The 115011-nt window shown below is 68.1% G+C and carries 105 protein-coding genes, 1 tRNA gene, 1 other RNA gene and 1 pseudogene (1 of these 108 only partly in view); 45 read left to right on the plus strand and 63 right to left on the minus strand.

What is annotated here, in order from left to right; translation table 11 throughout:
• Positions 1-1037: 1037 nt before the first annotated feature.
• From AC3EO7_RS29075 to AC3EO7_RS29140, 14 genes are all read right to left on the minus strand, one after another.
• Entirely contained in the window at positions 1038-2498 is a 1461-nt protein-coding gene (locus AC3EO7_RS29075; protein ID WP_435592973.1) for an NAD-dependent succinate-semialdehyde dehydrogenase, read from the minus strand.
• Positions 2495-3838 carry a 4-aminobutyrate--2-oxoglutarate transaminase gene (gabT, locus tag AC3EO7_RS29080; RefSeq protein ID WP_435592974.1) on the minus strand — a complete coding sequence of 448 codons (1344 nt, stop codon included), beginning with the start codon at positions 3836-3838 and terminating at the stop codon, positions 2495-2497. The genes AC3EO7_RS29075 and gabT overlap by 4 nt, the downstream gene beginning before the upstream one ends.
• A gap of 223 nt (positions 3839-4061) precedes the next feature.
• Complete coding sequence (locus AC3EO7_RS29085; protein ID WP_435592975.1) at positions 4062-5492, minus strand: aminobutyraldehyde dehydrogenase; 1431 nt, start codon at positions 5490-5492, stop codon at positions 4062-4064.
• Between the two features lie 9 nt (positions 5493-5501).
• On the minus strand, positions 5502-6923 hold the full coding sequence (locus tag AC3EO7_RS29090; protein WP_435592976.1) for a flavin monoamine oxidase family protein: 1422 nt from the start codon (positions 6921-6923) through the stop codon (positions 5502-5504).
• 112 nt (positions 6924-7035) lie between these two features.
• Entirely contained in the window at positions 7036-7476 is a 441-nt protein-coding gene (locus AC3EO7_RS29095) for a hypothetical protein (protein WP_435592977.1), read from the minus strand.
• Positions 7442-7711: an FAD-dependent oxidoreductase gene (locus AC3EO7_RS29100; protein WP_435592978.1), complete on the minus strand. Its 270-nt coding sequence runs from the start codon at positions 7709-7711 to the stop codon at positions 7442-7444. The genes AC3EO7_RS29095 and AC3EO7_RS29100 overlap by 35 nt, the downstream gene beginning before the upstream one ends.
• Positions 7708-8679, minus strand: coding sequence for an alpha/beta fold hydrolase (locus tag AC3EO7_RS29105; protein WP_435592979.1), 972 nt, complete (start codon positions 8677-8679; stop codon positions 7708-7710). The genes AC3EO7_RS29100 and AC3EO7_RS29105 overlap by 4 nt, the downstream gene beginning before the upstream one ends.
• A complete protein-coding gene (locus tag AC3EO7_RS29110) occupies positions 8672-10231 on the minus strand; it encodes a flavin-containing monooxygenase (RefSeq protein WP_435592980.1) in 1560 nt (519 codons plus the stop codon). The genes AC3EO7_RS29105 and AC3EO7_RS29110 overlap by 8 nt, the downstream gene beginning before the upstream one ends.
• Before the next feature lie 273 nt (positions 10232-10504).
• On the minus strand, positions 10505-11731 hold the full coding sequence (locus AC3EO7_RS29115; RefSeq protein WP_435592981.1) for a PucR family transcriptional regulator: 1227 nt from the start codon (positions 11729-11731) through the stop codon (positions 10505-10507).
• Between the two features lie 734 nt (positions 11732-12465).
• Positions 12466-13623 carry a zinc-binding dehydrogenase gene (locus tag AC3EO7_RS29120; protein ID WP_435592982.1) on the minus strand — a complete coding sequence of 386 codons (1158 nt, stop codon included), beginning with the start codon at positions 13621-13623 and terminating at the stop codon, positions 12466-12468.
• 83 nt (positions 13624-13706) lie between these two features.
• Positions 13707-14579, minus strand: a complete 873-nt coding sequence (locus tag AC3EO7_RS29125; protein ID WP_435592983.1) for a phytanoyl-CoA dioxygenase family protein — start codon at positions 14577-14579, stop codon at positions 13707-13709.
• A 39-nt stretch (positions 14580-14618) separates the two neighbouring features.
• Positions 14619-15092 carry an MMPL family transporter gene (locus AC3EO7_RS29130; protein ID WP_435592984.1) on the minus strand — a complete coding sequence of 158 codons (474 nt, stop codon included), beginning with the start codon at positions 15090-15092 and terminating at the stop codon, positions 14619-14621.
• Positions 15093-15094: 2 nt separating this feature from the next.
• Positions 15095-16135 carry an MMPL family transporter gene (locus AC3EO7_RS29135; protein WP_435592985.1) on the minus strand — a complete coding sequence of 347 codons (1041 nt, stop codon included), beginning with the start codon at positions 16133-16135 and terminating at the stop codon, positions 15095-15097.
• On the minus strand, positions 16017-16292 hold the full coding sequence (locus tag AC3EO7_RS29140) for an MMPL family transporter (RefSeq protein ID WP_435592986.1): 276 nt from the start codon (positions 16290-16292) through the stop codon (positions 16017-16019). The genes AC3EO7_RS29135 and AC3EO7_RS29140 overlap by 119 nt, the downstream gene beginning before the upstream one ends.
• A gap of 323 nt (positions 16293-16615) precedes the next feature.
• Here AC3EO7_RS29140 and AC3EO7_RS29145 point away from each other — a divergent pair, with 323 nt between their 5' ends.
• Positions 16616-17320, plus strand: a complete 705-nt coding sequence (locus tag AC3EO7_RS29145) for a transporter (protein ID WP_435592987.1) — start codon at positions 16616-16618, stop codon at positions 17318-17320.
• Positions 17321-17595: 275 nt separating this feature from the next.
• Here the strand turns inward: AC3EO7_RS29145 and AC3EO7_RS29150 are convergent, their stop codons facing one another.
• Both AC3EO7_RS29150 and AC3EO7_RS29155 read right to left on the minus strand, forming a co-directional pair.
• Entirely contained in the window at positions 17596-17931 is a 336-nt protein-coding gene (locus AC3EO7_RS29150; RefSeq protein ID WP_435592988.1) for a hypothetical protein, read from the minus strand.
• 11 nt (positions 17932-17942) lie between these two features.
• A complete protein-coding gene (locus tag AC3EO7_RS29155) occupies positions 17943-18650 on the minus strand; it encodes a hypothetical protein (RefSeq protein WP_435592989.1) in 708 nt (235 codons plus the stop codon).
• Between the two features lie 292 nt (positions 18651-18942).
• Here AC3EO7_RS29155 and AC3EO7_RS29160 point away from each other — a divergent pair, with 292 nt between their 5' ends.
• The 3 genes from AC3EO7_RS29160 to AC3EO7_RS29170 all read left to right on the plus strand — a co-directional run bounded on the left by AC3EO7_RS29160 (position 18943) and on the right by AC3EO7_RS29170 (position 21911).
• Positions 18943-19116 carry a hypothetical protein gene (locus AC3EO7_RS29160; protein WP_435592990.1) on the plus strand — a complete coding sequence of 58 codons (174 nt, stop codon included), beginning with the start codon at positions 18943-18945 and terminating at the stop codon, positions 19114-19116.
• A gap of 609 nt (positions 19117-19725) precedes the next feature.
• Complete coding sequence (locus AC3EO7_RS29165) at positions 19726-20652, plus strand: hypothetical protein (RefSeq protein WP_435592991.1); 927 nt, start codon at positions 19726-19728, stop codon at positions 20650-20652.
• Between the two features lie 473 nt (positions 20653-21125).
• Positions 21126-21911 carry a hypothetical protein gene (locus tag AC3EO7_RS29170; protein ID WP_435592992.1) on the plus strand — a complete coding sequence of 262 codons (786 nt, stop codon included), beginning with the start codon at positions 21126-21128 and terminating at the stop codon, positions 21909-21911.
• 322 nt (positions 21912-22233) lie between these two features.
• Here the strand turns inward: AC3EO7_RS29170 and AC3EO7_RS29175 are convergent.
• Positions 22234-22306 (minus strand) — tRNA-Ala (locus AC3EO7_RS29175).
• Positions 22307-22428: 122 nt separating this feature from the next.
• On the opposite strand from AC3EO7_RS29175, the gene AC3EO7_RS29180 reads away from it, so the two are divergent.
• The gene (locus tag AC3EO7_RS29180) at positions 22429-23901 is read left to right on the plus strand and encodes a DUF222 domain-containing protein (RefSeq protein WP_435592993.1); all 1473 of its coding nucleotides are present in this window, start codon (positions 22429-22431) and stop codon (positions 23899-23901) included.
• A 36-nt stretch (positions 23902-23937) separates the two neighbouring features.
• Here AC3EO7_RS29180 and AC3EO7_RS29185 read toward each other — a convergent pair whose 3' ends face one another.
• The 6 genes and pseudogenes from AC3EO7_RS29185 to crcB (AC3EO7_RS29210) form a co-directional block, all read right to left on the minus strand.
• On the minus strand, positions 23938-24675 hold the full coding sequence (locus AC3EO7_RS29185; RefSeq protein ID WP_435592994.1) for a DsbA family protein: 738 nt from the start codon (positions 24673-24675) through the stop codon (positions 23938-23940).
• A 107-nt stretch (positions 24676-24782) separates the two neighbouring features.
• A pseudogene (locus tag AC3EO7_RS29190) lies at positions 24783-26106 on the minus strand (MFS transporter).
• Positions 26107-26116: 10 nt separating this feature from the next.
• Positions 26117-27760 carry a phosphoglucomutase (alpha-D-glucose-1,6-bisphosphate-dependent) gene (pgm, locus tag AC3EO7_RS29195; protein ID WP_431971137.1) on the minus strand — a complete coding sequence of 548 codons (1644 nt, stop codon included), beginning with the start codon at positions 27758-27760 and terminating at the stop codon, positions 26117-26119.
• A 47-nt stretch (positions 27761-27807) separates the two neighbouring features.
• On the minus strand, positions 27808-28170 hold the full coding sequence (gene crcB, locus AC3EO7_RS29200) for a fluoride efflux transporter CrcB (protein WP_431971048.1): 363 nt from the start codon (positions 28168-28170) through the stop codon (positions 27808-27810).
• Entirely contained in the window at positions 28167-28529 is a 363-nt protein-coding gene (locus AC3EO7_RS29205) for a DUF190 domain-containing protein (RefSeq protein ID WP_431971049.1), read from the minus strand. The genes crcB (AC3EO7_RS29200) and AC3EO7_RS29205 overlap by 4 nt, the downstream gene beginning before the upstream one ends.
• A gap of 64 nt (positions 28530-28593) precedes the next feature.
• A complete protein-coding gene (crcB, locus tag AC3EO7_RS29210; protein ID WP_431971050.1) occupies positions 28594-29067 on the minus strand; it encodes a fluoride efflux transporter CrcB in 474 nt (157 codons plus the stop codon).
• 258 nt (positions 29068-29325) lie between these two features.
• Here crcB (AC3EO7_RS29210) and AC3EO7_RS29215 point away from each other — a divergent pair, with 258 nt between their 5' ends.
• Entirely contained in the window at positions 29326-30501 is a 1176-nt protein-coding gene (locus AC3EO7_RS29215; protein ID WP_435592995.1) for a lipase family protein, read from the plus strand.
• Between the two features lie 96 nt (positions 30502-30597).
• On the opposite strand, the gene AC3EO7_RS29220 is transcribed toward AC3EO7_RS29215, so the two are convergent.
• On the minus strand, positions 30598-32091 hold the full coding sequence (locus AC3EO7_RS29220) for an MFS transporter (protein WP_435592996.1): 1494 nt from the start codon (positions 32089-32091) through the stop codon (positions 30598-30600).
• A 118-nt stretch (positions 32092-32209) separates the two neighbouring features.
• Here AC3EO7_RS29220 and AC3EO7_RS29225 point away from each other — a divergent pair, with 118 nt between their 5' ends.
• Both AC3EO7_RS29225 and AC3EO7_RS29230 read left to right on the plus strand, forming a co-directional pair.
• Positions 32210-32884, plus strand: a complete 675-nt coding sequence (locus AC3EO7_RS29225; RefSeq protein WP_431971053.1) for a TetR/AcrR family transcriptional regulator — start codon at positions 32210-32212, stop codon at positions 32882-32884.
• A 53-nt stretch (positions 32885-32937) separates the two neighbouring features.
• A complete protein-coding gene (locus AC3EO7_RS29230) occupies positions 32938-34236 on the plus strand; it encodes a D-arabinono-1,4-lactone oxidase (protein WP_435592997.1) in 1299 nt (432 codons plus the stop codon).
• A 71-nt stretch (positions 34237-34307) separates the two neighbouring features.
• Here the strand turns inward: AC3EO7_RS29230 and AC3EO7_RS29235 are convergent, their stop codons facing one another.
• Complete coding sequence (locus AC3EO7_RS29235) at positions 34308-35054, minus strand: SIR2 family NAD-dependent protein deacylase (RefSeq protein ID WP_431971055.1); 747 nt, start codon at positions 35052-35054, stop codon at positions 34308-34310.
• 154 nt (positions 35055-35208) lie between these two features.
• Here AC3EO7_RS29235 and AC3EO7_RS29240 point away from each other — a divergent pair, with 154 nt between their 5' ends.
• From AC3EO7_RS29240 to AC3EO7_RS29250, 3 genes are all read left to right on the plus strand, one after another.
• A complete protein-coding gene (locus AC3EO7_RS29240) occupies positions 35209-36117 on the plus strand; it encodes an oxygenase MpaB family protein (protein WP_431971056.1) in 909 nt (302 codons plus the stop codon).
• A 410-nt stretch (positions 36118-36527) separates the two neighbouring features.
• Positions 36528-36941 (plus strand): arsenate reductase ArsC, encoded by a 414-nt coding sequence (locus AC3EO7_RS29245; protein ID WP_431971057.1) that lies wholly within the window; start codon positions 36528-36530, stop codon positions 36939-36941.
• 53 nt (positions 36942-36994) lie between these two features.
• Positions 36995-37387 (plus strand): VOC family protein, encoded by a 393-nt coding sequence (locus tag AC3EO7_RS29250; RefSeq protein ID WP_435592998.1) that lies wholly within the window; start codon positions 36995-36997, stop codon positions 37385-37387.
• Between the two features lie 22 nt (positions 37388-37409).
• Here the strand turns inward: AC3EO7_RS29250 and AC3EO7_RS29255 are convergent, their stop codons facing one another.
• On the minus strand, positions 37410-38144 hold the full coding sequence (locus AC3EO7_RS29255) for a DUF6597 domain-containing transcriptional factor (RefSeq protein ID WP_435592999.1): 735 nt from the start codon (positions 38142-38144) through the stop codon (positions 37410-37412).
• 225 nt (positions 38145-38369) lie between these two features.
• Between AC3EO7_RS29255 and AC3EO7_RS29260 the strand changes: the two genes are divergently transcribed.
• Positions 38370-38843, plus strand: coding sequence for a YiiD C-terminal domain-containing protein (locus tag AC3EO7_RS29260; protein WP_435593000.1), 474 nt, complete (start codon positions 38370-38372; stop codon positions 38841-38843).
• A 39-nt stretch (positions 38844-38882) separates the two neighbouring features.
• Here AC3EO7_RS29260 and AC3EO7_RS29265 read toward each other — a convergent pair whose 3' ends face one another.
• Positions 38883-39371 carry a hypothetical protein gene (locus AC3EO7_RS29265; RefSeq protein WP_431971061.1) on the minus strand — a complete coding sequence of 163 codons (489 nt, stop codon included), beginning with the start codon at positions 39369-39371 and terminating at the stop codon, positions 38883-38885.
• A gap of 249 nt (positions 39372-39620) precedes the next feature.
• Between AC3EO7_RS29265 and AC3EO7_RS29270 the strand changes: the two genes are divergently transcribed.
• Together AC3EO7_RS29270 and AC3EO7_RS29275 are read left to right on the plus strand one after the other, a co-directional pair.
• Positions 39621-40565, plus strand: coding sequence for a threonine/serine dehydratase (locus AC3EO7_RS29270; RefSeq protein ID WP_435593001.1), 945 nt, complete (start codon positions 39621-39623; stop codon positions 40563-40565).
• 114 nt (positions 40566-40679) lie between these two features.
• Positions 40680-41225: a thioredoxin family protein gene (locus tag AC3EO7_RS29275; protein WP_431971063.1), complete on the plus strand. Its 546-nt coding sequence runs from the start codon at positions 40680-40682 to the stop codon at positions 41223-41225.
• An 18-nt stretch (positions 41226-41243) separates the two neighbouring features.
• Here the strand turns inward: AC3EO7_RS29275 and AC3EO7_RS29280 are convergent, their stop codons facing one another.
• Entirely contained in the window at positions 41244-41531 is a 288-nt protein-coding gene (locus tag AC3EO7_RS29280; RefSeq protein WP_157108003.1) for a hypothetical protein, read from the minus strand.
• A gap of 181 nt (positions 41532-41712) precedes the next feature.
• Here AC3EO7_RS29280 and AC3EO7_RS29285 point away from each other — a divergent pair, with 181 nt between their 5' ends.
• On the plus strand, positions 41713-42396 hold the full coding sequence (locus tag AC3EO7_RS29285; protein WP_431971064.1) for an SGNH/GDSL hydrolase family protein: 684 nt from the start codon (positions 41713-41715) through the stop codon (positions 42394-42396).
• Positions 42397-42606: 210 nt separating this feature from the next.
• On the opposite strand, the gene AC3EO7_RS29290 is transcribed toward AC3EO7_RS29285, so the two are convergent.
• Positions 42607-43773, minus strand: a complete 1167-nt coding sequence (locus AC3EO7_RS29290; RefSeq protein ID WP_435593002.1) for a hypothetical protein — start codon at positions 43771-43773, stop codon at positions 42607-42609.
• A 121-nt stretch (positions 43774-43894) separates the two neighbouring features.
• Between AC3EO7_RS29290 and AC3EO7_RS29295 the strand changes: the two genes are divergently transcribed.
• Entirely contained in the window at positions 43895-45331 is a 1437-nt protein-coding gene (locus AC3EO7_RS29295) for an amidase (RefSeq protein WP_431971066.1), read from the plus strand.
• Between the two features lie 273 nt (positions 45332-45604).
• Here the strand turns inward: AC3EO7_RS29295 and AC3EO7_RS29300 are convergent, their stop codons facing one another.
• Positions 45605-46885, minus strand: a complete 1281-nt coding sequence (locus AC3EO7_RS29300) for a glycosyltransferase 87 family protein (protein WP_431971067.1) — start codon at positions 46883-46885, stop codon at positions 45605-45607.
• A 76-nt stretch (positions 46886-46961) separates the two neighbouring features.
• On the minus strand, positions 46962-47864 hold the full coding sequence (locus AC3EO7_RS29305) for an ADP-ribosylglycohydrolase family protein (protein ID WP_435593003.1): 903 nt from the start codon (positions 47862-47864) through the stop codon (positions 46962-46964).
• 178 nt (positions 47865-48042) lie between these two features.
• Between AC3EO7_RS29305 and AC3EO7_RS29310 the strand changes: the two genes are divergently transcribed.
• The gene (locus tag AC3EO7_RS29310) at positions 48043-48858 is read left to right on the plus strand and encodes a cyclase family protein (RefSeq protein WP_431971069.1); all 816 of its coding nucleotides are present in this window, start codon (positions 48043-48045) and stop codon (positions 48856-48858) included.
• Between the two features lie 196 nt (positions 48859-49054).
• Here AC3EO7_RS29310 and AC3EO7_RS29315 read toward each other — a convergent pair whose 3' ends face one another.
• Both AC3EO7_RS29315 and AC3EO7_RS29320 read right to left on the minus strand, forming a co-directional pair.
• Positions 49055-50623: an FAD-binding oxidoreductase gene (locus tag AC3EO7_RS29315; RefSeq protein ID WP_431971070.1), complete on the minus strand. Its 1569-nt coding sequence runs from the start codon at positions 50621-50623 to the stop codon at positions 49055-49057.
• A 154-nt stretch (positions 50624-50777) separates the two neighbouring features.
• Complete coding sequence (locus AC3EO7_RS29320; protein ID WP_435593004.1) at positions 50778-50948, minus strand: SDR family oxidoreductase; 171 nt, start codon at positions 50946-50948, stop codon at positions 50778-50780.
• Positions 50949-51106: 158 nt separating this feature from the next.
• Between AC3EO7_RS29320 and AC3EO7_RS29325 the strand changes: the two genes are divergently transcribed.
• Genes AC3EO7_RS29325 through AC3EO7_RS29335 form a run of 3 tightly spaced genes read left to right on the plus strand, consistent with a single transcriptional unit; the run spans position 51107 to position 53619 of the window.
• Positions 51107-51724 carry a malonic semialdehyde reductase gene (locus AC3EO7_RS29325; RefSeq protein WP_431971072.1) on the plus strand — a complete coding sequence of 206 codons (618 nt, stop codon included), beginning with the start codon at positions 51107-51109 and terminating at the stop codon, positions 51722-51724.
• A 43-nt stretch (positions 51725-51767) separates the two neighbouring features.
• Complete coding sequence (locus AC3EO7_RS29330; RefSeq protein ID WP_435593005.1) at positions 51768-52712, plus strand: alpha/beta fold hydrolase; 945 nt, start codon at positions 51768-51770, stop codon at positions 52710-52712.
• A 40-nt stretch (positions 52713-52752) separates the two neighbouring features.
• Entirely contained in the window at positions 52753-53619 is an 867-nt protein-coding gene (locus AC3EO7_RS29335; RefSeq protein WP_435593006.1) for a fumarylacetoacetate hydrolase family protein, read from the plus strand.
• Between the two features lie 53 nt (positions 53620-53672).
• On the opposite strand, the gene AC3EO7_RS29340 is transcribed toward AC3EO7_RS29335, so the two are convergent.
• The 5 genes from AC3EO7_RS29340 to AC3EO7_RS29360 all read right to left on the minus strand — a co-directional run bounded on the left by AC3EO7_RS29340 (position 53673) and on the right by AC3EO7_RS29360 (position 60460).
• Positions 53673-53894 carry a hypothetical protein gene (locus AC3EO7_RS29340; protein WP_431971075.1) on the minus strand — a complete coding sequence of 74 codons (222 nt, stop codon included), beginning with the start codon at positions 53892-53894 and terminating at the stop codon, positions 53673-53675.
• Between the two features lie 82 nt (positions 53895-53976).
• Positions 53977-57492 (minus strand): indolepyruvate ferredoxin oxidoreductase family protein, encoded by a 3516-nt coding sequence (locus AC3EO7_RS29345; RefSeq protein WP_435593030.1) that lies wholly within the window; start codon positions 57490-57492, stop codon positions 53977-53979.
• A gap of 28 nt (positions 57493-57520) precedes the next feature.
• Positions 57521-59179 carry an FAD-dependent monooxygenase gene (locus tag AC3EO7_RS29350; RefSeq protein ID WP_435593007.1) on the minus strand — a complete coding sequence of 553 codons (1659 nt, stop codon included), beginning with the start codon at positions 59177-59179 and terminating at the stop codon, positions 57521-57523.
• Positions 59176-59691, minus strand: a complete 516-nt coding sequence (locus AC3EO7_RS29355; protein WP_431971077.1) for a VOC family protein — start codon at positions 59689-59691, stop codon at positions 59176-59178. The genes AC3EO7_RS29350 and AC3EO7_RS29355 overlap by 4 nt, the downstream gene beginning before the upstream one ends.
• Positions 59692-59947: 256 nt before the next feature.
• On the minus strand, positions 59948-60460 hold the full coding sequence (locus AC3EO7_RS29360; protein ID WP_431971139.1) for a TetR/AcrR family transcriptional regulator: 513 nt from the start codon (positions 60458-60460) through the stop codon (positions 59948-59950).
• 171 nt (positions 60461-60631) lie between these two features.
• Here AC3EO7_RS29360 and AC3EO7_RS29365 point away from each other — a divergent pair, with 171 nt between their 5' ends.
• Genes AC3EO7_RS29365 through AC3EO7_RS29375 form a run of 3 tightly spaced genes read left to right on the plus strand, consistent with a single transcriptional unit; the run spans position 60632 to position 64139 of the window.
• Positions 60632-61498 carry a fumarylacetoacetate hydrolase family protein gene (locus AC3EO7_RS29365; RefSeq protein WP_431971078.1) on the plus strand — a complete coding sequence of 289 codons (867 nt, stop codon included), beginning with the start codon at positions 60632-60634 and terminating at the stop codon, positions 61496-61498.
• On the plus strand, positions 61495-63360 hold the full coding sequence (locus AC3EO7_RS29370) for an acyl-CoA synthetase (RefSeq protein ID WP_435593008.1): 1866 nt from the start codon (positions 61495-61497) through the stop codon (positions 63358-63360). Before AC3EO7_RS29365 ends, AC3EO7_RS29370 begins: the two co-directional genes overlap by 4 nt.
• Positions 63357-64139, plus strand: coding sequence for an IclR family transcriptional regulator (locus tag AC3EO7_RS29375; protein WP_435593009.1), 783 nt, complete (start codon positions 63357-63359; stop codon positions 64137-64139). Before AC3EO7_RS29370 ends, AC3EO7_RS29375 begins: the two co-directional genes overlap by 4 nt.
• A gap of 176 nt (positions 64140-64315) precedes the next feature.
• Here the strand turns inward: AC3EO7_RS29375 and AC3EO7_RS29380 are convergent, their stop codons facing one another.
• Positions 64316-64717, minus strand: a complete 402-nt coding sequence (locus AC3EO7_RS29380) for a hypothetical protein (RefSeq protein ID WP_431971081.1) — start codon at positions 64715-64717, stop codon at positions 64316-64318.
• A gap of 417 nt (positions 64718-65134) precedes the next feature.
• Here AC3EO7_RS29380 and AC3EO7_RS29385 point away from each other — a divergent pair, with 417 nt between their 5' ends.
• A complete protein-coding gene (locus AC3EO7_RS29385) occupies positions 65135-66082 on the plus strand; it encodes a 3-carboxyethylcatechol 2,3-dioxygenase (RefSeq protein ID WP_431971082.1) in 948 nt (315 codons plus the stop codon).
• 308 nt (positions 66083-66390) lie between these two features.
• On the opposite strand, the gene AC3EO7_RS29390 is transcribed toward AC3EO7_RS29385, so the two are convergent.
• From AC3EO7_RS29390 to ssrA, 3 genes are all read right to left on the minus strand, one after another.
• Entirely contained in the window at positions 66391-66975 is a 585-nt protein-coding gene (locus AC3EO7_RS29390) for an RloB family protein (RefSeq protein ID WP_431971083.1), read from the minus strand.
• Positions 66959-68311, minus strand: coding sequence for an AAA family ATPase (locus tag AC3EO7_RS29395; protein ID WP_431971084.1), 1353 nt, complete (start codon positions 68309-68311; stop codon positions 66959-66961). Before AC3EO7_RS29395 ends, AC3EO7_RS29390 begins: the two co-directional genes overlap by 17 nt.
• Positions 68312-68725: 414 nt before the next feature.
• Positions 68726-69094, minus strand: a transfer-messenger RNA (tmRNA) gene (gene ssrA / locus AC3EO7_RS29400).
• 461 nt (positions 69095-69555) lie between these two features.
• On the opposite strand from ssrA, the gene AC3EO7_RS29405 reads away from it, so the two are divergent.
• Positions 69556-70860: an ABC transporter substrate-binding protein gene (locus AC3EO7_RS29405; RefSeq protein WP_431971085.1), complete on the plus strand. Its 1305-nt coding sequence runs from the start codon at positions 69556-69558 to the stop codon at positions 70858-70860.
• Between the two features lie 52 nt (positions 70861-70912).
• On the plus strand, positions 70913-72211 hold the full coding sequence (locus AC3EO7_RS29410) for an ABC transporter substrate-binding protein (protein WP_431971086.1): 1299 nt from the start codon (positions 70913-70915) through the stop codon (positions 72209-72211).
• 74 nt (positions 72212-72285) lie between these two features.
• On the opposite strand, the gene smpB is transcribed toward AC3EO7_RS29410, so the two are convergent.
• From smpB to AC3EO7_RS29460, 10 genes are all read right to left on the minus strand, one after another.
• The gene (smpB, locus tag AC3EO7_RS29415) at positions 72286-72759 is read right to left on the minus strand and encodes an SsrA-binding protein SmpB (RefSeq protein WP_379051876.1); all 474 of its coding nucleotides are present in this window, start codon (positions 72757-72759) and stop codon (positions 72286-72288) included.
• Positions 72760-72827: 68 nt separating this feature from the next.
• Positions 72828-73064 carry a WLR motif membrane protein gene (locus AC3EO7_RS29420; protein WP_431971087.1) on the minus strand — a complete coding sequence of 79 codons (237 nt, stop codon included), beginning with the start codon at positions 73062-73064 and terminating at the stop codon, positions 72828-72830.
• Positions 73065-73156: 92 nt separating this feature from the next.
• Entirely contained in the window at positions 73157-74239 is a 1083-nt protein-coding gene (locus AC3EO7_RS29425; protein WP_431971088.1) for a metallophosphoesterase, read from the minus strand.
• A gap of 110 nt (positions 74240-74349) precedes the next feature.
• Entirely contained in the window at positions 74350-76227 is a 1878-nt protein-coding gene (gene recQ, locus AC3EO7_RS29430) for a DNA helicase RecQ (protein WP_431971089.1), read from the minus strand.
• A 118-nt stretch (positions 76228-76345) separates the two neighbouring features.
• The gene (gene ftsX / locus AC3EO7_RS29435; RefSeq protein WP_431971090.1) at positions 76346-77248 is read right to left on the minus strand and encodes a permease-like cell division protein FtsX; all 903 of its coding nucleotides are present in this window, start codon (positions 77246-77248) and stop codon (positions 76346-76348) included.
• Positions 77248-77937 carry a cell division ATP-binding protein FtsE gene (gene ftsE / locus AC3EO7_RS29440; protein WP_431971091.1) on the minus strand — a complete coding sequence of 230 codons (690 nt, stop codon included), beginning with the start codon at positions 77935-77937 and terminating at the stop codon, positions 77248-77250. The genes ftsX and ftsE overlap by 1 nt, the downstream gene beginning before the upstream one ends.
• Before the next feature lie 50 nt (positions 77938-77987).
• A complete protein-coding gene (locus AC3EO7_RS29445; protein ID WP_488186296.1) occupies positions 77988-78194 on the minus strand; it encodes an Rv3103c transmembrane domain-containing protein in 207 nt (68 codons plus the stop codon).
• A complete protein-coding gene (locus AC3EO7_RS29450) occupies positions 78133-78990 on the minus strand; it encodes a mechanosensitive ion channel family protein (RefSeq protein WP_431971092.1) in 858 nt (285 codons plus the stop codon). The genes AC3EO7_RS29445 and AC3EO7_RS29450 overlap by 62 nt, the downstream gene beginning before the upstream one ends.
• A gap of 220 nt (positions 78991-79210) precedes the next feature.
• Entirely contained in the window at positions 79211-80329 is a 1119-nt protein-coding gene (prfB, locus tag AC3EO7_RS29455) for a peptide chain release factor 2 (protein ID WP_431971093.1), read from the minus strand.
• 65 nt (positions 80330-80394) lie between these two features.
• Positions 80395-81252: a helix-turn-helix transcriptional regulator gene (locus AC3EO7_RS29460; protein ID WP_435593010.1), complete on the minus strand. Its 858-nt coding sequence runs from the start codon at positions 81250-81252 to the stop codon at positions 80395-80397.
• A gap of 143 nt (positions 81253-81395) precedes the next feature.
• Between AC3EO7_RS29460 and AC3EO7_RS29465 the strand changes: the two genes are divergently transcribed.
• Positions 81396-81986, plus strand: coding sequence for an NADPH-dependent FMN reductase (locus AC3EO7_RS29465; RefSeq protein ID WP_431971095.1), 591 nt, complete (start codon positions 81396-81398; stop codon positions 81984-81986).
• 298 nt (positions 81987-82284) lie between these two features.
• Complete coding sequence (hisN, locus tag AC3EO7_RS29470; RefSeq protein ID WP_431971096.1) at positions 82285-83070, plus strand: histidinol-phosphatase; 786 nt, start codon at positions 82285-82287, stop codon at positions 83068-83070.
• Between the two features lie 7 nt (positions 83071-83077).
• On the opposite strand, the gene AC3EO7_RS29475 is transcribed toward hisN, so the two are convergent.
• Genes AC3EO7_RS29475 through AC3EO7_RS29485 form a run of 3 tightly spaced genes read right to left on the minus strand, consistent with a single transcriptional unit; the run spans position 83078 to position 85035 of the window.
• Positions 83078-83605, minus strand: a complete 528-nt coding sequence (locus AC3EO7_RS29475) for a GNAT family N-acetyltransferase (protein ID WP_431971097.1) — start codon at positions 83603-83605, stop codon at positions 83078-83080.
• Positions 83606-83643: 38 nt separating this feature from the next.
• Positions 83644-84609 (minus strand): Vgb family protein, encoded by a 966-nt coding sequence (locus tag AC3EO7_RS29480; protein ID WP_435593011.1) that lies wholly within the window; start codon positions 84607-84609, stop codon positions 83644-83646.
• 60 nt (positions 84610-84669) lie between these two features.
• Complete coding sequence (locus AC3EO7_RS29485) at positions 84670-85035, minus strand: MerR family transcriptional regulator (RefSeq protein ID WP_435593012.1); 366 nt, start codon at positions 85033-85035, stop codon at positions 84670-84672.
• Between the two features lie 59 nt (positions 85036-85094).
• Between AC3EO7_RS29485 and AC3EO7_RS29490 the strand changes: the two genes are divergently transcribed.
• Entirely contained in the window at positions 85095-85856 is a 762-nt protein-coding gene (locus tag AC3EO7_RS29490; RefSeq protein WP_435593013.1) for an alpha/beta fold hydrolase, read from the plus strand.
• Positions 85857-85858: 2 nt separating this feature from the next.
• On the opposite strand, the gene AC3EO7_RS29495 is transcribed toward AC3EO7_RS29490, so the two are convergent.
• A complete protein-coding gene (locus AC3EO7_RS29495) occupies positions 85859-87433 on the minus strand; it encodes a glycosyltransferase family protein (RefSeq protein WP_435593014.1) in 1575 nt (524 codons plus the stop codon).
• Between the two features lie 256 nt (positions 87434-87689).
• Positions 87690-87980: a hypothetical protein gene (locus tag AC3EO7_RS29500; RefSeq protein WP_435593015.1), complete on the minus strand. Its 291-nt coding sequence runs from the start codon at positions 87978-87980 to the stop codon at positions 87690-87692.
• A 289-nt stretch (positions 87981-88269) separates the two neighbouring features.
• Between AC3EO7_RS29500 and AC3EO7_RS29505 the strand changes: the two genes are divergently transcribed.
• The 3 genes from AC3EO7_RS29505 (at position 88270) to AC3EO7_RS29515 (ending at position 91744) form a co-directional block, all read left to right on the plus strand.
• On the plus strand, positions 88270-89664 hold the full coding sequence (locus AC3EO7_RS29505; protein WP_431971103.1) for an acyl-CoA dehydrogenase family protein: 1395 nt from the start codon (positions 88270-88272) through the stop codon (positions 89662-89664).
• A gap of 34 nt (positions 89665-89698) precedes the next feature.
• Positions 89699-90922: an acyl-CoA dehydrogenase family protein gene (locus AC3EO7_RS29510; protein ID WP_431971104.1), complete on the plus strand. Its 1224-nt coding sequence runs from the start codon at positions 89699-89701 to the stop codon at positions 90920-90922.
• Between the two features lie 180 nt (positions 90923-91102).
• On the plus strand, positions 91103-91744 hold the full coding sequence (locus tag AC3EO7_RS29515) for a hypothetical protein (RefSeq protein ID WP_435593016.1): 642 nt from the start codon (positions 91103-91105) through the stop codon (positions 91742-91744).
• A gap of 93 nt (positions 91745-91837) precedes the next feature.
• Here AC3EO7_RS29515 and AC3EO7_RS29520 read toward each other — a convergent pair whose 3' ends face one another.
• Entirely contained in the window at positions 91838-92815 is a 978-nt protein-coding gene (locus AC3EO7_RS29520; RefSeq protein WP_435593017.1) for an acyl-ACP desaturase, read from the minus strand.
• 239 nt (positions 92816-93054) lie between these two features.
• Between AC3EO7_RS29520 and AC3EO7_RS29525 the strand changes: the two genes are divergently transcribed.
• The 6 genes from AC3EO7_RS29525 (at position 93055) to AC3EO7_RS29550 (ending at position 101478) form a co-directional block, all read left to right on the plus strand.
• Positions 93055-94680 carry an acyl-CoA synthetase gene (locus tag AC3EO7_RS29525; protein WP_435593018.1) on the plus strand — a complete coding sequence of 542 codons (1626 nt, stop codon included), beginning with the start codon at positions 93055-93057 and terminating at the stop codon, positions 94678-94680.
• A gap of 206 nt (positions 94681-94886) precedes the next feature.
• Complete coding sequence (locus AC3EO7_RS29530) at positions 94887-96542, plus strand: acyl-CoA synthetase (protein WP_431971108.1); 1656 nt, start codon at positions 94887-94889, stop codon at positions 96540-96542.
• Positions 96543-96676: 134 nt separating this feature from the next.
• Complete coding sequence (locus tag AC3EO7_RS29535) at positions 96677-98281, plus strand: TerD family protein (protein ID WP_435593019.1); 1605 nt, start codon at positions 96677-96679, stop codon at positions 98279-98281.
• A gap of 101 nt (positions 98282-98382) precedes the next feature.
• Positions 98383-98946 carry a hypothetical protein gene (locus AC3EO7_RS29540; RefSeq protein WP_431971110.1) on the plus strand — a complete coding sequence of 188 codons (564 nt, stop codon included), beginning with the start codon at positions 98383-98385 and terminating at the stop codon, positions 98944-98946.
• A gap of 219 nt (positions 98947-99165) precedes the next feature.
• The gene (locus AC3EO7_RS29545; RefSeq protein ID WP_435593020.1) at positions 99166-100635 is read left to right on the plus strand and encodes a PepSY-associated TM helix domain-containing protein; all 1470 of its coding nucleotides are present in this window, start codon (positions 99166-99168) and stop codon (positions 100633-100635) included.
• Positions 100636-100767: 132 nt separating this feature from the next.
• Positions 100768-101478, plus strand: coding sequence for a DUF8020 domain-containing protein (locus AC3EO7_RS29550; protein WP_431971112.1), 711 nt, complete (start codon positions 100768-100770; stop codon positions 101476-101478).
• 116 nt (positions 101479-101594) lie between these two features.
• Here the strand turns inward: AC3EO7_RS29550 and AC3EO7_RS29555 are convergent, their stop codons facing one another.
• The 3 genes from AC3EO7_RS29555 to galK all read right to left on the minus strand — a co-directional run bounded on the left by AC3EO7_RS29555 (position 101595) and on the right by galK (position 104922).
• A complete protein-coding gene (locus tag AC3EO7_RS29555; protein WP_431971113.1) occupies positions 101595-101840 on the minus strand; it encodes a hypothetical protein in 246 nt (81 codons plus the stop codon).
• 12 nt (positions 101841-101852) lie between these two features.
• Entirely contained in the window at positions 101853-103550 is a 1698-nt protein-coding gene (locus AC3EO7_RS29560; protein ID WP_431971140.1) for a sodium:solute symporter family protein, read from the minus strand.
• Between the two features lie 259 nt (positions 103551-103809).
• Positions 103810-104922 (minus strand): galactokinase, encoded by a 1113-nt coding sequence (galK, locus tag AC3EO7_RS29565; RefSeq protein ID WP_431971114.1) that lies wholly within the window; start codon positions 104920-104922, stop codon positions 103810-103812.
• Between the two features lie 313 nt (positions 104923-105235).
• On the opposite strand from galK, the gene AC3EO7_RS29570 reads away from it, so the two are divergent.
• Positions 105236-105685: a pyruvoyl-dependent arginine decarboxylase gene (locus AC3EO7_RS29570; protein ID WP_488186297.1), complete on the plus strand. Its 450-nt coding sequence runs from the start codon at positions 105236-105238 to the stop codon at positions 105683-105685.
• Positions 105685-107232, plus strand: a complete 1548-nt coding sequence (locus tag AC3EO7_RS29575) for a diguanylate cyclase domain-containing protein (protein ID WP_435593021.1) — start codon at positions 105685-105687, stop codon at positions 107230-107232. Before AC3EO7_RS29570 ends, AC3EO7_RS29575 begins: the two co-directional genes overlap by 1 nt.
• Positions 107233-107363: 131 nt before the next feature.
• Here AC3EO7_RS29575 and AC3EO7_RS29580 read toward each other — a convergent pair whose 3' ends face one another.
• Positions 107364-108113, minus strand: a complete 750-nt coding sequence (locus tag AC3EO7_RS29580) for a DUF6319 family protein (RefSeq protein WP_435593022.1) — start codon at positions 108111-108113, stop codon at positions 107364-107366.
• Between the two features lie 141 nt (positions 108114-108254).
• Entirely contained in the window at positions 108255-108893 is a 639-nt protein-coding gene (locus AC3EO7_RS29585) for a TetR/AcrR family transcriptional regulator (RefSeq protein ID WP_431971142.1), read from the minus strand.
• 181 nt (positions 108894-109074) lie between these two features.
• Here AC3EO7_RS29585 and AC3EO7_RS29590 point away from each other — a divergent pair, with 181 nt between their 5' ends.
• The 5 genes from AC3EO7_RS29590 to AC3EO7_RS29610 form a co-directional block, all read left to right on the plus strand.
• On the plus strand, positions 109075-110442 hold the full coding sequence (locus AC3EO7_RS29590; protein ID WP_435593023.1) for a flavin-containing monooxygenase: 1368 nt from the start codon (positions 109075-109077) through the stop codon (positions 110440-110442).
• A 4-nt stretch (positions 110443-110446) separates the two neighbouring features.
• Positions 110447-111598, plus strand: a complete 1152-nt coding sequence (locus AC3EO7_RS29595; protein ID WP_431971118.1) for a serine hydrolase domain-containing protein — start codon at positions 110447-110449, stop codon at positions 111596-111598.
• Positions 111599-111612: 14 nt separating this feature from the next.
• On the plus strand, positions 111613-112653 hold the full coding sequence (locus tag AC3EO7_RS29600) for an NAD(P)-dependent alcohol dehydrogenase (protein ID WP_431971143.1): 1041 nt from the start codon (positions 111613-111615) through the stop codon (positions 112651-112653).
• Positions 112654-112687: 34 nt separating this feature from the next.
• Positions 112688-114364 (plus strand): steroid-24-oyl-CoA synthetase, encoded by a 1677-nt coding sequence (casG, locus tag AC3EO7_RS29605; RefSeq protein ID WP_435593024.1) that lies wholly within the window; start codon positions 112688-112690, stop codon positions 114362-114364.
• Positions 114365-114476: 112 nt separating this feature from the next.
• On the plus strand, positions 114477-115011 hold the 5' portion of the coding sequence (locus AC3EO7_RS29610) for an alpha/beta fold hydrolase (RefSeq protein ID WP_435593025.1). 347 nt of this gene lie beyond the right edge of the window; the window shows 535 of its 882 coding nt (coding positions 1-535); it begins with the start codon at positions 114477-114479; its stop codon lies off the right edge, out of view.

Below are 115011 nucleotides of genomic sequence, written 5' to 3' on the forward strand. Positions count from 1 at the left end.
TCGGGTGCACCGAAACTGGGCTCTGCGCTTTCGGATGCCCTGGATCACGACACCCACCGGCCCATCCGAAGAATCCGATACAAACCAGAATGCAAACCGTGGGGTTTCCGTGGGGTTGGCCAAATAGAACAGGTCAGGCCCGGTTAGAAACCGGACCTGACCTGTTGCTTTTGTGGAGCTAAGGGGACTCGAACCCCTGACCCCCACATAGAGCGTGATGAGCTCATCGGGCTGGCGAGGATCGAAGTTCGGCGTCCACACCAACGATCTCCTCCGATACGCGACAGATGTACCGAGATCGACCCGGCGGCAGTTGCATCGAATCAGGTTCAGCGACAAGGGATTACACTCCGCGATGCAGACACTTCAGCCAGGACCGGGCAGTACGACTTCCACTCGGGGCCGTGCCGAGGAACACCGCGCTGGGCATCGAACCCCAATGACCAGTAGTCAGAACGTCAAATTCCATTGACGGCGCCGCAGCCGTCCCTATCCACTACGACTGAGATGGGCGGCGACGCCAAAAAGGGTCCTGATCAGGGAAAAGCGACGCCGTCGCCAATGTCGCTCAGATCCGCAGGCAATCAGCCATCGGTAGCACCAGACACCGTCTCGGCGACGAAAGTGCGGGGTAACCGGGGGGCCAGCCCAAGTCTCCACCAGGACGGTCGAGATTGTTCCTCAAGATTGTCAGACATTGTGCGGCCTGATGTGAGCGCCCGCATCGCCGCCCGGCGGCCGAGTCCGCCGATCGATGCGGTCTGCGAGGTCCGAATTGCCGAGGACCGAGACAGCGAACATCTGGCACAGCCAGAGGCCAAGGGTCTCTCGCCAACACACTGCGACGGTATGTCGCACAACACCCACCACGCCCGGAATCCGCTGACCGACTTCCTACATCGCCTTAGGGCGACGATGACCAGGCGGTCTGGTCTCTCAACCTCAGAGCCGCGGGGAGGTCCGTGCTCCTGCGTCAGGCCGAGAGTATCGGGAAACATCGCCCTGCGGGCCTCGGATCGTGACCGGAGCCGGTATGCCTATTGCAGCGCAACGTATTTGGTCTCGAGGTATTCGTCGATGCCTTCGCTGCCGGCTTCCCGGCCGAGGCCGGATTGTTTGATTCCGCCGAACGGGGCAGCGACGTCGGAGATGATCCCGCGGTTCACTCCGACCATCCCGGCTTCGATTGCATCCGACACTCGCAGCGCCCGGTGCAGGTCACAGGTGTAAATGTAGGCGGCCAATTCGTATTCGGTGTTGTTGGCGGCGGCGATGCCCTGGTCCTCGCCGTCGAAGCCGGTGATCGCGGCGACCGGCCCGAATACCTCTTCACGCAGAATGCGCGCATCGGCGCTGACGTCGGTCAGCACGGTCGGGGCGTAGAAGTAGCCGTCGCCGTCGCCGTCGGCGCAGGCGCCGCCGGTGGTGACCACCGCACCCTTGGTGACGGCATCGGTCACCAGTTCGTCGACCGCATGTCGCTGCTTGTCGGTGATCAACGGGCCGACCTGCACGCCGTCGAGGTGGCCCGGGCCGATGGTAAGCCCACGCATGCGTTCGGTGAGGCGGGCAGTGAATTCGTCGCGGACCGCGTTGTCGACATGGAAGCGGTTCGCGGCGGTACACGCCTGGCCGGTGTTGCGCATCTTGGCGGCCATCGCCCCCTCGACTGCGGCGTCGAGATCAGCCTCGGCGAACACAACGAACGGCGCATTGCCGCCGAGTTCCATCGAGGTGCGCAGCACCGAGGTGGCCGCGCGGGCGAGCAGGTGTTTGCCCACCGCGGTGGATCCGGTGAAGGTGAGCTTGCGCAGCCGCGAGTCGGCCAGCATCGTGTCGGTCAGTTGTGCTGATCGCGAGGTCGGCAGGATCGACAGGACACCGGGCGGCAGACCGGCCTCGGCGAGAATCTGGCCGAGCAGCAGCATGGTCAACGGCGTTTCGGAGGCGGGTTTGACCACCATCGTGCAGCCGGCGGCGAGCGCGGGGCCGATCTTGCGGGTGCCCATGGCCAGGGGGAAGTTCCACGGCGTGATCGCCAAGGTCGGGCCGACGGGCTGTTTGGTCACCAGGATTCGCCCGTTCCCCGATGGGGAGGGTGTGTAGCGGCCGTTGATCCGAACGGCTTCCTCTGCGAACCAGCGCAGGAATTCACCGCCGTAGCCGACCTCGGCGTAGCTGTCGGGTAGGGGCTTGCCCATTTCCAGGGTCATCAGCAGTGCAAAGTCGTGTCGGCGTGCTGTCACCAGTTCCCATGCTCGGTACAGGATTTCCGCGCGGCGGCGTGGCGGGGTCGCGGCCCACGCCGGTTGGGTGGTGGCCGCGATGGTCAGGGCCTGCGCGCCGTCGGCTGGGTCGGCGTCAGCTACCTCGACGAGAACCTTTCCGGTGGCCGGGTTGTGGACCGGGAACCTCGACCCGCTGGAGGCCGGAACTTGGTGGCCGCCGATCCACAGGTCGGTCGGCAGCGCGGCCAGGAGGGCGTCGATGTCGGTCATCGGCGGCCTGCCGCTGCGTGCAGGACATCGTCGAGCACGGTGATGGCCTCGTCGAGCAGGTCGTCGCTGATCACCAGGGGTGGCAGCAACCGGATCACGTTGGAGTGGGTGCCGCAGGTCAGCAGAACCACGCCTTGGGCGAGGGCTTCGGCGGCGATCCATTTGGTGAGGTCGGGGTCTGGATCGGTGGTGCCTGGGTGGACGATCTCGATGGCCAGCATCGCGCCGCGGCCGCGGACGTCGCCGATCATGCCGGTCCGATCGGCCGATTCCTTCAGCCGTGGCTTGATCGCGTGCTCGATGGCCCGGGCCCGGGCCGGCAGGTCGAGATCGTGCATCGTGTGCAAGGTGGCCAGCGCGGCCGCGCAGGACACTGGGTTGCCGCCGTAGGTGCCGCCGAGACCGCCTGGGTATACCGCGTCCAGGAGTTCGGCGCGGCCGGTGATCGCGGCCAGGGGCATACCGCCTGCGATGCCCTTGGCCATGGTGATGATGTCGGGCTCGATCTGCTCGTGCTCGCTGGCGAACCAGGCGCCGGTGCGTGCGAATCCGGTCTGCACCTCATCCGCGATGAACACGACACCGTGCTGTTTGGCCCAGTCCGCCAGCGCGGGAAGAAAACCCGGGGCCGGTGTGATGAAGCCGCCTTCGCCTTGGATCGGTTCGATGATGATCGCGGCCAGCGATTCGGCGCCGATCTGCTTGTCGATCTGGTCGATGGCACGGCGTGCGGCGAGGTCGCCGGTCAGCCGATCGCGGTAGGGATAGGAGGTCGGCATCCGGTAGACCTCGGGCGCGAACGGCCCGAACTGGGCCTTGTAGGGCATCGACTTCGCGGTCAGTGCCATGGTCAGGTTGGTGCGGCCGTGGTAGGCGTGGTCGAATGCGACGACCGCGGTCTTGCCGGTGGCCAGCCGCGCCACCTTGACGGCATTTTCCACGGCTTCGGCGCCGGAGTTGAACAGGACCGTGCGCTTGTCGTGTGCGCCCGGGGTCAAGGCCGCGAGTTGTTCGGCGACCTCGATGTATCCCTCGTACGGGGTGACCATGAAGCAGGTGTGGGTGAAGCGACGGGCCTGCTCGGCCACCGCGGCGGCTACCTCCGGGTTGGCAGCGCCGACGGTTGTCACCGCAATCCCTGAGCCGAGATCGATGAGGGAGTTGCCGTCGACGTCGACGATCACCCCGCCATCGGCGTCGGCGGCATACACCGGCGCTGCGGACCCGACCCCGGCCGCGACGGCCTGGCTGCGCCGCTGTGCCAGTGCGGCCGAACGCGGCCCAGGCAACGCAGTGACAATAGAGCGCTGTTGCGCGAGACGATAGGCGATATCGGTCATCAGAGAACTCCAGGTGAATGGATCGGAGGGCGCCGCGGCGCTGCGCGGCGTCGGAACCGGCAGATGGCTCGCGCGGGACGATCCGGCGGCGAGCGGGCAGGTCGTTCAGGTGCCGAGGTTCGAAATTTGCTCCACACCAATGTGATTCGAGTGGCTCATGGCGAGAACCCTGTGCGGGCGGCGCCTACGCAGCACACGCCACCGGGGCAGGGCTGTCCAGGCGTCAGTGGAGGGTGCTCATCACATGCTTGATCCGGGTGTATTCCTCGACGCTGTAGGTGGAAAGGTCTTTGCCGTATCCGGAGTATTTGAATCCCCCGTGTGGCATTTCGGCGACCAGCGGGATGTGGCAGTTCACCCATACCGCGCCGAAGTCCAGTGCTCGGGTGAGGCGTTCGACGGTGCCGTGGTCGCGGGTCCACACGCTCGAGGCCAAGCCGTAGTGCACGTCGTTGGCGTAGTCGATGGCCTGGGACTCGTTGGTGAAGGACTGCACGGTCAGCACCGGCCCGAAGGTCTCCTGCTGCACGATCTCGTCGTGCTGACGGACGCCGGTGATGATGGTGGGTTCGAGGAAGTAGCCCAGGTCTCCTACGCGTTTGCCACCGGTAACGATCCGGGCGTGCGACGGCAGCGCATCGAGTTTGTCGGTGACCGTGGTGAAGTGGTCGATGTTGTTCAACGGGCCGTAGTAGGCGTTCGGGTTCTTGGGCAGTCCGGGCCGCAGGGTCTCCGCCTTTTTCACCAGCGTCTCGACGAGCTGATCGTGGACGGAGTGGTGGACCAGGACCCTGGCTGCAGCGGTGCAGTCCTGTCCGGCGTTGAAGAAGGCCGCCTCGGCGATGCCGGCGGCCGCCTTGTCGATGTCGGCGTCGGCGAACACGACTGCTGGTGCGTTGCCGCCGAGTTCGAGGTGTACGCGTTTGACCTGCTCTGCTGCCGCGGCCGCGACGGCGATCCCGGCCTTCACCGACCCGGTGATCGAGACCAGGCCGAGCGCGGGGTGCGACACCAGTGCCGCGCCGGTGCTGCTGTCACCGAGTACTACGTTGAGGACCCCGTCGGGCAGGATGTTTTTGCTCAGCCGGGCGAGGACCAGGGTGCTTTCGGGTGTGGTGTCGCTGGGTTTGAGGACGACGGTGTTGCCGGCGGCCAGGGCAGGTCCGATCTTCCAGATGGCCATCATGAACGGGTAGTTCCACGGCGACACCTGACCGACGATTCCGATCGGTTCCCGCCGCACGTAGGAGGTGAATCCTTCCATGTACTCCCCGGCGGCTTTTCCCTCGAGCAGTCTGGCGGCTCCGGCGAAGAAGCGCAGCTGGTCGGCGGCCACTGCCACCTCCTCGGTCGCGATGACCGCCCGCGGCTGGCCGGTGTTGCGGCACTGCGCTTCGACGATGTCGTCGGTGTGCGCCTCGATCGCGTCGGCCAGTTTCAACAGCACCGTCTGCCGGAAGGCCGGGGTGGTCTTACCCCAGGTGACAAACGCTCGTGACGCGGCGGCGACCGCCGCCTCGACATCCTCGCGAGTCGAGATCGGTGCTCGGCCCACCACCCGCTCGTCGACCGGATTGACAAGGTCCAGGGCCTCGGTGGACAGCGAGGCCACGAACGAGCCATCGATGTAGTTGCGCAACAGCGCGATCGACATGATTCCCTCTCAGTGTTGTGCGGTGGTGACGGGGATGGCGGGCGAGGTCGGCGTGTTCTTCGACAGTGCGCGGCTGGCGTCTTCGGCTGCTCGCTGTCCCGCGCTCACCGCGCCGTCGATATAGCCCTGATTGACGGTGGCGGTCTCGGTGCCTGCCCAGTGGATTCGTCCGACCGCTCGGCGGTCGGCGTCGGTGTACTGGGTGATCACGCCGGGCGGGCGGGAGCTGACGCACCCGCTGATCCACGGTTCGTGCGTCCAGTCCTTTTCCAGGTAGGCCCGCGGGTGGCCGGCCTCGGGCCCGAATAGGGTCTGTAGGTCGGCCAGGAACATCGCGCGGCGCACCTCGGGGTTGTCGAGGATCTCATCACTCCAGTGCAGGCCGTATCCGGATCCGGCGGTACCGAGGAAGGTGAGTAGGATCCCGACGCTGCCGTCGGGCGGGGAGTTGTCGACGACGTAGTTGGCGACCCGCAGGTCGGTGATGGCCTGCCCGTTGAATCCCTTGTCGCGCCAGAACGGTCGGTCATAGATCGCGAACAGTTTGCTCTCGGTGCCGTTGCACCAGCGGCGCTGCAGCATGGCCCGGCGCGTGGGCAGGTCCGGCGCGAACCGGATGCGGTTGGCGTCCGAAGGGGCCATCGCGACGATCACCTGGTCGGCACGAACATCGGCACGGGCGGAGGACACCAGCACCCCGGTGTCGTCCTGGGTGATCTGTAAGACCGGCGAATCGAGGACGACCTTTCCGGGCAGCGCTTCGGCCATGCGCAGCGAGATCAGCTGGGTGCCGCCCACCACCCGGGATTCCTGAGCGCCGCCGGTGATGTTGACCAGGTGTTCGATCCCGCCACAGCCAGCGATGCGGGCCAGCTGCACCAGCAGCGAGGTGCTGTGCAGGTCTTCGCCGTCGGTGACGGTGAAGGCCAGCTTGAACAGCAGCCGGACTTCCTTGGTGAAGGAGTTCGCGTCGATCCACTGTCCGAAGGTGATGCTGTCCCAGTGGCGGGCCTCGGGGGCGTTCCATGGCGCGTCGAGTGGGACGGTTTTCGCCATCCGCTCCAGCCGCAGCTGCATCTGGGCGTAGTCGACCAGGACCATCGGGTTCAACGGCGGGATCGTCCCCTCGTACAGCTTCTTCTTGCCTTTGCGCAGATAGATCGACTTGCCCTCGACGTAGGTCTTGAACGTGTCGAGGCCGAGTTCGTCCAGCAGCGCCAGCACGTGGTCCTGGCCGGGTCCGACCCACTGCCCGCCGCCCTCGGTGATCACCCCGGGGGCGACATCGAGGTTGAGGGTGCGGCCGCCGACCCGGTCACTGGCTTCGAGCACGACGACGGAATGTCCGGCTTGGTGGAGTCGGCGGGCTGCGGTGAGACCCGATACCCCGGCACCGACGATGACGACGTCGGCTGTCAGTTGCTCGCTCATGGTGTGACTCCTTTGTCTATCGGAAGCGTGGAGTGCGCCGGAGCCTGTGCGGGCCGGCGGATTACTGTCAGCGCACGCGGCGGTCGAGGAGGTCGGAGAATCGATCGAGCCTTCACGCCGCACGAACTGCCGTTGGGCTGGAAGCAGGCGAGGGAGCGAACCGTGGCTGGGCGCGCCACACTGCCTGGAGGTCGTCGGAAACCTCGTCGCCGCAGAGCCGGTCGGCGAGCAGGCTTCCCAGGTAGGGGCCCTGTGCCATCCGCCGAGAAAGGCTGTTGGTAGACCGAACTCTTTGCCGTCGACGAATTCGGCGTCGGCTCCAGCGTTGGCGAGGATCTGGGCGTTCCATCGTGATCGCTTGAGCTGGGGTGACGGCGGCGATCACGTTCCCGATTCGTTCGTAGTCGCAGTCGATGCCGAGCCGTTCGATCAGCCCGTCGGAATAGTTGACGGAGCCGTCGGCGAACTGGATGACCCGGCGCAGGCGCCAGGGATGCATGGCAGCAAGCATCTGTGCGTCACCGACCAGGGTGTTGGTCAGGTATCCGGCCATTGCGTGAGGCCGCTCCCCACCCGCAGAATTCCGATTCCAGCAGTGCGACGTCGACGCCGCGCTCGGCGAGGCGCAAGGCGGTAGCCATACCTAGATGCCCGCTGCCGACGACCACGACGTCCGCGGTGATCTCGCCTTCCAACGGTGGGGCGAAGTCGGTAGGCCGTTCGATCCAGCCGCTGAACGAGGCGTACTCGATCCCGTTGTCGGCGCGGGTTTCGGTGGTCTTGTTCACTGGTTTCCTCCAGATCGCCTTGTGGCAGTGGTGCGTCGACGACGCTGTGGTGGCTTCCGTGTGGCGCAGTGCTTGTCGATATGCGCGGCGATGCGCTCAACGATCAAGTCGGCCAGCGAGTCCGGGAGGTGGTGGCCCATTCCCGCGATGACGAGGTGGCGGGAGTCGGGAATAGCGGCCGCGGTCGCCTCGCCCCCGGAGGCGTCGACGAGGGGGTCACGTTCGCCGTTGATGACGAGCGTGGGCACCTGGATCGTGCGCAGCTCGGCGGTGCGGTCGCCGGACGCCAGGATGGCCTGTAGCTGGCGTTGCATCCCGGCAGCGCCGTCACCGGCTGTTCTGTCCCATTGGGTAGCTGCGTGCTCGGCCTCGGCGAGCTCATCAATGGGATACCCCGCGCCCGCCAAGTTGGCGGTTAGGCGAAGGTGCGCCTTGATCGCCTGCGGTTTCGTCTTCGGCGACTGAGTGGCAAGGATGAAGGTCGTCTTCAGCGATGCTCGCCCGACCGCCGGGTTGCCCGTTGTCGAGTAGATCGAGGTCAATGACGCTGCGTGCGTGGGGAATGCGGCGGCGACCGTCTGCGCGATCATGCCCCCCATCGATCGCCCGACCAGATGAGCCGGACCGACACCGAGGTGCTCGATCAGGTATGCGCAGTCGGTGGCGCAATCGGTAAGGGTGTAGGCATCCGAGCGGGGGCGCGACGAGGCCAGCCGCGGGACCCCCGGGGCGGGATCGGAGACGAAGGTCGACCGGCCGCTGTCCCGGTTGTCCATCCGGATGACGAGGAAACCGCGGGACACGAGCGCTGTCACGAACTGCTGGGACCACATGGTCAGGTCTTCACCGAGACCACCGATGAGCAGCACCGCGGGTTGGCCTGGCTCACCGTCGACGCGATAGCAGACACGGATGCCACTGGGCAGACGTGTGAACTGATCCGTGCTCACCTCAGACTGGTCAGACATTGCCGGATTCCTGTGCCGCGCCGGCCAGTTGCCCGAGAGTGGATGTGTCGCCGGCGAAGGGCTGGTCGGTGCTGGCGCTGAGGTGCAGGCTTTCGTCGAACAGCGCGCCCCGCAGCAGTTTGGCGTCTTCGGGGTAGGACAGTCCCATCCGCCAGGGCAGTTCGGTTCCTTGGCGGGGCACGGTGTGCTGGGACCGCAGTACGTACCCTGCGCTGATGTCGAGCACCGGCCTGGTCTGCATGCCGGGCTCGGCCACCGCGACCGCGGTGTCGTAGCCGTCGCTGTCCATGTGCGCGAGCAGGTCGCAGAAGTAGCGGCACATGAGGCTGATCTTCAGCGTCCACGACGAGGTCGTGTATCCGACCGCGATCGCCCAGTTGGGGACGCCGGAGAGCAGCATTCCGCGGTAGGCGATCGATTCGGCGAGGTTGACCGGAGTGCCGTCGACTTGCAGGTCCATGCCCCCGAGCAGCTGCAGGTTCAGCCCCGTCGCGGTGACGATGACATCGGCGGGCAGCTCGCGACCGGATTCGAGCAGGATGCCGGTCTGGGTGAATCGCACGATCTTGTCGGTGACCACCGAGGCGTCGCCCTTGCGGATCGATGCGAAGAAGTCGCCGTCGGGTGCCAGACACAGCCGCTGGTCCCACGGATCATAGGGCGGGTTGAAATGGGTGTCGACGTCGAAACCCTTGGGCAGCAGGCGCTTGTTGACGCGCCGAATCAGCGCACGCCCGGCCCGGGGGAACATGCGCAGGCCCTTCACGACCCCTCGGTCGAGCCAGATGTTCTTGAACCGGGTCAGCGCGTAGCCGCGCTGCTCGCCGAACAGCTTCGTCAGTGTCAGCGCCAGCGAGTCCACCCGGGGCAGCGACATCACATACGTCGGGGTGCGCTGGAGCATGGTCACGTGCTCGGCCGCGCCCGGACCCGCGGCCATCGACGGAACGAGCGTGATCGCGGTGGCGCCGCTACCGATCACCACCACTTTCTTGCCGGCGTAGTCGTAGCCCTCCGGCCAGTGCTGGGGATGGAGGATGTCACCGCCGAAGTCGTCACGGCCCTCGAAATGCGGGGTGAAGCCTTCGTCGTAGCGGTAGTAGCCGGTCGCGGCAAAGACCCAATTCGCCTTGATCTGCTGGTGGTTGACCGAGTCGTCGCCATCGTCGATCCGGACCCGAAGTGTCCAGGCCGCCTCGGTCGTGGACCAGTCGGCCGAGGTCACTCGGTGTCGGAAGCGGATCAGCTTCTGGAGATCGTTCTCCTGCACGGTTTCGCGCAGGTAGTCGCGGATGAGTGGGGCGTCCGCGATCGCGGCCCTGTCCTTCCACGGCTTGAATTCGTAGCCGAAGGTGTGCAGATCCGAATCAGATCGAATACCGGGGTAGCGGAACAGATCCCACGTGCCACCGATATTGTCGCGGCTTTCCAGCACGACGACGCGTTTGTTTGGGAATGCTTTCGTGACGTAGCGGGCGGCGCCGATTCCCGAGATTCCGGCACCGATGATCACGATGTCGAACTCTTCGTTGACGATCGTCGACGTGTTCATCACATTCACCCCAATTTCCGTTGGTTAGGCGTTAAACCACCCTCCCTTCGGAGCTGCGCCGCCAACTACAACGCCGTGCCCCCACCTGAGACCTCGACAGGTGCACAGTGCACCGGTCGGTGTGTGCGTGTCGGTCTCGCCGGACGGGACTGGGAGAAGAGCCGCTACCGCCGAGTACGGCAGGGTGTCCGCTGGCTCATGGCCACCTCGAAGGCTCGCCGGCCGCCACGCGGCTCGCAACGCCGGTCGTTTCTAGCTCCGGCAGCAACACGGTCAACGGTCGTCGCGCAGCTGCAGATACATCAGTGCGGCGACCACACTGGTCGCGTTGTCGACCAGTGGTTTCGGCAACAGCCGGTCGACGCGGGCCAGTCGGCGCTCGATGGTGTTGCGGTGGGTGAACAGGCGCTCGGCGGTGCTGGTGGCGTTGAAGCGCTCTTGCACGTAGGTCAGGGCTGTCTCCCGCAGCACGGTGTCGGCTGTCGCGAATTCGCCGAGGGTATCGGTGACGAACTGTTCGGCTTGGGCCATGTCGGCAGACAGGGCCGCGACGAGCTGGATGTCTTCGTAGCGTACGACCTGGCGGGCCGAACCCAACCGTGCCAGGACTCGCTGCGCGGTGGCCGCATCCAGGTGGGTGCGGCGAAAACCCTCGATGTCACGTCCGGGCCGGCCCAACGCCACCCGTACCCCCGATAATCCCTCCAGCTCCGGCTGCAACGTCGAAATCGGTGGGACCTGATCGGCCGGAATCCACAACCAGAGCGCATTCGTGCTCGCCACCAACGTCAAACGCCGTCCGGCGCCGCAGGCCCGCATCACATACTCGGCTGCTGCCTCGAGCACCTCGGAGCGTTCGGTGGAGTCCACCCAGATGATGGCTGCTAGATGGGTTCCGGTGAGGGCGTAGCCAAGGCGCGCCTCAGCGCGCGGACGGCTGATCGGTGCGCCTTCGATCAGCAGCTGCGCGGTGGCGTGCCGTTCGGCGTTGGCGCTGCGGGCGAGGTCGGTGCGTTCGGCTTCGATGTATTCGGCCAGAGCGGTCATCGAGTCATCGACGAAGGTGATGATCGAATACGCCGACACCTGCAAGATCTCACGCAGCAGTTCGTGATCACTGGTCGCGGCGAAACACTCGTCGGTCCACCGTCGCCACGAGATCCGCTGGCCGGCGCGCCACGATCCCAGGTCGTTGGTGTCCAGCCCTCGCCGCACAAGGTCACGGGCGAAACTCAGGGTCTCGGGATCTTCACAGGGTGGAACGCGGCGACCGGGACTCTGGATGGTCGCGGTGAGCCAGTGGATGAGATACGCCTTGTTCATGCGCCGGTCCTCGGCGGCGAGTACCGGGTCCTCGACGACGAACTGGTATTGGGTTCTGAGCTGGGAGGCGGAGAAGACTTCGTCGACGAGTTCCTCGGTGGTGGGCAGAATTCGTTCGGCAACGCCGCGCATCAGCGCACACACCCGCTCGCTCGGCATGGGCCACAGTTCCTCCATGGGTGCACTGTTCACCATCGGTGGCTCGATTGCACCCGACTCTCCGAGAACCGCCACGACGGCCTCAACTCCCCCCGCTGTGGCGATTGTCGGCAACGGCGGGCCTGTGCAATGCCCACGTTTCGGTCTCGGGTGGACGGGTCCCGGCTGGGAAGCTGTCCGCACGCCGGCCTGCCATGCTTCGCGCCATCGACGGCATCTACCGCTCGCCCCCAGAATTCAGGCGCGCCGTGACGCGTGCCGGGAGGCGTCTGTCGATGATCAGCGTGCGGATCTCGGCGAGGCTCAGGTACGGGCCGTCTTGACCGGGTTTGCCCATGACAGCGAGAAGGACCGGCAATTCGCTGTCCATCAACGTGGGTCGATGCGGCGGCAGCGACCGGCGGCTCGCGCGAAGTTGGCGTCCATCATGATGCGGATCTGATCAGCACCCAGTCCTCGCTCGCTGGTATCGGTGTCGGGGTCGACACAGTCGACGGCGAATTCCTCGAACCGCTCGAGTTCAGATCCGAGCCGCGGATCGGCATATCCGGGATGTCACCTTGCCCACTCCGAAACAGGTTGTCGAACATGATGGCGCTCCTTCGCATTCCCCCGGTGGTTCGTGGTGGCGCAGCGGATGCCAGTTTTCGGGCAGGTCGATATCACCGGCTACGACGAGGTGCACCCTCATACTTGACGAGCTGGTGCACGCTGCACACTCCACTCACATAGGTGGGTGCTGTTGTAGTCCCTCAGCCTTCGACGGCGTCCCGGCCAGGGAGCAGGAGTTGGCGCAGGGCGTGGCCGACGGCCAGGTCGGCGAGGGCGTCGACGGCTTCCGACAACGGCCGACGGGCGGAGATCATCGAGGCTAGATCGAGGCGGCCTGCCATCATCTCGTCCACCAGTTCCGGGATGTCGCGGTGCGGGATGGACGAGCCGTAATTGCAGCCGAGGATGCGCTGGTCGGCTTCGGCGAGCGCGAGTGGATCGAAGGTCGCGTATTCGCCTTGCGCGGGAAGGCCGACGATCACCGCCGCGCCGCCGAGCCCGAGTGCGGCGATGGCCTGCTCGGTGGTGCGGATCTTGCCGATCGCGTCGAACACGTAGTCATACCCCTCGGGCACGGCCGAACGGAGCGCGGCGACCACGTCGGGCACCGCGGCGGCATCGACGGTGTCGGTCGCGCCGAGTGTGACGGCCAGTTCGAGTTTGTCGGCCACGACGTCGACCGCGACGATGCGGGTTGCTCCCGCGAGTCTCGCGCCCTGGATGCAGGCCAGACCGACTCCGCCGCAGCCGATCACGGCGACGGTGGACTCCGGCCGGACCGCCGCGGTGTTGCGGACCGCACCAACACCGGTAGCGATGGCGCAGCCGATGATCGCGACGTCCTCGAGTGGGGCGTCGTCGCGAATCTTGATGGCACCGGACACCGGGACCACTACTTCCTCGGCGAACGAGGACACGCCGAGATAGTGGTGGATGGGGCCGGTCGCGTCCGACAAGCGGGTCGTGCCGTCGTAGAGCACCCCGCCGGGCGCGACGATAGTGGCCACCAGTGCGCACTGCGCGGGTCGTCCGGCGCGACAGGTGCGGCAGTGCCCGCAGCCGGGCACCCACGACAGCACGACGTGGTCGCCGATCTCGAGGTCATCGACCCCATCACCGACCGCGGTCACGATCCCTGATCCTTCGTGCCCCAGGACAACCGGCTGTGGCACCTGCCATGCGCCAGCGGTGACGTGCAGGTCGGAGTGACAGACCCCGGCCGCGACGATCCGGACCTGCACTTCGCCGGGACCCGGGGGCGCCAGATCGACGTCCCTGAGCGTGATCTTGCCGTCGTCGTCGAGGACGACCGCGCGGATGAGAGTCGGCTGAAAGTTGGTGGTGTCGTGAGTAGGCATGTGGTGGTTCCTGATTCGTTGAGCTGTGGTGGGCCGCGCTGGCACTTTTGGCACTGCCATGGCGGCCCGTCGAGCGTGGTGTGTCAGAGGCCCAGGCGATCAGCGATCTCGTGGGCATCGGCTGTCCACAGGCCCGGTGATCCCACGGGGTACTGAGAGCGGAACCCGAGTAGTTTCTGCACCCGCACGGAGAGTCCGCGGATCGTGTCTCGGTCGATCAGCAGCGCGTGTGCCTCCTCTGGAGTCAGAAACGATGCCTGAACGGCGATGCTCACTGCCCGCCGGCACTGGTCGTGGGTCTGGTTCGCGCCGCCCCCGTGCAAGACCTTTCCGGAGAAGTACAAGGCGTCACCGGCGCTCATCTCGGCCGCGACGGTTTCCTCAGGATCTCCGCGCATACCGAAGTCGTCGGCCAGATGAGTTCCCGGTAGCACTCGGGTCGCGCCATTGGCGTCAGTGAAATCGGTCAGCGCGACAAGGAGATTGGCGCTTACCTCGGGTGCGTACTTGCCCATGGCGGCGAAGGCGGGATAGTTCTCGTTGTCGCGATGCAGGAACTGGGCCCGGTTGCCGGGGCCGATCTGAATGACCTGCCCGGTCGAGAGCCACCAGTCCCCCAGATGATCGCGGAATGTTCCCTCGCCCAGGGCATGCAGGAGATCATCATCGAGGATCTCGCTGCGAAATGTCGGACTCTGCGCCACCAGGCCTGTCATGCGTTTGGTGTTGGCGCCGTGGAACTCCTGCAGGATCGGGTTCCAATGCTGCGATCCCGCCGAAACCTCTCCCAGTGCAGGGTCGAGTTCGGCGTTGAACCGGCAGACCTGATCGGCCGACAAGAATTCGCCGATGATCACCGCCCCGTCCTCGGCCACGATCTGCAGGATCTCCCGCACATCCGTCGACCGCGATACCTTACGCAAGAGCCGTGACTGCCTGTCTGCCGTCGATGCCATGGTTTCACCTTCGTCTTGACTGAATGGACTCACCCAGAGCTATGAGGTCGGATGTTGTTGTTCACCACGGAGTTCCGTCTCCGACGCGGATTGCTGGGATACCCGCGGTTCGCGGCCGCCGGCGTAATGCCACTCTGCTTGCAGCGGCGTGTGTCCACCACGGCGTGGTGCCCACGGATGCACCTGAGACTGGTGCACGTTGCACACCTCGGTCGCCGAGTATCCGATCGCGCCCCGGTGCCGGCCTGGCTGCTGCAGCGCGGCCGTCCTTCGGCTCGGATTCGGCGCAGCTGGTTCGGGGAGGGTTTCGCCTTCGATATAGACGTGGGGCATCAGGCGTTCGAGTGGCGCGGGTAGCCACCATGCGTGGCGGCCGAGCAGGGCCATGACTGCCGGGGTGAGTGTCATGCGGACGACGAGTGTGTCGAACAGCACGCCGATGCCCATGGCGAAGCCGATCGGCCCGATCATCGTGTTGTGGCTGAACAGGAATCCGGCGAAGACCGCGATCATCATCACCGCCGCGGCGGTGATGACGCGGGCGCTGCCGCGTATCCGATGCGCACTGCCTCCAGCGCCGTGTTCTTGCCGCTGACGTAGGCCTCCCGCACTCGGGAGATCAGGAAGACCTGATAGTCCATCGCCAGGCCGAACAGCACACCGAGGAGCAGGATGGGCAGGAAGGCCAGGATCGGGGCGGGATGGTGCACGTTCAGCATCGAGCCGAGCCAGCCCCATTGATAGACCGCGGTTGTCGCGCCGAGCGCGGTCGCCAGCGACAGCAGAAATCCCAGTGCCGCGGTCAGCGGAACCAGCACCGACCGGAACGCCAGCATCAGCAGAGCCAGCGCCAACCCGACCACCACGAGCAAGAAGGGCACCAACGCATCGGAGAGCTTGCGGGCCACGTCGATACCGATCACGGTCTCACCTGTCAGGTGCAGGGCGGCTCCCTGCTCGGTGTGTAGGGCCCTCGCGGTTTCCCGGATGGCGCGCACCAGCTCAGCGGTGTGTTCGGAAGCGGGTGCGGTCGTGGGGACTACGACGAATTGCGCCGTGTCGCCGGTGCGGTTGACCTCCGGCGGCGGGACCATCTCGACCCCGGGCAATGCGGTGATCTGCTGCACTGCGGCCTCGGCTTGGACGTGGATCCGACCCGTTTCCCCCTCGACGACGGCCACGAACGGCCCGTTCAGCCCAGGGGTATAGGCCGTGGCGAGCAAGTCGTAGGACATGCGTGACACCGTTCCCGTGGGGTCCTGACCCGCATTCGGCAACCCGAGCCGCAAGTCGGCAACCGGCAGCGCGAGCACCACCAGCGCGGCGATTCCGGCAACGAGGGTGGCGATCGGATGTGCGGTGACCATCCGGCCCCAACGGTTGGGCCGCTGCGCGCCCTCGATCGCGCGCAGGCCGCGCCCGCGGGGGATCAGCCGGTCACCGGCGAATCCGAGCAGCGCCGGCAACAGGGTGATCGCCAGCGCCACCACGACGCTGACGCAGGCCGCCGCTGCCAGGCCCATGCCGGTCAGGAACAGAATTCGGGCGATCGACAATCCACACAGGGGCGATGAGCACTGTCGCACCGGCGAAGACGACGGCGCTGCCAGCGGTACCGATCGAGCGAGCCGCCGACTCGCGCACCGCGATGCCGTCGGCGAGCTGCTGACGGTGGCGGGAAACCCCCACCGGTAGGCACTGCGCTGCGGGCACCCCTGTCTTGCCGACATTCGCGTGTGCTGAATCTGGTTATCCTCGGCGGCGGTGAGCGCGTCGTGTTGTGCTTCGAAAGTTGCCGGGTCGCAGGTGAAGGCTCCACAGTTCGGTCCACAGGGGTGTCGATCAGCACCTACTCGACATCGCTGCTGCCGACCTGCTGGTCGCCGCTCATACGTCAATTCGATGCCTGGGATTCGTGGTGCAGTGTGTTGCAGCCGTCGCGACATGTGGTTGCACGTCGGCGTAGCTGGAGTCCCTGCAAGCCCGCCACTGTGGAAGCCGCACGAGATCACGGTCACACTCAAGGAGGCGCGACGATGCGCGAGGTACTCTTCGCGGCGGCGGACATCTGGATGCTCGCCATCGGACTCATCTGCGGCGTGAAATTCATTCGGGGACATCACAACTATTTGATCGGCCTCGAATGGATCATCATGGGCATGTCGGGGATCAATTTCCTGATCTACGGGTTGACGATGGCCGGTCCCGATTCCCCGATGTTCCACATCGCCTTCTTCCTGGACGCGTTCTCGCGCTCGATCGGGTTCACCCTGATCCTGGTCCTCGGATTGCTCGTCGTCACCCACGGGTACAAGCCCTCAGCCCGGGTCGAGGTGAGCGCCTTCGCCCTCGCCGCCGTTCTCGGGTTCTTCCTCTCGGAATACGCCCAGGAGATCGGCACCCCCGGCAAGGTGTTCTTCCTGGTCACCGCGCTCGCGACCTCCGGCTTCCTGTGCTACTTCGCGTGGAGGCTCTGGCAGATCGGTGAGCGCGCCCACGCCGGGGCGGTGGCCGCCGCTACCGCTTTGAACGTGGCCGTGGCCTCGATCTACGACTTCTGGCGGATCCCCGGCGACGACATAAACCACACGCTCTTCTACACCCTCGCGCTGTTCACCTGGGGACTGGCGATGCTCGTCGTCTACCGGTCCTACACCGCGTTCGCTGCCCACAACAAGCGGGTCGGCGCAGGCATCGATCCCTTCGCCGCCTCACCTGTCCGAGGAGCTGAAGTCGCATGAGCGCCACTGCCTGGGCGGCGGTGAACCACCCAGACCTTGAGCGCATCAAGCCGCTCTGACACACCCGCAGGTCGGACACGCCGATCGGAGTGACGTCGAAAGGGGCTGCTGCACGAGTAGGTGACATCGATCTGGCTTGCCGAGAGGCGGGCCTGGAAAGAGGTTCAGCGTGCCGCGGGTCGACAATTGTCGGCATCTATCGACACAGAGCAGACTGGACCGCCCGCCTTCAGCCCGATGGTTGCGCACAGCTTGCTGTACCCGCGCGCGAAAGGTCAGAACCTCAGGTCTGCTGTCACTTGCTCGCGAATCAGCGGTGTGACTGCCGACTTCAGAGCCTCTCCAATTTCAGTGGGGTTTCCGAGCAGGTCCTCAACTACGACGCGGCCAGCCGACGCGGCCAGGTCTGCGAGTTGGATGGAGGGGTGCTCGCGTGAGTCGCCCGTCCAGAACTCTGCCACCCGAACGCGCGGAACATGGCTCGCTAAATCCGGGTGTACGTTCCACAACAAAGGAAAAAACTCTTGGACGAAATCTGCGGTGAAGAGCTTTTGCTCATCGTGTAGGAATCGCACCGGGCCGTGGTCGGCGTAACTGTGGTAGAGCGTCATTGGCAGCATGGTTACGAGCGGGTCCAAGCCGGGGAAAAGCGCTGAGCCGTGGACAGCACGAGATCGTCGGCGTATGTGCGAGTCTGGAGCAGCAGGTCCAACAACGGTTCAACCGAACTCCGTCGGCAACGCCACCGTGCACGACCGAGCCGATTGAAGAACGAATCAACGCTTTCCTTTTCACCTCCACCGCGCTGGGTCGCCCTGGCCAGGCTGACGAAAGCCGCCATCAAGGGCTCCCACAACTCGCCGAGGCCACGGGGTCCGTCCTGAAAGAATGTAACCGCAAGGTTCCGCGCCGTGCCGTTGGAATACAGGTCGATGCCGCGATCGTGGGTCAGTTCCTCAACCAGCAAGTCAATCATCTTGGAGACGACAAGATAGCGCTTCTCAGCAACGGTAATGACGACGCAGTCGGCGAGTGCCCCGCCCGGAGCCAGTGCGCTGGCGAGCGCTTCGCGCCCGCGCTTGGTTTTGAACTGCGAAAACTTCGCTTCGGGAGACTGGGTCGCGCCTGCCTGTTGGCGCAAGTCGGTGAGTAGATCGCCTGCGGTCTTGTCGTCAATGCGGACAGAGGCATGCGCAAACACGCCACCCTGTGGATCAACGAGGTTTTCCCCCGAGGAGCCGGACTCGTCAGCAGCGACCCAGATCGGACCGGTGTCATCGACCGTCGCAGCACCCGCCCACAACGGCCATGCCGGATCCACCACCTTCATACCTCTGCCTCCACCGCCGTATGCTAGTCGTGAGTGTCGCCCGATCGAAACATACTTCACTACAACGCAATTCAGCTGCGACGGAACGAGAAATTTGGAGCCTCCGCGCCTGTCACACTCGAATGAGCACGCGCTCCGGGTCATACAGTGCCCGATGCCATCTCACCACCGAGCAGTCCGCCGCGACAATCGATCTCAAACCGTGCAGACCACGCTCCACGATGGCAGCACGCACGGCAGAGTCATCGGCTACCGTGTAGGGCGCACCACACTGCGCGCAAACTCCAGTGAGATGATCACCTCCGCCCGACGAGCCCGGCCTCGCCCTGATCGCGGCCGCGAGTTCCCCAGCAACATGCGACCGATCCAGCAGTTGCTCGACCAACCTCCACGCACTGTCGGTCGTGACGAGGACGAGCTGGCGAAACGTGTCACCGGGCTCGACCGGGAACACACCCGCGACTGACATCACATCGACAGCGCAGGACCTACATGGTGCATGTATGCCGTAGGCGCGCACCCACGTTCGTGCCGCTGTGTTTCTTGGCGGTCGTTCGATCCGGACCGTGGGGGGCGGTTGGTCAGTGTGGAAACTTCGCCCGGAACGGCGAGCCATATCCTCACACCGACCGCACAACACGATCCACTCACCAGGACTCCCAGCCAACAGGCCGCGCTCATCTGCCACCATGACCGAACACATGGCGCACCCCTTACCCCAGCGCGCACGCCGACCAGTTCCCGACATCACCACCCCCGACCGACCTGAACTTAATTCCGATGTCAATCTGCCCTTCGGCGTCGAACGCGCGGGCCCACCTCGCACGGCAAGCAACGTGCGGACCCTCCAGCGCATCCTTCACCTAGGGATACTCGCATTCCCCTGACACGAAAGCCATCCGCCGAAACGGCACAGGTGATCGCGCATGGCATGAGAACGTTCAGCGAGCTCAGAATAGTAGCGATGTATCTGCCTGCGATCCAGCGTAGAGCGATCCCCTATCGCCCGATGCACAGATCAGTGCACCTGAGCGCCAGGGCAACAGCGCAGTAGGTGGCCGTGGACAACGGATGCATGCTGACCGAGCCGTGGCCACCCGAGTACAACCCGGCACTTCCCCCACGGTGGCACCACAGCACGTCTCCGCGACCGCTTGTCGTGTACCTCGATCAATGGTGTTTCAACCATCTGTCTCGTGATCGAGCGGGTGCAAAGCTTGACAAGCCCAGTGAAGAAGGCTGTTTCGACTACTTCCGCATGCTCGCTCTCGACGGCAAGGTGTTCTTCGTTCTGTCCCAGATGCACTATCGGGAGAACTGGCCGCGCACCAACACAGATGGCCGCTGGGATACTGCCGTCACCATGGCGGAGTTGACCGGTTTCAACACCATCACGACAGCAGGACTTCGACATTGGGACGCACTCGTCGCAATCGCCGACTACACCGACATGGGTATCCCTATCCCGACCCCGAAGGTATTCGGTTGGGGCCACTCCCACTGCATCTCCGGCAAAGAACGCACAGCCTCGATCATCGACCGACAAACTGGCCGACGCGCTACGTGGGACCACCTGCCTGAATCGAACCGGACCCAACTCACCGAACTCGAACACCACCTGTCCGCACGAATCGAGCTCGCGCTCCTCGCACGACGCGACCCCCGGATGGAGCCTCAACTCCTTCCTTTCGCCGCCTTGCCCGACGACGGCAAAGGAGCTCTCCTCATCCAAGAGGAACACTCCATCCGGAGCGCGATAGACCAAGTCCACCGCAACGCGTCCAACGTACGCACAATCGTCGAAGGACGATGCTTCCTCGCCGATGCTACGCAGCAAGCTATCACCGAAGCATGCCAGCAACTCGAGCTCGGCCCGGACGCTATCGTCGACAGGATCGCGGCCCAACCGACCGCAACACCCGCAGAAACGCACTCTCGGCGTTTATCAAAGCCATGCCGATCCAGGGCCGCTACTCCGAGCTGCGAGTGCAAGCCCACCTAAAGACAGCGACGGACGTGACTACTTCGCAATCTCGTCGATATCACCATTCGTCGACTACCTCGTCACCGACAAATCGATGAGCTTGCTGGCCGAAGCGGCCGACCTCGACCAACGCGGCGGCGCGACCATCCTCCGAGATCTCGATGATCTCCGGCAGCGACTACAGCAAGACCTCCAGCAACGCTCGTAGCGTGTGACCTACCTCGGCAGCACCACGCGATACTCCCACCAGCAGAGTTGCGCGGGTATCGACCGGTCCCAACGATGAGACCACATGATGGTCCCTCTATGACGAGACCATATAGCCGTACAGGGCTGGATCATCCCCCTAAAGGAAATATTCGGCTTCGATCATTAGCTGCCCGGGTCGATGGCTGTACGCATTCGGGGACCGCGCACCCGTAGACACTTAGGCTGCTCGTGCCCGGCGCGGGTTCCGACTGTGTCGGTCCTCGGTCGTAGGCTCACTGGTCATGTCGAGCAAACGCGCAGGTCGTGCTAGAAAAAAGCAGCCGCGACGATTTCGCCCGCCATTGGGGCTCACATACAACGAGTTCGTAGGCGAACTCGGTCCCGCCACGGGCGAGTTCATCGATGAGTTGCACGTACGGTACGGCGAGCGTGACGGGCTCTACCTCGACTGGGCGATCACGGTGGTAATGCGCCGCGGTGGGCTCGGCGAGTACATGGCATCGGGCGCGGCGTCGTTGGAAAGACGCAGGATACGACGATACGACGTGTCCGAGGCTGGTATCCGCCGCCACACCTACGATCCGATCGGAACACCCACTGTGGATGTTCTGCGCACATTGTCCGCAGGTGATGAAGAGATCGTCGACCAGGCGTACGACGAGATCCTGACCGAGATCAGTCATGTCTGGAACGCGAGATACCCCGACCCGGATCCGCACACCACGGCAACCTTCGGTTTCGCCTCAGCCAACCGCCGCCCAGAGTTCCGCAACCGGTGGCCCGAACTCATGAACACCCTCGTGGCCGTCGATCCCGATGTCGCGGAAGAAGTATGGGTCGAACGCGGCAACGCCTACTTCGGCAATCGGAAGCGCTCGGCAGCGGTCCTGATGCCGTCACGTCAAGAGTTCAAGTTCATCTTCACCGACACTCCGATTAACCAGCAGGCCGAACACCAGAACGACAGCACCGATCGAGTCGGCGTTCACGCTCTCCAGGCGACGATGGGAATGCTCGCCGATCTGGTCAATCGCAGCCCAGAGTGGACGGACGAGCAGCCCTCCTAGATCAGGAACCAAGCCGCACGCCTTCTCAGCTGATTTGACGCCGACGGCCCGCCAAATCCATCGGCGCGCTGCCCACTACAGCGGATATTCAGCCTGGATAACCAAAAGACCACCAGAAACCCGCAGGTCGTCCCCGTTCCCATGTTCGATGTGCCCCGCCGGGGGCACGAACCTGCGACGACGGTAACCACAGCAGGTACACGACCGCCCCCGTCGCACCGGCCAAACAGAATCCAGAACCCAAAACGGGGGGTAAGCGCGGGGTCAGACACAAAAAACAGGTCAGGCCCGGTCTGAGACCGGGCCTGACCTGCTATTTCTGTGGAGCTAAGGGGACTCGAACCCCTGACCCCCACACTGCCAGTGTGGTGCGCTACCAGCTGCGCCATAGCCCCTTGGTGGGTCACACTCGGTTTCCCTCGTGCCTGATGAAAGTTACACCACCGGCACGTCAGCAACCAAATCGCCTGGGCAAAGGGGTGGCGGGCGGGCGAACTCAACCCGTAGAATCGAACACATGTTCGAACACAATCAGCTCTCTGCGGTGGAGTTCGGGACCATGAGTGATGAGGGGTTGATCGAGGCGCTCAGGGCGGCGCACGGGGCTGCGGCCGCGGCGCAGGCGGCGGAGGTGTTCGCGGTGCGCGAGCTGTATCGGCGACACCGGGCCGCGAGCGCGGAACCCGGGCCGGGCGGGGTGCGGGCCGGGGAGTTCGCGGCGGCCGAGGCGGCGGTGGCGCTGTACGTGGACGAGGGAACGGCGGGGGCGCTGATCGATATAGGGCTCGTGCTGGAGGAGGCGCTGCCGCGGACCAGGGTGGCGTTCGCGGCGGGGCGGATCGACCTGGCGAAGGTGCGGGTAATCGTCGACAGCACGCGGGCGCTGACGAAAGAGGTCGTCGACGCGCTGGAGCCGCGCCTGCTGGAGGCGGCGGCGCGCACGAATCCCGCGCGTTTGCGGCAGGCGGCGCGGCGGTGGGCGATTCGGCTGGATCCCGCCGGTGCGCAGCGGCGCCGTGAGCGGCGGCAGGACGACCGTGACGTGCGAATTCGCGCCGTACAAGACAGCATGGCGGTGTTCGACGGACTCCTGCCCGCACCCGGCGCACAGACAGTAGCGATGCGGTTGCGGGAGATGAGCTTGCAGGTGTGCGCCGCGGATCCGAGGACGATGCCGCAGCGGCGGGCCGATGCGCTGGTCGCGCTCGCGGACGGGTCGGGACGGCTGCACTGCCAATGCGGCCGTGGCGAACGGTGTCCGAAGCCCGGTGCGCCCGCGCAGCCGCCGCGACGACCGCTGATCCAGATCGGGATCGCCGCGGAGACGCTGCTGGACATGCGGGAGGCGCCCGCGTTCCTGGCAGGCTACGGGCCGATCGACGTGGCGCTTGCCCGGTTGCTGGCCGAGCACGCGCGGTTCCAGGCGGTTCCCGAACATTCGGACGCCGATGCGGGCGCGACGGAAGAAGCGGCGCGGCAACGCGTCGGTCGCGAGATACGGGCGATGGACGGGATGTGCCGGTTTCCCGGGTGCACGATCCCGGCCGCGGAAGCCGAGCTGGAGCGCAGTGGCAGTGGACTCGCCGTGCTCTGTTCGCGGCATCGCCGACTGAAATCGTTGGCGGACAAGAGGAAACAGGGATGGCGGGTGTGGCGCGCCGATCGCGATCGGATGCAGTGGACCGCGCCGAACGGTGACGTGTACACCACCCTCCGAGAGGGTGCGCGGTACCTGTTCCCGCATACCGATATCGCACTGCCTGCAATAGAAGCCGCTGGCGTCCAAGCCTTTTCGAGCGCGCCGGGAACGGCCACGGTAGCCGACCGCCCGGGAAGCGTCCCGGAAGAGCCGAGCCCGTTCACCGCCGATCGCCCGACCGGCGAGGACCTGCTCTACCCGCTCGACGGGCACATACCGCTGCACCGCCAGCTCAGCCGCATCGCGCCAGAGGACGACATCCCGGACGACGTCACGGCACACCAGGTCTGAGCCACGCGCGCCCGGCTCGGAGGGGGAGCCGGGCGGTCAGCGGGTCAGCTCGACCACCCACTCCTCGTTGTTCACGTCGATCTTGTTCTGCCCGTCGAACACCGACGGCGTCGCGGCGCGGCCGTCCAACCGCGCGTTCAGGTCGTCCATGGCCGCCTTCGCGTGCGCCTCGGCGCTCCCGACCTTCGCTCCGGTCGCCACGCACTGCACGACCTGGTCGGGCGCCCCCGCCTCCCGCGCCAGTGCGGACAGCTGCTCGTTGCTCAGGTCGTCGCCGCCTTCCTTCGGCTGCTTCGACACGAACAGCAGCTCATGGAACTTCGAGTACACCGGACCGTTGCCCGCCTCGGCGACGCATTCGGTGGCCGCGACCGCGCGCGTCGAGTAGTCCTTGCTGCTCGACTTCGGGTCGAGGAAGTTCACGTAGTGGTACCGCACCGTGAGCTTGCCCTCGTCCAGCTGCTGGGCCAGTTCTTGGCCGTAGACGCGCTCGAGTGCGCCACAGGCCGGGCACAGCGGGTCCTCGTAGACGTCGATCGTCGTGGGCACACCCGGCTTGCCGAGGACGACGATGCCATCGGGTTGCAGCACCGCGTGCACTCCGGGGTCGCGCACGGGACCGTAGCCGTCGTTGCGCACGTCCGGTTCGTCCCGGCTCCAGCGGAACGCCAGGAACACGATCAGCACGATCAGAGCGAGCGCGACGCCGCCGAGGGCGTAACTGGTCGCGCTGGACATCGGGCGCGGGGTGTAGTTCGAACGCGATTGACTCACGTCAACACTCTGCCGCAACCCCCGCGACCGATGTGCGCCGGGCGGGGCGAGTCGCGCACATCGGCGCTGCTCGCGCCATAGCTCAGAACAACGACTGCGCGTCCCGGCTAGCGACGGGAACCGGTGGGCGAGACGTGCCGTTCGTCGTGGGTCAGGTCGCGCGGTTCCTCGCACTCGTCGGCGACGCGATGGGCGAGTTGATACTCCGCGTCGTCGCACGGCACGGCGGTGACCTGCTCGGCGGTGTGCCGTTGCAGCGGCTCCGGGACGACCGCCCACGCGGCGGCCGCGATGGCCAGCAGCGTGCCGGTCACGGCGAGGGCCAGTCCGTAGGAGGTGTGCTGGGCGAGCGCGCCGACGGCGATCGGGCCGACGACGGTGCCGAGGTCGGCGGCCATCTGGAACCCCGCGAGCACCGGGCCGCCGCGCGCCTTGGGCCCGATGATGTCGGCGAGCGCGGCCTGCTGAGTCGGCGTCAGCATTCCCGAGCCGAGCCCGGCGACGACGGAGGTCGCCAGGAGCCAGCCGAGGTCGGGGGCGTAGCCGAGCCCCGCGGTGCCGAGCGCGCACACCAGCGAGCCGATGACGAGGAACGGCTTGCGCCCCCACCGGTCCGACAACCGGCCGGAGAGGAACAGCACCGCGACATTGCCCGCGGCGAACGCGGTGAGCGCGACGCCCGCCATGCCGGTGGGCTGCCGCAGCACCTCCACAACGAGCAGCGGCACGAGCGCCATGCGGACACCGAATATCGCGGCGCCGTTGGCGAAGTTGGACCACAGCACCGCTCGGTAGGCGGGGGCGGGCCAGCGCCTGACGGAAGGTCATGACGCGCAATTCGCCGCTGACCTCGGGCGCGGCCAGATGCGAATCGCGCAGGCTCAGGTAGACCGCGACGCTCACCGCGAGCAGCGCCGCGGCGTAGATGAGGAACGGCGCGCGCAACCCGAGCCCGGCCAGGGCGCCGCCCACCAGCGGCCCGCTCACCGAGCCGATCAGGAAGCTCGTCGACCACAGGCCCGACACCCGCCCGCGCTGTTCGGGCGGCGAGATGCGGATCACCAGCGCCAGCGACGACACGGTGAACATCGTCGAGCCGATGCCGCCCACCGAGCGCAAAACCAGGAGTTGCCAATAACTCTGGGCCAGCGCGCTCGCTCCGGTGGACACCGCGACGATCACCAGGCCGGACAGGTACACCCAGCGCTCCCCCAGCCGCTGCACCAGCCGACCACTGACCGGCGCGAACAACAGCCGCATCAACGCGAACGCGCTGACGATCGCGGACGCGGCCGCCACTCCGACGCCGAAGCTGCGCGCGAACTGCGGCAGCACCGGAGCCACCAACCCGAATCCGATGGCGATGACGAACGCGGCTCCGATCAGCACCCAGATCTCACTGGGCAGGCCTCCGGCTCTCGTGCTCGCCAGCGCCCTGGCTCTACAGCTCACCCGTCAGCGCCTTGCCCACCATCTCCTCCGCGGCCGCCTGCACCTGGGCCAGGTGCTCACTGCCGTGGAACGACTCCGCGTAGATCTTGTACTTGTCCTCGGTGCCGGACGGACGCGCCGCGAACCAGGCGTTCTCCGTGGTGACTTTGAGCCCGCCCAGCGGCGCGCCGTTGCCTCTCGCGCGGGTGAGCACGGCGGTAATCGGCTCGCCCGCGATCTCCTTGGTGGTGATCACATCCGGTGTCAACCTCGCCAGCCGTGCTTTCTGTTCCGGGGTGGCCGCGGCGTCGATGCGGGCGTAGGCGGGGCTGCCGTAGCGGCGCTCGAGCTCGACGTAGCGCGCGGACGGCGTCTGGCCGGTGCACGCGGCGATCTCGGCGGCGAGCAGCGCGAGCAGGATGCCGTCCTTGTCGGTGGTCCACACCGTGCCGTCCATCCGCAGGAACGAGGCGCCCGCGCTCTCCTCGCCGCCGAAAGCGAGGCTGCCGCTGAACAATCCGGGCACGAACCACTTGAACCCGACCGGCACCTCGTGCACGTCGCGGCCGAGTACGCCGACCACCCGGTCGATCATGGACGAGGTGACCACCGTCTTGCCGATCTTGGTGAGCGCGTCCCAGCCGATACGGTTCGCCACCAGGTATTCGATCGCGACGGCGAGGAAGTGGTTGGGGTTCATCAGCCCGCCGTCGGGGGTGACGATGCCGTGCCGGTCGGCGTCGGCGTCGTTGCCGGTGGAGATGTCGTAGTCGTCCTTGATCGCCACCAGCGCCGCCATGGCGTAGCGCGAGGACGGGTCCATCCGGATCTTGCCGTCGCTGTCCAGCGTCATGAATCGCCAGGTCGGGTCGACGAACGGGTTGACGACCTCGAGTTCCAGGTCGTAGCGCTGGCCGATCTCCTCCCAGTAGTCGACGCTTGCGCCGCCCATCGGGTCGGCGCCGAGGCGGATGCCCGCGCCGCGAATCGCGTCCAGGTTTAACACGTTCGGCAGGTCGGCGATGTAGTGGTCGAGGTAGTCGTAGCGCTGGACGCTGGTGGCCAGCGCGTGCTGCAGGGTGGTGCGCTTGACCTCGGACAGCCCGGTGCGCAACAGCTCGTTCGCCCGCGCGGCGATGGCGTCGGTAGCGACGGTGTCGGCTGGGCCGCCGTGCGGCGGGTTGTATTTGAAGCCGCCGTCGCGCGGGGGATTGTGCGAGGGCGTGACCACGATGCCGTCGGCCTGGTGCTTGGTGCCGTTGGTGTTGTGCCGCAACACCGCGTGGCTCAGCGCCGGGGTCGGGGTGTAGCGGTCGCGGGCGTCGATCACCGCGGTGACGTCGTTGGCGGCGAGCACCTCCAGTGCGGTGGTCCACGCGGGCTCGGACAGCGCGTGCGTGTCCCTGGCCAGATACACCGGACCCGTGATGCCCCTGGTGGCGCGGTATTCGACGATCGCCTGGGTGATCGCGAGGATGTGCGCCTCGTTGAACGCGCAGTCCAGGCTGGACCCGCGATGTCCCGAGGTGCCGAACTCCACCTGCTGGGCCGGATCCGACGGGTCGGGGATGTGGCTGTAGTAGGCGGTCACCAGATGGGCGATGTCCTCCAGGTCGGTCGCCCGCGCGGGTCGCCCGGCTCGATCATGGGCCATGCTCGGGTCTCCCTTCCAGGTCGGCTGCGCCCGGCTCGTCATCAAGATCATGCCCACAACCACTGGGTCGCGGACGCGGCGGCGTACACCGCGGCCAGGCTGGCCGCCACGCTGATCACGACATTGCCCACCGCGTAGGTGTAGGCGCCGTCCGCGACCAGTCGGATGGTCTCGTATCCGAATGTGCTGAACGTCGTCAACGCGCCGCAGAAGCCGGTTCCCGCCAAAGAGAGGAGCCAGCTGTCCGCGCTCGCGCCGTACAAACCGCCCAGCACCGCCGAACCGACAATGTTAACCGTCAAAGTTCCCAAAGGCAGCAGGGATTCGAAACGGGCGGCAACGGCGCGGTCGATCAGATAGCGCAGCGGCGCGCCGACCATGCCGCCGATCACGACGAGGACCGTGGTCATCGGGCCACCCCGAGGGCGGACTGCCAGGTCTCCACCGGCGACAGCGAGACGGTCACGCCGCCGAGCAATTCGGCGTTCTGCTCGACGAACGACCGCAGGCGCTCCGGCTCGTCGACGATCATCACTTGCACGGGAAGGTGTTCGGCCAAGTCGAGGATGCGGCTGGTGTGGATGCGCGAGGACGCGCCGTAGCCCTCCACGCCGCGCCACACGCTGGCGCCCGCCAGGCCCGCGTCGCGCGCGCGGCGCACGATCTCGTGGAACAGGGGGCCGTGCCGCCACTTGTCGTCCTCGTCGAGCAGCACCGTCAACCGCGCGGCCTGCCGCCACTGCCCCGCGTTCGCAGGTGAACCACTCATCGCATGACCCCCTTCCGTAGTACGTACCAGTCGTCCACCGCACCGCCCGCTGGCGATGCGCCGTTCACCGTCGTCCGCCGCGCTGTCGCGGTCCTGCCGTGCCTGCCGCGAGCCGCGCCACCCCCATGCCGAGCCAGACCGCGCCGAGCGTCGCCGCCAGCGTCCCCCCGAGATAGCCGAGCGCCTCGGTCGTGGCGCCCGATTCGAGCAGTCTACGAATCTCGAGACTATAGGTCGAAAAGGTCGTGAAACCGCCCAGCAACCCGACGCCGACGAAGGGGCGCAGCAGTCTGTGGGCTACCCAGACCTCGGTGATCAGAACCATCAGAATTCCGATCGCGAAACAACCGATGACATTCACGGCGAAGGTAGCCCACGGCACCTGGCCCGGCTGCGGCGGCCACCATAGTCCGACCGCGTAGCGCAGTACGGCGCCCAGCCCGCCGCCCAACGAGATCACCAGGAGCACCGCCGGCTCGACGGCCGGGATGCGGGCTTGCGAGCCCATCTGCTGACCTCCTGCCGCGCCGAACGTCATCGGCGTCATGCTATCGGTAGGACCACCCGGTCGGTTCGCCCAGGGGACGCGCATGACGAACAGCCACGTTCGTTGACATGGATCGCGCCGCCGACTACGAATGCCCCGAAGGTTTCGCCACGGTTCCCCCTCACCCACCCCTTCGGCAATGGAGCGACGATGGCGGTACGACGGGCAGTACCCGACGCGCGTCCGACGGCGGCGGCAGCGCGCCGCACCGTGCGGCAGCAAACTTCGAGCGGCAGGCGTTCACGTCCGATGCGACGCGTCGCCCTCGCGGCGCTCGCGGTCGCGGCGACCTGCCTCGGGCATACCGCGCCCGCGGCGGCGCTGCCGATCTATCCGATCCCCGACGCCGACGGCTTCTACGCCGCGCCGTCCGATCTGGCCGCGTTCCAGCTCGGAGATGTGCTGCGCAGCAGGGTCGTTCCCGCGGCGATCTTTCCCGGTTCCACGGTGTGGCAGCTGCTGTTCCGCTCCATCGACTCCGCGAACGAACCGATCGCGGCGATGACCACGGTGCTGGTGCCGCCGGGCGGCGGGCTCGACCGTCCGCTGGTGTCGTACCAGCCGTTCGTCAACTCGCTCGGCATGCAGTGCGCGCCCTCGCACAGCCTCTTCGACGGCGGCATGCAGGAGGCTCCCGCGTTGAATCTGCTGCTCGCCAGGGGCTGGGCCGTGGCGGTGCCCGATCACCTCGGGCCGACCAGCGCGTACGGCGCGGCACAGCTGGGCGGCCACATCACCCTCGACGGCCTCCGCGCGGCAAAGCGTTTCGCCCCCGCGGGCCTCGCCGGCAGCCCGGTGGGCCTGGCCGGGTACTCGGGCGGCGGCACGGCCACCGGATTCGCGGCCGCGCTCGCTCCCGAGTACGCACCCGAGCTGCCGATCGCCGGCGTGGCCATGGGCGGGGTTCCGGTGAACATCGGCACGCTGGCCCGCGATCTCGGCGCGAACCCCAACCCGCTGTTCGGGCTCGGCTTCGCGGCCGCGATGGGCCTCGAACGCGAATACCCGGGCCGGATGGACATGTCGGGCAGGCTCAATCCGGCCGGGCGGACGCTGCGCGATCAGATCGCCAACGCCTGCACCGACGAGATCATCAGCGCGGGCGCGAACCGTAGTTTCTCCGACGTGTTGAACGGACCGCTGGAGGCCGACTCGTCCACCGTCCAGGTCCTGGAGGAGAACAGCCTGGAGACCTTCCCCGGCGTCCCGCGCGCCCCGGTGTACCAATGGCACGGCGAGGCCGACGACGTCGATCCCGGCCTCGTCCGCACGGTCACCGCTCGCTACTGCCGGGCGGGCACACGGGTGCAGCTCGACATCATCCCCGGCGCCGACCACAACGCGGCAGGCACGCAGGGCGCGCTGCGGGCCTTCGGCTACCTGTCCGATCGATTCGCCGGCGTCCCGGCTCCGAGCAACTGTTGAGAGGTCGCCGCACAGCACAGCGCCCGCGTCCGGTCGAAACCGGCGCGGGCGCTGTGTTTTTCGAATTGCCTTCGTGGTTTTCGAGTTGCCTTCGGGTCAGTGCGCGAGCACCGGCTCACCCTCCGCGGGCGCGGGCTGGGTGTTCGGCATCAGCACCGCCGAGAGCAGGGCGCCGAGGACGAAGATCGCGGTGGCCCACCAGAAGCTGGTGGTGTAGCTCTCGATCTGGGCCTGGGCGACGGCCAGCGGGCCGGGCTGCGCGGTGGACAGGTAGTCCGTGGCGGCCGAGGCGGCGATGGTGCTCAACAGCGCGGTGCCGATGGAGCCGCCGACCTGCTGGCTGGTGTTGATCATGGCCGAGGCCACGCCCGCGTCCTCGTGGTGCACGCCCGAGGTCGCGCCCTGGAAGGCGGTCGCCATGGCGCCACCGAGGCCGAGACCCATCAGGATCAGGGCGGGCAGGATGTGCGTGCCGTAGCCGGTGTCCAGGCCGATCCGGGTCAGCCAGGCCATGCCCGCGGCGGCGATCAGGAACCCGGCGGACACCACGATCTTCGGACCGAACTTCGGCAGCAGCACCGAGGGCGTGGTGGTCGAGGAGACGATCATCGCGGCCACCATCGGCAGGAACGCCACGCCGGTCTTGATCGGCGAGTAGCCCAGGCTCAGCTGCATGTAGTAGGTCAGGAACAGGAAGATCGCGAACATGCCGATGCCCATCACGAACACGGTCATGTAGGAGCCGGCGCGGGTGCGGTCCAACAGGATTCGCAGCGGCAGCAGCGGGTGCGCGACCCGGGACTCCAGCCAGACGAACACCGCGAGCAGCGCCGCGCCGCCGATCAGGAAGGCCAGGGTGGCGCCGTTGGTCCAGCCGTCGGTCTCCGCGTGCGCGAAGCCGTAGACGATGCCGAACAGCGCCGCGGTCACCACGACGGTGCCGGGGATGTCGAGCTTGGGTCGCTCGGCGCTGACGTGCTTGGCGAGCAGCAGCACCGCGCCGACCAGCGCGACGGCCGCGAAGGCCAGATTGACGAACATCACCCAGCGCCAGTTGGCCCACTCGGTGAGCGCGCCGCCGAGCAGCAGGCCGATCGCGCCGCCGGTACCGGCGACCGCGCCGAAGATGCCGAAGGCCTTGGCCCGCTCGGACGGTTCGGTGAAAGTGACGGTCAGCAGCGACAGAGCGGCGGGCGCGAGCAGCGCGCCGAACACGCCCTGGCCGACGCGAGCCGCGACGAGCACCTCGAAGTTGGGCGCGGCGCCACCGATGGCCGAGGCGACGGCGAAGCCGACCAGGCCGATGATGAAGGTGTTGCGGCGGCCGAACAGGTCGCTCAGGCGTCCGCCGAGCAGCAGCAGGCTGCCGAACGCCAGCGCGTAGCCGGTGATCACCCACTGGCGGTCGGCGTCACTGAAGCCGAGGTCCTGCTGGGCGGCGGGAAGTGCGATGTTCACCACGGTGGCGTCGAGCACCACCATCAGCTGTGCCACGCCGAGCACGGCGAGCACCCACCAGCGCAGCGCGTGTGAGCCGCGGCGCTGGGATTTCTCGGGGGCAGGCGCCCCACGATCGATCACGGTAGTCATAGGTCCCCTCGAGACTCGGGTATCGATGCGGAGATATCACCTCCGCTTACCGGTAGAAGCTATCACGTTAACGGAGACAATGCCTCCGCTTAATCCCGATCGTTGCTAACATGGGGATGTGAATCACGCCACGGCCCCCGCCCCACCTCGGCGCCTGCGTGCCGACGCCGCGCGCAATCAGCAGCGCATCGTCGCCGCGGCGCGCGAGTTGTTCGCCGAGCACGGACTCGAGATCACCCTCGACGACGTCGCGGAGAAAGCGGGCGTCGGCGTAGGGACCGTGTACCGGCGGTTCGCCAACAAGAAGGAGCTCATCGCCGAGGTCTTCGAGCAGCATATCGGCGAGTTCGCCGTGGCAGCCGAGGAGGCCGCGCAGCACCCCGACCCATGGCTGGGGGTCGTCCAGTTCTTCGAGTACGCCTGCAGGCACCTGGCGAACAACCGCGGCTTCAGCGAGGTCATGCTCGAGCTCGAGGAGGACCCCGGGCGGTTCGCCGCGCTGCGCGATCGCATCAAGCCGACCGTCGCGGCCGTCATCGACCGCGCCCGCGACGCGGGGACGCTGCAGCCCGATATCGAACCGAGTGATTTCTTCGCGCTGATCCACATGGTCGACGCGCTGGCCGAGTTCGCCAAGCCCGTCAATCCCGATGTCTGGCAGCGTTATGCGGCCATCATGCTGAACGGCGTGCGCGCCGACTCCATCCCGCGCATGCCGCTGCTGGTCGCGCCGCTGAACGACGATGAAGTCGAAACGGCCAAAGCGCACACCTGCCTGGGACGCCGCCGGTAATCGAAAACCGAGCGCGGGTAGCGCGCGTCACACGCATGCCTTAAATTGGACGCATGACCAACTCGTGGGTGAACTGGGCCGGGGATCAAGACTGCACACCGGCGACCCTCGCCTCCCCGCGCAACCACGAGGAACTCGCCGAACTGCTCGCCGGCGCGGCGGACCGCGGGCAGAACGTCCGGGTCGCGGGCGCCGGGCACTCCTTCACCGACACCGTTCTCACCGACGGCACGCTGCTCGACCTGTCGCGGATGAACCGCGTCCTCGAACTCGACGCCGCGACCGGGCGAGCACGGGTCGAGGCGGGCATCACCCTCAACGCGGCCAGCGCGGCGCTGCACGCCGCCGGGCTGGCCTTCCCCAACCTCGGCGACATCGACGTGCAGACCATCGCGGGCGCCACCGCGACCGGCACGCACGGCACGGGCGCGACGCTACAGAACATCTCCGCCGCGCTGCATTCGGTCGAGCTGACGCTCGCCGACGGCAGCCGGGTCGAACTCGCCGCCGAGAACGACCCTGACGGCTGGCGGGCGGCGCGGGTCAGCGTGGGCGCGCTCGGCGTGGTCACGGCGGTCACCCTGCAACTGGTGCCCTCGTTCGTGCTCGAAGGCGTGGAACGGCCGGTGCCGGTGGACGAGGTGCTCGCCGACCTGGATTCCTACGTCGACGGCAACGAGCACTTCGAGTTCTACATGTTCGCGCACAGCCCGCTGGCGATGACCAAGCGCAACAACCGCGTCGACCTGCCGGAACAGCCGCGCGGCAAAATGCTGGACTGGCTCGCCGACATCCTCATGTCCAACTACACCTTCGACGCGCTGTGCCGCGTCGCCAAGCGTCAGCCCGCGGTCATCCCGTGGATCCACCGCGGCGCCGCCTACGCGGGCAGCTACCGCCGCCAGGTAGACCGGTCCTACCGGGTGTTCGCCTCCCCCAGACTGTTTCGCTTCACCGAGATGGAATACGCCATCCCGCGGGAACATTCGGTCGCGGCGATCAGGGAGATCAAAGAGGTGTCGGCGCGCTTCCAGACGCCCATGCCGATCGAGGTGCGCTGGGTCGCGCCCGACGACGCCTTCCTCTCCCCCGCGAGCGGCCGCGACACCTGCTACATCGCCGTGCACCAGTATCGCGGCATGGAGTGGGAGCCGTACTTCCGCGCCTGCGAAGAGGTCTTCGACCGCTACCAGGGCCGCCCGCACTGGGGCAAGCGCCACTTCCAGACCGCCGACACCCTGCGCGAGCGCTACCCGGACTGGGACCGCTTCACCGAAGTCCGCCGCCGCTTCGACCCCAAGGCCCGCTTCGCCAATCCGTACCTGGACCGCGTCCTCGGCCCGATCGGCTGATCGGACCGCAGGGGTCGGTCGGCTGACGGCCGCCGCCACCCCGGCCGCTCACTTCGGAACGCCGAAGGTGGTCAGGCGTCGAGGATTTCGGCGACGAGGCGGGGGACGGCGGCGCCGATGGGTTCGCGGATCACTTCGGTGGCGATGTCGTCGTAGGGGGTCGGTTCGGCGTTGACGATGACGAGGTCGGCGCCCGCGCGGACGGCGACGGCGCACATCGAAGCAGCCGGTTCGACCTGCAGCGAGGTACCGATGGCGAGGAAGATGTCGCTGGTCTCGGCGGTGATCGCGGCCTTGGCGAGAGTGCGCTGATCCATCTGCTGGCCGAACATGATCGTCGCGGCCTTGAGGATGCCGCCGCACGCGGGGCAGGGCGGATCGGGTTCGCCCGCGGCGACCCGCTCCAGGGTGGCGGCCATGCTGGTCTCGAAATCGCATTCCACGCAGACGACCTCGAACATGTTGCCGTGAATCTCGATGACCCGCTCCGGCGGCGAGCCTGCGCGCTGGTGCAGCCGGTCGATGTTCTGGGTGATGATCGTGACCGCGCGACCCGCCCGCGCCAGCTCGACGAGCGCCTCGTGCGCGGTGTTCGGCGTCGCCTGCCAGGCCGGGTTGTCGCGGCGCGCCAGCCACGCGCGTTCCCGCAGGCCAGGGTCGGCCAGGTAGTTGTCGTAGGTCGAGAGCAGTTCGGCGATGGGGTCTTTCGTCCACACCCCGCGCGGCCCGCGGAAATCGGGGATGCCCGAGTCGGTGGAGATGCCCGCACCGGTGAGCACGCCGATCCGGCCTGCGCGCTCGCGCCACTGCCCTGTCATACCCACTCCGTCCGCTCCGTCGCCATGGCAGCCAGCGTAGGTCGCGCGCCACAGAACGGGCCACCGGCGGATCTTGCACACGACAAGAGAATGAGAGATTGGTATGATAATCATCTCATCGTTCTGAGTTGGGTCGATCAAAGGAGATCGCACAATGACCGCGTCCGCCGCACTCGAGACCACCGCGCGGGAACTGCCCCCGCGCCGTCCCTTCGCGCCGGGCACCCGGATGTGGGACGAGACCGGCCTGATCACGTTCTCGCTGACCGCGGGCTCCGCCTTCCTCCTGCAGACCATGGAGCCGACCATCTCCGCCGTCGTCGACGAGCACTCCAGCTTCCGCACCGACCCCATGGGCCGCGCCGTGCGCAGCCTCTCCTCGGTGATGATGTGGGTCTACGGCGGCGAGGAGGCGCTCGCCGAGGCCGACCGGCTTCGCTCGATGCACGCCTCGCTGAACACCACCGACGCCGCGGGCATGCGACACAAGGCGCTCGCGTCCGGGCCGTGGGCCTGGGTGCTGCACACCGGAACCTTCGCCTTCACCGAGAGCGCCGAGTACTTCGCCCGCCGCCCGCTCACCTACGCCGAGAAGGAGGCGTACTACCAGGAGACGTTGCAGCTGATGCGCAACTTCTCGGTGGCGCCCAAGGAGATTCCGGAGAACTACGCCGCCTTCGAGAAGTTCTTCGACGACATGGTCGAGAACCACCTGCGCGAGACGAGCACCGCGCACGACTACCTGCGGGTGATCCGCTCGGTCGCGCCGCCGAAGCAGCTGCCGCGAGTCCTGACGCCGCTCTGGCGCGCGGCGGTCGCGCCGATCGGACGGATGCAGTACTTCGTCACCGTGGGCACCACGCCGGAGGCCGCGCGGCGCAAGCTCGGTCTCACCTGGACCGCCGCGGACGAGCGCAAGCTGCGAGCGCTGGGCTGGTTCATCGCGCGCGGCGTTCCGCTCCTTCCCGAACGGGTGCGCTACTTCCCCATCGCTTATGAGGCGCGGCGGCTCGAACGCGACCGGGCGCGGCTGCGCAAGGTGATCGACCTGCGCCCGATCTGACCCCGCACCACGACCCGCCGCCGCGACATCCTCGGATGTCGCGGCGGTTTCGCGTTCCCGCACCCCAACGGCGGGCCAGTCGTCAAGCGCGGCAAGAGTTCTCGTCCCCGCTGGCTGCCGCGCACAAATTTTGCGACCGACTGGTCTTTTCTGTCCGAGTGTAGACCTTCGTCACAGCAACGACTTTCGCGTCTCGATGCCTCTAGCAGCGCAAACGTCACGGCGCCGCGGATCGAGCGGGCGGGTACGGCCGCGAGAGGTCCCCCATCCTCGGCGCCCGACCGCCCGTATCCCTTACGCTACGACAGCGTTTCGGCCCAATCCTTCCGGACGGTACGCACCGGAACCACACCGCACCGTCGGACCGGTCCGGCCACCACCTAGCATCGCACCACCCGAAAGGCGGCCCGATGGCCCACAAGCCCAGTGTGCTGTTCGTCTGCGTGCACAACGCGGGCAGATCCCAGATGGCCGCCGGGTTTCTCACCGCTCTCGCCGGTGACCGCATCGAGGCACGGTCCGCGGGCAGCGCACCCGCGGCGACCCTGAATCCGGTAGCGGTGGCGGCCATGGCGGAGGTCGGCATCGATATCTCGGACAAGACGCCGCGCAAGCTGACCGACGAGGCCGTCGGCGTCTCCGATGTGGTGATCACCATGGGCTGCGGCGACGCCTGCCCGTTCTTCCCCGGCATCAGCTATCGCGACTGGGTGCTGCCCGACCCGACCGATCAGACCATCGAGGTGGTCCGCACCATCCGCGACCGGATCCGCATCCTGGTGGAGAACCTCATCGCCGAACTGGTGCCTGCGCCGACCCACTGACGACGTCCGATTCGTTCAAGACCGGACCGGCGCACCGTCCTTACGCTGCCGATATGACTCCGCAACTGGATTTCCTCGGCATCGTCACCTCGAACATGGCCGCCTCGCTGGCCTTCTACCGCCGCCTCGGCCTGGAATTCCCGGCCGACGCGGACGCCCAGCCGCACGTCGAAGCCCAGCTCGCCGGCGGGATGCGGCTCGCACTCGACACCGAGGACGTCGTTCGCTCCTTCCACGCCGAATGGGAGCCGCCGAGCAGCGCGGGCCGTATCGGTCTCGCCTTCCGCTGCGCCGACGCCGCCGAGGTCGATGCGATCTACGCCGATCTGACCTCGGCGGGCTACCGGGGCGAGCTGAAGCCGTGGGACGCGCCATGGGGCCAGCGCTACGCCGTGATCAACGATCCCGACGGCAACGGCATCGACCTCTACGCGCCGCTGAGCTGAGGCCTCGACCGGGTGCGTCGGACTACGCGCCGCTCGGCCGGTCTCGCCCGCGGCGGGCCAACCATTCGCCGAGCGGCATTCCCGCCAGCTCCCGCATATCGCGCGCGAGATGCGCTTGATCCGCGTAACCCGTGGCGATCGCGGTGTCGGCAGGCGATGTGCCCGCATGGGCCGAGGCCAACGCCCGCTGTAGGCGCAGGATGCGGGCGAGCATTTTGGGTCCGTAACCGAAGGCGGCCAGCGATCGGCGATGCAGCAGCCGGGCGCCGAGTCCCGCGGCGTCGGCCGTCGCGGCCACCGACCGGCCCGCGTGCAGTGCCGCGACGATCTGGCGCAGCAGCGGGTCGGGCGGTCCGGCCTCGGCAGCCTGGCCTAGCGCGATGGCCTCCAGAGCGGCTGCCCGGTCGGGCGCGTCTTCGACTCGGCCCGCCAGCTCGCGCACGGTCGCCGCGGGCCACAGGTCCGCCAATTCGACTCGCCGGTCCCGCAATTCGTGTGCGGGCACGCCGAGCAGCGCGGGGGCGGTACCAGGATAGAACCGCACGCCCGTGTATTGCGTCGCCGTCGGAGCGCCCGCGGGATGCGCGGTGGTGTCCGGGCCAGCGACCAGCAGCGTGCCGTCCCGCCACAGCAGGTCCATGCAGCCGTCCGGCAGGACCGGCAGCGGTTCTTCGACGCGCGTCATGGTCCGCGTCCACACCACGGCACCGCTCAATCGTGAGGGGCGCTCGCGATAGTCGATCAGGTCGTCACCCACGGTTCCGAGGCTACTCAGGCACACCGACAACGATTGCCGCAGAATCTCGCTCGCCATCGCCCCCGCCGATTGCGCAGCGCAGCTCCCGTTTCCTAATCTGAGGGCACCCGCCCTCGCCGAGGACGGGACCGGTGAATCAAGGACGACGAGGTCCGCGGGCACAGGGCGCGGACGCCGCGCGGACGATGGTGCGCCGGACCGCACGCGCGAAAGGACTCGGTCCCCATGACCGACAACAGCACCGACGACGCCCCTCCGTTCGTCGACATCATCAACGGCGCCCTGGAGTTCACCATCCCCGCGGCCGCCAAGATGGGCGTCCAGGCGGTCGAGGTGCGCAGCGGATTCGCCGCGACCACGGTGCCGCTGGAGGGCAACGGCAATCACTTCGGGGTGATCTACGCCGGCGTGCAGTTCACTGTCGCCGAGGTGCTCGGTGGCGCCATCGCCGTGGCGACCTTCGACAATTCCGCCTACTACCCGCTGGTCAAGGGCTTCGAGATCAAGTTCGTCGGCATGGCGAAATCCCAGCTGCGCGCGGAGGCCACGCTGCCGGAGGAGGAGATCGCGCGGATCGAGGCGGAGGCGGCCGAGCGCGGCAAGTCGGACTTCACGCTGGAGGCCGTCGTCACCGACGCCGAAGGCAACACCGTCGCGGTGACCAAGGGCCTCTACCAGCTGCGCGCCCACGGCAAGTAGCGCGAGCGCTGCCGCCGCGGCCCACGCCGCGGCGGTGGCTCAGCTCGGCTTCAGCCCGCGCGGGACGACGCGGATGTAGCGCAGCTGCGCGTCGGCGACCAGGTTGCCCACGTCCTGGCAGCCGACCGTGACCTCGGTGGCGGGCGGCGAGGAGAAGGACCACAGCGTGACCCACTTCCTGCCCGCGATGTGCTCTTGTTTCTTCGGCTCCGAGGAACGCAGATCCTCGTTCCTTCCGTTGCTGTCGGCTACCGTGCAGCGCACAGTGTTGACGGCCGCGCCCCATTCGGCGGGAACCGTGATTTCCATGATCGCGGCGGCGGGAATAGGAACTTTTCGCTCCTCGCCGAGCGGAATGCGAAAACCGCCCGCGGGATCGGCGTCCTTCGACGCGGCGGTCGTTGTCGCACCCGCCGAATTCGCCGGAGCGGCGGACGAGGTAGCAGCGGTATCGGCCGACGTGTCAGCGGAACAGCCCGAGACCGCGACAGCCGACAGCGCGAGCGCCGCCATCCAACTCGATTTCACAGATCGACCTCTCGTCATCCCGTGCGCGAGGCAGCGGGCCGGATCAGCGAACGAACAAGAGCATGACAGCTCCTCCTGCGCCTACCCGGTAATCCGCGCCGTATTTGCGCAACTGGTTGGCAAATCGAATGTCAGGCGGCCGGAATTCGAGTCGGACACCGCCGCGAGCGCGGCTGGCTATGATCGCGTTCGGCGGCGCGCGCACTCGACCGCCCCCGAAGGACGTGCGAGGGAGCCGAGCGGAGCCGGATGGACCTGAGTTACGCAGACATCAAGGCCGCCGCCGAGCGCATCGCGGGGCGCGTGCGACCCGTCACGATCGCCCCCGCCGACCCGCCCGACAAGGGCTCGGCCCGGCTCTGGCTGGCCCTCGAATTTCTCCAGCACACCGGGACCTTCAAAGCGCGGGGCGCGCAGAATTTCCTCCAGGCGCACCGCGAGGCGGGCAGTCTGCCCGACCGGGGCGTCACCATAGCCTCCGGCGGCAATGCGGGCATGGCCTGCGCCTGGGCGGCGCGTAATCAGAACGTGCCCGCCACGGTGTTCGTGCCCGCCACCGCGCCACCGGTGAAGATCGACAAGCTGCGCGGCTACGGCGCCGACGTCCGGCTGGTCGGCGAGCAGTACGCCGACGCGCTCGCGGCCTGCCACGCCTTCGCCGAGTCCAGCGGCGCGCTGCTCTCGCACGCCTACGACCACCCACTGATCGCCGCGGGCGCGGGCACCCTGTTGACCGAAATCCATCGGCAACTGCCCCGCCTCGACACCGTCGTCGTCGCGGTGGGCGGCGGCGGCTTGTTCGCCGGAATCGCAACCGCCGCAGCACATTACGGCGTCCGCGTGGTGGCCGCGGAACCGCGGAACTGTCGGGCGCTGCACGCCGCGCTCGCGGCGGGCGCACCCGTCGACGTCGCGGTCGACTCGGTGGCCGCCGACGCTCTGGGCGCGCGCCGCGTCAGCGAGCTGGCCCTCGCCGCGGCGCACGCGGCGGACTCGGTGTCGGTGCTCGTCCCGGACGAGGAGATCGTCGCCACCCGCCGTGCGCTCTGGGCGGAGCACCGGTTGGCGGTCGAACACGCCGCCGCGACCGCCATGGCCGCGCTGACCGGTGGCGGCTACCGCCCCGCGCCCGGCGAGCGGGTGTGCGTCGTGCTGTGCGGTGCGAACACCGATCCGGGCGATCTCACGAAGTAGGCGCACCTCCGGCTGTCGCTCCGGCCGCGCGGGACCTGTCCACGAACTCTCTCCGACAGGGTCCACAGGCCCTCGTCGCCCGTTACCCTCGAAGTGAACCGGACGGAGGCAGATATGGCTCTCGAATCCCTGATGGTCCCGCTTGGCACGCCCGCCCCGGAGTTCGCCCTGCCCGATCTGGACGGCCGGATCCACCGGCGGTCCGATTTCGCGAACGGTCCGGGACTGCTGGTCGTCTTCGCGTGCAATCACTGCCCGTATGTGCGGCACATCGAGGACCAGCTCGGCGCGGTGATCGACGCTTCGAACGTGCCCGCGGTGGCGATCTGCACCAACGACGCCGACGCGTACCCGGACGACAGGCCGGAAGGGCTTCGCGCACAAGCGAAACGGGCGCGATGGTCCTTCCCGTACCTCATCGACGAGTCGCAGTCGGTGGGGCGCGTGTTCGGCGCGGCCTGCACCCCGGACTTCTTTCTCTACGACGCCCGTCTCGCCTTGGCGTACCGCGGCGCGTTCGACGAATCCACTCCGGGCAACGGCAAACCCGTCACCGGCCGCGAACTGCGCGCCGCGCTCGCGGCGGTGCTCGCGGGCGAAACGGTACCGGAACCGCAGCGTCCGAGTATGGGCTGCTCCATCAAGTGGCGCGCCGTCTGAAGCACGCCGGGCGCGGACTCAGCCGACGACCGCGTTCATGATGGTGCCCGCGCTGGTGGCGACGGCGCCGCCGAGCATGGCTCCGGCCACCATCTTCGGCGACTGGAGGCCGCCGCCGGTCCACTTCTCCCAGGCGAACCGGCCGCCCGCGTAGGTGATGGCCGCGATTCCGGAGAGCAGCACGAACCAGGTGAGGTAGCGAACCATTTGGAGGATCTTGTCCGAGATGGGCGGGGCCTCCGGGGTCGGATTGCCGACCTGGGCCAGAACTGTGCCGTACATGTCATGTGCCGTAGCGAGAATCATGCTCACAGCCGTACCCCTCTTCGAATGTCAGCGACGGTTCGAGAACGCCGAAGAGGATCGTACCCCGTTCCGGCCGGAAACATTGCGGTGCAGTGTATTTCACGAATCGAAACGGTCTGGAATCGAGAATTCCGGCCAGCACACCTTGATTCAAACATACGACCGGACGTATGTTTGAATCGTGAGTATCGCGCAGCATTTCACGTCCGAAGAGACAGACCCGCACTGCGTGCCCGCGCTGGAGGCCGCGGCACTGTTGTTCGACGCGCCGTGGCGGCGCTTCGGCGTGGTCGGCGACAGCCTTTCGGCGGGCACCGGCGACCCGCGCCCCGGCTACGCCAGCCAGCCATGGGCCGATCGCGTGGCCGATGCCCTGCGACGGGTGGCGCCCGACCTGACCTACCGCAACGTCGCGGTCGGCGGGGCGACGACCGAACACGCACTGGACCAGCTGGATCGCCTCACCGACTTCGCCCCCGACCTGTTGCACCTACCGAGCGGCGCCAACGACATCGTGCGCCGCGCCCCGGACTACGCGCGGATCGAGAAGGACCTGCGCGAGCTGTACCGCCGCGCGGCCGCGACGGGCGCCCAGCTGACGACCTTCACGCTGGGCCGCGCGTACCGAATTCCCGAGTTCGACGACTGGACCGAACGGGTTCGCACGGTCAACGCGATCACCCGCATGCTGGCCGCCGAGTATCGGGCCGTGCTCGTCGACATGTGGGACCACCCGGTCAACGACCGCGCCGATCTGCTCAGCGCCGACCGAATTCACTTCGCCGCCAACGGCCAAGCGGTGCTCGCCGCCGAAATGGTCAAGCAGCTCGCCCATCGCCTCGGCCAGCGGGTCCGGTCGTCGTGAGCACCGAACGGCACTGCCGAGTCGACGGCCGCGCCGGTGCCGACGCTCGCATTGTCCGGGGCGAGGCCACACTGTCGAACAGCCGCGCGCGCTCTGCCACGTGCGACGAATACGGCTCTGCGCCGGGGCATTTCGGACGATCCGGCAGCTACCGCCCGCTCGTTTCTCCATGACCGGCGGCGAGCCCGGACCTGGCGCGCGGCCGACGTCTCAGCGTGCGCAGCCGGTCGCCTCGAACTCCGCGGTCGTCATGAGGTCGGTGCGCGGGTAGTAGGGCCCCATCCCCGCAGCAGGGTCGTCTTCCGGCGCGCGCTGAATGGAGTGCGCGAAATCCTTGTCGGGCAACATGTTCCGCATCAGCAGCGTGGTGTCGAATCCGGCGGTCGGCAGCCAGGCGACGCCGCAGTCGCGGGTGGCGTTCGCGGGTCGGTCGGCCGGGTCGGAGACCACGACGGTGAACCAGCCCCGCTCGTCGACGGGCGTCTCGTCGTCGACTACGCAGGCCGAAACACGGGTGCTGGCAAGCTCGTTCGCGCACAGGGACCAGTAGCGCAGCTGCGCCGGAGCCATGGTCGCCTGGCCGCCGTAAGTCGCGGGGGTGCTCGGCAGCTGGGCGCCGACGACCGCGACCTGTCCAGCTCGCGGCGCGACGCGCGAGGCGAGATAGGTGTTGTCCGGATTCGCGAACACACCGTTGCCACTCGTCTTGGACCAGGCGCGGTGATCGGGGCCTGGCACGCTCGCGGGCAGCCGGGGCCCGCCGGGCAGGTGCGCGGCGGACGGATCGGGCGCACCCTGATCCGCCGTGCAGGCAGGGAGCGCGTGCGGCCCGTCGGCTCGGTGCACGGTGAGCTCCGGCAGCGGTTCCCCGCCGAGCGGATCGAGACCCTCGTCGGTGCGGTAGACCCGGTAGATGATCAGTGCCAGACCGGAATCCGCGTAGAGGGTGTTCGGAGCCGGCTGTGCGGGACGGGGGCCGGGCAGCACCCGCACGGTGAAGGACCGTTCGGTCGCGGTTCGGTCCGCGCCGGGCCGAAACGGATTGGCGCTGCCCGGATCCGGTTCGATGCGCAGATCGTCCAGGCCGTCCATGGTCCGCGAACCCTGGTAGCTGGTGAACGAGATGTACCGGCCGTGCGGATAACGGCCGCGCAGCGTCAGGCCATCGGCGGGCAGCGCGGGCAGGGCGGCCATCCAGTAGTTGGCGAAAGTGTCGGGCAACGCGACGTTCAGCGTGTCGGCCCCGATCCGCCTGCTCCATCCGCAGTCCGTCAACGGCCCGGCCTGCGCGGGCGGCGTCAGCGCCAGCGGCGCCGCGACGGAGCAGACGACAGCGGCCATCGCGAGCAGACGGCGCAGCACGGCGATCGTGTTCACGCGGGCCAGTATCACCCGCGCCGTCCGGCACCGCCCTTGACACGTCCCACCGTGCGGCATGTAATTCGGACAACTGAACGCGCGTCCACGTGAACGCGTTCGCGCCACGAGAGGGAGTCCGATGAACGAGCAGCCCGGCGACCGACCCCGGTACACCGGCGTGCTCGGCCAGGCCGAAGCCGTCCGCACCGGCCTGATCTCGGCGGTCGAGCTCACCGAACAGACCCTCGCGCGCATCGATCGCCTGCAACCGCGGCTCAACGCCTTCACCTCGGTGCTCGCCGACGAGGCGCTGGCGCAGGCCCGAGCCCACGACGAGACGCGAGCGGCAGGGCGTCCGCTCGGCCCGCTGCACGGCGTGCCGATCGCGATCAAGGACGAGGTCGACGTCGCGGGCGTCCGCACCACTTACGGCGGCGCGGCGACGACCACTCCGGCAGAGGCCGATTCGGAGATCGTGCGGCGGCTGCGCGCGGCGGGCGCGATCATCGTGGGCAAGACCGCGATGCCGGAATTCGGCACCTGGCCGTTCACCGAGTCCGCGGCACACGGCTACACGCGCAATCCCTGGGACGTCACGCGCAGCACGGGCGGCTCCAGCGGCGGATCGGCGGCGGCGGTCGCGGCGGGCATCGTCGCGGCGGCCACCGGCGGCGACGGCGGCGGTTCGATCCGGATCCCGGCGGCCTGCTGCGGATTGTTCGGCCTGAAACCGCAGCGGGGCCGGGTCAGCACCGTGCCGCACGGCGATCTGTGGCGGGCGCTCGGCACTCTCGGCGTACTGACCCGTTCGGTCGCTGACAGCGCGCTGCTCTACGACGTCATCAGCGGCAGCTGCGCCGCGGACCGCTGGCACGCGCCCGCGCCGACGACCCCGTTCACGTCGCTCGAGCCGGTGCGGCCGCTGCGGATCGCGGTGTCGTCGCGCCCCGCCGTGCCGCTGACCCGATTGGCGCCCGAGTGCGCGGCGGCGCTGCGCTCGATGGCCGACACCCTGACCGAACTCGGCCACGAGGTCGAGGAGTTCGAGGTCGACCACCCCGAGGCCACCCCCGCGTTCTTCCCGCAGTTCCTCGGCGGCATCAGGGAGGAAGCCGAGCGCGTCGATCGCCCGGACCTGCTCGAGCAGCGCACCAGGACGCTCTCGGCCGCCGCGCGCCTGCTCGCGCCGGAACCGCTCCGGCGGTGGGCCGAGCGCTACGGCGAACGGATCGCGGCGCGGGTCAACCGCGTCTTCGAGCGCTACGACCTGGTGCTCACCCCGACCCTGCCGCACCTGCCGCCGCCGATCGGCAGGCTCGACGGCACGGGCGCGGTGCACGCGATCCTGCGCAGCATGCCGATGACCGCCTACACCGCGCTGTGGAACGTGTGCGGCAATCCGGCGGCCGCGATCCCCGCGGGCTGGTCGGACTCCGGACTGCCGCTCAGCGTCCAGCTGATCGGACGACCCGACGACGAACTCGGAATCCTGCGCGTCGCGGCCCAGCTCGAGCAGGCCAGGCCGTGGGCGCAGCACTGGCCGGAAGAAGCCGACGCCGTCGCGGGAATCCGCTGATAGCGGCATCGGCGCTGTCCTGGACGCACGATTGGCCGGCCGCACTGGCCTGAGCAGCCGATTCTCAGCGGAATCACAGAGAACCGGGTGCTCTGGGCTCAGGAACGCACCGTTGAATCAATCGCGGCTGCCCCGCCCGGTTCCTCTACACCGGGCGGTAGGCAGCGCCAAACTTCGTTCGCCCCACCACCGCACCGGTGATCGGCATCCTTCCGGTCCCGTCGAGCAGTGGGAGATCGGGCGGGCGCCTCGGGATCGAACGGTGCCGACCGCTCACGAAACCGGCTGCGGCGCTTCCGCACGGACGGGCTCCGGATCGGCGGCGGCCGCCGGACGCCGAGACGTCGCCAGGAACAAAAGCACCAGCAGCACGCTGAGCCAGACGTAGGTATTGCCGATCACGTGCTGCCACGGCGTCCACAACGACTCGCGCTGTTCACCGTTCGGTAGCCAGTTCTGCGGCCCGTAGACGAACACCGCGCCGGTGCCCGCGGCCACCGCGTACCAGCCGAGCGCCCGCCGCAACGGCAGCCGGATCGCGTAGCCGAACATGGCGAACAGCGCAGGCGCGATCCAGACCCAGTGGTGCGACCACGAAATCGGCGAGACGAGCAGGGTGAAGACCGCGTTGATGGACAGCGCGAGCGCGGGCGCGTCGGACGCCCGCCGCATCGCGAGCACGACCAGCGCAAGCAGGGCCGCGCCGACCAGCAGCCAGACGATCGTGAACGCGGGTTCGGGCACGCGCAGCCGGGCGAGCACCGCCTGGATCGACTGGTTGGTGTGGAAGGCCGAACCGCTCAAGCCGTCCACGTTGCCGAGCCCGCCGAACCAATACTTCACCGAGGTGCTCGGCAGCGCGAGGAAGCTGAGCGCGGTCGCGGCGGCGCCGGTGGCCGCGGCGGTGATCGCCGACTTGTAATCGCGGCGAACCAGGAAGAACAGGACGAACGCGGCGGGCGTCAGCTTGATCGCCGCGGCGATACCGATCAGCATGCCGCGCCGCCACTTCGGCTTCTCGGTCAGGCAGTCGGCCGCGACCAGCGCCATCAGCAGCAGGTTGACCTGCCCGAAATCCAGCGTCGATCTGGTCGGTTCCAGCAGCATGGCGAGCGGAGCCGCGCACGCGGTGGCGAACAGCGCGACCCGGCGCGCGTTCTCGCCCGGCCAGACCCGCCTGGCGACCAGGTACAGCGTCAGGGTCAGCGCAGCCACCGAGGTGACGAAGAAGGCGAACGCCGCGACGTCCCACGGCAGCAGTGCGAACGGCGCGAGCACCAGGGCGGCGAACGGCGGATAGATGAAGGGCAGTCCGATGCCGATGGTGGTCTGCGGAAGTTGCCCGTACATGTCGCCGCCGTGGCGCAACGTCTCGACGCCGAGGCGATAGACCTGCAGATCGATGAAACCGCCGGTGATCTCCTTGAACGGCCAGAGCGGCTCCGTCAGACACAGTGTCGTGAACGCGACGAGCAGCGCAGGCACAAGCCAGACCACACGCCCGAACCGGCGGGTCGACGACATCGGCACATCACAGGCGGCGGAACTACTCATCCGCGGCGACTATACCGACCTACGCGCCGGTGTTCGACGGGTGGCGCGTGATCACCGCCGCCCGATGGATTGCCGGTCAGTAACTACTGTCCCGCCGCAGCACGGTCCCGCCCAGCGTGATATCCGCCCAGTCGGGCAGTTCTTCGCACCGCCGCAGCCATTCGTCCGGGATCGCGGCGTCGCGCGCACCGAGAATGCCGCCGACGATGGCGCACGTGGTGTCCACGTCGCCGCCCGCGCTCGCGGTGGCCCAGCACGCCTCGGCGAAGTCGTCGAACCGAGCGGCGATCCACAGGCAGAACGGCACGGTGTCGGGCGCCGAGACCTCGCGTCCGTTGCCGAGCGCTCGGGCCGCGGCGTCGGGATCGGCGTCGAGCAGGCCACGCGCCGCGGTGATTCCGTCGCGCACCGCGCCCACCGGGGTGCGCGCGACGATCGCGTCGAGCAGTTCGGCGCCGCGCAACCTCGTGAGCGCCGCGCCGAGCGCCACCGCGATCGCGCCCGCGACACCCTCGGGATGGGCATGGGTGATCTCGGCGGACGCGGCGGACTCGTCGATCACCCGGTCCAGATCCTCCGCGAAGTAGGCGCCGAGCGGAGCCACCCGCATGGCCGCGCCGTTGCCCCAGGAACCCTTGCCGCCGAACGCCTCCGTCGCCAGCTCGCGCCAGTCCCCGCCCTCCTGCCGGATGAGCCGGAGCATCCGATTGGCGCTCGGACCGTAGCCGCGGTCGAAGTCGTGGTGCTCGGCGAAGGACGCGGCGAGCGCGTCCTGGTCGACGCGCCCGTGGCGGTGCAGGACGGCCACGACCGAGCACGCCATCTCGGTGTCGTCGGTCCACCACCACGGGTCGGGCGGCAGCGCACGCGCCCGCAGTGCGGGCAGGTTGTCGGGGACGAAGAAGCAGCCGCCGAACGCGTCGCCGACGGTGAGCCCGCGCAGCGACGCGACGGCGCGGGAACGGCGGTCGGCGATCACTCCCGCGATTCTGCCCAGCCACAGTGATATTCGCCAGGTGTCGAGATCGCGGCGACCGGCACCGGTTATCTTCGCTCGGGGTCGTCGGGCTCGCGGAGCACTGCCGCAGCGCGCCGCGCCCGGACTCGCCCGCGCCGACCATGAGGACCCACCGTGCCGCAGTACCGGAATCGCTGACATGTGCGCGCCCCGAATCGTCCGGCTCGCCCACGAGAACGCCGCCCGCCCCAGCCGCCGCGCGCTCTTCGCCGCCGCGGGCCTCGCCGCTCTCGCCTCCGCCGCGCCGCCTGCGCGCGCCGTCCCGGCGGCACGCGGCGTCATCGACCTCACGCACACCCTCAGCCCACTGCTGCCGACCTGGCCGGGCACCCCGCCGTTCACGACGGTCCCGGTCGCCTGGCACGCCCTCGGCGGATTCGGCCAGAACGCACTCGCCTTCTGGGAACACTCCGGCACGCACCTCGACGCGCCCGCGCATCGCGTGCCCGGCGGCGCCACCACCGACGCGCTCGCCGTCGCGGATCTCGTTGCGCCACTGGTGGTCATCGACATCAGCGCGCGAGCCGAACGCGACCCCGACGCGGCGCTCACCATCGACGACATCGAGAACTGGCAGACCGAACACGGCCGCATCCCCGAACGCGCCTTCGTCGCCGTGCATTCCGGATGGGAGCGCCACATCCACGACACCGCGGCCTTCCTCAATCTCGACTCCGAGGGCGTGCCGCACGCGCCGGGCATCTCTCCCGATGCCGCCTCGTATCTGGTGCAGCGGTGCGGAGTCGTCGGCGTCGGGGTGGACACGCTGAGCCTGGACCACGCGCTCAGCCTCGATCACGGCGCGCACACGGCGATCCTCGGCGCCGGTCGCTACGGGGTGGAGATGCTGGCGAATCTCGGTGCGGCGCCTGCTGCGGGGGCGACCGTGGTGATCGGTGCGCCCAAGCATCTCGGCGGGACCGGCGGGCCGTGCCGGGTACTCGCGCTCACCTGAAGCCTGCCGGGTTCGGGTGCCCGGCGATCCGCAGCGCGTGGTGCGCCATCGGGTGCTGATCGTCGCAATCGGCCACCGGCAGTCGAATTGCCAAGGGTCGCCGAGCGTGATGCCGGCGGCAGCGGCGGCGCCCTGGTCGGCTGCGCTGACGGCAGTCGAACGCTCGAGGGCGCCGAGCACGATGTGGGGCTGGGTGCTACCAGTCCGGCCGACCGATCGACAGGGCGTGCTGGAAGACGCCGCGCGGATCCCACTGCTGCTTGACGCGCAACAGTTTCGGGTAGTTGTCGCCGTAATACAGGCGGTGCCATGGCACGCCGGAGGTGTTCCAGCGCGCGTCCGCCGAATCGGGGTCGGGGTAGTTGACGTAGCTGCCGCCGTTGTCCGCGTTGGGAACCGGGACGCCGCCGGTCGCCGCGTACACCTCGCGGAACAGCTCGCGCGACCAGCGCAGGTGTTGCTCGTCGCCGTCGGGTAGTCGCCACGCGGCGTGAATGAGCATCTGGGCGAAGGAATTTCGTGCGGGAATAGCCGCGGCATCGGGGGCGACGGCATTGATGGCCCCACCGAAGGGCAGGAACTCGACCTCCGTCTCGCCGAGCACCGCGAGATCGGTCAGATACCGATAGAAGACCCGCAGCTGATCCTCGGAGTACGCGCGCCGCAGATAACCGGCCTTCACCTTGACCCGAGGCGTCAGCGGGCCTTTCGGGTAGTACACCTGCGCCACCGTGTCCGCATACGACAGCTGCGCGACCGGCTGCACCACCGGAACGGCGTCCACGCCGTCCAGCACCGTGCCGAGGAATTCGTCGAATTGCGCTCGGGCATCAGCGGAATCGGCATCCAGCAGGACGAGCAGCTGCGCGAACGCGGTGCCGACCGTCCGAAAACTCAACGGCGCGTACAGCCCTGCGAACCGGTTGTCGGGCGTGCTGTACCGCTCGAAGAACGCCAGATAGTTACTCAGCAGCCGCACGAACGCGGCTTCGCTCATCAGCGGGAGGATCACTCGCGAATTCAGCATCGCGCCAGGCGGTTTCGGCAGCGCCGTTGTCGGGTCCGCACCGTCCGACCGCGGCGAGCGCAGCAGAAACCGCGTCACCACACCGAAATTGCCGCCGCCACCGCCGGTGTGCGCCCACCACAGGTCCGCGTCCGGCCCGTCCTTGGTCGCGAGCACGACCTTGGCGGCACCATCGGCGTCGACCGTGACGACCTCGACCCCGTACAGGTAATCGGCGACCAACCCGAGCCGCCGCGACAGCGGTCCGTATCCGCCGCCGCTGACATGCCCGCCCATGCCGACCCCGAGGCAGATCCCCGCCGGAACCGTGACGCCCCAACGCTGGTGCAGCGCCTCGTACACCGCGCCCAGTTCCGCACCGGCGTCCACCGAGAACGCCCGGTGCTCCTCGTCCCAGCGCACCTGGTTCATCCGACCCAGATCGACGATCGTCCGGGTCTGCGCCGAGTCGACGAAATCCTCGAAACAGTGCCCGCCCGACCGCACCGCGAGCCGCGACCCCGCCGCAACCGCCCGCGTCACCGCGACCCGCACCTCCTCGGCCGACGTCGGCACATAGATCTGCTCCGGCCGCGCCGTGAACCGCCGGTTGTACCCGCGCATCACCAACGACAGATACTCCGGATCCCCAGCCCCCACCACCCGCACGTCCGCCGCCCCCGCCTCCGGCGCTCCCACCACGGCCGCGGCCCCACCGACCGCCGACGCCGCCAAGAACCGTCGCCGCGACAGTGCCATGAACTCTTCCCCCTAGCCGTGAACATCGAAACGCAATCCGATCTTGCACGGACTCTATTTCAGACTCACGGCCGATCGAAACTTGCCCGGGCTGTGGACGACACGAGCGAGTGAGGCCCACGCCCCGCGTGGACAAGGGCCTCTAGCTACGGGTTCAGTACAGCGTGTAGCCGCCGTCGACGGGCAGGGTCACGCCGGTGACGAAGGACGACGCGTCGGACAGCAGCCACATGGCGGCCTCGGCGTCGTCGCCGATGCCACTTGCGCCGCCCGTCACGATGATCGAGCGTCCTTCGATTCCAGCCACGCCGCGCCCTTCTGTCATGCCGCGCCTTTCTGTCATGCCAGCGAAGCCAAGCCGTATCGACGGCGCCGAGTGTCCAGAAACTTGGACACTCGGCCTGCGTGGCTAGCTCTTGACCGACAGTCATGAGATGCTCTTAACTGTTGTTCAAGAATGGCTCGATGGAGAGGCGCCGACTCATGACCGAACTCGTCACCGAAGTGACCGCACCCGCACTCGACCCCGTCGCCCGCGCGGCGTTGTTCACCACGGCGCGGACCGCGAACACCTTCGCCGACACCCCCGTCACCGACGCCGAGCTGACGGAGATCTGGGAACTCGCCCGCTGGGCGCCGACCGCGGCGAACACCCAGCCGCTGCGCGTGCTCTTCGTCGGCAAGGGCGAGGGCCGCGCGCGACTGGTCGAGCACATGGACGAGGCCAACAAGGCCAAGACCGAGGCCGCCCCGGCCGTCGCCGTCCTCGCGGTGGACACCCGTTTCCACGAATACGTGCCGACGCTGCTGCCGTTCAAACCCGAACTGGCCGGGCTTTTCGAAGCCGACGCGGATCTGCGCTCTGGCACCGCCCAGTTCAACTCGGCGCTACAGGCGGGCTACTTCGTTCTGGCTGTGCGCAGCGTCGGTCTCGCCGCAGGCCCGATGGGCGGATTCGACCGCGCCGGAGTGGATTCGGCGTTCTTCTCCGACGGCCGCTGGCGATCGATCCTCGTCGTGAACATCGGACATCCCGGCGAGAACGCGTGGCGCGAGCGGCTGCCTCGTCTCACCCACGAGGACGTCGTCCGCTGGGCGTGAGGCCCGCTGTCGAGACTGCCGAATCCTTCACGAGGAGAACACAATGACCGACCTGCGCCATCACTATGTCGAGGTCAATCGCATCCGACTGCACTACGTCGAGGCCGGCGAAGGCCCGGCCGTCATCCTGTGTCACGGGTTTCCGGAACTCTGGTACAGCTGGCGCCATCAGCTTCCCGCGCTGGCGCAGGCAGGTTACCGGGCCATCGCCCTGGACATGCGCGGTCACGGCGAGTCCGACGCACCGGCGAACATCGAGGATTACGACGTATGCCGCACGGTCGGCGACGTCATCGGCCTGATGGACGAACTCGGCATCGGCAGAGCGGCTTTCGTCGGCCACGACGCGGGCACGTCGACGGCCTACACCGCCGCCCTGATGCGGCCCGATCGAGTGCGCGGCGTGATGGGGCTTTCCGTTCCCTACATCCCCAGGGAACCGCTCAGCATTCTCGAATCCTTCGACGGCGCAGTGCCGCCCGGCTTCTACATGGTCTACTTCCAGGAACCCGGCCGCGCCGAACAGGATCTCGAACGCGACGTCACCGAAAGCCTGCGGCGCATCGTCTACGCCAACTCCGGCGAGAATCCGCACACCCCCTTCCTCATGACCGTGCCGGAAGGCGGCACCCTGATCGACGGACTGCCCGCACCCGAGGGCGCGATCGGCTTCCTGTCCGACGCCGACCTCGACGTCTACGCGACCGCCTACTCCCGCAGCGGATTCCGCGGCGGCCTCAACGGCTACCGGGTGTTCCATCGCAACTGGGAGCTCACCGCCCCTTGGCACGCCGCCGCACTGCCCGTGCCCTGCGGCTATATCGGCGGCACCGCCGACACGGTGTTGCACTTCCCCGGCTTCCGTGCCGCGGCGGAGGCAATGGGGACGGCCACCTTCCTCGACGGGGCCGGTCATTGGATTCAGGCGGAGCGACCGGACGAGGTCAACACCGCACTGCTGTCGTTCCTCCAATCGCTCCCGAGCTGACCGACCCGCACTCACCGCAAAGCTTCGCCGAGGAGACATCATGCGTCTTTACACCACAGACCAGGGCATCGCCCGAGAGGACAGCACCGGTGTACTCACCGTGCTCGACCTCCCGTTCGCGGATGTGGGCGAACTTGTGCGCGGACCGGGGATCGAGCTCGCCGCGGCGGCACGGCCGAGACAGGTCGTGCCGCTGCACCGAGCGAACCTCCGCCCCGTTCTGCCGCGCCCAGGCAAGATTCTGGCGGTCGGCCTCAACTACCCCAGTCACGCCGAGGAAGCGCTGGAGAAGTTCGCCGAAGCCGGACGCCACGACGTGACGCTGCCGACCGAGCCCAATGTCCAAGTCACGGCCGGATCCGCGGCGGCCGCGCACGACGGGCCGATCGTTCTGCCCGCGGTGGCGCCCGGCCACGTCGACTACGAGGGCGAGGTCGGCGTGGTGATCGGCCACCGTGCCACCGATGTCGGCGCACACGAAGCATGGCGATACGTCGCCGGGCTGACCGTGGTCAACGACATCACCGCCCGCGACATCCAGCGCCGCGCGTACGCGGGCGACCCCATCGCCTCGATCGCGATCGCCAAGAGCTTCGATACGTTCAAGCCCATCGGCCCCTGCCTGGCAACGACCGACGAGTTCACCGAACCCCTCGACCTGCGTATCCGCACCTGGGTGAACAGTGAACTGCGCCAGGACGATCGGACGAGCAACTTCCTCCATCGGATCCCGGAGCTGGTCGCGTACCTGTCGCGCTATCAGACATTGGAAGCTGGAGACGTCATCGCCACCGGGAGCCCGCGCGGCGCGGGTCAGTTCACCGAGCGATTCCTCCGGCACGGAGATGTCGTGGACGTGGAAGTCGAAGGCGTCGGGATGCTCAGCAATCGCGTCCTGACAGCTTGACCGCGCCAACCAGACGGCCCGCCCGGCGTTTTGCCGTGGCGGGCCGCAGCCGATCAGGGCCCGAGAAACAACCGTTCACACGGCAGGCGCGGCAAGAGCCGACAGTCGTCGATAGCGTGCTGGATCAATTCGATCGTGCACCAACGCTTTTTCCGCCAATCACGGACCAAGTTGGGTATCGCCGCGACATCGGCCCAATAGTCGAATGCGATGTCGGCCAGCCAAATCCGCAGGTACACATCACTCTCGGATCGGAATCGCACTTCGGCGGTCATGCCTCACCGGCCATTCCGCCACTTCCACCGGCAACACCGGTGGAAGTGGCGCAACACCGCCAGGTCGACTCCGGACGAGGCACTACGCCACACCAACCACCGGTTGGGCGGCGCGGTAGGTGTCCAACAGTTCAGCCACTCGGGCGCGATAGCGATCGACATTCGCCAGCTTGATGGATTCGTATCCGCGAATCATGTCCGGCAGATCGGCGATTTCGACAGCCAGAGCGTGGTTTTCGGGTCGCAGCTCCGCCAGCAGTTCCTCGACCAGCGCACGGTACTCGGCGATCAGCGCGCGTTCCTGCTTGCGCACTTCGGCCATTCCGAACGGATCGAACCTGGTGCCCCGGACCCGGCGCATGGCCGTCAGCAGCCGGTACACCGGCCGGAACCACGGACCGAGTTCGATCTTGTTCCGCATGCCCATCGCCCGCAGGATCGGCGGGTGCAGGCGGTACGACATGCGGGCGCCGGGCCCGAACTCCGCTTCGATGGCCGCACGCAGGGCGGGGTCGACCGACAGCCGGGCGACCTCGTACTCGTCCTTGTAGGCCATGAGCTTGTAGAGGTACCTGGCAACCGACTCGGTGAGCGCGGTCGAACCGGGAATCCGCTCGTCTTCACGGCGCCGCACGTGCTCGATGAACCGACTGTATTCCCTTGCGTACGAAAGGCTCTGGTAACCGACGAGGTCGGGGATACGGACGGTGACCAATCGCGTCAACTCGGTCTCCCGACCGGACGTCACCTGGGCGATCACCTGCCGAACTCCGTGCGACAGTGCATGATTCGTGCGATCGACGGGTGACTTCTCCGCCACCGCGGCCTCGAAAGCCGCGGCATCCGCGACGGACAGACGGCCGTAACGGAACGCTTGAACGTTGGCCTCGACCTGCACGCCATTGAGGGTGATGGCGTGCTCGACATCCGAGGGTGACAGTGGCAACGAACCGGATTGCACTGCCGCGCCGACAAGCAGGAAGTTGGCGTACTGGTCCTCGCCGACCAAGGCGTGTGCCGCGTGACGGGCGTCGAGGAAGATCGCCTCGCGCGTCGTCGCACGCAAGGCGTCCCGGATGGGTCCGACGTCGGGGAAACCCACGGCGGTGTCGATGACCATCTGCCCGGTCGGCACCTCGCTGGTGGAGATCACCGCGGTGGTCCGTTCGGCGCTCGCCGCCGCCAGATGCCGTTCCTCGGCGGCGACCAGGATGTCGCATCCGAGATACAGATCGCACTCCTCGGCCGCCGCCTTCCCTGCCTGGTCGGTCGGGTCGGCGGAGATCTTGAGGTCCGAGACGACGGCTCCGCCCTTCTGCGCGAGGCCGGTCTGGTCCAAGGTGCGGACATGGCGACCGGCCAGCGACGCGGCGGTGCTGAGCACCTGCGCCAGCGTGACCACACCGGTCCCGCCCACGCCTGTGATGCGCGTGGTGTGGGTTCCGACGAGCGCGTATACCGGCTCCGGCAGGGCGTCGGCGTCGAGCAGCGGCGCCCCGGTCCGACCGGCGCGCTTCCCCGCGGGCGCGACTGTGATGAACGACGGGCAATCGCCCGACAAGCACGAGAGGTCCTTGTTGCACGAGGACTGGTCGATTCGCGTCTTGCGCCCGAACTCGGTGGCGACCGGTTGCACCGACAGGCAGTTCGACTTCTCGCCGCAGTCTCCGCAGCCCTCGCACACTCGTTCGTTGATCACGACTCGCTGCGCCGGCTCCGGCGCCAGCCCGCGCTTGCGTTTGCGCCGCAGTTCGGTCGCGCATTCCTGGTCGTGGACGAGCAAGGTGACACCGGGCGTGCCCGCGAGGACCTCTTGGGCTTCGATCAGCCGGTCACGATGCCAGACTTCCACTCTGCTTGGGAGTTTCGTTCTGCGATAGCTCTTGACATCGTCGGTGGTGACGATGATGCGGGCGACTCCTTCGGCGACCATGGCCTCGCAGATGGCCGGTACCGTCATCAGCCCGACGGCCTGCTGCCCACCGGTCATGGCCACGGCCGAGTTGTAGAGCAGCTTGTAGGTGATGTCGACTCCGGCCGCGATCGCGGCCCGGATCGCCAGGCTGCCGGAGTGGTGGAAGGTGCCGTCGCCGAGGTTCTGGATGAGGTGGTCGCGCTCCAGAAACGGCGCCATGCCGATCCATTGGGCGCCCTCGCCGCCCATCTGGGTCATCCCGGCCACCTCGCCCACCTGTTTGGCATCCATCAGCGTCACCATGGCGTGGCAGCCGATCCCCGCGCCGACGGTGGCCCCGGCGGGGACCTTCGTCGAGATATTGTGCGGACAACCCGAGCAGAAGTATGGCGTCCGGGTGACGAGCGGCAGCGCGATCGGACCACGACGGCGGCGCGACTTCCCCAGCCAGTCGTCGACCGTGGGAAAGCCACCGATTTCGGAGAGCCGCGCGGCCACATGGGTCGCGACGATGTCGGGATCGAATTCTCCGTCGGCCGGGAAAAGCGCTGCGCCACCGGGCATCTGCTTGCCCGAGATCGCGGGCGCGTCGGGCCTGCCGTAGAGCAGACTCTTCACCGCCGTCTCGATGAGTGTGCGCTTCTCCTCGACGACGATGATCTCGGACAGTCCGTCGGCGAACTCGTCGACGACGGTCGGCTCGAGCGGGTGGATCATGCCGAGCTGGAGCAGTCGCACGCCTCGCAGCGCCAGCTCGTCGTCGTCGAATCCCAAGGCGCGCAGGGCCTGCCGGACATCCAGGAAGGTCTTTCCGGCGGCGACGATGCCGACCCGGTCCGATGGACCGGACTGCGTGATGCGATTGAGCCCGTTCGCCGCGGCGTATCGGCGGGCGATCTCCAGGCGCGCGCCGTCCCGGCTCCGTTCCAGCACACCCAGCGCCGGTTGCAGGACCTGGCCGGTCACCTCGTGCCGGTACTCGGCGCCGTCCACGGTCAGGTCGGGAACGATCGGACGGACCCGGTCCGGGTCCACGTCCACCGTTCCTGACCCGTCCGCGACGTTGGTCACCACCTTCATGGCCACCCACAACCCGCAGGCGCGTGACATGGCGATGCCGTGCAGGCCGAAGTCGAGCGCCTCCTGCGGATCGGCCGGATAGAGCACCGGCAGTCCGAGATCGGCCAGGAGCAGTTCGGAGGCTCCCGGCACGGACGACGACTTCGCCGCCGGATCGTCGCCGACCAGGGCAAGCACCCCGCCCTCGGGATGGGTGCCCATGAGGTTGCCGTGCCGAACGGCATCGGCCGCGCGGTCCAGCCCGGGGGATTTCCCGTACCAGATCGCGCTGACGCCGTCGACGCGCTTGTCGGATTGCATGGCGGCGAGCTGAGTTCCTTGCACGGCGGTCGCCGCGAGTTCCTCGTTCACGCCCGGTCGGAACACGATGTCGTGCCGGTCGAGCAACGCGGCATGGCGTTCGAGTTCGGTGTCGTATCCGGCGAGCGGTGAGCCCTCGTATCCGGAGATGAAACAGGCGGTGCGGCGCCCTGCTCGTTCGTCCGCACGGCGCAGATCCACGGGAATCCTTGCCAGCGCTTGGATTCCGGTGAGATGAACTCGCCCGTGTTGCACGGTATATCGGTCACGGGGTGACGCCACCGGCGCTGATTGATTCGTCACGACAGAGGAATTCCTAACGGAGAGACGGTCAAGAGACGGAGTGGGTCGCCCCGCACGCGGCGTCGAGCGCGACCACCAGGTCCCGGACGGGCGTGGCGGACATGCGATCCGCCCGCCAGGCGATGTGCCCGTCGGGGCGAACCAGGATCGCGCCGTCGTCGGGGATCCCACACAGGCCGGGTCCGGCGATCTCGAAGTCACGACGCGGAACGCATGCCTGGACAGGGACGTTCGTGTCGATTTCGCCGAGAGCGTCGCCCCAGGCAGCGCCGTCACGCCCGGTGATGAGCGTGAACCCCGGCACCAGGAGATCGTGCGTCGAGATCGTGACGCCGTCCTTGTTGATCCACGCGTGCGGGAGCCTGCCACCCTGAACCGCCACGGTGAGCGGGTCCGCCTGCGCCTCCGAGGGACAGCCGACGCCGTACACGTAGCCGATCTCGAGCTCGAGATAATCGAAGTGGGGACGCTGCGCAGGGACGGACTCCGCCAATCGCTTTCGCTCGGCCGCGGCCACCGCCGGATCCCAGCTCTCGAGCCGGGCGGCGACGTCGATGGTGTTGGGCCCGATACCGGCATCGGCCATTTTCACCGCGTTGGCGATGCTGCTTTCCGCGTTGGCCACCGCGATGGGCCTGCGCTCGGATTCATAGGTGTCGAGCAAGGTTTCGGACGCCCAGCCGTTGAGCACCGCGGCCAGCTTCCACCCGAGGTTGTCCGCGTCGACCAGTCCCGTGTTCATGCCGAGACCGCCGGTCGGCGGAAACCGGTGCGCCGCATCGCCCGCGAGGAAGATTCGCCCCTTGCGGTACTGCCGCGCCGTGCTCGCACCGAGGGTCCAGGTGCCGACCGAGCGGACCTCGACGTCGAGGTCGGGCGCGCCGATCCCGCCCCGGATCAGGTCGGCACAGCGCTCCGCGGTGTAGTCGGCCACCGACTCCCGAGCCGGGTCGTATCCGAGGTGGAACGTCCAGCGATCGCCGCCCATGCGGATGAACACGCCCGGGCAGGCGGTGTTCAGCACCCAGAACAGCAGAGCGGGATCCTTGTCCGTCCAGCGCGACAGATCGGCGTGGAAGTACACGTTGATCAGATGCCCGAACTCGGGAACGCCCTCGATCTCGATGCCGAGGCCGCGCCGGATCTTTCCGGACGCTCCTTCGGCGGCCACGACGTAGTCGACGCCGAATCGCTCTTCCCCCTCGTGGGTTTCGACGCGTACATCGACCGACTCGCCGAGATCGTGCACGGATGTGACGCGCGCGCCGTAGCGGACGTCGGCCATGCCCTGCCGGTGCACCGCTTCGAGCAGCCGCCGCTGCACCCGATCCTGCGCGCACGAGCCGACGGTCACCGGTGACGACCCGAGCCGTCTCGCGAGATGCTCCTCGGGTGCGTCCGCGAGGTCGATCCGCCCGAACTCCTCACCGGCGACGGTGTGCTTCCAGACGAAGCTGAGCCCGCAGTTCAGATCGACCGCGTCCTCGATGATCTCGTCGTAGATGCCCCAAAGGCGCAGCAGCTCCATCGATCTCGTGTTCACCACATGCGCGCGCGGGTGCGGATTGATGTCGTCGAACTGGTCGCAGACGATGCTGCGCACGCCGTGCCTGCCGAGCACGTACGCGGTCGCGAGCCCGACCGGGCCCGCGCCGACGATCAGGACCGGAATGTGTTCGTCGCTCACGGCCGGCTCACCAGCTCCGCGAACGGTTCGCCGGCCTCGAATCGGGCGATCAGCTCTTCCGGAACGAAGTCGACGCCGATCGGATTGGTGACGAAGGCGTCGGACTCGAAGAACGCCTGCGTCTCCTCGTCGGTGGCGAAACTGTCGATCTGCAACTCGATCTGGTTGCCGTCCGGGTCCTGGTAGTACATCGACATCGTCGGACCGTGGTTGACGGTCCAGAACGGCTGCACGCCATCGGCTTTCAGCCGCTTGTAGTTGTCGAGCAGGTCCCCGAGGGAGGCGTAGGTGAAGGCCATGTGGTGCATGCCGGTGTGCGCGTCGGTGGGCTGCTCCGACGCACCGGTCGCGATGAAGGCGACCCGATGGTGTTCGTCGTCGTAGGTCATGAACGCCAACATGTCGTTGGCGAAGGCCACGCGGCCTTCGAGCACGTGCAGGTACCAGTCGGTCATCTCCTGCAGCCGATTGGTTCGCAGCACGATGTGGGCGAGTTTGACGGGTGACGCCATCGTTGGCACCTCCGGACGGTGTGGCGAGAAGAGCTCTCTTGAATGTGACTCGAGACACGCTAGCGTGCTCATGAATGGCAGTCAAGAGCTGTCGCGGACCGATGCCCGCGCAGGACGGACACACCTAGGCGAACAGCCGGACGAACAAGTGCGGTCGACAAGATCGACGCCCCGGACAGGGGCGTCGCACAGACCCGGAACGCCTCGCGCCCGGGTGAATCACCGAACTAGATGGCCGCGACCAGCGGCGACAACATCAGCGAGCGGCTTTGGCGGTCGCGGAAGCGACCAGCGCGTCGGTCACCAGGTCGATCAGATCGCCGACCGGTCGATCCAGGCGGCGCGTGCTGACCAGGACCCCCTCGAACAACACGTGCCCCGCATCGGCGATCAGCGCCACGTCGGCGCCCTTGGGCAGCCGGTTTGTGATCGCGGCGAACAGGCGTTCCTCGAGCCATCGCTGGATCTGCTCGTAGGCGACCCGAACCGACTCCGAGTCCGCCATCCGCTCGTACGCCTCGCGATGCAGCGCCCGGTACGGCTGCACCGCGGCCAGCAGCCCGACGAGCTCGTTGCGCGGATCGCCGCCGAGCTCCGAATCGGCCTCCACGCTCTCCCTTGCGCTGGCGAAGATCGAGGTCAGCGCCGCGGCGAACAGGTCGTCCTTGGTCGGGAAGTACCAATGCACCGCCGCGGGCGCGATACCGGCGGCGCGGCCGACCGCGGCCACGCTCGTCCCCCGGTAACCGTTGGCGGCGAACAGTTCCACAGCGTGTTCGACGACCGCCGCTTCACGCTCGGCCTTCGGGATCTGCTGTCGATTCCTGGGCATGACGTGAGCTTACTGCCCCGCGAACACCTCTTGACTGCGCGTCATGACTGCTCTTAACTGTCAGACAAGAGCGGTGAGGTTGCCGCCATCGATCGCGGAGGTACCGAGATGCGTCTGTACACAACCAACGATGGAATCGCGCGCGAGGACCGGGCGGGCGTGCTCTCCCTGCTCGACCTGCCGCAACGCGATCTCGGCGAGTTGCTCGACGGCCCCGGCCTGGACGCCGCGCGAGCGGCCGGAACACTCCGCGACATCCCCTTGGACACCGCGACGCTCCATGCTCCGGTGCGCAGACCGGGCAAGGTCGTGATCGTCGGACTCAACTACCCCAGCCACGCCGAGGAAGCCTTGGCGGCGTTCGCCGCCATCGGCCGCACCGACATCGAGATGCCCACCGAACCCAACCTCCAGATCACCGCGGGGTCGGCCGTGACCGGACCGATGAACCCCATCGTCCTGCCCGGGGTCGCCGCCGCCGAAGTGGACTACGAGGGCGAGCTCGCCGTCGTCATCGGACGCGCGGCCACCGCTGTGCCGGTCGAGGACGCCTGGGATCACGTGGCGGGACTGACCGTCGCGAACGACGTCTCGGCGCGCGACATCCAGCGCCGCGCCATGACCGGCGACGCGGTCGCGTCGATCGGCGTCGCCAAGAGCTTCGACACCTTCAAACCGCTCGGCCCGTGCCTGGTCACCGCGGACGAGTTCACCGACCGGATCGACCTGCGTATCCAGACCCGAGTGAACGGCGAACTGCGCCAAGACGATCGAACGAGCAGTTTCATCCACTCGATTCCCGAGATCGTCTCGCATCTGTCGAAGTACCAGACGCTGCTGCCCGGCGACGTGATCTGCACCGGGACCCCGCGCGGCGCCGGACTGTTCTCCGGGAGTTTCCTGCGACATGGCGACATCGTCGAGGTCGAGGTCGAGCGGATCGGCGTCCTGACCAACTCGGTGGTCTCCGCGTGAACGCCGTAACCAACGACCTCGCGCAGGCCGGCCCCGGCATCGATCGACTCGGCGATGTGCCGCTCGCCGACCGCGATCTGCCCGCCACCACCTACGACTTGCTGGAACGATCCGCGCGACGGCACGGCGAGAAGCCCGCTCTCCATCTGCTACCCGGCGGAAACCGCTGGGACGAACCGGAGACCTGGAGCTACACCGAACTGCTTCGACGGACGACTCGGGCCGCGAATCTGTATGCCGCACTGGGACTCGAGCCCGGCGGCGTCGTCGGCCTCATGCTCCCGAACACCGGGACGACCTACGCGGCGCTGCTCGGGGCACAGGCCATCGGCATCGCCAACCCGGTGAATCCGATGCTCGCCACCGAACACATCATCGAGATCCTGCGTCTCACCGAGGCACACATACTCGTCGCGCCCGCGCCCGCGCTCGATCCCGTGAGCTGGGACAAGGCGTGCGCGGTGGCCGAGGCGCTGCCCTCGCTGCGAGCGCTGGTCTCCGTCGGCGGGCCGGTGCGCACCGCGCCGGGCAACTGGGTCGGCGATTTCGAACAACTGGCCGCCTCCCGGCCCGCGGACGCCCTCACCTTCGAGTACCGGCCGGGCGCATCCGACATCGCCGCCTACTTCCATACCGGCGGCACGACCGGAGTGCCCAAAGTGGCCCCGCACACCCACGCGAGCGAGGTCTACATCGCCTGGGCGCTCGGGCAGCACGGCGCATTCGGCGGTGACACCGTCGTGCTGACGGGGCTGCCGCTGTTCCACGTCAACGCCATCCTCATCTCCACCCTCGCACCCTTCCTGAAGGGCGGCACCGTGGTATCGCTCGGCAGCCTCGGGTTCCGGGATCGCGCGGCAGTGGCGGATTTCTGGCGAATCGTGGACCGCTACCGGGTCACGACCTTCTCGGCGGTTCCGACGGTGTACGCCTCCCTGCCCCCGGTCCCCGACGATGTCGACGTCTCCAGCTTGCGCGCCGGAATCGTCGGTGCGGCTCCGCTGCCGGGCCGGGTCCGGGCCGAATTCGAGTCCGCCACCGGTGTTTCGATGATCGAAGGCTACGGGCTCACCGAGGCGACCTGCGCGAACACCATCGGCCCGATGGTCGGCGGCAAACCGGGGTCCATCGGGCTTCCCCTGCCCTACCAGCAGGTCAAGGCCGTCCGAATCGGGACGGACGGACTTCCGTCCGGCGACTGCGGTCCCGGTGAGGTCGGCGTACTGGCGATCGAGGGCCCCAGCGTCTTTCCCGGATATCTCCGGCCGGGGCCGGACGGTCCCGCCCCGGATCCCACGGGTGTGATCGTCGACGGTTGGTTGATCACCGGCGATCTCGGCAGGGTCGACGCGGACGGCTTCGTCTATCTCACGGGGCGCGCCAAGGACATCATCATCCGCGGCGGCCACAACATCGACCCGCGCCTGGTCGAGGACGCGATGCTGGCTCATCCGGATGTCGTTGCGGCCGCAGTGGTTCCGTGTCCCGACGCGCATTCGGGCGAAGTCCCGGCCGCCTACCTCGTGCTTCGATCGGGCGCCGATCCGGATCACCGCGAGCTCAGCGACTGGGCCGCGCAGCACGCACCCGAACCGGCCGCCGTCCCGAAGTTCATCCACACCATCCCGGCCATACCGGTCACCGCGGTCGGCAAGGTGAACAAAGTCGCCCTTGCGCACGACTCGGTCAATCATGTTGTGCTGCGGGAACTCCGGGACGCGCGCCTGTTCGGCGAGGTGACGGTGACCGATCGCGGCGGCCGCGCACACGCACTGATCGACCTGAACGATGCCGTCCCGGACCGCCTCGGCGAACTCCGCGAACGCTTGAACGCCTACTCCTTCACGCACGAGATCGTATGACGACGAAGCCGCTCACCCACGCCGTCCGCGACGATCGAGCCGCGATCGACAAGGCGATCAGCCTGCTGGTCTCGTTTCGCGACCAGGCGAACACCGGGGTCGGCGTCAGCGAACTCGCTCGACGCGCCGACCTCAACAAGTCGACCGCGTTCCGGGTGCTGAGCATCCTCGAGCGCAACGGCGTGGTGGAGCGGGTCGGGACGAGCTACCGACTGGGGCCGCGGCTGCACGAACTCGGTCGCGGCGCCTACACGCCCGATCACGAAGCACTGCGAGATCGGTTGATCCCGTTCGTCACCGACGTCTACGAACGCACCCACGAAACCACGCATCTCGCGGTGCTCGTCGGCGCCGACGTGCTGTATCTGGCGAAACTGTACGGATACCGCCAGATACGGTCCCCCTCCCGGATCGGCGGCCGCGCGCCCGCCTACTGCACGGCGGTCGGCAAGGTCCTGCTGGCCTACGACAGCGACGCGGCAGCGACCGCGGCCGCCACGCTGCGTCCCTTCACCTCACACACCGTGACCGACGAGGCCGCGCTGTCATTGCAACTCGCACGCGTGCGTCGCGACGGAATCGCGTTCGACGACGAGGAGATTCAACGCGGTCTGAGCTGTGTGGCGGTACCGATCTTCGGTTCCGCGGGCCGTCCGGTCGCCGCGCTGTCGATAGCGGGGGCGACCGGACACATCGATACCCGCCGACATGTTCCGACCCTGCGCCGCGTCGCCGCCGCCGCGGGACAGATGTTCGCGAAGTCGAGCGGCGAGCTCTGAGTATCCTCCGTGACCGCCGCCGGAGCGCTCGCCCTGCCGGTAGCGCCACTGCGCCGAATCGGGGGCGGCGAGCAGCTCGCCGAGGCAGCCATGGAGCTTGCGCAGTAGGGCGCGCTCGGCGGCGGTGAGGGTCGGGTCAGGCAACCCCCGCGACGCCGCCACGGGCCGCTCGACGATCATGTGCCCGGAACGTGCTCGTTGTCGATATCGGCCGCGGTGACCCACGCCGGTTCCACCACGAGCAAGCCCAGCGACTGCCCTGGTACGTCGACGTCGACCACGTGCCGGTAACCGGCGAGCTCGGCGGCGGCCAGGCCGGCTTCGTCGCCCTTCGGAACCGCGAAAACCACACGCCGACAGTGCGGGTCGGCATCGAGGATCGCCGACGTCGCCGCGGCGAGCGCGTCGGTGAGAACCTGCGCGCTCGGCGCCCCGGTGATCCGAACCTCCACATCATGGGCGCCGACCGGGTACGCGACCCGCAGCCTGCCGTCGGCGCAACGCGCGACATCGACGGTCACCGGTGTGTTCGCCGGACCGGCCCACAATTCGTATGTCCCCCGTTGTTCCTGCGTCACCCTCGGCCCCTCCGGTCAGGGGTGGTCACCATCTGCGGATCCGGACGGGTCAACGAACCCCTGGGCGGACCGAGGGCGGTGCGCGGGGATTCGCCCGCTGCGCCGCAGGCATCGGAGGCGGCGGGTCGCATGGTGGTGGTCATGGTGTCAGACAACCGCCTGCGAGCGTGCTCATCCACAGCACGTTCCGCTGTAGGGAACGCGCGCTGTGGTCCGGCTGGGCTATCAGGGCAGGGTTGCGACCATGCTCGCTGCCACCGCAATTTCGCAGAGCGCCGACGACCCGCCGTCCGGTCTAGTGCTCGGCGAGATACCTGGAACGCCCGGATGGTTCGCGGTGATTCTTAAGGGTTTCATGATCGACGGCGCGAGGACCGGAAAGTTCGTCGTCCATCCGGACCGGGAAGGAGCATGCTCATGACCGCCGCTCTCGTGGGACTCTCGCATTCACCCCTCATCGGGAAGAACGATCCGGCCCCGGACATTCTGCAACGTGTCTATGCGGAGATCTCCGCCACGCGCGCTTTCGTCGCCGAGTTCGCGCCGGATCTGGTCGTCCTGTACGCACCGGATCACTACAACGGCTTCTTCTACCGTCAGATGCCGCCGTTCTGCCTCGGGACCGAGGCGTATTCGATCGGCGACTTCGGTTCCCGAGTCGGCTCGCTCTCGGTCGACTCGGCCGCGGCGAAACAACTGGCCCGCGGTGCACTGGAGCGCGGCATCGATCTGCCCGTCTCCGCGCGTATGGCGGTGGACCACGGATTCGTCCAGCCGCTGGAGATACTGTTCGGCGGGATGGACCGCATTCCGGTCGTCCCGGTCTTCGTCAACGGAGTCGCCGCGCCGTTCGGTCCCCTTCATCGCATCCGCTCTCTCGGAACAGCTCTCGGTGCGGCCGCGCGGGAACTCGGCATGCGGGTCATGTTCGTGGCATCCGGTGGACTGTCCCACGACCCGCCGGTTCCCGTTCTCGAGAACGCACCGCGCCGCGTCGCGGACGCCCTCATCGATGGCCACCCGCCGACTCCCGAACAGCGGGCTCGCAGCGAGCATCGAATGTTGCAGGCCGGCCACTCCTACGCGGCGGGATCGACCACGATGATGCCGATCAACCCACGCTGGGACAACCTTGTCCTCGACACCTTCGAAGACGGCAGGCTCGCCGATATCGACGAGTGGACCCCCGAGTGGATGGGCGCCGAGGGCGGCGGCTCCGCGCACGAGGTGCGCACCTGGATCGCGGCATACGCCTCGCTGGCCGCGACCGGCCCTTACCGGATGACGTCACGCTTCTACGTGCCCATTCCCGAGTGGATCGCAGGCTTCGCCATCACCACCGCGATGACCCACGGATCGCGCTGAGAGCGACCTCCACCGTCGTCCGATCGGCAATCGGACATCCGAAAGACTCTGCACCACCACTCTCGCTTGGCCCGTGCGCGGTCTGGATATAGGCCGGACACCCACCCGGGCCCGTGGAACCCTGCAGCCAACCTGCTGACCGGCCACCCCAATTTGCCCGAAATCCGCTGATCAACGGCCAACAACCAATCCGAACCCGATCGCAGGGGCCGAAGGCCCGACGAAATATCGAGGCTGAATCCTTCCGCCCCGCCGTGAGACGAAGCCTCTCCCTCCGCGCCCGTCGAATCCGGCTCCGCCCGAGGTCGCTACCGCTCCGACGATTCAGGCAGCATAAGTTCCACCAGCTTCCACACACCCGTCGACGGATTGGCGCGATGCTCATCGCCGGCGTCCACGCTCCGCGACTTCGCACGGCGCACGGCTTCCTCGACACCCTCGATGTAGTCCGCGAAACGGAGCGCAGACTTGTCATAGGCCGGGAGGTGCTTTTTGAGCCGCTTCTCGACGTCTCGAAAACCTGTCAGGGTGGCATCGCAATTCTCGAAATGAAGTAGCAGCCAGTACTCGAAACACGGATTCGACACCGCCAGATCAATTTTCGACGTCCGTGCCATTCGGATCGTTTCGGAGTAGTCGAACTCGTCGACGTCGAGAACGCACCAGATCTGGTCGTAGTCTGCGCGTTGCCTGGCCGCGAAGGCAACGACGCGCTTGGGATCCTCGGGGCGCACCGTCACCGCGGACTTGGTTGCCGGATTGCGCAGGTGTCGACGTAGACCGTGGAAGTACGCGGGCTCGGTGACTTCGCCGCCACACACGATCAGAATCAGCGTCACCGGATCGCGGAACGGCGCTCGTCGACGGCGCGAGTTCTCACGCCGGGTGGGCATGCCGCAAAGCCTCTGCGAGTCGATGGAAGTCGACCCGCGGGATCGCACCGAAACTTCCTCCGAGATAGCGACGTTCGAGATTGTGCTCGCTGCGCGGCTTGTAATCGGTCAACGGATACAGTGAGCTGGCCCCGTTCGCGTCCTTCTCGACGAACCACACCTGGTCGCGGCGCAGCAATCCATCGGGACGAACGACCGTACCGAGAAGGGAGGAGTCGTGCGTCGTCAGGATCAATTGCGCGCCATGAGGATTGGTCTCATCCGACTGGAACAGTTCGATCAGCGACGCGGTGAGCAGCGGATGAAGACTGGTGTCGATCTCATCGATGACCAGAACCCGCCCGTGATCGAGCGCGTCCAGAACTCCGGGCAGGATCTCGAGCCAGGCGATGGTGCCCGCGGACTCTTGCTCCAGCGGCAGCACGGCCCCTTCGCTGCCGTGATGAACGAATACCAGCGGAGGCAACGCGCGAGCAACTCTATCCCCGTACACGTCGTGCACCGCAGGAATCCTATCCGTCGAGTCATCGACTTGCGCTTCACTTCTCGAAGCGAACTCATCGAACATTTTCAGCCCTGTGATGTCGAGCCGTTGCCCGGGCGGGATGGAATCGAGCAGAGCCTCCGGAACAACAGGTGTATCGATGGCGGCAATTCCGAAGTCTGCTTCTTGAACCAGCTCCACCAGACGAGCCCCCTCCGCCGCCGTCCCACGAAGTAGAACGCCACGCAGGCGACGTGCGATCGCATCTGTCGAAGCACGTTGCCCGTCCGGAAGAATCAGCGTTTCACGGAACCAGCGGTGTACCGGCTGGAACATATCCGGCCTGGCCTGGGCAACAGCACTCAGGAACAGGGAATTCGGTCGGGTGAGCTCCTGCATGATTTTGAGCTGAGCCCGATGCTCGGCCATCACCGACCCCGAGCTGTACTCGTCCCCGGTCCGCTGGAACAGCACCCGCCTACGCTTCTCCGGATAGCTGAAAAGCCATTCCTCGAGCACCCGCTCGTTATCGACCGTGAACCCATACGTCCACGGAATTCCGTCGGCCACGATCTCGACGACGTAAGTCGACGCGACAGAGAATATGTGACTCGTCCGAAAGCTGTAAGGAGCGCGCGGAACACCTGCGAAGGGCTCCCACCGGGAGAACGACTGGGTCACCGCCCGCTGCATGAACCGGAGCCCATCCAACAGGTTGGACTTCCCAGAGGCGTTCGCCCCGTACACCGCGGCAACCGGAACCGCAGGCCGATCGTCAGCGGCAGGCATCAGCAGCAGCTCGTTCTCGTCCGCGAACGAACGATGGTTGCCGACCCTGAAGCTACGAAGCATCTGCCACCTCCCGACACCGAGTTGAAAGGCATTTTGGACAGTATACCTGCAAGATATGCCCCGAAATGCCTCAGATATCATACTCAAGGCGATCCGATCGGCGGGGGAACGGCATCGACTAGGCAGCCCTGGAGTAGAGGCCCGCAGGGCGCGCAGCATTTGGATCGGCAGCCCTGGGGGTCATGGCGCGACATGCCAGTGGGTAGGCGGCCATGAGCTGGGGATCCGAGGCGGCATGGCACTGGGTAGGCAGCCCATCGGGTGGGGGCCCGGGGGTGGCGCGCCATTGGGTAGGCAGCCATGGGACGGGGGTCCGGGGGCGAAGCCCGCCGGGCGGGGTGTGGGGGTTGCACCCCCACAAACACTCAGCGGAACGAGCAAGGCCCATGCCCTCCATGGGCATGGGCCTTGCACTCGTGGAGCTGCCGGGAATCGAACCCGGGTCCTCCGCCGTGTCTTCAGGACTTCTCCGTGTGCAGTTCGCTGTGTCTCTGCTCGGATCTCTCGGTCACGCGAACAAGCCGAGATGACGATCCCAGTCGCTGTTAGATGTCCCGTCCGGCTCCGCGACCGAGTCGGACGGTGAGCCCTCTAGCTGATGCCGGCACCGGGACCGAGGGCATATCCCGGGCCGACAGAGACGCTATCGCTTAGGCAGCGAGAGCGTACTCGCGCTGATGAGAATCGGCGCTTAATTGGTTGCAACGACGCTTACGGTGGTCTCTTGCCTGCACCGACACGCTTCCCCTGAATCAACGTACGCAGTCGAAACCGTTCAGCCCCGTACGCGCCCGCACCTTGCGGGCTAGTAATGCTAACACTCACCAGACGTCGGATCATCCCGATTATTTGCGCGCCTAGCGGCTCATATCGATCAGGTGCGATCACGCTCGAGCCTGACCGGCCGGTTCGCGGCACGCTGTCGGGCAGGTGTCAACAAGTCCAACGGCCGCATCGACGGAACAGTTCCAAGAGATCGGCGCACCGCAGCGAGAGCCCCACCGCAGGAGGATGCACCGCTGGTGGACACCACCTCCGACCAGCCACGATTTGCCCCCCCACCTACCGAAACGGGCACCCGATCCACCCCGCCTCATACTGGTCAGTCGTCCGATTTGTTCACCCCGCGCCAGACGACGCCACGGCAACTGCGAAACCGCCTTCTTGCCGACCCCCTGACCGGTACTGTTCCTGTTCGGCCGTACCGGAATCGAGAGCGTCCGGTGGCTGCGACAGGAGCAATAATGGGCAACACCAGCAGGCGGCGTCGTCGTCTGTTCCACGCCGCGGCGGTTCCGATGATCGTCGGGCTCGTCTTGGCCGCGGCGTGTTCCACGCCGAGCGAAACCATTGGACCCGGCGTCACCAGCGCGCCGTGCCCGAACGCAATCGACAGAGACAAAGGCTGCATCTACCTCGGCGTGCTGTCCGATCTCGGCGGCGGGCCGTTCGCCGTGATCGGCAGGGCGATGCAGGACGGGCAGACCGCATTCTGGACCGAGGTCAACAAGGCAGGCGGCATCGGCGGCTACGAGGTCGACATCTCGACCTACGCCAGGGACACCGCCTACGATCCGCACCGACATCTGGAGGCGTTCCGCGAGATCCGGCCGAACGTGCTGGCGCTGGCCATGAGCCTCGGCACCGCGCAGACCCTCGCCCTACTGCAGGAGATGGACGCGGCCGACATCGTGACCTCGGCGGGCACACTGTGGTCGGGCTGGGAGTACCCCGAAGCCGACCTGAATCTGGTTCTGGACACCGGGTATTCGTACTGCACCGAGGCGATCATGGGTCTGGACTGGTTCGCCGAGCACCAGTACCGGCCGCACAATCTGGCCGTCATCGGGTTCCGGGGCAACTACGGCGGTGACTACTCGAACGGCGCGCTGCGCTGGGCGGCGCACAACAACGTGCTGGTCACGTCGCGGATCGACACCGGACCGAACGCCGAGGTCGGCAACCAGGACCGGCCGGTCGCCGAAATCCTCGCCAACCCACCGGACCTCGTGCTGCTGGCCACCGGGCCCGCCGAAAACGCCGAGATCGTAGGCAAACTCGTCGCGGCGGGATACAAGGGACGATTCCTCGGCTCGGCGCCGACCTGGAGCGGCGCGCTGCTGAAAACACCCGCCGGGCCGGCGCTCTCGGCGCTCTACAACTTCACTTCGCCGGTCGACGGCTGGGGCGGGGACAGCACGGGTGCGCGCAGGGCCCGCGCCGCCGCGCCACAGGAGCCGTCGAACTGGGGCTACAGCCTCGGTTGGGCGGTCTCCTACACGATGCGGGCGCTGCTCACGAAGGCGGCGGCGAACGGCCCGCTGAACCGGGTCGGCGTGCGCGCGGCGCAGACCGCGCTGACGGTCGATTTCGAGGGAATGGCGGCGCCGCACACCTACAACACAGGCGCACCGGATTACACCGCCCAGCGTGCCGTGATCGGCGCCCCCGATCCGTCCGCGCCGCTAGGCTCGCGCACGGTGGCCACCGACTACCGCGGACCGACCCTGCCGCAACTGCCGATGCACGGGCCGTGCGTCCGGCTGTGAACCGACCGACCACCGGGCAACGCATTTCCGTCTCCATCGAAGGAAGAGAACTTTGGGACCAATCCGCCGTCGCCGCAGGCTGTTCCGCGCCGCTGCGGCCGCGATCGCCTTCGGCTTCGCACTGGCGGCCTGTTCGACGGAGTCGACCGAGACGGGGCAAGGCGTCACCAGCGCGCCCTGCCCGCAGGCGGTCGACAAGAGCAAGGGCTGTATCTATCTCGGCGTGCTGTCCGACCTGGAGGCCGGACCGTTCGCCCCGCTCGGCAAGGCGCTCAACGACGGTCAGCTGGCCTTCTGGCGTGAGGTCAACAAATCGGGCGGCATCGGCAACTACGAGGTCGACATCACGACCTACGCCAGGGACACCGCCTACGATCCGCACCGGCACCGTGAGCAGTTCCGTCAGATCGAACCGCACGTTCTGGCATTGGCGATGAGTTTCGGTACGGCGCAGACGCTTTCGGTGCTGCCGGAGATGGACGCGGTGGACCTGCTGACCGGCGCGGGCACCCTCTGGTCGGGCTGGCAGTATCGCGAGACCGACCGGAATCTGGTGCTGGACACGGGATATTCGTACTGCACCGAGGCGATCATGGGCCTGGACTGGTTCGCCCAGTTCCAGTCCAGGCCGCGCACGCTCGCCGTCGTCGCCTTCCGCGGCAACTACGGCGGCGACTACGCCAACGGCGCACTGCGGTGGGCGTCGGAGAACAACGCGATCGTCACCGCCCGCGTGGACACCGGCCCGAATGCCGAGGTGGGCAACCAGGACGGGCCGGTCGCCGAGATCCTGGCCAACCCGCCGGATGTCGTGCTGCTGGCCACCGGTCCCGCCGAAACCGCCGAGATCATCGGCAAACTCGTCGCCGGCGGCTACGACGGCCGATTCCTCGGTTCCACCCCGACCTGGAACGGGGCCCTGCTGAAGACGCCCGTCGCGGCGGCGATCACCTCGCTGTACAACTACACCTCGCCCTACGACGGCTGGGACGGACGCAGCGTCGGCGCCCAGCATGCCCGCGCGGCGGCACTACAGCCGCCGACGAACTGGGGTTACAACCTCGGCTGGGCGATCTCCTACCCGATGAAGGCGGTGCTGAGCCGCGCCGAGGCGGAGGGCGATCTCACCCGCGCCGGTGTGCGCGGCGCGCTGGACGGGCTCTCGGTGGATTCGGAGGGCATGGCCGCCGTGCACAACTACGGCTCCGGCGAACCGGACCTCACCGCGCAGCGGGCGGTCATCGGCGTGCCCGACGCGAACGCGCCGATGGGGTCGCGGACTCTGTTGCCCGACTTCCGCGGGCCGACGCTGCAACGCGTGACGCTGCACGGACCGTGCGCGCGATTGTGAGACCGAACTGACGGAACCCCCGGCGCGATCCGCTCGATCGCACCCGGGGGTTCCCGTGTTCCAGGTCTACGATCTCAGCTCATGCCCTTGACGCGGCGGCCGAGCTCGCGAGTCACTTCGCGTTCGGCGGTCCGCCGAGCCAGATCCTGGCGCTTGTCGTAGTCCTGCTTACCCTTGGCCAGCGCGAGCTCGACTTTGACCTTGCCGTCGGAGAAGTACATCGACAGCGGCACCAGCGTCTGGTTGCCCTCGCGCGACTTGCCCACCAAGCGCTCGATCTCTCGCTTGTGCAGCAGCAGCTTGCGCACCCGGCGTGGTGCGTGGTTGGTCCAAGTGCCGTGGCTGAACTCCGGAATGTGCAGCCCGCGCAGCCACACCTCGCCGTTGTCGACCGTCGCGAAGGCGTCCACCAGCGAGGCCTTGCCCTCGCGCAGGCTCTTGACTTCGGTACCGACCAGCGCGATCCCGGCCTCGTAGACGTCCAGGATCGTGTAGTTGTGCCGCGCCCGGCGGTTGGTCGCGATGACCTTGCGCCCTTTTTCCTTCATAACGGTCAACTCTAAGTGACGCGGCAATCGTTTTATTCCAGCGCTGTGGCCGGTGCAACGCTGTGCGCTCAGCCGCCGGGCCGCAGCGCGATGTAGATCACGAGGACCGCGACGAAGGCGGCGAGCATGAGCAGGGTGGACACGCGCGGACGGCCGAGGTGCACGGGTGTGCGCCGACGACCCAGCCACACCGATTCCACCGCGGGATCCATCGGGCCGTGCGGCGCGGGGGCGGGAGTGTCGGGTGGCGGCGATCCACCGGACGTGTCGGAGCCGCCCTCGGGCGGGTCATCACCGGGTGCCATGCCTGCACGGTAACCGCCGGGGCGGAAATTTACCGGCGCAGCCCTCGGGGTGTTGTGATTCGGTGATGTGGGCTGTGCCGTCGGGCGGCGGTCTACGCCAGGCGACGGCCGAAGACCTCGGAGCCCACGCCCGTCGCCGGGTCCACAGCGACCACCCGCAGATCCACCGCGCTCGGGCTGAGGTCCATGACCATGAAGCCCAGTTGGTGGTAGTTCTCGTAGAGGGCGGGCGTCCCGGCGCCGCCTGGCGTCCGGCGCGGCTCGGCGCCAACGGTTTTCGCTGCCGCGCCGGACACCAGCTGGCGCGTGCCCTTGGCCGCCGCGGTGGGCTCGAGCACCTGGAGCGAGTGGTCGTGGCCGGAGAGGATGAAATGGCACTTGCCCACCACGTGGTCCTCGAAGAACCGCTTCACGTGCACGCCGTTGAGGGGTTCTATGGACAGGCCCTCGTAGTTGCCCGCGTCGCCGTGCGGGCCGTTGTTCAGGTACGGGTGGTGCGTGCAGGCGATCTTCCACGGTGCGGGTGATTCGGCGATCGCCCGGTCCAGCCAGGCGCGCTGCGCGTTCATGAATTCGCCGTCGACCGCCCAGTACGGCGCGAACAGCGGCGGCAGGTAGGCGGCCAGCGGGTTGAGGTCGAGCACGAAGAACTCGACCACCGGCCGTTCCTCCGGCACCCGGACGGAGTAGTAGCGGCTCGGCATCCACCAGCGTGGCGAGTTCGCGTGGTACTCGACCTCGTGATTTCCGCGCAGCAGCCAGCCGCCGTCGCCGCCGATGACCGAGCTGGTGTCGTGGTTGCCGAGCACCATCGCCCACGGGAAGTCCAGCCCGGTGTTCGGGTTCTCGAATTTCGTCGCGAACTGGACGTCGTCGCCGCTGTTCGGGCCGCTCTCGTAGATGTTGTCACCGAGGCCGAGCGCCAGCGAGAACGGTTCACGGGCGTGGAACGCCCGGGCGGCGTCCGCGACCGCCCACTGGGTGCGCGTGCCAGTGCCCGCGTCGCCGGTGACGAGCGCGCGCACGGCGCGATCGGCCGGGAGCCCGAACTTGGCGATCCCAGCGGCGACCGGAACCGCCTGGGCCGGCGTGAGACCGACCAGGGTGGCTCCCGCCGCGATCCCCGCGGCCCCCGCCAGCAATTCCCGACGACCGATCCCCTGCGCACCACTCATGCCGACCTCCGCGACTCCGATTTCCCGGACCATCCTGGCCCACGGCGGCGCGACAGTCGATCTGAGGGGTCAATATTTCACAGTCCGTGCACCCGGACGTGCGCATCAGGTCACTCGGCGGCGAGCACCTCGAGCACCTGCTCGCCGTACTTGGCGAGCTTGTTCTCACCGATGCCGCCGATCGCGCCCAGCTGCGCGAGGCTCGCCGGCTTGCGGGTGGCGATCTCGCGCAGCGTCGCGTCGTGGAACACGACGTAGGCGGGCACGCCCTGCTCCTTGGCCGTGGCGCCGCGCCACTCGCGCAACTTCTCGAACAGTGGCACATCGGCGGCGGCGAGGTCGGCCGCGGCGGCCGCCTTGCCCGGCTTGGCGGACCTCGACGGTTTGGTGACCCGCTCCGGCTCGCGACGCAACCGCACCTGGCGGCCGTCGAACAGCACCTCCTGGCTGGCCTCGGTCAGGGTCAGCACGCCGTAGTCACCGTGCACCGTGAGCAGCCCCTGCGCGAGCAGCTGCCGGACCACGCCGCGCCACTCGGTATCGCGCAGATCGGTGCCGATGCCGAAGACCTTCAGCTCGTGGTGGTCGTACTGAACGACCTTGGGGTTCGTCTTGCCGAGCAGAATGTCGACGACATGGCCCGCGCCGAAGCTCTGACCGCGCTCACGCTTGAGGCGCAAGACGGCCGACAGCAGCTTCTGCGCGGCGACGGTGCCGTCCCAGGATTCGGGCGGGGTGAGGCAGGTGTCGCAGTTGCCGCACGGCAGACCGGCCTGCCCGAAGTAGGCGAGCAGCTGGGTGCGACGGCAGGCCACGGTCTCGCACAGGGCCAGCATGGCGTCGAGGTGCAGTTGCAGCTGCCGACGGTGCGCGGCGTCCCCCTCGGAGGAGTCGATCAGCCTGCGCTGCTGCACCACGTCGTTGAGTCCGTAGACCATCCACGCGGTGGACGGCTGTCCGTCGCGTCCCGCGCGACCGGTCTCCTGGTAGTAACCCTCCACCGACTTCGGCAGATCCAGGTGGGCGACGAATCGGACGTCGGGCTTGTCGATGCCCATGCCGAAGGCGATGGTGGCGACCACGACCAATCCGTCCTCGCGCAGGAACCGAGCCTGGTTCGCGGCGCGGGTGCGGTGGTCGAGTCCGGCGTGGTACGGCACCGCGCCGACGCCGTTCTCGTTGAGGAAGGCCGCCGTCTTCTCCACCGAATTGCGCGACAAGCAGTAGACGATGCCCGCGTCACCGGCGTGCTCGGCGCGGATGAACTCCAGCAGCTGCCGGTCCGGGCGGTTCTTCGGCTCGATCCGGTATTGGATGTTGGGCCGGTCGAAACTGGCCACGAACCGGCGCGCCCCGCCCAGATCGAGGCGCTCGATGATCTCGTCACGGGTCTTCTCGGTGGCGGTCGCGGTCAACGCGATGCGCGGCACGTCGGGCCAGCGCTCGTGCAGCATCGACAGCCCCAGATAGTCGGGCCGGAAGTCGTGGCCCCACTGCGATACGCAGTGCGCCTCGTCGATGGCGAACAGCGCGACCTTGCCGCGATCGAGCAACTCGGCCGTCGACTCCAGCCGCAGCCGCTCCGGCGCCAGATACAGCAGGTCGAGCTCGCCCGCGAGGAACTGGGCCTCCACCGTGCGCCGCTCGTCCGGGAACTGCGTCGAGTTGAGGAAGCCCGCGCGCACGCCGAGCGCGCTGAGCGCGTCCACCTGGTCCTGCATCAACGCGATCAGCGGCGAGACCACCACGCCGACGCCGGGCCGCACCAGGGCGGGCACCTGATAGCACAGCGACTTGCCGCCGCCGGTCGGCATCAGCACCAGCGCGTCCCCGCCGGAGATCACGTGCCCGACGATCTCGGCCTGGTCGCCGCGGAAACTGTCGTACCCGAAGACCCTGCGTAGAACCTCTTGCGCCGCAGCGCTTTCGGCGCCCGCGGGGGCGACGGAGACGGTCACGTCGGCAGGGAGGGGTTCGGGGGGATTCACGGGGCCCATCCTACGAGCGACCCCCGACCACCACGCCGCTACATCGCGGTGGATCGGGCCGTATCGGCCGAGTTCTCCCCATGGGGATGAACGACTTTCCGCCTCACTCGTGGACCCGTCACTCGCGGACGTAGTACCGCAGGGTGCCGTAGGCCGCGACGGCCGCGACCAGGATGCCGACCGGCGCGATGGTCAACGCGACCGTGGCGATGTCGTCACCGGTGATCCGCGGGAACACATTGCTGTCGAACAGCGGTCCGAGCGCCCGGTCGATGACAAGCGGCCGGGCGAGGAGCAGCCCGAGGATCGCCAGCACCGAACCCGCCAAGGCCGCGACCACGGCCTCCAGCAGGAACGGCAGCTGGGTGTACCAGCGCGTCGCACCGACCAACCGCATGATGCCCACTTCGGTGCGCCTGGTGAACGCCGCGATCTGCATCATGTTGGCGATCAGCAGCAGCGCCGCGAGCGCCATCACCACGGCCAGACCGAACGCCGCGTTGCGCAGGCCGTCGAACAGCCGAAGCAGCCGGTCGACGAACTCGCGGTCGTTGGCGACGGTGCGCACGCCGTTGCGGGCGTGGTAGGTGTCGTAGATGCGCTCGTACTGGTCGCCGTCGGTCATCTTGACCCGCATCGAGGCGGGCAGCGGCGTCTCCGAGATGTACTGCACCATCTCCGGCTGATCGGCGAAGAGCTTCTTCGCCTCGTCCAGCGCGGCGGCGCGATTGAGGAACTGGACGCTGACCACGCCCGAGGTGTTCTTCATGTCGGCCAGCAGCGAGCGGCACGGATCGGTAGCACAGTCCGGGTCGTTGGCGGAGATGTTCTCGTCGAGGTAGAAGCGCACCTCGAGGCGGCCGGTGAAGTACTGCTCGGTCTTGTCGGCCATCCGGACCGAGAGCAGGCCGCCGCCGAGCATGGCGAGCGACACCGCGGTGGTCAGGATCATCGCGACGGTCATCGTCACATTGCGACGCAGACCGGTGGCCACCTCGCTGAAAAGGAAACTCGCGCGCATTACCGATCTACTCCGTACACGCCGATCGCGTCGTCGCGCACCAGGCGGCCGTGGTCGAGCTCGACCACCCTCCTGCGCATCGAGTCGACGATGTGGTTGTCGTGGGTGGCCATCACCACCGTGGTTCCGGTGCGGTTGATGCGCTCGAGCAGCACCATGATGTCGAAGCTGGTGTCGGGGTCGAGATTGCCGGTGGGCTCGTCGGCCAGCAGCACCAGCGGCCGGTTCACGAACGCGCGGGCGATGGCCACCCGCTGCTGCTCGCCGCCGGACAACTCGCTGGGCAACCGGTCACCCTTGCCGCCGAGACCGACCATGTCCAGCACCTCGGGCACCGTGCGGTCGATGACCTGGCGACGCTTGCCGATCACCTCCAGGGCGAACGCGACGTTCTCCTGGACCGTCTTCTGCTGCAACAGCCGGAAGTCCTGGAAGACGCAGCCGATGCGCTGGCGCAGCTTCGGCACCTTGCGCCCGGGGAGCCGATCGACGCGGAAGTCCGCGACGCGGATCTCCCCGGCGGTCGGCGCCTCCTCTTTCAAGAGCAGACGCATGAAGGTCGACTTGCCGGAGCCGGACGGTCCGATGATGAAGACGAACTCGCCCTTGCTCACATCGACCGTGATGTTGTCCAGCGCGGGTCGCGTCGACGTCTTGTACGACTTGGTGACGTTCCGCATGGTGATCACGGGGAGCCAGTCTAACCAGCTAAACCCGCGCATCCACCCCAGAGTTGCAGCTACTGTCCGGCCTGCTCCGTATTCACCAGCGCCGGTATGGTGTTCACGACCTGAGTGATCCCGGTCGCAGCCGGTTGATCGGGCTTGACGAACAGGTACAACACGAATGTCGCGACCCAGGTCGCCCCCAGGATCGCGGTCGACTTACGTGGTTTCACTGATACCTTCCCGGCGCAAGGCCGCGGCCACTCGGACCCGCAGCTCACGTCCGACCTCGAACTGCTTACCCGGCAATGTTCGAGCAACCATTCGGATGTTCATCTGATCCATCGTGAGGTCGTCCACGCCCATCACGGTGGGTTCGTCGAGCAGCAGCGGCTCGAGCCTGCGGTCGCGGAACGCTTCGGCTCCTACCTTGTGCAAAATCTCGTTCACCCTGGTGATGTCGGCGCTGGCCGCCACCGGAACGTCGATCGCGGCGCGAGCCCAATCCTTGGACAGATTGGTCACTTTCACGATCTGCCCGTTCGGCACGGTGATCACCTCGCCGTCGGCGTTGCGCAGCGTGGTGATCCGCAACGTGACGTCCTCGACCGTACCCTCGGCCATCTCCGCGGATCCAGCCACGGCGATGCGAACTACGTCACCGAATCCGTATTGGCGCTCGGTGATCAGGAAGAATCCGGCCAGAATGTCCTGCACGATGCGCTGCGCACCGAAACCGAGCGCGGCGCCGAGCACCGCGGCGGGCGCCACGAGCCCAGTCACCTGGAAGCCGAGCCGCTGCAACACCTCCATGCCGACCAGCACGTAGACGACGGTCAGCACGACCCAGGTGAGCACCTGGGCCAGCGCGTGCCGATGTTTGGCCGCCTCGGTCCGCACCAGCGCGTCGCTGCTGCGGAAACCCGCGTCGATCTTGCTGGTGACCCGGTCGCGCACGAACGTGGCGAACCGGCTGAACAGCATCACGCCCAGGATCAGCAGCACGATCTCCAGGCCGCTGGATCGCAGCCAGGCCGTGGAGTCCGCGGCGGACGCCGCCGCGATCACCTCGCCCATCCCGGTTGCCGTTTCACACCATCCGCAACACGCACGCCAGACAGGCTACAACGGAGTAACGACCGGGGCCGCGCGTCGCACCGGAATGCCACGCACCGCAAACTGATTCGCCTGCTCCCGTGTGCGCCAGCGGATGCCGCAACTTCTGAGCGGGTTCCGAGAACCAATTCGGCTCAGCCTTCGCGCATCCGCCGGCGGATGCTGCGACTTCTGAAACAGCTCACTGGTTCTGGCTTTCTCGCATGCGCCACCTGATGCCGGACTCGATGAAACCGTCGATGTCGCCGTCCAGCACCGCGGTCGGGTTGTTGACCTCGTAGCTGGTGCGCAGGTCCTTGACCATCTGGTACGGGTGCAGCACGTAGGAGCGCATCTGGTTGCCCCAGGACGCGCCCTCGTTGGTCTTCAGCGCGTCCATCTCGGCGCGCTCCTCCTGCCGCTTGCGCTCCAGCAGCTTGGCCTGCAGCACGCGCATGGCCGAGATCTTGTTCTGCAGCTGGGATTTCTCGTTCTGGCAGGTCACGACGATGCCGGTCGGGATGTGCGTGATGCGCACCGCGGAGTCGGTGGTGTTGACGCTCTGGCCACCGGGACCCGAGGAGCGGTACACGTCGACGCGGATCTCGGTCTCGGGCACCTCGATGTGGTCGGTGGTCTCGACCACGGGAAGCACCTCGACCTCGGCGAAGGAGGTCTGGCGGCGGCCCTGGTTGTCGAACGGGCTGATCCGCACCAGGCGGTGGGTGCCCATCTCGACCGAAAGGGTGCCGTACGCGTAAGGCGTCTTCACGGCGAAGGTGGCGCTCTTGATGCCCTGGCCTTCGGCGTAGGACGTGTCGTACACCTCGACGGCGTACTTGTGCCGGTCCGCCCAGCGGATGTACATGCGCATCAGCATCTCGGCCCAGTCGGCGGCGTCGTCGCCACCGGCGCCGGAGCGGATGTTGACCAGCGCCTCGCGCTTGTCGTACTCGCCCGAGAGCAGGGTGCGGACCTCCATCGCCTCCACGTCGGCGTGTAGCGCGGCTCGTTCGGTGTCGGCCTCGGTGAGCGCCTGGGTGCGGGCCTCGCCCTCCTCGCCCTCGGCGAGTTCGTAGAGCACCGGCAGATCCTCGAGCCGCTGGCGCAGCTCCTCGACCCGGCGCAGCTCGCCCTGCGCGTGGGACAGCTGGCTGGTCACCTGCTGCGCGTGATCCTGGTTGTTCCACAGGTCGGGATCGGCCGCCTGGTGCTCGAGCTCATCGATGCGGCGGCGCAGTTCCTCGATGTCGAGGACCGACTCGACCGTCTTCAGCGTGGCGTCGAGTTCGGCGAGATCAGCGGAAACGTCAGGATGCACGATGTATTAGACTACCGGCCCCGCCGAGGCGGGAAAAAGCGCGCCCGCCGTTTGCGGGGGATGTCTCAGCCGGAGACCGCGCGCAGCTGCCCGGGGCGGCGGCCCGCCAGCGCGTCCAGCGCCGCGGCCGTGGCGTCGTCGGCGGGCAGGTGGACGATGAGCTGCTGGTCGTCGTCGGCGAACAGGTCGAGGGTTTCGTAGGCCAGGCGCAGCGAGCCCGCCGCCGGGTGGGCGAGCCGGGTGATGCCGGTGGCGGAGGGCAGGCTGGGCACGTTCTCCACGCGCCGGGTGAACTCGTCGCCCGCGATCACCGTGAGTTCGTCGGCGAGCGCCGCGATGGCCGGGTCGGCGCGGAACGGACCCTGCTTGAGGGCCGCGACCCGCTGGTCGGCCACGTCGTCCCAGTCGGGGTAGACGAGACGGGCGCGCGGGTCGGCGAAGACGAAACGCGCCAGGTTGGCCAGCGGGTCGTCGTCGAGCAAGCCGGTCGGGCCCATCAACCTGCGGTAGCCCTCGGTGCACGCGAGCACCTCGCCGAGCCGGTTGACCACGACCGCGGCCGCCGGGTCCAGGTGATCGAGAACGGCGCGCACGGTCGGGCGCACCTGCCGCGTCGGCTGCGCGCCGCCCGTGCAGCTGAACCCGGGGTCGGCGGACTTGGTCAGGCGATGCAGGTGGACGCGTTCGCTCGGTGTGAGCTGGAGCGCGTCGGCCAGCGCCGAGAGCACCGGCGGCGAGGGATGACGGTCGCGCCCCTGCTCCAGCCGGGTGATGTATTCGACGCTCACCCCGGCCACGGTGGCCAGTTCGGCGCGGCGGAGTCCGGGGGTACGCCTGCGCGGACCCGCGGGCAGGCCGACCCGCGCCGGACTTACTGCCTCGCGCCTGCTCCGGAGAAACAAGCCAAGCTCGTTGTCGCTCACCCTCCGAACGGTACAAGCACGGCCCGCCGCAAGGGTGGCCCTGCCACTACCACTCTCCGCGCGGTCTACCAGTCCCACGCGGTCCGGCAGCAGATTGAGACGCGGCGGTCGCACCGACCGCACTCGATCGAAGGAGAGCAAACATGTCCGCTCTGAAGCTCGCGGTGATCATCGGCAGCGTCCGCGAGGGCCGGTTCGGTTCGACGGTGGCCGCCTGGTTCGCCGAACAGGCTGCCAGCCACGGCGGCTTCGAGGTCGACGTGATCGACCTCGCCGACGCCGACCTGCCGCTCGCGCTGCCCGCGGTCCCGCCCGCCATGGAACCGAACCCGCCGCGCCCCGAGGGCATGGTCGACCTCAGCGCCCGGCTGGCCGCCGCCGACGCGTTCGTCATCGTCACCCCCGACTACAACCGCAGCTACCCGGCCGCGCTGAAAGCCGCCATCGACTGGCACTTCACCCAGTGGGACGCCAAGACGATCGGATTCGTCGGCTACAGCGGAGCCAGCGGCGGCCTGCTCGCGATCGAGCACCTGCGGCAGGTCTTCAACGAACTGAACGCGCACACCGTCCGCGAGTACGTCTCGTTCCCGCGCTACTACCTGCTCTTCGACGAGGAAGGCCGGCTGCGCGAACCGAACGAACCCGCCGCCGCGGCGCAGACGATGCTCGACCGGCTGCACTGGTGGGCCGCCGCGCTCGCCGCCGCCCGGACGGCGTCGGTCGCCGCCTGAGGCGCTCGATCGAGTGCAGTGGGCGTGCAGGGTCTCCGGTCCGGTCGTGCGCATGCTGCCGACGGCGTCCGTCCGACAGTTCTCAGTAGGCGTACTTCCGCCTCCGGCCCGGCTGTGCGCGAGCCGACGACGCGCTCCGTCCGGCCGCGTCCGGCAGGCGCGCCCCGCCTCAGCCCGGCCATACGCGAGCCTGCGACGAACTCCGCGGCACAGTCCGTCGAGCGTGCCACGCTTCGGTCCGGCCGGACGCGGGCTGTCGACGGCCCGCGTCCGGCCGCGTCCATTAGGGTTTGCTGACGTGGCTGCTCACTCCTCTGACCTCGAACTCGCGTTGCGGCTGGCCGACGCGGCCGACACGATCACCAGGGCGCGGTTCGGCGCGCTGGATCTGAAGGTGGACGCGAAGCCGGATCTGACGCCGGTCTCGGACGCCGACCTCGCGGTGGAGCGGGCGATCCGCCAGATGCTGACGCACGAGCGGCCGGAGGACTCGGTGCTCGGCGAGGAGTTCGGCGGCGACGCGGAATTCCGCGGGCGCCAGTGGGTGGTCGACCCGATCGACGGCACCAAGAACTTCGTGCGGGGCGTGCCGATCTGGGCCAGCCTGATCGCTCTGCTGGAGGACGGCGTGCCGGTGGTGGGCGTGGTGAGCGCGCCCGCGCTGGCGCGGCGCTGGTGGGCGGCGGCGGGTTCGGGCGCTTGGACCACCTTCCATCCCGGTGCGCCCCACCCGATTTCGGTGTCGGCCGTCGCCGGGCTCGATTCGGCGAGCCTGGCCTTCTCCAGCCTGTCCGGCTGGCGCGAGCGCGGGATGCGCGAGGACTTCCTCGCACTCACCGACGATGTGTGGCGGGTGCGAGGATACGGCGATTTCTTCAGCTACTGCCTGCTCGCCGAGGGCGCGGTCGACATCGCGACCGAACCCGAAGTGTCGCTGTGGGATCTGGCCGCCCTCGACATCCTGGTCCGCGAGGCGGGCGGCGTCTTCACGTCGCTGTCCGGCACGCCGGGCCCGCACGGCGGCGACGCCGTCGCGACCAACGGACTCCTGCACGAGGCGGTGCTGTCCCGCTTCGCGCGCTAGACAGGGCCTAGGTCAGCAGCTTCTCCATCAACACGACGCGGTCGGTGCCGTGGAACTGCGGCGGCAGCGTCGTCTCCCGCAGCTCGGTGAAACCCTGTGCGGCGTAATACTTCCGCAGTCCGGGGTTGTCCGCGGCGGTATCCAGGCGCTGCCGGTCGAGCCCGCGCGCACGGGTGCGTTCGGCGCAGAACGCGAGCACCCGCGCGCCCATTCCGCGGCCGCGGTGGCCGGGCGCGACCATGAGTCCGTGCACGTACCCGGCCTCGAGCTCGCCTGCGCCCCAGAAGTCGGGGTCGTGCCAGACCAGCCGCACGGCCGCCACCACCTCACCGGTCGGCTCGCGCCGCACGTACCACTCGCCGCGGGTCGCCTCCCGCGCGAGGATCGCGACGGGGTATTCACCGGGTAGCCACTGCCTGATGCCGTTGGCGACCATCCAGCGCGCCAGGCGGTCGCGGAGGGCGATGAGCGGGGCGGCGTCGGCCGTGGTCGCCGGAACCATGTCGAGGGGTTCGAGCGTGTGGGAATCCACCATGCCAGCCAACCTACTGGCTGCGCGGGCGTACGTTCCGGCTATCGCCGCCGTTCGTCGGCTGGAGTGAGGTCGAGCCCGGCCGGTGGACGCAATCGGCGCAGGGCGCCGTCCATGCTCGTCACGTACAGCGCCCAGCCGTCGCCCTCGCGCACGATGCGCACCGATGTCGCACCGTCCGGCGGATTGCGGAGCGGGCCAGGCTTGATCAGTCCGGTGATGATGGCGCAGGCCGCGCCGGTCGCGGTGTCGATCTTGTAGACGGCGCCCAGCGCATGATCGGCGACGAACAGCTGACCGTCGCGGGTGGCCTCCATGTCGTCGGGCAGCGCGAGCAGCTGCGGAATGCCCGAGACGACGGTCGAGGTGCCCGGGGCGTCCAGCGGAATGCGGAAGATCTTCAGCTCCAAGCTGTCCGTGAACACGGATCGGCCGTCGGGCGCGAGCGCGAGTCCGTTGGTCAGCGGCAGCGGGGACCAGGTTTTGGTGTACTCGCCGGTGGACGGGCGATAGCGCGAGATGCCGGTCGGGGCGGACTTGATGCCGAGGGTGGTGAACAGCAGGTCCCCGTCGGGAAGCACCAGCAGGCCGTTCGGTCCGTTCAAGTCGGTCAGCAACACCTCGACCGCGCCTGTGTCGAGGTCGTAGCGCTGCAACGTGCCCGGCGGGGCGTCCAGGCCGTCGCCGGTCAGGTAGTACACCGAGCGGCCGACCACCCGCACGCCCGCGGGGTGATCGAGTCCGGTGAGCAGCGGTTCGAAGCGGCCGGAGGCGTCGACGTGGGCGAGGAATCCATCGAGGATGCCGGTGACGTAGAACCCGCCCGCGCCGTCGCTGTCGAGATTCTCCAGATTGCCCACGCCCGCGACCACGGTCTCCGCGATCCACCCCTGCGCGCACGACGCGGGCACGAAATCCGCCCGCACCGTAGGTGATCCGATCGTCAGTCCAGCCGCGATCGTCAAGACCGCGGCGCCGAAGCGCTTACTCCCCATCCGTGATGGCATGCGGCATACGCTAACACCGCCGCACACCGAACGACCTGGTCGAAGACTCCTGCGCTGGAGTCACTCTCGGTCGAGCCAGTCCCGGATGGCGTCGCGCTGCACCTCGAGCAAGCCGCGCTGCCTGGTGAGTTCGGCGATCTTGCTGCCGAGCTCGGCGAAGCGCTGTTCGACGATGTCGAGCGACTCGTCACAGGGCAGCACCCACCGCGTCGGATCCGACATACAGGGCAGCAGACCGCGGCTGTCCTCGGTCGACATTCCGGCCGAGAGCAATTCGCGAATGCGGGCGACCCGCGCGGACGCGTCCGCGCCATAGGTGCGGTAGCCCTTCCCGTCTCGGCCGGGCACCAGCAACCCTTGTTCCTCGTAGTAGCGCAGCAGTCGCGGGGCCACGCCGCTGGCGCGCGACAGGTCTCCGATCAGCATGTGACTCCGCTCACTCCGGGTTGGCCTTCACATCCATGTGAATACCTAACTTCGGCGGCATGACAGCGATTCCCCTGACCACCACCGTCTCCGGCGCCGGGCCCGGCATCGTTCTCGCGCACGGGGCGAGCGGCTCGATCGCGAGCAATTTCGGCGGCATCATCCCGGCGCTGGCCGCGACGCACACCGTGGTGGCCTCCGATTACCCCGGCGACGACACCCGGCTCGACCTCGACGCACTCGCCGATGCACTGGTCGCGGCCGCGGTGGACGCGCGCGTCGAGACCTTCACCGTCCTCGGGTTCTCGCTCGGCACCGCGGTGGCGGTGCGGGCCGCCGTCCGGCATCCCGACCGGGTCCGCGGATTACTGCTGGCCGCGGGCTTCGCGAAGCCGGACAACCGCGCCAGGATTGCCGTCCAGGCGTGGCAGGATCTGCTGGATCTCGGCGACACCGAGACGTTCGCGCGGCTGTCGGCCCTGGTCGGTTTCTCGGCGGACCATCTCGGCTCGCTGCCCACCGCCGCTGTCGACGCGCTGATCCGGCAGACCGCCGCCGCCGTGCCCGGCGGGACGAGGCAGCAAGCAGCCCTCGTCGAAAACGTGGACACCACAGCCGATCTGGCGCGCATCACGGTGCCGACGCTGGTGCTGAACGCCACCGCCGACCTGCTGATCGACCCGGCCAATTCGCGCATGCTCGCCGCGGCCATTCCGGGCGCGGAGTACGTCGAGATCGACGCCGGGCATGCGCTCATGGTCGAGCGGCCCGCGCAATGGTGGAAGGTCATCGACGAGTTCCTGCGCAGGAATCGGCTCTAGATTCAGCCGAGATGCTTTGCGCGCGGCCAGAGTTCGTGCCACGGCGCGCGCGGCTCGCGGCAGACGAACAGCGGCTCGCCCTGTTCGTCGTTGTCGATGCCGAGGCCGTTGTCGATGCGGCCCGCCGGTTCGACGACGGCGCACAGTTCGGCGAGTCGATCACGCTCGATGCCGACCATGAGCACCTCCGTGGCGGTGCCGGGCGGTGGGCCCCACCACCAGTAGGCGTTGTGGCCGGAGTGCGGTGTCGGCAGGTCATAGGGCGCGCCGAAGCGCTCGATCGCGCCCGCCTCGCCGTAGTTGGCGGTGAGCACGGCGACGTCACCACCCAAACCGGCACGGACAGCGCCGATTCGACGGACGAACTCCGGCCATCCGATGGTCTCCCCCGCGTCGTAGTTCACCGCGAGCACCGGTGACCCGGGCAGCGCCGAGACCGGGAGGATCGGAAGGAACAACACGGCCGAGCCGATCGCATTCACCGTCACGACCGAGCAGGCCGCCGCCCAACGCCAACGCCGCAGGCCGAGCATGCCTGCCAACGGCACCGCGCCCGCGGCGAGCAGGATCGGATACATCCCGCCCAGGTAATACGCCTTCCCGCCGGTCAGCAGGAAGACGACGAACAGCAGACCGTAGGCGACCGGGATAGCGCGATAGCGCGGCTCCCGCCAGAGCCGCCACAGTCCGTAGATCCACAGCGGCGTCAGCAGCGGACCCATCAGCCCGAATTGCAACAGTACGAACATGATCGGCGAATCGGACGTGCCGGACGAACCGCCCGCGATCGCCCGCCCGACGTCCCACTGCGGCCACCCGTTGCGCGCCTGCCACCACAGATACGGCAGCCAGAGCAGGGCCGCCAGCCCGACAGCCACGGGAAAGTACCTGGTCGCCAAGACCTTTCGCGGGCCGACTACGAGCAGCGCGACCACCAGCGCCGCGCCGGGAAAGATCAGCAGCGACTTGTTCAGCAGGCCAGCCCCCGCCACCAGCCCGATCGCAAGCCACCAACGGGGATCGGCGCGAAGGACAGCCGCGCCGTCGACGGCCGATTTCGCGGCTATGACCGCATCGGCGGATTCCACGACGGCAGGGTCCGCCGCGGCGACTGGGACCGAATATTGTGCGACCGTCACCGATTTCGCGCCTGAGCCGGGCCGAGCGGGGTAACGCAGCAACCGCAAAAGCAACAACCCCAGCACCGACCACGCCGCCAGATCGAACACAGCCGTGCTCAGCAGATGTCCCGCACCCTGCACCAGCGCGGCGCTCGCGACCGCCGCCGCGGCCAGCGCCCGCGCCGCGCGACCACCGCCGAATTCCCGGGCCATCAGCCCGGCGCAGACCACCACGAGGGTCGCCGCGAGCACGGCGGGTGCCCGCAGCAGCGGTAACGATTCGGGATCGATGGCCGCCATCGCCCTGGCCACCAGCGGCGTGAACGGCGGCTGATCCGCATAGCCCCACGCGGGATGCCTGCCCGCCGCGAGAAAGTAGAGCTCATCGCGGTGGTAGCCGTACCGATTCGAGAACGCGACCAGCACGGCGGCGAAAACCCCCGCTACCCAGTACATCCGGCCACGATGACACAGCGCCGCGCATCCGGCCACATCACACGAACCCCGCGTCTCCGGCGACCGACGCACTGCGTACCGCAGAAATACAGCATCGCGAGGAAACACAGCGTCCCGCACAGAGTCGCGAGAAACACAGTGTCTCAAAAGCACAGCGGCCCAAGAAACACAACACTCCGAACGGACGGCACCACCGCGGCCAGCCCCGCGGGACCCTCACATCATCCGACACGACGGTCCCACGGAGCCGTTTCCGTCAGGGCCGCGCCGAGCCGGTACCCGACCCCGACGCGGATCCGGATCCGCCGGAGCCCGAGCCCGCCGAGCCGGACGGGAAACCGACTTCGCCCGAACCGAGGTCGATACCCGTCCCCGCTTCACCGGAGCCGAAGTCCACCACCGGTGCGCCGGAACCGAAATCGACCCGCGGCGGCCCGCCGGGATCCACATCGATGGGCACCAACGGCAGACCCGGCGCGGCGATCGCCGCCGGTGCGCCCAACCCGACCGCCACCGCGAACCCGGCCATTACCACAAGCCGCTTCATGAACAAGACCTCCATCTCGGGGGCAGACAAACGTGCCGACACCGTAGCCGAATCCAGCGCATTGTGAAGTACATTCGTTTCACTACGTGGCAATCGTGAGCCGTCACGAAGAATCGGGCCCACACCTGGGATCGAGACGCGATTCGCGCACCGGAGCGTCGGCCACGGCCAACCTCCGGCAGCATCGGATCGACGGCCGCTCGACGGCCTTCTTACTCTGGAGTAAGATAGCCTTACTCAGGAGTAAGATAGCTGGGGCAAGACCTCACCCACCCACCCGAGAAAACAGGTGATGATGAGCACTCGAGACAGCGCAACGACGCGACGTCCAGACACGTCCGCCGTCGGCCTCAATCAGCCCAAGCGGGACTGGATGGGTGCCGCCATGCGGGCCATGACGACTCTCACCGGGTCGGAACTCGCCGAGAAGTACAACTTGCGCAAGCCGATCGAGCGGGTCACCTACGAAGGCACCAAGACCGGCTTCCGCACTCTGGGTGCGGCCACCCGCGCGTTCAACAAGATCGCGGGCGGCGGTGCGCCGAAACGGCTCGCGGACAACGAGTCGAAGAAGAAGGACCTCTTCGACATCACCCCGTCCGACGAGCAGCAGATGATCGTCGAGACGGTGCGCGAATTCGCCGCCGAGATCCTGCGCCCCGCGGCCTACGAGGCCGACCACGCCGCCAAGGCGCCGCGCGACCTGCTCGAGCGCGCGGCCGAACTCGGCATCACCCTGATCAACGTGCCCGAGGAGCTCGAGGGTGCGGCCTCCGAACGCGGCGCGGTCACCAACTCGATGGTCGCCGAGGCGCTCGCGCACGGCGACATGGGTCTGGCGCTGCCGATCCTGGCGCCGAGCGGCGTCGCTGTCGCGCTCTCCCAGTGGGGCACCGACTCGCAGCAGAAGACCTACCTGCCCGCCTTCACCGGCGAGAACGTCCCGCAGGCCTCGGTCGTGATCAACGAGCCGCGCGCGCTGTTCGACCCGTTCGCCTTGCAGACCAAGGCCACCCGTTCGCCGAGCGGCTACCGCCTCAACGGCGTCAAGAGCCTGGTGCCCGCCGCCGCGGACGCCGAGCTGTTCCTGATCGCCGCCGACCTCGACGGCCGCCCCGCCCTGTTCATCGTCGAGTCCGACGCGCCGGGCCTTGTCGTCGAGGCCGATCCGAGCATGGGTCTGCGCGCCGCGGGCATCGGCCGTCTGCTGCTCAACGACGTGGCGGTCGGCGCCGACGCCGTCCTCGGTGACGGCGACGCCAAGACCCGCGCGGAGGAGTACGCCGACGCGGTGCGCCTGGCGCGTCTCGGCTGGGCTTCGCTCGCCGCGGGCACCGGCCAGGCCGTGCTCGACTACGTGATCCCCTACGTCAACGAGCGCGAGGCGTTCGGCGAGCCGATCTCGCACCGCCAGGCGGTCGCGTTCATGGTCGCCAACATCGCCATCGAACTCGACGGCCTGCGACTGGTGACCCTGCGGGGCGCGTCGCGCGCCGAGCAGGGCCTGTCCTTCGGCCGCGAGGCGGCGCTGGCCCGCAAGCTGGCCACCGACAAGGGCATGCAGATCGGCCTGGACGGTGTGCAGTTGCTCGGCGGCCACGGCTTCACCAAGGAACACCCGGTCGAGCGCTGGTACCGCGATCTGCGGGCCATCGGCGTCGCCGAGGGTGTCGTGCTCATCTGACCGGCTTGTTCGTTCCTTCAGGAGACCTTCCACAATGATCAATCTCGAACTCCCCAAGAAGCTGCGGGCCAGCGCCAACCAGGCCCACCAGGTCGCCTCGGAGATCTTCCGGCCGATCTCGCGCAAGTACGACCTCGCCGAGCACCAGTACCCGGTCGAGCTGGACACCATGGCCGCCATGGTCGAGGGCCTGGCCGACTCCGGCACCCAGAAGATCGGCGGCGCCGCGGGCGGCCGCTCCGAGGCGTCGGACACACACGCCACCGAGCTGCTCGGAAACACCAACGGCGGCAACATGTCCGCGCTGCTGAACGCGCTGGAGACCTCGTGGGGCGATGTCGGCCTGATGCTGTCCATCCCCTACCAGGGTCTGGGCAACGCGGCCATCGCGGCGGTCGCCACCGACGAGCAGCTGAAGCGGTTCGGCAAGGTGTGGGCCGCGATGGCCATCACCGAGCCGTCCTTCGGGTCCGACTCCGCCGCCGTCACCACCACCGCGGTGCGCGACGGTGACGAATGGGTGCTCAACGGCGAGAAGATCTTCGTCACCGCCGGTCAGCGCGCCACCCACATCGTGGTGTGGGCGTCGGTCGACAAGAGCCTTGGCCGCGCGGCGATCAAGTCGTTCGTCGTGCCGCGGGACGCTCCGGGTCTCTCGGTGGCGCGGCTCGAGCACAAGCTCGGCATCAAGGCTTCCGACACCGCCGTGCTGCTGTTGCAGGACTGCCGGATTCCCGCCGACAACATCCTCGGCAGCCCGGAAGTCAACGTGGAGAAGGGTTTTGCCGGGGTCATGCAGACCTTCGACAACACCCGTCCGCTGGTGGCCGCGATGGCGGTCGGCGTGGCCCGTGCCGCGCTCGAGGAGCTGCGCGCCATCCTGACCGGCGCGGGTATCGAGATCTCCTACGACACCCCGGCGATCAACCAGCACGCCGCGGCGGCCGAATTCCTGCGCATGGAAGCCGATTACGAGTCCGCCTACCTGCTGTCGCTGCGCGCGGCGTGGATGGCCGACAACAAGAAGCCCAACTCGCTGGAAGCCTCCATGTCGAAGGCCAAGGCGGGTCGCACCGGCACCGACGTCACCCTCAAGGCCGTCGAACTGGCGGGCACCATCGGCTACTCCCAGCGCACCCTGCTGGAGAAGTGGGGCCGCGACTCGAAGATCCTCGACATCTTCGAAGGCACCCAGCAGATCCAGCAGCTCATCGTCGCGCGCCGGGTGCTCGGCAAGACCAGCGCCGAACTGAAGTGACGCGCTAGCGGCAGACACGGTGAAACCGGTGCGGGGTTGGGTGGCCCCGCACCGGTTTTCCGGTTTCGGGGTGGGGTTGTGGAGGGGGGTCGGGGATCGGCTAGGGTCTCGAGGGTTACCGCGATCTGCGGGCTGATTTCAGTAAGGGCTGTACCAAGGACTCTGGCAAGGAGATTGGTTATGCGTCGACTGAGTTTCAAGCGTCATCTCACTGCGGCAGCGGTCGTTTCGGCCGTTCTCGCGACGGTGTTCAGCGGAAGTGCAGCGGCGGAGCCCGAGCTTCCGACCGTGGATTGGGGCATCGCGGTGCAGAAACTGCGCGAGGCCGCGGAGGGCAATCCGATGGCGGAGGAGGCCATCGATCGCCTGCTCGCCATGCCGGGCATGATGCCCGCGAACAGCCGGGTCGCGCTGCCCGCCCAGCCGTTCCAGGTTCCGGCCCAGTCCGACATCGGGCGCGGTGAAGGGCCAGGCATGTACGGGTCGGGCATCGCGCTCGGCATCGACGGCTTCCGCCTCGGCTTCTTCGGCGGCCCCGGCACCATCTCGCCGAACCAGGGCGGCGCCAAGCTGGAAGCGCTGTGGGTCAATCTGTCCAACGGCCGCAGCGGCACCGAGGCGCTCTACGAGCACGAGGACGTTCCGGTGGACACCACCATTCGCTCCAGGGCGCTCGCCCTCGGCCCCGGCATGATCGTCTCGGCCGTGTACGGAACCCTGTGGCACCGTTGGTCGGTCCCGGTCAGCGACACCAACCCGGACGGCTTCCAGTACCAGCGCGGCACCATCTCCATCCCCTCGATGGGCGCCATCTACAACTGATCCCGCCGTGCGTCGCGGCGGCGACCGCCACGCCTCCGCGACGCACACCCGAGCCCCCGCCGCGCACAGCCGCGCCCCGCACACCAGTACTTCTCATGCCCGCCCCGAATCGCCTGTCTCGGCCTCGAATCGGCGGGCGGCCTCCGCCATCAGAATGCGATCGCGCCGTTCCTCGAACCGCGCGGCATCGCGCTCCAGCTTCTCCAGAAACGCGCCCAGCTCCCCCCGGAAACGTTCACCACGATCGCCGAAATCATTGCGGCCGAACACATTCCATTGGCGCAGCACCGGCATCAGCACGTCCTCCAGATGCTGACGCAGATCGTAGATGCCGTGTTTGGCGATGAGCACGGCGTTGCGCCGGAAGTCGGGCATGCCGATGCCGGGCATCTGGAACTTCCGCACGATCGTCGCGATCGCCTCCAGCGTCTGATCCGGCGCGAGATCCAATGCGGCACCGCACATGTTCCGGTAGAAGACCATGTGCAGATTCTCGTCGGCGGCGATGCGTTGCAGCATCTTGTCCGCGATCGGGTCGTCACACACCTTGCCGGTGTTGCGATGGCTGACCCGCGTGGCGAGCTCCTGGAACGTCACGTACGCCAGGCCGTAGAGCACGTTGGTGTCGTCCCAGGTGGCGGGAGTATCGGCGCCTTTGGTCATGTGCACCATGCGCGCGCGTTCCAGCGCGACCGGGTCGACTCCCCTGGTGACCACCAAGTAGTCGCGCATCGTGATGCCGTGCCGGTTCTCCTCGGCGGTCCACCGGCCGACCCAGCTGCCCCACGCACCGTCCCTGGAGAAGTTCTCCGCGATCTCGCGGTGGTAGGAGGGCAGATTGTCCTCGGTGAGCAGGTTGACCACCATGGCCGCCTTCGCCACCTCGGACAGCCGTGACTGTCCCGGTGCCCAGTCGGCGCCGCCCATCGTCGCGAAATTGCGTCCCTCGCTCCACGGCACGTACTCGTGCGGGTGCCAGTCCCTGGCCGTCGCCAGATGCCGGTTCAGCTCGCGCTCGGCGACCGGCTCCAGCTCGATCAGCAATTCCAATTGGGTCAGATTCCTCGACACGCTTCTTGTCTCCTCCGGGCGGCAGCGTCTTCCAGCAGCTCGGTCAGGTGGCGAGGTCGCAGGTGCAGGACAACGGCGCCGCCCGGAGAGACCCGCGCCGGCTGAGCCCCGTCAGATGCCATTGTCCGCTTTGTCGGCTTTAAATGTGACCCATCACACGTTCGCTGCTACGGTAGGCATCCACATAGCCGAGTTCGCGTGGTCGAGTGCCCACGCGAAGTTCAGTGGAGGTGTTCGGATTGAGCGTGGCGCGTGCGCTGGAAACTGTGAAAGCTTTGGGGGTGCTCCGGTCTCGCGGAGTCAGCGATCCCAAGGCACCGCTGGAAACCCTGCGCACCATGAAGGAGACCAGGATCTACGGCCCGCAGGCCGCCCTGGTCCGGCATTCCGCCCGCATCGCGCCGGACCGGATCGCCCTCGCGGACGAACGCGGTGAGCTGACCTATCGCGAGCTGGACGAGCAGTCCACCGCCGTCGCCCGCGGCCTGCACGACGCGGGCATCACCGAGGGCACCGTGATCGCCGTGCTGGCACGCGACCACCGCGGCCTGATCATGTCGATGATCGCCGCGGGCAAGCTGGGCGCCCGAATCGCGCTGATGAACACCGGCTTCGCCAAGCCGCAGTTCGCCGAGGTGTGCGTCCGCGAGAAGGTCAAGGCGGTGCTGCACGACAGCGAGTTCCTGGGCCTGCTCGACGCGCTGCCCGAGGACCTGCCGCGCTACCTGACCTGGGTGGACGAGGGCGCCCAGCTACCGGAGGGCGCAAAGACCTTCGACGACCTGATCGCCGCCAACTCCAGCGAGCCGCTGCCCGCACCGGCCAAGCCCGGCGGCTTCATCATCCTCACCAGCGGCACCACCGGCCTGCCCAAGGGCGCGCCGCGCACCAAGGTGACGCCGATGGCCACCGCGCAGTTCGTCGACCGCATCCCGTTCCAGAAGTTCGGCACGATGGTGATCGTCTCGCCGATCTTCCACAGCACCGGCCTCGGCACCTGGCTGGTGGGCACGGTGCTGTCCAACAAGATCGTGATGCGCCGCCGCTTCGATGCCGAGGCCACCCTGAAGATGGTGTCCGACCACAAGGCCGACATGCTGGTCGCGGTGCCGACGATGCTGCACCGCATGGTCGAGCTGCCCGAGGAGGTGCGCGCCAAGTACGACACCTCCTCGCTGAAGGCCATCGTGCTCGCCGGTTCCGCGCTGGCGCCCGAGCTGTGCATCCGCGCCGCCGAGGTGTTCGGCCCCGTGCTGCACAACCTGTACGGCTCGACCGAGGTCGCGATCGCCACCATCGCCAAGCCGGAGGAACTGGCGCAGGCGCCGGGCACGGTCGGCCGCCCGCCGATCACCTGCGACGTGCGGCTCTACGACGACAACGACCAGCTGGTCACCGACCGCAATGTCACCGCGCGCATCTTCGTGCGCAGCGGCGCCCCGTTCGAGGGCTACACCGACGGCAGGAACAAGCAGATCATCGACGGCTACATGTCGAGCGGCGACGTGGGCCACTTCGACGCCAACGGCCTGCTGATGGTGGACGGCCGCGACGACGACATGATCGTCTCCGGCGGCGAGAACGTCTTCCCGCAGGAGGTGGAGAACCTGCTGCTGGAACGTCCCGACGTGTTCGACGCGGCGGTGATCGGCGTGGACGACGTGGAATTCGGCAAGCGGCTGCGCGCCTTCGTCGTTCCCGAGCCCGGCCACACGCCCGACGGCGAGGAGCTCAAGGCCTACGTCAAGGACAACCTGGCCAGGTACAAGGTGCCGCGCGAGGTCGTCTTCCTGGACGATCTGCCGCGCAACCCCACCGGGAAGCTGCTGCGCCGGGTGCTCGTGGAGTACAAGATCGACGCCTGACCCGATCCGGGTCGCGAATCGGAGCCGTTGCGGCGCAACCCGATTCGCGACCCGATGGGTATCCGAAAGGCAAGACCGCCACGCGGTGAGATGGATGACACACTCGGTAACAGTTGCTTGCTATTGTTAGCACCAGCACTGGATCTCGAAGTTGCGGTCCACACCACCCCGAGTCCCGGTGGATGGGCCGCGGAAGGTTGTCCTCTATGTCTTTGTCCTTTCCCGCGCTCGGCGGATCCGTTCGCAAGGCCGGTGACCTCGCGCTAGGCGTGAACATCATGGTCAAGCGGGGCCTGTTCAACCCGCTGCGCCCTGACCACGCCGCCCGTTCGGCGTTCAACGTGCTGAAGTTCGGTCCGTTCGCCGGCGTCGTCATGCACGCCGCGCAGACCAGGCCGCACGCCGCCGCCATCGTGGACGAGCGCGGCGAGGTGACCTTCGGACGGCTCAACGAGCAGTCCAACGCCTTCGCGCGCGGGCTCGAAGCGCAGGGCATCCGGGCAGGCGACGTGGTCGCCGTGCTGGCGCGCGATCACCGCGGCATGGTGCTGAGCCTGCTGGCCGCGGGCAAGCTGGGCGTGCGCGCGGTGCTGATGAACACCGGCTTCGCCAAGCCGCAGTTCGCCGATGTCGCCACGCGCGAGAAGGTCAAGGCCGTGCTGCACGACAGCGAGTTCCTCGACCTGATGAGCGCCATTCCCGCCGAGATCCCGCGCATCCTCACCTGGGTCGACGAGAAGGACAACGCCGACCCGGCGATTCCGACCGTCGAATCGCTGTCCGCCGGCCGCTCCACCGCGCCGCTGCCCGCCCCGGACAAGCCCGGCGGCATGGTCATCCTGACCAGCGGCACCACCGGCACCCCGAAGGGCGCGCCGCGCGACCGGGTCAGCCCGTTCGCCTCGGCGCAGTTCATCGATCGGGTGCCGCTGCCCGCCAACGGCACCATGATCATGGCCGCGCCGATCTTCCACGGCACCGGTCTCTCCCAGTTCACCCTCGGTCTGGCGCTGGGCAATCGGGTCATCTTCCAGCAGCGCCGCTTCAACCCCGAGCAGACGCTGGCCAATATCGAGAAGTACCGGGCCGATTCGCTGGTGGTCGTGCCGACCATGCTGCAGCGCATCCTCGATCTCGACGACGACGTGCTCGCCAAGTACGACGTGCGCAGCATCAAGGTGATCTTCGCGGCGGGCTCGGCCATCGCGCCCGACGTGGTCACCCGCACGCTCGACCACTTCAACGACAGCCTCTACAACCTGTACGGCTCCACCGAGTGCGCGGTGATGACCGTCGCCACCCCGGCCGACATGCGCAAGGCGCCGACCACCGCGGGCCGCGCGCCCGTCGGCATCCGCATCGTGCTGCTCGACGAGAACCGCAAGCCGATCACCCAGCCGAACGTCACCGGAACCATCTTCGTGGACAACGGTTTCGCGTTCACCGGCTACACCGACGGACGCACCAAGGAGATCGTCGACGGCATGATGTCCAGCGGCGACGTCGGGCACTTCGACGCCGACGGCCTGCTCTACATCGACGGCCGCGACGACGACATGATCGTCTCCGGCGGCGAGAACGTCTTCCCGCTCGAGGTGGAGAACCTGATCGCCGGGCGCGACGACATCTTCGAGGCCGCGGTGGTCGGCGTCGACGACCGCGAATACGGAAAGCGGTTGCGCGCGTTCGTCGTACCAGGCCCGGAGTCCAAGCGCGATGCCCAGGAGATCAAGGAATACGTCAAGGCGAACCTGGCCCGCTACAAGGTGCCGCGCGAGGTGATCTTCCTCGACGAACTGCCGCGCAACGCTACCGGCAAGCTGTTGCGCAAGCCGCTGATCGACATGGAGATCGAGGGCTGAGAGGCACGAATACACGCTGATCGCCTGTGCGGCGCCCGTGTTCGACGAGCACGGGCGCCGCGCAGGCCGTCGACCGGCACCGTCGGCCCGTATTAGGCTTGCGCGCGAGGGCAATTCGAGGACAGGGGCGCGCGATGTCCAGTGTGATCGGTAAAGGTGGGAACGTCGCGCTGGGTGGCGGGCGATTGCACGTCACCGTGGCACCCGCGGGCATCGATCTCTCGGTACTGTGCGTGCGCGACCACGGCAGGGTCGGCGACGACAGCGAATTCGTCTTCTACAACCAGCCCGTCTCGCCGGACGGGGCGGTGCGCCTGACCGACGGCGCGATCTGCATCGACCTACCGAGCGTCGGCGCGGTGACCGACCGACTGGTGGTCGCGGCGTCGGTGGACAATGGCGTGTTCGGCGGCATCTCGCTCGCGGTCCGCATCACCGAGGACGGCGGGCTCGCCCACGATCTGCCCATCACTGGACTGAGTTCGGAGACCACGGTCATCCTCGGCGAGGTGTATCGCAGGGCGAGCGGCTGGAAGCTACGCAACGTGGCGCAGGGTTACGCCAGCGGGTTGGCGGGGCTGGCAACCGATTTCGGGATCACCGTCGACGACGAGCCCGCAGCGCAGGCGACTCCGCCTGCCGCGCAGACCTTTCCGCCACCTGCCGCACAGCCCTTCCCACCGCCCGCCGGGCAATCCTTCTCGCAACCCGCCGCACAGCCCTTCCCACCATCCGCCGGACCGTCCGCGGGTACGACCTCCCCGCCGCCCTCGTCACCGGCGGGTACGCCTCCCGCCCCGGTTTTCGGCCAGCCGATCGGCTCGTATCATCCTGCTGCGCAACCGCTTCCACCGCCGCCCGCCGCACCGCCGCCGATCCCGCCCGCTCCGCCGCACGGGACGATGCCGCCGCCCCCGATGATGCTGCCTCAGCCAACAGCGCCGCCCCAACCGACAGCGCTGCCTCAGCGAACAGCGCCGCCCCAGCCGATGACGCCGCACCAACCGATGGCGCAGCCTCAACCGACAGCGCCGCACCAACCGATGCCGCCGCACCAACCGATGCCGCCTCAACCAACGGCGCCACCCCAGCCGATTGCGCCGCCGCCACCCGGCGTGAACTTCACCAAGGGCGCGGTCACGCTGACGAAGGACGCCCCGCCGGTGCTGCTGGAGAAGGCCCCGGTGATCCGACTACGGGTGGCCTGGGCCAGCGGCACCGACTACGAGGCCTACGCGCTGGTCGTGCTGAACACCGGCGAGGTGGTGCACGTGGCCACGTTCGACGCCATGAACACCCCGGCCACTCCGCAATATCGCGATCTGGTTCGTCATCTGGGCGACCGCGGCCGGGGCCACGTCCGCCGCGGCGGCGGGCATACCGAGGAGATCATCGAGGTCCGCTTCGCACCCGAGATCGTCGCGATCGTGCCGGTGGCGTACTCCGCGATCAACAACGGCACCGGATCGTTCTTCAAATACCGGGTCTCGCTCGCCATCGAGAACGGCGCCGACCAGGTGGTGATACCCGCCGATCAGGCGAAGAAGTCCAGCTGGATCTTCACCTGTGTGCCTGGCGTCGTCTACAACCGCCCCGAGGGCGTGCTCATCGAACGGCTGGAGCTCTACAGCAAACGGTTCTCCGAATCCCGGCCCGCGGTGTTCCTGCAACCCGACGGCCGGGTCGCGGTGCGGATGGACAAGGGCCCGATCAACCAGTTCAAGGCCGACCGGACCTGAGCCTCCCGAAAGCTTCCGGACGGAAATGCCTGGTCGAGACCGGTTTCCGGGAACTGGCCGACGTGGTCGGAGACCAGTAACACGTCCGTTATCATCAGCGGGTGAGTATCGAGTTCGACCGGTCGGCTGCGGGACGTCGCAGCGCCGTCGCGCGGCTGCGCGGCGGGTCGGCCGGGGCGATCTCGGGCACCGTCTCCATCGCGGCCCACGGCTGGGCCTCGGGCGGCATGGCCCCCGACAGCACCACCCTCGCGCTGCTCGCCGCGGCCTCGGCGGTCGTCGGCGCGCTCGTCGCCGGGCTCGCACCGTTGCGCGACACCGGGGCGGGTCTGATCACGGCGCTCGTCGGCGGTCAGCTGCTCGGCCACGTCGCCATGGGCTTCAGCTCCGGGCATCTGCATCACGGCGACACCCAGCTGACCCCGCAGATGCTGACCGCGCACATCGTCGCCGCCTGCATGGCTGCGGTCGTCATCCGCGGCGCCGAGGCTGCCTATCGGATCGGCACCGCCGTCCTGGCCCGGGTGCTGCCGGTGCGCCACCGCGTACTCGTCATCCCGGACGCGGCTCCGCTGCGCACCACCTACCGCGATCGCGTCATCCTGCGGATTCTCGCCGCCGAGACGCTGCGCACCCGGGGCCCGCCGCTCCTCGTTCACGTCTGATTTCACCCACACCCGGTGCACGAACGCGCTGTTCGTGTGCTGCCGCTGTTCCGCGTTCCGATGCGGGGCCGCCGCGCGCGTCCGGGCTCTCGCCCGCGGCGATGTCACACATTCCGTACGCCGAGCACTCCTCGGTGCTGCCGGCATGCGTCGCGCGCCGTCACAGCGCTGTTCTCGAGCGCACGCACCGGGTTCCAGAACCTCAGAAACGAAACGACCGTGAGCACAACAGAAACCATCACCCCCGACGCCGAATCCTCGGCGCCGCCACCCGAATCCGCCGGGCGCAAACCCGCGGCCCGCAACGGGCTGCAGGCGCTGGCCATGCGGCTGCACTTCTACGCGGGCGTCTTCGTGGCGCCCTTCATCCTGATCGCGGCCGTCACCGGCGCGCTCTACGCCATCTCCCCGACACTGGAGGCGTTCGTCTCCCGCGACCTGCTGACGGTCGAAGCGGGCGAAGCGGCCAAGCCGCTGTCGGAGCAGGTCACCGCCGCGGTGGCGACCCGGCCGGACCTGGCGCTCGCCGCGGTCTCGCCCGCGCCGGGACCCGAGGACACCACCCGGGTCATCTTCACCGATCCGTCGCTGGGCGAATCCGAGCGCCGCGCGGTGTTCGTCAACCCCTACACCGCGCAGCCGGTCGGCGAGTCCGTCGTCTACGGCAGCTCGGGAGCGCTGCCCCTGCGCACCTGGATCGACAGGCTGCACCGCGATCTGCACCTCGGCGAACCGGGCCGGATCTACAGCGAGCTCGCCGCCTCGTGGCTGTGGGTCATCGCGCTGGCCGGTCTGGTGCTGTGGTTCCGCCGCGTCCGCGCGCGCAGGCAGCGCAACTCGGCCGCCTGGCTGTTCGCCCCCGACCGCTCGAAGGGCGGCCGCGGCCGGACGATGAACTGGCACGGGGCCATCGGCGTCTGGATCCTGCCGGTGATCCTGCTGCTCTCGGCCACCGGCATGACCTGGTCCACTTATGCGGGCGACAACATCACCGAGCTGCGCAAACAGCTCAGCTGGACGACTCCCGCCGTCAGCACCGCCATGCCCGGTGCGTCCGCGCCCGACCACTCCTCGGGCGGCGACCACCACGGCGGCGGGCACGCACCGGCGCCGCAGCCCGCCGACCCGCAGACCCGCATCGCGCAGCTGGATCGGGTGTACGAGTCCGCCCGTGCCGCGGGCGTGACCCAGGCGGTGGAGATCGCGATTCCGGCGAAGCCGGACAAGGCGTTCGCCGTCAAGGAACGGCGCATGCCTGGCATCTACACCGTCGACGCGGTCGCGGTGGACGGTGCGACCGGCAGCATCACCGACCGGCTGGCCTTCGCCGACTGGCCGCTGATGGCCAAGCTCACCAACTGGGGCATCGCATTCCACATGGGATTGCTGTTCGGTCTGCCGAATCAGCTGCTGCTGCTCGCGGCGATGATCGGCCTGATCGTGGTGATCGTGTTCGGCTACCTGATGTGGTGGCGCCGCAGGCCCACTCGCGGTTCCCGTTTCGCACTCGGCCGGGCTCCGCGCCGCGGCGCGTTGCGCGCCACCTCGCCGTGGCTCGCGCTGCCCGTGCTGGCCGCCGCGGTGGTCGTCGGCTGGTTCGTGCCGCTGGTCGGTCTGAGCCTGCTCGCGTTCCTGGCCGTGGATGTCGCGGCCGGGCTCGTCGGACGGCTGCGCGCCACCGCGTCCTGATCCCTTATTGAACACCGCGCCGGGCGGACCACCCCGGCGCGTCACTCAACGGCCTGCTGGTTCGTCATAGGTATGGCCGTCGTCCTGTCGCGCTCGCGACACCCCAGACAACACAAAGGAATTCACAGCACCATGAAGATCACGAAGTTCGCCGTGGCCGCCGCGTTCATGACCGGCGCGGTCGGTATCGCCGCTGGCACGAGCTCGGCCGCCCCGCTCGCCGACGCCGCCCCCGCCGCGATCAACTTCACGACGAACACCACGGAGACCTCCTCGATCGTCTCTATCGACGCGGGCTCGCTCATGGTCGAGGACAACGTCCTGAAGATCAAGGCCGCCGACGGCACCGTCGTCGCGGGAACCCCGCTCACCCTGCGCATCGACGAGTTCGAATTCCCCATCGCCGCAGACATTTCCGGCCGCACCGTCACGATGACCCCGCAGGTGTCCATGGACAAGGCCGTCTACAAGCCGGTCGCGCTGCCCTTCGAGGACAAGGCTCCGTGGAAGAGCGAATACGACAGGGAGAAGGACGCCTGGTCCCGCATGACCAGCACCATCAGCATGGGCGCGAGCATCGCCACGCTGGCAGGCGCCCTCGGTGGCGCGGCCGTCGGCTGCGTGCTCGGCGGCATCGTCGGCGGCGTCGCGATCGGCGGCACCATCGTCGGACTCCTCGGACCCTTCCTGCCCGCCGCCGCCGTCGGCTGCCTCGCGGGCGCGGTGGTGATGGGCCCGATCGGCGCCCTCGCGGGCCAGATCTTCATCACCGCACCGGTGGCGATCGGCGCGGCCATCCAGTACTTCACCACCATCAACTCGCCGTTCAACGCGGCCAAGTGAGCTGCTGAGAACACCCCCTTTCACCTGCGCGAACCCCGTTCGGCCGACGGCCGGGCGGGGTTCGCCGCGTCCTGGCCGCCCTGTTTGTCGGCCGCGGCCCTGGTTCCTGACCCGATTCACTCCGGCGGGGTCGGCTGGTCTTCGGTGCGGGCGGGTTCCGTGGGCTTGACCGGACGCAGCAGGACCCAGGTGAGGAAGGCCAGGGCGACGGCGATCATGCCTATGCCTGCCCAGAGGTTGACGTTGATGCCGCCGGTCTTGGCCTCCTCGGCGGCGGTGTCGTGGACCAGACCGGTGATCACCAGGACCACGCCGTAGCAGCCGAGCAGGGCCCCGACGATGGTGCGGATATCGAACAGCATGAGCGGTCTTCCTTATCCGACGAGGAGATTCAGGGCGATGACGAGCACCAGGGCGATCCCCGCGAGCAGGACGGGGCGCTGGTACCAGGGCAGCGTGTCGGCCTCCGGGTCGGTGCGCATGGACGCGGGCGTCTCCGAGTAGACCAAGCCGACGAGGTCGGCCGCGGGTTTCGGCTGGGTCACCTGGGTGACCGCGACGCTGACCAGGATGTCGACTACGAACGCCGTGCCCGCGGCCACGAAACTCGCTCCCTGACCGGACAATTCGAAGACTCCGGCCTCGTGCATGAGGAAAATGACGATGGCCGAACCGGTTCCGGCGACCAACCCCATCCAGCCCGCGGTGGGCGTCATGCGCTTCCAGAACATGCCGAGGATGAATGTGGCGAACAGCGGCGCGTTGAAGAAGCTGAACAGCGTCTGCAGGTAGTCCATCATGTTGCTGAAACTGCTCGCGATGAACGCCGTGAAGATGGCCGCGACCGTGGCGCCGACGGTGGCGACACGGCCTACGGTCAGGTAGTACCCGTCGGAGCGGTCCCTGATCACGTACTGCTGCCACAGGTCGAAGCTGAAGACGGTGTTGAACGCCGAGACATTGGCGGCCATGCCCGCCATGAACGCCGCGAGCAGACCCGCGAGCCCGACGCCCAACAGGCCGTTGGGCAGCACGTCTTTCATCAGATAGAGCAGCGCTTGGTTGTAGGTGACGTCGTCGGTGTAGTCCGGATCGGCCGTCACCGCCTGCTTGTACTCGGCCATCTGCGGCACCAGCACCGCGCTGATCATGCCGGGGATGACGACGATCAACGGAATGAACATCTTCGGGTAGGCGCCGATGATCGGGGTGCGCCGGGCCGCGGAGATGGAGTGCGTCGCCAGAGCCCTTTGAACCTCGACAAAATTGGTCGTCCAGTATCCGAAGGAGAGCACGAAGCCGAGGCCGAACACGATGCCGAGCACCGAGAGGAAGTCGTTGCCGAACCCGCTCAGCGCGTTGCCCGGCCACGACTCCAGTTGTTCCGCGCCGCCGGGTGACGCGGCCACCTTGTCCTGCAACCCATCCCAGCCGCCGACCTTGTGCAGGCCGACCAGGGTGAGCGGCAGCAGCGCCGCCACGATGACGAAGAACTGCAGCACCTCGTTGTAGATGGCGGCCGACAGCCCGCCGAGGGTGATATAGGACAGCACGATCACCGCCGCCACGATCACCGACACCCAGAGCGGCCAGCCGAGCAGCACGTTGACGATGGAGCCGAGTAGATAGAGGTTCACCCCGGCGATGAGGATCTGGGCTGTCGCGAAGCTGAGCGCGTTCACCAGGTGCGCGCCGGTGCCGAAACGCCTGCGCATGAACTCCGGCACGCTGCGCACCTTGGAGCCGTAGTAGAACGGCATCATCACCACGCCGAGGAACAGCATGGCGGGCACCGCGCCGATCCAGAAGTAGTGGAAGGTCGGGAAGCCGTACTCGGCACCGTTGGCCGACATGCCCATGATCTCGACCGCGCCGAGGTTGGCCGAGATGAACGCGAGACCGGTGACCCACGCGGGCAGCGAACGTCCGGACAGGAAGAAGTCGATGCTGGACGACACCCGCTGCCTGGCCAGCAGACCGATGCCGAGCACGAACACGAAATACAGGGCTACCAGGGCATAGTCGACGGGTTCCGCGTCCAGCCGCAGGGTCGTGGCCGCGTCGAGACGCAGCGACGTCGCGCCGAAAGGGTCGCCAGCGTGCGGCCGAACGGCGCTGAGGAAAGATGGATCGGCAAGCGGCACAGCGTCGTCCCTCCTGGCGTGAAACCGGGCGTCGAGCTAGGTCCTGCGTCGTGCGGTGTCCGTGACATCCACTGTGCGTGATTGTGCAGCACCGGTGGGGCACATTCGCGCACAAAATCTGGACGGTTGCTCAGCGAGTCCATCGGTCCGAGGATTCGCCGGAGCTCGAATCTCCCGAGCGCGGCGCTCAGGATTCCCGGCGCGCTCCGTCGGCCGGAACCACGGCGAACGTGCGCGGCTCGGGAAAGCCCGAGCGGGCGAACCGGTCGCCGACCGCGGCGGCCACCGCTTCGGTCCGCTCGCGGTCGACGAGCGCGATGGCGCTGCCGCCGAAGCCGCCGCCGACCATCCGCGCCCCGTGCGCGCCCGCGTCGAGAGCGGCCGCCACCGCCGTGTCGAGCGCGGCCGTCGAGACCTCGAAATCGTCGCGCAGCGAGGCGTGACCCGCGACCAGGATCGGCGCGATCTCGCGCGGATCCGCACCTCGCCGCAATTTCTCGGCAACCGCGACGACGCGGGCGTTCTCGGTGACCACGTGTCGCGCCCTGCGCCGGGTGACCGGGTCCGCGATCCGCACCAGGTCCGCCTCCGCGTCGACGTCGCGCAGCGCGCGGACACCGAGTTCGGCCGCCGCCGCTTCGCACTGCGCACGCCGCAGCGCGTAGCCGCCGTCCACCAGTTCGTGCGGCTGCCCGGTATCGATGACAAGGAGCTCGAGACCGAATGCGGCCAGGTCGAACGGGATCTGCTCGTAGCCTGCGGCGCCCGCGATGAAGCGGCGCACGTCGAGGAACAGCGCGTGCCCGGCGGTGCACAGCACGGCGGCCGACTGGTCGAGCACGCCCGTCGGGGCGCCCGCGTAGTCGTTCTCGGCAGCGCGGGCGATGTCGATCAGTTCGCGGTCGACGACGCTGGGCGCGCACAGATCACGCAGCGCGATCGCCACCGAACACGACAGCGCCGCCGAGCTCGACAGGCCTGCGCCGATCGGCACCGCGCCGTCGAGTTCCAGCACCAGACCGGGAACGGAATGCCCGCGCCGCACGAACTCGGCGACCACGCCCACCGGATATCGCGCCCAGCCCGGCAGCCGATCCCGCGCCGCGGCGAGCTCGCCGGTCCCGACCCGCACCGCTTCCCCCGGCCGCTGCCGTGACTCGACGCGGACGAGTCCGTCGGCGGTCGTCTCGGCCGCGCACCGTGTCACCAGGGGCAGCGCGATGGGCAGCACGAAACCGTCGTTGTAGTCGGTGTGCTCGCCGATGATGTTCACCCGGCCGGGCGCCACCCATGTCCGCACTGTTGCCTCGCTCTGTCGACTCGGAGCTCGCCCGTCGCGCCACACGTTACGAGACGTACCGCCCCAGCATCGCTTCCGGCCGGTGCGGGTGCGCGATTCGCAATCGTGCCGCACAGTCGAATTCGAAGCCACTATCAGGATGCAAAAGAGGCCGATAGTTTCGGGAGGGACACTATGATTCACAACACCCCACGCGGCGGCCTGCTCGGGCCGCAGTGGATCGATCGACTACTCCCGCCCTGGGCAGGCCGGAGCGTGACAACCGGCAGACCCCCGGGCGCCACTGACGATCGAGATCGGCGCGGCGACAGGGGTGAGCCCGACAGCGATGTCGGCCTTCGATGCGGCCCTGCGCGAGTTGGGAGTGGGTGATGCGAACTTGATTCGCCTGTCGTCGGTGATACCGCCGCGCGCCGTGCTCGAGCGCACCGCCCGAGTCCGCGAGCCGATCGCATGGGGTGATCGGCTCTCCTGTGTCGACGCCGCGCGGCACAGCTACTACGTGGGCTTCACCCTCGTTGCGCCAAGTGCACGACAAGGGGCTGCCTTCCATGCCATGATCAAATCAGTTGTCCAGATTTTGGTGGCCGAGCGCGCCGCGGTCGGCTGGGACATCTGCTCGTACAACAACACTCAGCTCTCGTTCGCCGACAGTATCCGCGCGGTGCTCGATGAGCAGACCGACGTCGAAGTCGCGGTGGAGGATTCACAGACGCACTACGCCGCACAGTTCACCAGGGACGGAGCGACCAAGGGGGGCTGATGGCATCCAGCGAAGAGCAGGCGAGCGACCGCGGCTACTGTACTGGAAACATCTGGTGCGTAGCGCTTCTAGGGGGTTGGACGGCGCTGATCTCGGTGCCGCTGGTGTTCGAGTCCCGTGTCCTCACCCTGTTGACGATGCTGGCGGTGGTCGCGGGGGCGCTCACCATGGTCGGCATCGGGCTGCGGCGCCATCGCCCCGCCCAGCCGCTGCCCTGGTACCTGCTGTCACTGTCGGCGGTGCTCTTCGCGCTCGGTACCACGCTGCGCGATTTCACCGACGACTCGATCAGCCCGCTCGACGACATCTGCACGCTGGCCGGGTATCTGGCCATCGGGGTGGCCGCCACGGTATGGCTGCGGCCCCGGCAGGTGCGCGGCAACTACGACCTGCTGCTGGACTCGGCGCTGATCGGGCTCGGCGCGCTGCTGGCCTCGTGGACCTTTCTCATCTCCCCGATCCTGCAATCGCGCGCGGCCACCACGACCACGCTGGTCGCGGCCGCCTATCCGATCCTCGACGCCCTGCTGCTGACCCTGGTCGCTCATTCGGTCGCCACGGCCACCCGCTCGGAGACGTCTCTGCGACTGCTGCACCTGGCCATGGTCGCCGTGCTGGTCGGCAATCTCGGCTACAGCCTGGAGACCGCGGGCACCGCGACGATAGGGCACGAAGTGCTGCTCATGCCGCTGCTGATCGCCTACGCCACGGTCGGTATCGCCGCGCTGCACCCCACCATGGCGAGCCTGGGCGCACCGCGCCAGATCCATCCGCACCATTCCCGGCAGCGCGCCTGCGCCATCGCGGTGGCGCTGATCGTGGCCTCGCTGGTGCCGGTGGTCGGCTCCAGCCTCGGCACGGTGGACAGGGTGGCGGTGTCCTCGCTGCTCGCGCTGCTGCTCATCGGCGTGCTGGTGCGCAGCGAACGGGCCATCCAGCGCAGCGCGCGCAGCGAGCGACGGGCTCAGTACCAGGCCGACCACGACGTGCTCACCGGCCTGCTCAACCGGTCGGCCCTGCTCCGGGTGCTCAACCGCAACAGCGCGCACTGGCGCGATCAGCCGTTGTGCCTGCTGTTCATCGACCTGGACGGCTTCAAGATGGTCAACGACAGCTACGGTCACGCCGTCGGCGACGAGTTGATCGCCAACGCCGCCTCCCGGATCCGGCGGGTGGTGCGCCGCGACGACGCGGTCGCCCGATACGGCGGCGACGAGTTCGTGGTGCTTGCTCCGCTGAACAAGCAAGGCGCGGCCGTGCTCGCCGAACGACTACTCGGGGCCTTCGTCCGCCCCTTCGAACTCAGCGCTGGCGAAGTGCCGATCACCGCGAGCGTCGGCATCGCGTGCGACAGTCCACGCGGCCCCGAGGCCACCGTCTACGACCTGATCCGAGACGCGGATTCGGCGATGTACCACGCCAAGGAGTACTCGCTCGGCTACGCCTTCCACGACGATCTGCGACACCCGCACCTGCCCGCGGGCCGCCCCGCCGCCGACAACCGATCCCGGACCTGGCGCTCCAACGCCGAGAGCACCGCGGTCTGACACGGGCACCACGCCTGACACAGCACCCTGGTCCGACAGAGCACCCCGATCCGATGCCGCGACCGTCGAGCAACCGCGCACCGCAGCACGATCCGGCACCGCCGAGCGACCCGCGCCGGGACGAGCCGGGCTCAGTCGGTCAGTTCCTCCAGCAGCCGCTTGGCCTCCTCGAGCTCGGCCCGCAACTGCTCGACCTTCGCCAGCTGCGCGCCCCGCGCCGCCTCGAGCACTCCGGAGACCACCTCGGCCACCTCCGGGTGCAGGATCTTGGCCGCCTGCGCGACCGCCGAACTGTTCACCGGGAGTCCACGCACCGAGCGCTTCTTGCCGTTGACCACCTCGACCGTCCACTCGCCGTCGGCCGTTCCGGACAGCGTCACAGTGACCTCGGCCGCCTTCGGCTTGCGCGGGGTCGCCTTGGCGGCCTTCGCCGCGGCAGCAGGCTTGGGCGCCGCGGCCGGACCGCTCGATTCCGCCACTGGCACAACGGGTTTCGGGGCGGGGGCGGCCGGAGCGGGGCTGACGGTCGGCGCCGGAGCGCTCGTCGTGGTCGACGGCTGGGTCACAGTGGAGTCCTTCCTGGTTGTCGACTTCGGCTGGCTGGATGGTGCGGTCGCCGCCTTGTCCCGCAGCGGCTTGGTCAACGTCACTTCGGTCGGAGAGAAGGACAGTACATCCTTCGAACCGGTCGGCCGCACCTGCAGGAAGTCGCCGTCGGACGGATCTCCGAGGGCGACCACCTTTCCCGAACGCCCCTCCGGCACACCGACGGCAGCGGCGGTGAACCAGACCATGGGCGGGCGACCACTCGCTATCTCCGCGGCGATCTGCTCGATCTCGGTGTCGGACAACGGCTTGAGCTTGGTTCTTGGCGACGGCATTGGGGCACTCCGAGCGGTCTTCGTTGGTGTCTGCGTGCACAGATGATGCCGCACGCCACCGACAGATTCACACGGCGTCGCGAATTCGCGCCGCCCGACCCCGGCTCACGGATCACAGCAAACGCGGGGCTACAGACGGTGCTACGTTGTGCGGCGCGCCGATTCGGGCGCTTGGAGGGCGGGGAACCAGATGTCGGTGAGCACCTCGGCGGCTTGGTCGGCGTCGACATCGATGGTGCCCTGCATCGCCCATCGGGTGAAGAACCGTTCCAGTTGCGCGACAAGCAGTTCCACGCGCAGCCGCGCCTCGTCCTTGCGCTCGGCGGGCCAGCGGGCCAGGTACGAGGTCATCGCGTTGGGCAGAGCCGCGATGCCCTGCCTGGCGATCTCGCGGAACTCCGGTTCCAGCGTGGTCGCCTCGTCCCAGGCGGGCAGCAGGTCCTTGTACTCGTGGAACCAGGCGATGGCCCTGGTCATCCAGCCGACGAAGGCCTCGCGCGTGCCGACATCGAGCACCCGGTCCAGATCCTCGTAGAAGTGCAGCGCGGTGGGCGCGGTGGCTTGCGCGGCGATCGCGCGCAGGATGTCCAGCTTGCCGGTGAAGTGCAGGTAGAAGGTGGCGCGGCTGCACCCGACGGCGGCGGCGATCTCCTCGACCCGCACCGCCGCGTACCCGTTGGCGCCGAACAGCGTCTTGGCGGCCTCCAGCAGTTTGGCCCTGGTCTGCAGCTTCTGTTCATCGCGCAGGCTCAGCCCTGCTGGGTTCGACTTGGTCGGCATGGTGAACGGTAACTCCGTCTCGTCGGGGCTTCCAGTAGACATACTGTCACTTACTAGACAGCCAGTCTAGCGAGTGTTAATTTGTTGCCTACGTCACTGCGGTGACGAACGGCTCCCGCGGTGTTCGCGGCCACCTCCCCGCGCCCACCGACGCCGGCAGCTCGAGACGAGGACATCGACTTTGACTCCACAACAACTCCCCCGGGTATGCGTCATCGGCGCAGGGCCGTCGGGGATCACTGCCGCCAAACGCCTGCAAGATCACGGCATTCCGTTCGACTGTTTCGAGGCGAGCGACGAGGTCGGCGGCAACTGGTATTTCAAGAACCCGAACGGAATGTCGGCCTGCTACCAGAGCCTGCACATCGATACATCCAAGTGGCGCTTGGCTTTCGAGGACTATCCGGTTCCCGCGGAGTGGCCCGATTTCCCGCACCACTCGCAGCTGTTCGAGTACTTCAAGAACTACGTCGACCACTTCGGCCTGCGTGACAAGATCCTTTTCGACACCTTGGTCACCGCGGCCGAACGACAGCCCGACGGGCGCTGGCTGGTGACCGCCTCCGACGGCCGCACCCGCGCCTACGACGCACTACTGGTGTGCAACGGCCACCACTGGGATCCCCGGTTGCCGGACTACCCGGGCGAATTCGACGGCGTGCTCATGCACAGCCACGCCTACAACGATCCGTTCGACCCGGTCGACATGCGCGGCAAACGCGTGATCGTCGTCGGGATGGGCAATTCCGGGCTCGACATCGCCTCCGAGCTGTCCCAGCGCTTCCTCGCGGCGCGGCTGACGGTCTCGGCCAGGCGCGGCGTGTGGGTGCTGCCGAAGTACGTGCACGGCAAAGTGGGCGACAAACAGAGTGCGCCGCCGTGGATTCCACGCAAGCTCGCGCTGAAGCTGAAGCAGCGCTTCGTCCGCAAGTTCCGCGGCGACATGGAGTTCTACGGCCTGCCAGCGCCCGATCACAAACCCTTCGAGGCGCATCCCTCGGCCAGCGAGGAATTCCTGCACCGCGCGGGCTGCGGCGACATCGCGTTCAAGCCGGCGATCACCGCGCTGGAGGGGCCGCGCGTGCGCTTCGCCGACGGCAGCGTGGAAGAGGCCGACGTGATCGTCTGCGCCACCGGCTATCACATCAGCTTCCCGTTCTTCGCCGACCCGGAACTGGTGCCGGACAACCGGAATCGGCTGCCGCTGTTCAAGCAGATGATGAAACCCGGCATCGACAATCTCTTCTATCTCGGCCTCGCCCAGCCGCTCCCGACGCTGGTCAACTTCGCCGAACAGCAGAGCAAGCTGGTCGCGGCGTACCTGACGGGCCGTTATCTACCGCCGGATCCGGACGGGATGCGCGAGGACATCCGCACCGCCGAGGCCGCGCGCACGGGGCGCTACTACGACTCCCCGCGCCACACGATCCAGGTCGAGTTCGAGGCGTACGTGCGCGATATGAAGCGGGAGATGGTCAGGGGCGCCAAGCGCGCGGCCGCGGCCGGTCACGCACTGCCGGTGCCTGCTCGAGCGCTGGAACGGGTGTGAGGCCATGACGAACATCTCGGGATCCTGCGCCGAACGCTTCGACGGCGTGCGGCAGGAGCTGGAGCGTCAGCTGGCCTCCGGCGCCGAGCTCGGCGCGTCGGTCTGCGTGACCGTCGACGGCGAGCCGGTGGTCGACCTGTGGGGCGGGCACCTGGACGAGGACCGCACCGTGCCGTGGCAGCGCGACACCCTCGTGAACGTCTTCTCCATCAGCAAGACCATGGCCGCGCTGTGCGCGCTGCTGCTTGTCGATCGCGGCGAGCTGGACGTGCACCAGAAGGTCGCGCACTACTGGCCGGAATTCGGCGCGAACGGCAAGGGCGACATCGAGATTCGGCACATCCTCGGGCACACCTCCGGCGTGTCGGGATGGCAGCCACCGATCGGCTTGGCCGACATCTACGACGCGCGCGCGGCCGCCGCGCGCCTGGCCGCCCAGCCGCCGTGGTGGGAGCCGGGCACCGCCTCGGGCTATCACGCGCTCAACTACGGGCACCTGGTCGGTGAGGTGGTCCATCGCGTCACCGGGCGCAGTCTCGGCCGCTTCTTCGCCGAGGAACTCGCCGGGCCGCTGGGCGCCGACTTCCACATCGGCACCGGCCCCGAGCACCGCCCGCGCGTCGCGCCGCTGATTCCGCCGCCTGCCTTGCAGTTCGACATGTCGGCGCTGGACCAGGACAGCATTCTGGTCAAGACCCTCACGAGCCCGCTGCTCGACGTCGCCGAGACCGCCACCGCCGGGTGGCAGGAGGCCGAGATCGGCGCGGTCAACGGTCACGGCAACGCACGCTCGGTGGCGCGGGTGCAGTCGGTGGTGTCCTGCGGCGGCACGCTGGACGGACGGAAACTGTTGTCGGACAAGACCATCGACCTGATCTTCGAGCAGCAGTCCGACGGCGTCGACCAGGCGTTGCTCGTGCCGCTGCGCTTCGGCATCGGCTACGGTCTGCCGCAACCGCAGACCGCGCCCGCGGTGCCGGAGGGCCGGGTCTGCTGGTGGGCCGGGTACGGCGGGGCGATCGTCGTGAACGATCTGGACCACCGTCTCACTTTCGCCTACACCATGAACAAGATGGAGCCGGGCATCATGGGCTCGGCCCGCGCCGACGCCTACTTGCGCGCCACCTACGCGGCCGTGCGGGAGGTGGCGGCATGACCCGCCGCGCCACGATGCGGGCGCTCCAGCTGACCGGGCCCGGCACGCTGGAGTTGCGGGAGGTGCCGGTGCCGTCGATCGGGCCCGACGATCTGCTGCTGCGGGTCGGCGCGGCGGGCATCTGCCATTCGGATCTGCACGTACTGGAGATTCCGTTCCGGCTGCGCGATGATCCGCTGACGCTCGGCCACGAGGTCGCGGGCACCGTCGTCGAGATCGGCGAACGGGTGACGGGCCGGGAGGCAGGCGACCGCGGTGTCGTCTACCTGTGCTGGTCGTGCGGCGTGTGCCGGGAATGCGTGCGCGGCAACGAGAACGTCTGCCTGGCCGCGGGTCGCGCGGCGATGCCGCCGTGTCCCGGGCTCGGTCCCGACGGCGGCATGGCGGAGTACATCCGTGTCCCCGCGACGTCGTTCGTGCCGATCGGCGAGTTGGACTTCGCCCAGGCCGCGCCGCTCGCCGACGCGGCGCTGACGAGCTATCACGCGATCGACGGCGCGCGCGACCAGCTGCGGCCGGGCGCGACGGCCGTCGTCATCGGGGTCGGCGGGCTCGGTCATGTCGCGGTACAGATCCTCGCCGCCACCACCGCGGCGCGGGTGCTCGCGGTGGACGTCGGCGCGGACAAGCTCGCCGTGGCGAGCGCGTGCGGCGCCGACGAAGGACTGCTCGCCGACGCCGGGACCGCCGCGGCGATCCTCGAGCGGACCGGCGGACGCGGCGCGGACGCGGTGTTCGACTTCGTCGGCGTCGAGCAGACCGCGCGCCTCGCGGTCGAGTGTGTCGCGCCCAACGGCGCGTACCGGATGGTCGGGCTCGGCGGCGGCGCGCCGGAACTCACCGCGGCGCCCGCGGGCGGACCCGGCTGGCCGTGGGGAGCCACGGTGCGAAAGTCCTACGGCGGCACCAAATCCGATCTGATCGAGTCCGTGGCGCTGGCTCGATCGGGCAGACTCCGGGTCGAGGTCGAGACCTTCGCGCTCGACGACGGCCGCGAAGCGCTCGATCGCCTGGCGGACGGGCGGATCCGCGGGCGAGCGGTACTGATCCCGTGAACCCGAACCGCGCACGAACGACGAGGAACATCGAATGACGAAATCCATGGATCCGCAGGCGCTGGCGGCGACCGTCATCGGGCGGCTCACCGGACCGGGCGGCGCCTTCGAGATGACGGTCGAGAACGTGCTCGGCGCGCCGCTGCCGGTACTGAAGCACCGGGGCCGCGCGCTGCGCGAGGTGCTCGCCGCATCGGCCGCCCTCGGCGACCGCGAATACCTGGTGACCGAGGATCGGCGCCTGTCCTATGCCGAGCACGCGGCCGAGGCGGGCGCGCTGGCCAGGGCGCTGCGCGACCGTTACGGCGTCGGCAAGGGCGATCGCGTCGGCATCCTCGCGGCGAACACGCCCGAGTGGGTGGTGGCGTTCTGGGCCGCGCAGTGCCTCGGCGCGATCGCGGTCGGTTACAACGCGTGGTGGGCGCCGCGCGAGATCGAATACGGCCTCGCGCACACCACACCCTCCGTACTGATCGTGGACGCCAAACGGGCCGCGCAGGTCGCCGACCTCGGCGCCGACGTCCCGGTGCTCACCATGGAACGCGACATCCCGGACCTGGTGGCCGAGTACGCGGTGGGCGAGCTGCCCGATGCCGCCGTCACCGAGGACGACCCGGCCGTCATCCTGTACACCAGCGGCACCAGCGGACGACCCAAGGGCGCGGTGCACACGCACCGGAACCTGCTGGCCGTCATCGACTATCACCGCTTCAACGACGCGCTGGCCGCAGCTTTCGCGGGCGGCGTCGACGACGGCGGGCCCAAAGGGCGACGCTTCCTGCTCACCTCGCCGCTGTTCCACATCGCCAGCCTGCACAATCTGGTGCTGCCGAGGATGGCCACCGGCGACACGGCGGTCATCTACCAGGGCGCGTTCGACGCCGACCGGGTGCTTCGGATGATCGAACGCGAACGCGTCAGCAACTGGGGCGCGATGCCGACCATGGCCACCCGGCTGCTCGAGGTGGACCTCTCCGCCTACGACGTGTCCTCGCTGGCCGCCTTCTCGCTCAACTCCGCGCCCTCCTCGGCCGCGCTGCAACAGCGATTGCGTGAGCAACTGCCTGTCGCGCGCACCGCGCTGGTGACCAGCTACGGCATGACCGAATGCTCGACCGCCGCCACCATCGCCGCCCCCGCCGAGCTCGCCGCGTTCCCCGACACGGTGGGCCGCCCGGTGATCGGGGTGAGCCTGGAGATCCGCGACCCGCTGGGCGAGCCGGTCGGCGAGGGCGTCGAGGGCGAGATCTGGGTGCGCAGCCCCTACGTGATGCTCGGCTACTGGAACGATCCCGAGGCCACCGCGGCGGCCATCACCCCGGATCGCTGGTTGCGCACCGGCGACATCGGCATCGTGGAGGAGGGCAGGCTGCGACTGTCCGGCAGGCGATCGGATCTGATCCTGCGCGGCGGGGAGAACGTCTACCCGACCGAGATCGAGCAGTGCCTCGACGAACACCCGGACGTCAGGGAGAGCGCCGTCGTCGGCGTGCCGGACGCCGATCTGGGTCAGCAGGTCGCCGCACTCGTGGTGGTGGGCGAGAACGCGACGGTCACCGAGGCGGACCTGCGCGCGTTTGCCGGGGAGCGGCTGGCCTACTACAAGGTGCCCGCGCTCTGGCGCCTCACCACCACGCCGCTCACCCGGAACGCGACAGGAAAGGTCGTTCGCGCGGGCATTGCCGAAGCGCTCGCCGACGCGGCGGGGTGACGTCGTCCGGTCCGGCCCTGGGTTCGAGGGCTCGACCCGCCACCATATAGCGGTCTACCTTTGTGGATCAGGCGTGCACGTCGCACGCCTGCACCACTCGCAAGGAGGCGACGTGGCGACTTTCGCGCACCAGGGCCGGACCGTAGTCTTCGATCGGATCGGCAGCGGGCCGCCGATCGTGATGCTGCACAACGCGGGAACGCAGCGACATATCTGGGACGATCAGGTGGCGGTGCTGCGGCGCGACCACGAAGTCTTCGCCCTCGACCTCCCCGGCTACGGCGAATCCGACCAACCGGCCGCGGGCTACCGGCTCGAAGACTATGTGCGCATGCTCGGCGCCTTCCTCGACGCGCACGACCTGTCCGACGTGATCCTGATCGGCAACTGCCTCGGCAGCGCCACCTCGCTCGGCTACGCCATGGCGCATCCGTCGAACGTGCGCGCGCTGGTGCTGGTCAGCCCGCTCACCCGCAACACCGTGCGCAAGGGCGAACAGGCGGGCCTGGCCTGGGCGGACGCCAAGCTCCCGCTGGCGCCGCTGGCCAAGCGGCTCGCGCTGCCCGATCGGGTGGTCTCGCTGATCATTTCCAACCAGCTCGGCGCGCGCGGCAAGCGCCTCGGCCTGCAGCATTCGCGACGGCTCA

The organism is Nocardia sp. bgisy118, assembly GCF_057708605.1.

Bases quoted from the DNA above. Each gene is read 5' to 3' on its own strand.
- AC3EO7_RS29575 (WP_435593021.1), top strand. From the start codon at position 105,685: ATGGCATCCAGCGAAGAGCAGGCGAGCGACCGCGGCTACTGTACTGGA.
- crcB (WP_431971048.1), bottom strand. From the start codon at position 28,170: ATGACCACGGTCCTCGTCGTGATCGGCGGCATGGTCGGCGCGCCGCTG.
- AC3EO7_RS29555 (WP_431971113.1), bottom strand. From the start codon at position 101,840: ATGCTGTTCGATATCCGCACCATCGTCGGGGCCCTGCTCGGCTGCTAC.
- AC3EO7_RS29105 (WP_435592979.1), bottom strand. From the start codon at position 8,679: ATGTCTGACCAGTCTGAGGTGAGCACGGATCAGTTCACACGTCTGCCC.
- AC3EO7_RS29480 (WP_435593011.1), bottom strand. From the start codon at position 84,609: ATGCCATCACGGATGGGGAGTAAGCGCTTCGGCGCCGCGGTCTTGACG.
- AC3EO7_RS29205 (WP_431971049.1), bottom strand. From the start codon at position 28,529: ATGAGTGGTTCACCTGCGAACGCGGGGCAGTGGCGGCAGGCCGCGCGG.
- AC3EO7_RS29075 (WP_435592973.1), bottom strand. From the start codon at position 2,498: ATGACCGACATCGACGCCCTCCTGGCCGCGCTGCCGACCGACCTGTGG.
- AC3EO7_RS29240 (WP_431971056.1), top strand. From the start codon at position 35,209: ATGACCGCGTCCGCCGCACTCGAGACCACCGCGCGGGAACTGCCCCCG.
- AC3EO7_RS29375 (WP_435593009.1), top strand. From the start codon at position 63,357: ATGACGACGAAGCCGCTCACCCACGCCGTCCGCGACGATCGAGCCGCG.
- AC3EO7_RS29580 (WP_435593022.1), bottom strand. From the start codon at position 108,113: ATGCCGTCGCCAAGAACCAAGCTCAAGCCGTTGTCCGACACCGAGATC.
- AC3EO7_RS29425 (WP_431971088.1), bottom strand. From the start codon at position 74,239: ATGAGTGGTGCGCAGGGGATCGGTCGTCGGGAATTGCTGGCGGGGGCC.
- crcB (WP_431971050.1), bottom strand. From the start codon at position 29,067: ATGACGTTCGGCGCGGCAGGAGGTCAGCAGATGGGCTCGCAAGCCCGC.
- AC3EO7_RS29250 (WP_435592998.1), top strand. From the start codon at position 36,995: ATGACTCCGCAACTGGATTTCCTCGGCATCGTCACCTCGAACATGGCC.
- AC3EO7_RS29405 (WP_431971085.1), top strand. From the start codon at position 69,556: ATGGGCAACACCAGCAGGCGGCGTCGTCGTCTGTTCCACGCCGCGGCG.
- AC3EO7_RS29165 (WP_435592991.1), top strand. From the start codon at position 19,726: ATGCTGACCGAGCCGTGGCCACCCGAGTACAACCCGGCACTTCCCCCA.
- AC3EO7_RS29420 (WP_431971087.1), bottom strand. From the start codon at position 73,064: ATGGCACCCGGTGATGACCCGCCCGAGGGCGGCTCCGACACGTCCGGT.
- AC3EO7_RS29110 (WP_435592980.1), bottom strand. From the start codon at position 10,231: ATGAACACGTCGACGATCGTCAACGAAGAGTTCGACATCGTGATCATC.
- AC3EO7_RS29115 (WP_435592981.1), bottom strand. From the start codon at position 11,731: ATGGAGGAACTGTGGCCCATGCCGAGCGAGCGGGTGTGTGCGCTGATG.
- AC3EO7_RS29390 (WP_431971083.1), bottom strand. From the start codon at position 66,975: ATGCCCACCCGGCGTGAGAACTCGCGCCGTCGACGAGCGCCGTTCCGC.
- AC3EO7_RS29495 (WP_435593014.1), bottom strand. From the start codon at position 87,433: ATGTACTGGGTAGCGGGGGTTTTCGCCGCCGTGCTGGTCGCGTTCTCG.
- AC3EO7_RS29475 (WP_431971097.1), bottom strand. From the start codon at position 83,605: ATGGTGGATTCCCACACGCTCGAACCCCTCGACATGGTTCCGGCGACC.
- AC3EO7_RS29130 (WP_435592984.1), bottom strand. From the start codon at position 15,092: ATGATCGCGGTCTTCGCCGGATTCCTGTTCAGCCACAACACGATGATC.
- AC3EO7_RS29295 (WP_431971066.1), top strand. From the start codon at position 43,895: ATGAACGAGCAGCCCGGCGACCGACCCCGGTACACCGGCGTGCTCGGC.
- AC3EO7_RS29170 (WP_435592992.1), top strand. From the start codon at position 21,126: ATGTCGAGCAAACGCGCAGGTCGTGCTAGAAAAAAGCAGCCGCGACGA.
- AC3EO7_RS29355 (WP_431971077.1), bottom strand. From the start codon at position 59,691: ATGGCGTCACCCGTCAAACTCGCCCACATCGTGCTGCGAACCAATCGG.
- AC3EO7_RS29150 (WP_435592988.1), bottom strand. From the start codon at position 17,931: ATGACGCTCTACCACAGTTACGCCGACCACGGCCCGGTGCGATTCCTA.
- AC3EO7_RS29490 (WP_435593013.1), top strand. From the start codon at position 85,095: ATGACAGCGATTCCCCTGACCACCACCGTCTCCGGCGCCGGGCCCGGC.
- AC3EO7_RS29395 (WP_431971084.1), bottom strand. From the start codon at position 68,311: ATGCTTCGTAGCTTCAGGGTCGGCAACCATCGTTCGTTCGCGGACGAG.
- AC3EO7_RS29230 (WP_435592997.1), top strand. From the start codon at position 32,938: ATGACCAACTCGTGGGTGAACTGGGCCGGGGATCAAGACTGCACACCG.
- AC3EO7_RS29155 (WP_435592989.1), bottom strand. From the start codon at position 18,650: ATGAAGGTGGTGGATCCGGCATGGCCGTTGTGGGCGGGTGCTGCGACG.
- AC3EO7_RS29550 (WP_431971112.1), top strand. From the start codon at position 100,768: ATGAAGATCACGAAGTTCGCCGTGGCCGCCGCGTTCATGACCGGCGCG.
- AC3EO7_RS29515 (WP_435593016.1), top strand. From the start codon at position 91,103: ATGCGTCGACTGAGTTTCAAGCGTCATCTCACTGCGGCAGCGGTCGTT.
- AC3EO7_RS29235 (WP_431971055.1), bottom strand. From the start codon at position 35,054: ATGACAGGGCAGTGGCGCGAGCGCGCAGGCCGGATCGGCGTGCTCACC.
- AC3EO7_RS29120 (WP_435592982.1), bottom strand. From the start codon at position 13,623: ATGCCTACTCACGACACCACCAACTTTCAGCCGACTCTCATCCGCGCG.
- AC3EO7_RS29330 (WP_435593005.1), top strand. From the start codon at position 51,768: ATGACCGACCTGCGCCATCACTATGTCGAGGTCAATCGCATCCGACTG.
- AC3EO7_RS29340 (WP_431971075.1), bottom strand. From the start codon at position 53,894: ATGACCGCCGAAGTGCGATTCCGATCCGAGAGTGATGTGTACCTGCGG.
- AC3EO7_RS29365 (WP_431971078.1), top strand. From the start codon at position 60,632: ATGCGTCTGTACACAACCAACGATGGAATCGCGCGCGAGGACCGGGCG.
- ftsX (WP_431971090.1), bottom strand. From the start codon at position 77,248: ATGCGCGCGAGTTTCCTTTTCAGCGAGGTGGCCACCGGTCTGCGTCGC.
- AC3EO7_RS29585 (WP_431971142.1), bottom strand. From the start codon at position 108,893: ATGCCGACCAAGTCGAACCCAGCAGGGCTGAGCCTGCGCGATGAACAG.
- AC3EO7_RS29215 (WP_435592995.1), top strand. From the start codon at position 29,326: ATGCGACGCGTCGCCCTCGCGGCGCTCGCGGTCGCGGCGACCTGCCTC.
- AC3EO7_RS29145 (WP_435592987.1), top strand. From the start codon at position 16,616: ATGCGCGAGGTACTCTTCGCGGCGGCGGACATCTGGATGCTCGCCATC.
- AC3EO7_RS29335 (WP_435593006.1), top strand. From the start codon at position 52,753: ATGCGTCTTTACACCACAGACCAGGGCATCGCCCGAGAGGACAGCACC.
- AC3EO7_RS29320 (WP_435593004.1), bottom strand. From the start codon at position 50,948: ATGACAGAAGGGCGCGGCGTGGCTGGAATCGAAGGACGCTCGATCATC.
- AC3EO7_RS29245 (WP_431971057.1), top strand. From the start codon at position 36,528: ATGGCCCACAAGCCCAGTGTGCTGTTCGTCTGCGTGCACAACGCGGGC.
- AC3EO7_RS29595 (WP_431971118.1), top strand. From the start codon at position 110,447: ATGACGAACATCTCGGGATCCTGCGCCGAACGCTTCGACGGCGTGCGG.
- smpB (WP_379051876.1), bottom strand. From the start codon at position 72,759: ATGAAGGAAAAAGGGCGCAAGGTCATCGCGACCAACCGCCGGGCGCGG.
- AC3EO7_RS29385 (WP_431971082.1), top strand. From the start codon at position 65,135: ATGACCGCCGCTCTCGTGGGACTCTCGCATTCACCCCTCATCGGGAAG.
- AC3EO7_RS29530 (WP_431971108.1), top strand. From the start codon at position 94,887: ATGTCTTTGTCCTTTCCCGCGCTCGGCGGATCCGTTCGCAAGGCCGGT.
- AC3EO7_RS29260 (WP_435593000.1), top strand. From the start codon at position 38,370: ATGACCGACAACAGCACCGACGACGCCCCTCCGTTCGTCGACATCATC.
- AC3EO7_RS29125 (WP_435592983.1), bottom strand. From the start codon at position 14,579: ATGGCATCGACGGCAGACAGGCAGTCACGGCTCTTGCGTAAGGTATCG.
- AC3EO7_RS29510 (WP_431971104.1), top strand. From the start codon at position 89,699: ATGATCAATCTCGAACTCCCCAAGAAGCTGCGGGCCAGCGCCAACCAG.
- AC3EO7_RS29600 (WP_431971143.1), top strand. From the start codon at position 111,613: ATGCGGGCGCTCCAGCTGACCGGGCCCGGCACGCTGGAGTTGCGGGAG.
- AC3EO7_RS29535 (WP_435593019.1), top strand. From the start codon at position 96,677: ATGTCCAGTGTGATCGGTAAAGGTGGGAACGTCGCGCTGGGTGGCGGG.
- AC3EO7_RS29310 (WP_431971069.1), top strand. From the start codon at position 48,043: ATGTGCGCGCCCCGAATCGTCCGGCTCGCCCACGAGAACGCCGCCCGC.
- AC3EO7_RS29300 (WP_431971067.1), bottom strand. From the start codon at position 46,885: ATGAGTAGTTCCGCCGCCTGTGATGTGCCGATGTCGTCGACCCGCCGG.
- AC3EO7_RS29160 (WP_435592990.1), top strand. From the start codon at position 18,943: ATGATCACCTCCGCCCGACGAGCCCGGCCTCGCCCTGATCGCGGCCGC.
- AC3EO7_RS29180 (WP_435592993.1), top strand. From the start codon at position 22,429: ATGTTCGAACACAATCAGCTCTCTGCGGTGGAGTTCGGGACCATGAGT.
- AC3EO7_RS29325 (WP_431971072.1), top strand. From the start codon at position 51,107: ATGACCGAACTCGTCACCGAAGTGACCGCACCCGCACTCGACCCCGTC.
- AC3EO7_RS29485 (WP_435593012.1), bottom strand. From the start codon at position 85,035: ATGCTGATCGGAGACCTGTCGCGCGCCAGCGGCGTGGCCCCGCGACTG.
- AC3EO7_RS29270 (WP_435593001.1), top strand. From the start codon at position 39,621: ATGGACCTGAGTTACGCAGACATCAAGGCCGCCGCCGAGCGCATCGCG.
- AC3EO7_RS29500 (WP_435593015.1), bottom strand. From the start codon at position 87,980: ATGAAGCGGCTTGTGGTAATGGCCGGGTTCGCGGTGGCGGTCGGGTTG.
- AC3EO7_RS29465 (WP_431971095.1), top strand. From the start codon at position 81,396: ATGTCCGCTCTGAAGCTCGCGGTGATCATCGGCAGCGTCCGCGAGGGC.
- casG (WP_435593024.1), top strand. From the start codon at position 112,688: ATGACGAAATCCATGGATCCGCAGGCGCTGGCGGCGACCGTCATCGGG.
- AC3EO7_RS29280 (WP_157108003.1), bottom strand. From the start codon at position 41,531: ATGATTCTCGCTACGGCACATGACATGTACGGCACAGTTCTGGCCCAG.
- AC3EO7_RS29090 (WP_435592976.1), bottom strand. From the start codon at position 6,923: ATGAGCGAGCAACTGACAGCCGACGTCGTCATCGTCGGTGCCGGGGTA.
- gabT (WP_435592974.1), bottom strand. From the start codon at position 3,838: ATGACCGATATCGCCTATCGTCTCGCGCAACAGCGCTCTATTGTCACT.
- AC3EO7_RS29450 (WP_431971092.1), bottom strand. From the start codon at position 78,990: ATGGGCGAGGTGATCGCGGCGGCGTCCGCCGCGGACTCCACGGCCTGG.
- AC3EO7_RS29275 (WP_431971063.1), top strand. From the start codon at position 40,680: ATGGCTCTCGAATCCCTGATGGTCCCGCTTGGCACGCCCGCCCCGGAG.
- AC3EO7_RS29315 (WP_431971070.1), bottom strand. From the start codon at position 50,623: ATGGCACTGTCGCGGCGACGGTTCTTGGCGGCGTCGGCGGTCGGTGGG.
- AC3EO7_RS29220 (WP_435592996.1), bottom strand. From the start codon at position 32,091: ATGACTACCGTGATCGATCGTGGGGCGCCTGCCCCCGAGAAATCCCAG.
- AC3EO7_RS29085 (WP_435592975.1), bottom strand. From the start codon at position 5,492: ATGTCGATCGCGCTGTTGCGCAACTACATCGATGGCTCGTTCGTGGCC.
- AC3EO7_RS29095 (WP_435592977.1), bottom strand. From the start codon at position 7,476: ATGGCCGGATACCTGACCAACACCCTGGTCGGTGACGCACAGATGCTT.
- pgm (WP_431971137.1), bottom strand. From the start codon at position 27,760: ATGGCCCATGATCGAGCCGGGCGACCCGCGCGGGCGACCGACCTGGAG.